The following is a 115,343-nucleotide window of genomic DNA, read 5'->3' as shown; positions in this document are numbered from 1 at the left end:
TTCTTTATGATGTTAACTCGACAAAATTAGACTGCGCTTTCATTTTATAACTGAATTAACTACTTGTCTACCATTTCGCATGAATTTGTTCTTTTTTCTACAAATAATGACTAATTTACTATACCACAAAACTATTTTTTTGATTCTTCAAGATATTTATCTATTTCGTAAACAAAAGCAAAAATTTCTGCAACGACTTGATATAAATCATCAGGAATCCCCTCATTTATTCTAAGTTCCCCTAACAACTCTACTAAAGCTGTATCCTCTTGTATTGGAACTTCATGTTCTTTTGCCTGTTCAATTATATTTTCGGCTACAAGCCCGCTACCTTTTGCAATTACCTTAGGCTCAGAGTCTATTTTTTCGTTATATGACAAAGCAACAGCCATTTTCGCTTTGTTCTTTTGTACTTTTTTCATATTTTTAGATCTACTCTTTCATGAACTTGAGTTGAGTCGATTTGACCAATCACGTTGTCCCTCTCTAATGTGTTACTTATCTTTATTGATGAAAGCTGGTACCCTAAAGGAACTAAATTCGTTTGGAGGGTAGATTTCAATTCACTGACCAAAGACTCGACTTTATCTGATTGATTAATAATCACTATTGATATAATACGATTTTGAACCTTTACATCAATGACTACTTCATTTAAATATTTGAGTTCTATTGAAAAGAGTAAACGACAAAAATCAGAATCAATTTCCCCATTTTTCTTCCTTCCATTCATCCAAAGAGAAACGTTCTTATTATCTTGAGTTTGAAAGGTAAATTGGTATTGAAGAAATTGACTAGGGTCATTCGACGTTAGGTCAACTGTGTCCATTTGATATAAGGAATTTTGCTGGAATGCATTTTTAGAGATTTCACTCGTCTTTACAGATAATAACCTCGATAGGTTGGTGGAAGAAATTTGTGTTTTTTCTTCTCCCTGACTTGCATTTGAAAGAGAGTGAAGCTTTTGTACAGCTCCACTCTTAAATATTGCTTGTATTAAATGAACTGGGATCATCATTTTACCTCTATTATCTGTCGAATTGGAGCATATGAACGTCGGTGTTCGCTTGTAACGCCGTATTTTTTAAGCGCATCAAGATGATATGCTGTACCATATCCCATATGCTTTTCGAACCCGTATTGAGGATACTCATGACCTAGGCGGACCATTAAACGGTCTCTAGTCACTTTTGCAATAATTGAGCTCGCTGCTATCGAAACACTTTTTGAATCTCCTTTAATGATCGACGTTTGAGGGATAGCGATTGGTATTTCCATTGCGTCAACTAATAGATGATCAGGTTTTTCAGAAAGACCCATAAGTGCTTTTTTCATTGCTTGCTTTGTTGCTTGATAAATATTTACTTCATCAATAACTTCTGCAGGTATAATCCCGATACCGATAGAAATCGCGCATTCTGTTATTTGTTGGAATAATTCTTCTCGTTTTTGTTCAGATAGTTTTTTTGAATCATTTAGGCCCGGTAAAAAAGCATCTTGAGGTAAAATGACAGCAGCCGCAACTACTGGGCCTGCCAATGGACCACGACCGACTTCATCGACTCCCGCTATAAAACGATACCCCATATTATAAAGGCCTTGTTCATATTGGGTCATTTCTTTAAATTGTTGCTCTAAGGCCTTTTCTTCAGCTTTTTTCTTTCTCCATCGTTGCAGAAGAACTTGAACCCCTTTGCGAGAATCATTTTCACAGTCCTTTAAAAACTGATCCTGTTCATTATGTATCATGGATAGTTGATTTTCGATATCTTTGATTGTCAATTGTGACATGTTTTCACCTTCAATTTCTAATGCTTCATGTAAGTTATATCGTCATTTTCGAAAAAAAATGAAGGCTCGCTATAAAGCGAACCTTAAGGTTTCTCAAATGTTAACCTGCCTAATTTTTCAGTTCGAATTTCTCGAATAATTAATTCTGCTGTTTTATCATAGTCTACAAATCCACCAGACATCATGCTACCACGACGTTTGGCAATTTCATCAAATAGCAATACGATATCATCAGGAATTTCTTCAAGACCAAAACGGTCTTGTAAATTCTCAGGATAATTTTCTTCTAAAAATCTAAGGGCATACACAGCAATATCCTGCAGATTTAGAATTGTGTCTTTAATAGCTCCAGTTGTTGCTAATTTTAGACCCACTTCTTGATCCTCGAATTTAGGCCAAAGAATTCCAGGTGTGTCAAGGAGCTCTAGCTCTTTACCAACCTTGATCCATTGTTGAGCTTTCGTAATCCCAGGACGGTCACCCGTTTGTGCAATATTTTTCTTTGCTAAGCGATTAATTAATGTCGATTTACCGACATTAGGAATCCCAACAATTAATGCTCGTATTGCTCGTGGTCGAATCCCTTTTGCAGCCATTTTGTCAAATTTTTCTTTTAAAATTACCTTTGCTTCACTAACGATTTGCTTCATGCCATTACCTTCTTGTGAATTAATAGCGAGGGCATGTACACCGTTTTCTTTATAATATGAAATCCATTCTTTTGTTAGTTTTGGATCGGCCATGTCTGCTTTATTCAAAAGGAGAAGCCTTGGTTTATTTTTTATGATTTCATCTATCATTGGGTTTCGGGACGATGCAGGAATCCTAGCATCAACAAGTTCGAATACAATATCAATGAGAGAGAGTTTTTCGGTGACCTGTCTTCTCGCTTTTGCCATATGGCCTGGAAACCATTGAATTGTCAATATCTTCACCAACTTATATGGTTTATTTTGTTAAGTTGTCTTTTTCGTTTATTTTACAATACCAAAATCAGATATTGGCCAGTAGATTAGGCTTGTTTCACCTAGGACTTCGCTGATTGGGACTGGGCCGATATGGCGCGAGTCCTTACTGTAGCGGCGATTGTCCCCCATGACAAACAGGTGACCTTCTGGCACTTCTTCTAAAATAAATGGATCTGTAAGTGGTCCATCAATTAGGTTTTTCTTATATTCATCAAGATAGGGTTCTTCGTACGGTTCATCATTAATGTAGAGGATATCGTTTTTATATTCAATTCGATCACCAGGTAATCCTATTATCCGCTTGATGTAATCTTTTTCGACTGTTGCATGGAAGACTACGATGTCAAATCGGTCTGGTTCACCCACCTTATAACCAATCTTATTAACAATCATACGGTCTTGGTGATGTAAGGTTGGCATCATTGAAAGCCCATCTACTACAATCGGTGCAAAGAAAAAATAACGGATTACTGCTGCTAATATGACAGCAATGGCTAGCGCTTTAATCCATTCCCAAAGTTCATTTTTTTGTTTGGCCATCATTGCTCCTCCACCTGTTCTTTTCTCATCTACCAAATAGCTTTTTATATAAGAATAGAGTATGTATTATCCTACTATTATAAATAGAATTTGTACAAATGTAAAAGGAGCTTGTTAATTTTATACAAGCTCCTTTCTCGTTTATTATCGAATTTCTTTAATACGTGCTTTTTTACCACGAAGTTCGCGTAAGTAGTATAATTTCGCACGGCGTACTTTACCACGGCGTACTACTTCAAGCTTCGCAATTTTTGGTGTATGCACTGGGAATGTACGTTCAACACCAACTCCGTAAGATACCTTACGAACAGTGAAAGTTTCGCTAATTCCACCACCACGACGCTTAATCACAACACCTTCATATACCTGAATACGCTCACGGTTACCCTCGATAACTTTAACGTGTACACGTACTGTATCTCCAGGACGGAAAACAGGAAGGTCAGTTCTTAATTGTTCTTTTGTGATTTCTTCAATAATGTTTTGCATCGTCTTTTCAACTCCTTCCAACAGATGCTCTTACCAATATACATTCATTGCAGCGGAACATCTTAATAAGACAAGGACAAATTGCCCAAGTCACAAAGAGTATATTACCATATTCCTGATACCGTTGCAATAGTTACTCTTCATCTATTTTAATTTCTTTTAACCATTTTTCTTGTTTAGGTGAAAGTTGATAGCTTTCAAGTAAATCTGGCCTTCTTTTATATGTTCGTCTAAGTGATTCTTTTTCCCGCCATTCTTCAATATGCATATGATTTCCAGATAAAAGGACATCAGGTACGGTCATCCCTCTAAAATCTGCAGGTCTTGTATAATGAGGGTGTTCTAGTAATCCCGTACTATGAGAATCAAGCACTGGTGAATCCTCATTACCTAATACTCCTGGTAAAAGTCGAACAACACTATCTGAGATAACCATTGCTGCAAGTTCACCGCCAGTTAAAACAAAATCACCAATTGAAATTTCTTCCGTACTTAAATTTTCTCTAATCCGCTCATCATAGCCCTCATAGTGGCCACAAATAAAGATCAAATGATCTTCCTTTGCCAATTGTTCAGCTTTCTTTTGGGTAAATCTCTCTCCCTGTGGGCATAAAAGTATAACTTTAGGTTTTGATTCTGTTTGTTTAGTAAGATCTTCAACGGCATCAAAGATGGGCTGCGGCATTAATACCATTCCAGCTCCACCACCATAAGGATAGTCGTCAACTTTTTGATGTTTGTTATCGGCATATTCACGGAAGTTTACAACCCTGAACGAAACCTTCTCTTTTTCTTGTGCCTTTTTTATAATGGATTCACCCAGTACGCCATTAAACATATTTGGGAAAAGGGTTAAGATATCGATTTTCATGTTAGATTAATCCTTCCATGAGGTGAATGGTGATTCTTTTTTCATCAATATCAATTTCTTTCACGATATCATCAATAAACGGAATCAAAATTTCCTTACCCTTTGCACCTTTTACAACCCACACATCATTCGCACCTGGTGTTAATATTTCTTTAATAGGTCCTAATTCTTCGCCTTCCTCCGTAACAACAGTACAGCCAATTATTTCGTGGAAGTAATATTCTCCTTCCTCTAATGCACCAAGTTGACTTTCATGTACTTTAACTAGGGAGTCTTTAAATTGTTCCACATCATTAACGTTGTCGTAACCTTCAAAAGTAACTAAATCAAAGTTTTTATGAGTACGGTGTGATTGGACTTTAACTTCTAAAGGTTCTTTATCTGCTATAAAGATATGTAATGTATTTCCAACCTTATAACGTTCTTCAGGGAAATCTGTTCTAGAGATAATGCGAACCTCGCCTTTAATTCCATGTGTATTTACAATTTTTCCTACGTTATACCACTTGTCCATTTATTTCACCTCTAACGAATTTCTTCAACTATACCTTCTTTAATAATAATTGTTCGTGCAGTTGTTACTTCATCCCAGTTATCCCCTACATTTATATCAATAATCGATTGTACTTCTTTTTCCTTTATTTCACTGCCTATGGGTAGCATATGTATTTGTTCGATTTGAAACTCAAATTGTTTGATTTTTTCTTGCCTAAGGTTAATTTCATTGGTGAAATAAAGGTTAATTTTTGCAGAATCAAATTTCTTAAGCTTTTCCATTTTTCTTAGTTCAAACTTGAGCTGCTCGCATTCTTTAAGTAGTTGAACTTTATCGACTTGTAATGAATCGATGAGCTTTGCTTTGCTTTTATCCGTTAAAATTTGTTTTACTTCAACTGTTTGGATGATTTTCACGTGCACACAACCCTCATGAATTTATATAAATGTTCAAAAAGGAGGATGAAAAGGACCGGGTCGACAAAAACGCCACGGCCTCATGTCTTGTCGACACTAGTACGTCCTGTACGTTGAAGTTCAAGGCGGCGCGAGCTCCCGAGTACCGGATCGAGGCAACTGCTTGAGTTAACATCCTTGCAGCCTTGCGCTGAGGAATTGACTTCTAGAATATACTAGTAGACGCAAGCGCATGTCCTAGTTATTTATGATCTTCTAGGAGTAATATTCGCAGAAATTAGATGCGTCATTTTCACCGGACTTTTTAAACATCCACTTATAGAAAAAAGGGGGAGGTTGCCCTCTCCCTTTTCCTTGTTTGGTCTAGTTCCAGCGGTTAGAAACTCGAGAATCTTCAACTCCTTCAGTAGAAGCAAAAACCGCTTCTACGTCGGAGTCTCCAAATTTCTCGTTTTTGATCAAGCCGCCTACACTTTTCTTTTTATTCGTTAATTTCTAGATGAATTCGTTTATTATGTCCTGTTCCTGCTGCATAGACAACAGTTCTAATCGCCTTAATAACACGGCCTTGTTTCCCGATAACTTTACCCATATCTTCTTTATTCACGCTTAGCAAATAAGTGACATTGCGGTCGTCTGAGTCTTCAGTGACATTGACTTCTTCAGGATGATCAACCAGTGGCTGTACGATTGTTTTAATTAACTCTTTCATCTGTATGTTACCCATTACTTACCGTTTTTTGCGTTATGGAATTTCTCCATAATTCCTTGTTTTGAGAACAAGTTACGAACTGTGTCAGATGGTTTAGCACCATTTTGTAACCATTTTAATGCTAATTCTTCATCAATTTTAACTTCTGCAGGTTGAACAACTGGATTGTAAGTTCCTACAGTTTCAATTTGACGTCCATCACGTGGTGAACGAGAATCAGCTACAACGATACGATAGAAAGGAGATTTTTTTGCTCCCATGCGTTTTAAACGAATTTTTACTGCCATTTTATATAGCACCTCCGAAAATATTTCAACAAGATATAATATTAACTGTTCCACATCTGTTTGTAAAGTGTTTTTTCTTTACATCAATGAAATGGTTATTATTACTACATTTAAATAGAAAAGCGCAAGGCGCTCGTTCATCGGCGACAAGCATAAGAAAAGCGCTGACAGAAGGCGTTTTTTGCCTTCAGAAGCGATTGGCTTATGACCTCGAGCCGATAGCGCCTGAAGCTGGACAACTAGAACTAGGTATTACATAAAAGGAAATTTAAATCCTTTTTTCTTACCTTTTGTCATGTTTGTCATTTGCTTCATCATTTTCTTCATGTCTTCAAATTGCTTTAAGAGACGGTTTACCTCTTGAACAGTTCGACCGCTACCTTTTGCAATTCGCTTTTTACGACTTGAATTGATAATCTCAGGTTGTTCTCTCTCAGCCTTTGTCATAGAACGGATGATTGCCTCGACATGACCGATTTGTTTATCATCAACCTGAACATTCTTCAGCCCCTTCATTTTGTTAGCGCCTGGGAGCATACCAAGAACCTCATCAAGAGGACCCATTTTACGCACCTGTGCTAACTGTTCGAGGAAATCATCAAATGTAAAGGACATTGACTTAAATTTCTTTTCTAGCTCTTTTGCTTTATCTTCATCAACGGAAGCTTGCGCTTTTTCGATGAGTGAAAGCACATCCCCCATCCCTAAAATACGTGAGGCCATACGTTCAGGATGGAATGGTTCTAGAGCATCTAATTTTTCACCAAGACCTACAAATTTAATTGGTGTATTTGTAACAGCTTTAACTGATAATGCTGCACCACCACGGGTATCCCCATCAAGCTTCGTTAAAACAACACCCGTTAAACCTAATAAATCATTAAAGCTTTGCGCGACATTGACTGCATCTTGACCTGTCATAGCGTCAACAACAAGAAAAATCTCATCAGGCTGAGTAACTTCTTTGACTTGTTTAAGCTCGTCCATCAGTTCTTCATCAATGTGCAAACGTCCCGCCGTATCGATTAACACATAATCATGATGTTCTTCTTTTGCTTTTTCGATTGCTTGTTTTGCTATTTCAACAGGACTTACCTGATCGCCAAGAGAAAAAACCGGCATATTAAGTTGTTTACCTAATGTTTGTAGTTGATCTATTGCAGCTGGACGATAAATATCAGCAGCAACGAGAAGTGGTTTACGATTGTGCTTTTTACGTAATAGGTTGGCAAGCTTTCCAGTAGTTGTGGTTTTACCAGCCCCTTGTAAACCAACCATCATAATAACGGTTGGCGGTCTTTTGGCAACCGCAATCTTGCTTTGCTCTCCACCCATAAGGTCTGTAAGCTCCTGCTGAACAACTTTTATAACTTGTTGTCCTGGAGTTAAGCTTTTCATTACCTCTTGTCCGACAGCTCGTTCGCTGACACGCTTGACAAAATCTTTTACAACTTTGAAGTTAACGTCAGCCTCAAGTAATGCTAGACGTACTTCTCGCATCATTTCCTTTACATCGGATTCTGATACTTTTCCCTTACCGCGAATTTTCTGCAGTGTACCTTGCAGTCGGTCGGCTAATCCTTCAAATGCCATTTTTTCACCGCCCCTTATTCTAATTTCTCAAGCAACTGTATCACATTTTGAAGTTCTTCGCTATCATCATATTGATGTGAAAGTCGTTTTAGCTCGGTAATCAGTTTTCTTCGCTCTTGAAATTTCTGAAATAGTAACAGTTTTTCCTCGTACTCTTCAAGCATTGTCTCTGTACGCTTAATATTATCATAGACAGCTTGACGACTAATTTCATATTCCTCTGCTATTTCACCAAGGGAAAAGTCATCTAGGTAATATAAAGACATATAGTTTCTTTGCTTAGGCGTTAACAACGATTGATAGAAATCATAGAGATAATTCATTCTCGTTGTTTTTTCAAGCATAGAATCTCCCCCTTGTTAAGTGAAATACCTTTACAATTCAATAGTTTACCTATTTCACAATAGGTTGTCAAGTTAATTTACTTTACTATCATATACAAAGTGTCATAACACCTATCAAAAAAAAGCCTGTGTGATCAGGCTCTTTTTTTGTTCCTTTATTCTTCTGCTTTCTCGACTAAGTCTGCAAATAGACCGTACACGTAGTTTTTAGCATCAAATTCCTGCAGGTCGTCTACCTTTTCCCCAAGTCCAATCAGTTTTACAGGAATGTTTAGTTCATTTCTGATTGCCAGGACGATTCCACCTTTAGCCGTTCCATCTAATTTTGTTAAAACAATTCCCGTTACATCTGTAGCTGCTGAGAAAGTTTTAGCTTGAGTTAATGCATTTTGTCCTGTTGTCGCATCAAGAACGAGTAAGACTTCATGCGGAGCACCAGGTAATTCACGTTCAATGACGCGTTTAACTTTTTCAAGCTCTTTCATAAGGTTGACCTTATTTTGAAGTCGTCCCGCTGTATCACATATTAACACATCAACATTTCGAGATTTTGCTGCTTGAACAGCATCATACATAACTGCTGCTGGATCTGAACCTTCTGATTGTTTGATCACATCTACGCCAACACGGTCTCCCCAAACTTCAAGCTGCTGAATTGCACCCGCACGGAATGTATCTCCCGCTGCTAAAAGGACATTTTTACCCTCATTTTTTAGGCGGTTGGCAATTTTACCAATAGATGTGGTTTTACCCACACCATTAACGCCCACAACTAAAATGACAGTAAGGCCTTCCTCCTGAATATTTAGCTTAGGTGATTGTTCCTCGTTTCCTTGGTATATCTCAACAAGTTTCTCCGAGATCACACTTTGGACGTCTTTTGTGTCTTGTATGTTTCTTCGTTTGACTTCCATCTTCAATTCATCAATAAGTTCCATTACGGTAGATACGCCAACATCTGCAGCGATTAATATTTCTTCAAGTTCTTCAAAAAAGTCCTCATCAACCTTTCGATAGCGAGCAACTAAATCATTAACTCGCTCTGAAAATGTATTACGAGTTTTAGATAAACCATCCTTAAATTTTTCGGTTACTGAGTCAGCCTGAGTTGAAATCTTTTCTTTAAATTTTTTAAAGAAACTCATGTAAATCCCCTTTCGTTCTACGTTTGCGATACAAATTCCTTCGATTCTTCAAGTCGAACTGAAACAAGTTTGGAAACCCCGGATTCCTGCATGGTTACACCATATAGCACATCCGCTTCTTCCATTGTACCTTTACGATGAGTAATAACAATAAATTGTGTTTCATTGCTAAATTTCTTTAAATATTGCGCAAACCGGAATACATTTGCTTCATCAAGTGCAGCCTCTACCTCATCTAGTACACAGAATGGAACAGGTCGTACTTTAAGAATTGAAAATAGCAATGCAATTGCAGTTAATGCTCTTTCCCCACCAGATAAAAGCCCTAAGTTCTGCAGTTTTTTCCCTGGAGGCTGAGCAACAATTTCTACACCTGTATTCAATAGATCATTTGGATCAGTTAGACGAAGGTCTGCTCGTCCACCACCAAATAGTGCCTGGAAAACCTTTTCGAAATGGGAACGAATACTTGTAAAAGTAGTTTCAAATCTCTTTTTCATTTCGTCATCCATTTCATCAATCACTTGGAACAACGTATCCTTTGCTTCCTGAAGGTCATTTTGTTGTTCTGTTAAGAATGTAAAACGTTCAGATACCCTCTCATATTCATCGATTGCCCCAAGGTTGACAGTACCAAGCTCTTCAATAGCAAGCTTTATAAGTTTTACCTTCTTTCTTGCTTCAGAAACTTCGATTTGAAGAGGAAATTGTTCTTTAGCAGCCTCATAAGTTAATAAATATTCCTCACGAAGATGTGTTAAACCATTCTCAAGTTCTACATCTAAGCGATTCACCTTAACCTCTTCATCTTGTAGAATGTCTACGAGCTGCTTATACTGACGTCTTGATTCCTTTAACTCACGCTCTAGATCTTCAAGTGTCATTTGTAGTGATAGGCGATGATCTCTCTTATTGCTAATCATTTGGATCGCTTCGTTCTTATCATTTAATTTTTGCTTTGCTGCTTCTTCAAGCTCTAATTCACCTGAATTACTTGAGGTCATTTCATTATCAAGAAGGGCTAAATCGTCTTTCAAGTCAGTAAGCCTAGTGTGCCCGTCATTAAACTCTACCTCTAATCGTTTCACCTTTTCTTGTTGATGTTCGAGTGCTTGTTTTTTTCTAGCTAAAATAACCTTTTGTTCAGTTATTTCCGTTTGTACTGTTTCACGTGAAGTTTGTTGGTCAGACTTTTGTGAATTCAATTGGTCAATCGTTTCGTCTAAAGAGCACAGCTCTTCATCAAGAGCAACTAATTTATCCTTAAGCTCTTCTAGACGAGTAGTCATCTTTTCTTTATCAAGTTGATATTGTTGCTTCTCATCATCATACAATGCCAAATGTTCATTCACATTCTGCTCTTTCAAAGTAACTTCTCGATATTCACCTTTAATGGTTTGCTCTTTTAAGCGTAATGTTTCTCCTGTTTGACGAAGTCCTTCAAGCATTTCTTCTTGCTCGGAAATTAGCTTTTTCTTATCTTTAACCGTTTTTTCGAGTTCTGTTGTTTTAATTTCCATTTCCGATAATTTTTTAGCAATTGCCTCAAGCTCACGGCCTCTACTTAATAACGAATTCGACTTTTGTTTGACAGCTCCCCCAGTCATCGAACCACCAGGATTTACTACATCACCATCAAGCGTGACAATTCGATACCTATGTCCAACAAGCGATGCTAACTCATTCGCGCCTTTTAAATTATTTGTAATAATAATTGTTCCTAATAGGTTTGAAATGACAGATTGAAATCTTCCTTCGTAGGAAATTAGTTCAGAAGCTACTCCAATAAATGCTTGATGTCCTTTAATTGCGACAAGTTGGGTTGCAGGTATCGAACGTTCTTTTATGACATTCATCGGTAAAAACGTTGCTCGACCATACGAATTTTTCTTCAAATACTGGATTGCAGATCTTGCATTTTTTTCATTATTCACAACAATATGCTGTGTTGCCGCACCCAATGCGATTTCAACAGCGGTCTCATACTCTTTAGGAACTTGAATTAATTCTGCAATTGCACCTTCAATTCCTTCGAGTTGATCATTTCTAGCCTTTAAAACTTCCTTAACTCCTTGAAAGAAGCCAGAATAATCATCCTGCATTTCTTCAAGCATTTCTTTTCTCGACTTCGTTTGTTGCAGATATTGATATGCCTGATAAAGCATGCTTTCTTGCTTCTGATAGTTTTTCTTTCCATTCTCAAGCTTTGCTTGTAAGTCTCTAAAAGAAACAATTTGGTGATTAATCTCCTGTTCAATTACAGAGAGCTTTGTTTGTAGCCGTACTTTCTCATCGAGAATTTCTTTGCGCTCTACTAGATATTTTTGATTTGACTCATCTAAACGAGCTACTTTCGCTTCCTGCTGTGAAAGCTGATCATTAATATAGCCAATTTCATTTCGAAAAGAAGCCTGTTTATTTAGCAACTCAAAATAATCACTTTTCAAATTCTCAATTTTCTCTTCAATATTTTGGTCATACGAAGCAAGTAACGTTTGTTTTTCTTTTAACTGCTGTTCTAGTACTTTAACTTCTTCAATTAGTTTCGAAAGCTCATGTTGCTCTGTTTGTTTATTTTCATTTAGGGTCTCCAACTTTTGTGAAAGTTCAAAGATTGAATTTTCAAGTTGGCCTTTGTTTTGCGATGCATTTTTTTTGCGTTCTTTTAATACTTCTTTGCGTCCTTCTAATTTTTCAAGCTCTTCACTCGTCCTTAATAGGAGTTGTTGAAGTTCGTGAATCGATGAATCGGCCGCTTCAATTCCATTTCGTAGTTCTTCAATTTTAGCTTCCTTGCCTTGAAGTTTTGTGTTTAAAGTGAGTTCTTGCTCTTTATGCTCTTCGACAAGCTTTGATAGCTTCACCCATTTTTCATGAAGTTCTTCAATTTCATAAACCGTTAGGCCTACTTCAATTGTTTCTAGTTCTTTCTTTTTTTCAAGATAATCCTTCGCAATCGATGACTGGATTTGAAGTGGCTCTATTTGAGATTCAAGCTCATGAATGATGTCATTTACACGATTTAAATTTTCCTGTGTTTCAGCAAGCTTATATTCAGCCTTCTTTTTACGAGTTTTGTATTTTAACACCCCAGCCGCTTCTTCAAAAATGCTTCTTCGTTCCTCAGCTTTACTGCTTAAAATTTCTTCTACTTTCCCTTGACTAATGATTGAAAAAGCTTCACGGCCAAGTCCAGAATCCATCAATAAATCAACAATATCTTTTAAACGACATGCCTGTTTATTTATTAAAAACTCACTTTCACCAGACCGGTATACACGGCGAGTTATACTCACTTCATGATAATCGATTGGTAAAAATTGATCTTCGTTATCCAACGTTAATGTTACTTCAGCCACATTTAGTGCTTTGCGACTATCACTTCCTGCGAAAATGATATCTTCCATTTTCGACCCACGCAATGATTTTGCTGACTGTTCTCCTAGAACCCATCGTATACCATCAGTGATGTTACTTTTACCACTACCATTTGGCCCAACGACAGCCGTAACCCCAGGTACAAAATCTACTGCAATTCTTTCAGCAAACGATTTAAATCCTACTATATCTAAACGTTTGAGGAACATAAACTTCCCCCTCAATTACAATTTTACAATTTAAAGTCCTACATATTTTATCATAAACAAGTATTTTATTGGATTACTTTTTATCACCATATATGTATGGGCAAAAATATAACCCCACGATATCGTGGGGTGCGCTACTTATTTTTGTTTGTTTTTCAGCTTTATTAAGGCAATTTCTGCCGCATGCTGTTCAGCTTCCTTTTTCGATCTTCCTGTGCCTATTCCAAGCTCCTCGCCATTTAAAGAAACACGTGAAACAAATTCACGACTATGGGCTGGCCCTTTTTCTTGGAGAACCTTATATTCGATAACTCCAGTTCCATCCCGCTGGACAAGCTCTTGTAGCTGACTCTTAAAATCCATCACATGAGAAAAAGCACCCGCATTAATTTTAGGTATGACTGTTTTATCTAAAAACTCATTGACAACCTCTAATCCATGATCAAGATAAAGCGCTCCAATAAATGCCTCAAATACATCAGCAAGTAAAGCAGGTCGCTCTCTACCACCAGTCATTTCTTCCCCTTTTCCTAGTAAAACGAGTTCCCCAAATTTTAATTCATTTGCAAAGGTTACTAATGATGGCTCACAAACAATTGCCGCACGCATCTTAGTTAACTCACCTTCACTCATGATTGGAAACTTTTTAAAAAGGAACTTGGAAATGGTTAGTTCTAAAACAGCATCTCCTAAAAATTCAAGCCGTTCATTGTCTTCATGAGGCTTTTTTCGATGCTCATTCACATAAGATGAATGTGTAAATGCTTGAATAAGTAATCCTTCATCATGAAACTGAATTCCAAGTCGCTCCTGAAAAGCTTTAAATTTTAGAGCGAATTTATTGCCTTTGTCTTTATTTATCCGCTTCACCTTATGAACCTCCAAGGAGAAAGCCCCGTTTTATTAACGGGACTCACATTCTAAGAAATATTATAGCTGGCTTTTTATGTAATTTACAGCGTCACCAACTGTAGCAATTTTTTCAGCCTCATCATCTGAAATTTCCATATCAAACTCATCTTCAAGTTCCATAACAAGTTCAACCACGTCTAGTGAATCCGCTCCAAGATCATCTTTAAAAGAAGCCTCTAAAGTTACTGCTGATTCCTCAACACCTAAGCGATCAACAACGATTTTTGTAATTCTCTCAAACACATCTGCCATTTCCATTCACCTCCCCTCAAGGTATTATATTTTGTTTTACTAGAAAAGCGCAAGAGCCTTTACAATAGTTTTTCGTATTGCCCAGTTCCAGGCACCATCAGCTCACTGGTCTAACCAATCGTTACTGAAGGTAAAAGACACTTCGGTTCAGCGCTTGTCTAAACCTTATCCCCTCAAGCAGTGGGCCTTGTACTTTTCTATTTACATTACCATTCCACCGTCAATATGCAAGGTTTGACCTGTCATATAGTTGCTATGATCTGATGCAAGGAAGAGAACAACTCCAGAGATATCGGTTGTTTCACCAAATCTATTAAGCGGAATTAGTTTTAACATTTCATTCTTAACGTCTTCAGGAAGCTTATCTGTCATATCAGTCGTAATAAATCCCGGCGCTACAGCGTTCACTGTAATATTTCTGCTCGCTAATTCCTTCGCTGCAGTTTTCGTTAATCCGATTACCCCAGCCTTTGCAGCAACATAGTTAGCTTGTCCTGGATTACCACTAACACCCACGATTGAAGCTATATTTATAATTTTTCCAGAACGTTGCTTCATCATCTGTCTTGTAACTGCTTTCGTGCTAAGAAATACACCTTTTAGGTTAATATTAATAACATCGTCCCATTCTTCCTCTTTCATTCTCATCAACAAATTATCCCTAGTAATTCCTGCGTTATTAACAAGAATATCAAGACTGCCGAAAGTAGAAATAACTTCTTTAACCATATTTGTCACCGAATCTGCATCTGACACATTCGCTTGGATTGCAAATGCTTCTTGACCTAATGCTTTAATCTCATCAACAACTTCGTTTGCTTTTTGTTCACTACCAGAATAGTTTACCGCAACTTTTGCACCTGCTTTTGCTAACTCAATTGCAATTGTTCGGCCAATTCCACGTGAAGCACCGGTAACCAATGCTACTTTGCCATTTAACATCTTAATTTCCCTCCTTCAATGCACGAATCGTTGCTTCGAGAGTTTCTGTATCACTTATTGCATATGTTGCTACTCTGCGATTTACTTTTTTAACCAAACCTGAAAGAACTTTACCAGGGCCAATTTCGATAAAAGTATCTACGCCTTGGTCAAGCATATATTGAACAGAACTTTCCCATAAAACAGGTGAATATAATTGCTTTACCAGATTTTCTTTTATTTGATCAGCTGAAGTCATTTCTTCCGCATTAACATTAGCCACGACTGGAACAGATGCATCAATAATCTCAATTTGGTCCAATACGGAACGTAATTTTTCAGCGGCTGGCTGCATTAATGAAGAATGAAACGGCCCACTTACCTCAAGCGGAATCGCTCGTTTTGCTCCCTTTTCCTTTGCTAATTCACATGCTTTCTGTACCCCTTCGGCAGATCCTGAAATAACAATTTGGCCAGGACAATTAATATTCGCTAGCTGTACTGGAAGACCTAAAGCAGATATTTCTTCGGTTACAGCGTGTAAGTCTTCACTGCTCATCCCTAAAATCGCTGCCATTGTGCCTTGACCTGCAGGTACAGCTTCTTCCATAAATTCGCCACGTTTGCGTACTGTACGAACAGCATCTTCAAAGCTCAGTGCGCCAGCAGCTACTAACGCCGTATACTCACCAAGACTATGTCCCGCTACATAATCAGGTGTAAGATCTTCTTGCTTGAATTTTTCAAGAATTGCAATACTCGTCGTTAATAGTGATGGTTGGGCATTAGTTGTCAGTGTTAAATTTTCCTGTGGACCATTAAAAATAAGCGAGGACAATTCCTCACCTAGCGCTTTGTCAGCTCTAGTAAAAATATCTTGAACCGTTTCTGAAGCATCTGCTAATTCCTTCCCCATTCCCACGGTCTGAGAACCTTGTCCTGGAAAAACGAATGCAATCTTACCCATTCTCTATTCCCCCTATTCGTCTACTGTAGGATTAATATCCTCTAATGTTTTACGTATTGTTCCAGCTACATCCTTCTCTACCATTTCATAGGTTTGACGGATGGCACTAAATAAACCATTTGCATCTGAAGAACCATGGGCTTTTATAACAGGAGCTTTTAATCCAAATAATCCTGCCCCTCCGTATTCTGAGTAATCTAATGTCTTTTTTAATCCCTTTAATTCTGGCATTAATAGACCAGCAGCTATTTTACTTTTTAGATTACTTGTAAAAGCTGTTTTCAACATTTTAAACATGGAAAGAGCAGTACCTTCAATTGTCTTTAACGCTACGTTACCTGTAAATCCGTCTGTAACAACAACATCTGCAACCCCGTCAAGTAGGTCTCTTGCCTCTACGTTTCCAACGAAATTAAGATTTGTTGCTTTCATCATTTCAAATGCATGTTTCGTTAATTCATTCCCTTTTTTATCTTCTGTACCGACATTTAATAGTCCTACTCGAGGATTTGTAACTCCACGAACCTTTTCAGAGTAGATTGAACCCATTATCGCATACTGAAGCAAATGCTCAGGCTTTGCATCAACATTTGCACCAACATCAAGCATGAGAAATCCCTTTTTATCTAGAGTTGGTAAAGTCGGTGCTAACGCTGGTCGATCAATCCCCTCAATTCGGCCAACGATAAAGAGTCCAGCAGTCATTAATGCCCCTGTATTTCCTGCAGAAATACAGGCATCTGCACGTCCCTCACTAACCTCTTTTGCCATTAAGACCATCGATGCGTTCTTTTTTCTTCTAACAGCCCTCACAGGTTCATCTGTACCTTCTATTACTTCTGTTGTATGTAAAATTGTGATTCTTTCATCTTCAGTTAAGTATTTGCGAATTTTTGCTTCATCGCCAATAAGTGTAACTTCAAGGTCTTTATAATGCTTTAATGCAGATATTGTCCCCTTTACAATTTCCTCTGGGGCATGATCCCCGCCCATTGCATCAATTGCAAGCTTCATCTTTGTATCAATCCTTTTGTTTGCTTTTAGGTAGTCAGATGCTCATAACTTGAGTTCGTTCTCTATTATGAATCAATTTTTACTTGTTTATTAGAACGATACATTAAAAATTCACCGGAAAACACCAATTCATTTCCAACATAGCTTTTTACATCTACGATTGTTCTCCCTTTTTCCTCAGAACCTTTCACTTTTGCTTTTGCGACGACACGCTCATCTAGTTTTACTTGTCTCGTAAAACGAATATTCGCTTTTGCCGTAAGCGCAAGCTCATCATTAATGACAGCAACCGCTAGTGAATTTGCTTGAGCAAAAAGATGATGTCCACGAGCTATATGGTTACGTTTAAAAACATGCTCCTGTGTTACATCAAAGATTGAAATCGCACTGTCATCTAATTCAATATCAATGATTTCACCAATTACTTCATCAATTGGTAAAGATTTAACTTCATCTTCTAATTTTTTTTCAGCAACATTCTTGATTCGCTCACGCAGTTCAGGAATTGATAGTTCTAATCGGTCCAATCTAATTGTTTGAACACTTACCATGAACTTTTCAGCTAAGTCTTCATCAGTTATAAACGGATTTACTTTAATCGTTTCCTGTAATAGTTGCTGCCGTTCTTTTTTACTCTTTCTCATTTAAAAACACACCGTCCGCACTCTTAAGACTAGGTACTAATAGTTAGTATATAATTAAAAAAAGCAGATTGCAAGAAGAAATCCTCCTCACAAGCTGCCCTATACGATATGGGGTTTAGTCAAGTTTTTCGCCATCTAAAATACCAGATTGTAATAAATCTTTCCTAAGGTGTTTGTAAGATTCATCTTTCCAAAACACCTGCGAATTTATGAGTTTAGTAGCATCATTTCTAGCGACCTCTAAGGTTCGATAATCGTGAACCATATCTGCGACTTTAAATTCTGGAACACCACTTTGTTTTCTCCCAAAGAAGTCACCAGGGCCACGAAGTTCTAAATCTTTTTCTGATAAAACAAATCCATCATTTGTTTCCGTCATGATCCGCATTCGTTCTTTTCCCACTTCAGATTTTGGATCAGCTAGAAGGATACAATAAGACTGTTCACTTCCCCGTCCAACACGTCCCCGTAATTGGTGAAGTTGTGATAGTCCGAATCGTTCAGCATCATAAATTACCATCAATGTCGCATTGGGAACATTCACACCCACTTCGACTACTGTTGTCGAAACTAGGATTTGAACTTCATTTTCACTAAATTGTCTCATTACATCGTCTTTTTCGTCTGCGGACAAACGACCATGCATTAAGCCGACCTTTGCTTTATTTTGAAAATGAAATGAGAGCATTGAATGAACATCAATTGCATTTTGTACATCTAGTTTATCTGATTCCTCAATCAGAGGGCATATAACATAGGCTTGTCTACCTTTAGCAAGCTCTTTTTCAATAAACACTAATATCCGTTCTAGTAACTCATGCTTCACCCAATATGTTTCAATTTTTTTCCTTCCGGCTGGCATTTCATCGATTACAGAGACATCCATCTCTCCAAAAACTGTAATCGCAAGAGTCCGTGGAATTGGTGTTGCAGTCATAAAGAGCACATCAGGATTTTCTCCTTTTTCCCGCAATACCCTGCGTTGTTCAACACCAAAGCGATGCTGTTCATCTGTAATTACCAGGCCAAGCCTATGGAAATTAACTTCATCTTGAATTAGTGCATGAGTACCAACTAAAATATGAACTTCACCCGCTTTAAGCTGCTCGAGGATTTCTCTTCTTCGTTTACCCTTAACAGAGCTTGATAGCAGTTGAATATTTAACCCGTACTCGGAAAATAACTCCATTAATGAATGTGAATGCTGTTCTGCTAAAATTTCTGTTGGAACCATTAATGCTCCCTGATATCCAGAAAGGATTGTGGCATATAATGAAATAGCAGCAACAACCGTCTTGCCTGAACCAACATCACCTTGTAGCAAGCGATTCATTCGATATGGGGAGCGGAGATCATTAATTATTTCAGTGACAACCCGATTTTGGGCATTTGTTAAAGGAAATGGCAGTCCATTCATGAATCCTTCTAATTTTTCTATCTGAATGTCCATTGCTGAACCCATCGTTTGTTCCCGTTCAAATTTCCTAAGTGCCTGCATTTTTAGTTGGAAAAGTAGAAACTCCTCATATACAAAGCGTCTTCTAGCCTGTTTTAAATCTTGATGACTTAATGGATGATGCATGATTTTAATAGCATCCTTCTTAGGTAAAAGCTTGTATGTGGTTAATAATTGTTCCGGGAGATTGTCCTCAATTTGATCACCAAACTGCCCAAGGGCAAGTGCCATAAACCGCTTTATTCCTTTAGCAGTGATCTTTCCTTTTGTTGAATAAACCGGTTCAATCCGATTGTCATTCGTCATTGGACCAAAAACTATCTCACTAACGGTAATTGTTTGACGATGTTGATCCCATTTTCCGGAAATCGTAATAGTATCATTTAATGATATTTTATTCTTATAATATGGCCGATTAAAGCAGGTCGCTGTAATAAGATAACGACCAACTAAGACCCTAAAAGTTAAGCGCGAACGCTTACGATTGTAATAGGTTAATAGTGGTTCACTATGAACTTTTCCCTCAATCGTTATTTTCTCCTCATGCTTAACTTCTGCTAGGTCTCTAAGACTATAGTCTTCAAATCGATATGGGAAGTACAATAGTAGGTCAAGAATGGAATAGATGTGCATCTCGTTAAGCTGTAATCCTGTCTCCTCGCCGATTCCTTTTATTTCAGTGACAGGTTGTTGAAGTTGACTATTCACTTTTGTTTAGCGAAATCCCAAAGATCTTTGCTTCAAGAGCACGACCAGTTGGAGTTGCCGCTAGTCCTCCCTGTGCTGTTTCTTTTAGTGCCGTTGGCATTGTCTGACCTATTCTGTACATCGCATCGATTACCTCATCACATGGGATCCGACTTGTAACTCCTGCTAATGCCATATCTGCAGCAACCATAGCATTCGCTGCTCCCATCGCATTCCTCTTAACACATGGTACCTCGACAAGTCCTGCCACAGGGTCACATACTAGTCCAAGCATATTCTTTAAAGTAATCGCCATTGCTTCTGCAGATTGCTGTGGAGTACCGCCTGCCATCTCAACTATTGCAGCAGCAGCCATTCCAGCAGCAGATCCAACCTCAGCTTGACAGCCTCCAGCAGCACCAGAAATAGATGCATTGTTCGCAACAACAAATCCAAATGCGCCAGCGGTAAATAAAAATTCAACCATTTGCTCTTTTGTTGGATTCAATTTTTCTTTCACAGCAAATAAAGTGCCTGGTACAACACCTGCAGAGCCTGCAGTTGGTGTCGCGCAAATTGTTCCCATTGCTGCATTAACTTCATTAGTCGCTACAGCCTTGCTAACAGCGTCCAGGACTGTTTTACCCGTTAAAAAGTTTCCTTTATTTATATAATCCTGTAGAAGAACAGCATCTCCGCCTGTTAAACCTGAAAGTGACGATACTCCAGACAATCCTCTTTCAACAGCTTTTTCCATCACTTCAAGATTTCGTTCCATTTGTGAGATGATTTCTTCACGAGTTTTACCAGTTACTTCAACCTCTTGTTCAATCATCACTTCTGCTATTTTCATATTTTTAGAAGTAGCAAGTTCTACTAACTCAGCAACATTACGAAACATAAAAAATCCTCCTGTCGATTAAACTTGTATCCAATTAACAGTGAACTTAGTCGACAATTTTAGCTACCTTAATAATATTAGGTAAAGTAGATAATTCATCTAATATTGGTCCTTCGATATTTTGATCCACCTCAATGGTCATTAGCGCTTGCATCCCTTTTTCTTTTCGAGCCACTTCCATATGCCCAATGTTGATCGCATATTTTGCAAGCACGTTTGCAACACCTGCAATCGCACCATAACGGTCATTGTGAACAACAAGAATTGCCGGATGATTACCTGATAAGCGCAATTTAAACCCATTTAATTCAGTAATCTCAATTTTACCGCCACCAATGGAAATACCTACAAGCTCTAGTTCACCTTCATCATCACCAATCAATACTCTGGCTGTATTAGGATGTTCAGGAACAGCATCTTCTTCAATGAACTTTATCTGAATGCCTGCTTCTTTGGCGATATCCAATGAAATTTTAATTCTTTCATCAAATGTGTCAAAATCAAGAAGACCGCCAATAATTGCTACATCCGTTCCATGGCCTTTATATGTTTCTGCAAATGATCCATAGAAGGAGATGTTTGCCCATTTTGGTTCACGACCAAACAAGCTTCTTGCAACCCTGCCAATACGAGCTGCCCCAGCTGTATGTGAGCTTGATGGGCCAATCATAACCGGACCAATAATATCAAAAACACTTCTATATTTCATATTATCTCCTCCTTACATACTATAGAATTATGGAGTTAGGTCAAACTATGTTCCTACATATTACTCTATTTCTCTAAAACTATTTTAGCTACAGGAAATTGTCCCCATACATTGAAATAGAAGGGATAAATCCCTTCTATTTTATAACTTATTCAACTGAGAAAATAAATGCGTAAAGCGGTTGGTCACCATTATGCACTTCAACTTCGATATCTTCAAATTCGCCTTCAAGATATTCTACAATTGCATTCACATCATCTTCTGAGGCATCTTGTCCATGTATGATGGTAACAATTTCATCCTCATCAGCAGATATAATTTTTGCTAATAGATCTTTTGCTGCTTTCAGCTTATTTTTGTCTGTAACAACAATTTTACCCTCTGCAATCCCCATGAAATCATCTTTTGAAATATCAATTCCATCTATATTTGTATCACGGACAGCATAAGTGATTTGACCCGTTTTGACATTACTTAATGCATCAGTCATGGACGTTTGATTTGCTTCCAACTCTCCAGATGGATTAAATGCAAGTAATGCAGACATTCCTTGTGGCACTGTTCTTGATGGAACAACGACAACATTTCCTTCAACAACAGATGCTGCTTGTTCAGCTGCCATAATAATATTTTTGTTATTAGGTAGAAGGATGAAGTTCTCTGCATGTACTGATTCCATTGCCTTTACAAAATCTTCAGTACTTGGATTCATCGTTTGTCCACCCTCGATAACTACATGAGCACCGATACTCTTGAATAATTCCGTGATTCCTGACCCCATTGCCACGGTGATTATTGCATATTTTTCTTTTTCTTTACTACTTTTAACTCGTGCAGGTGATTGTGTTTCATCTTCATTTAGAATAGCAGTATGCTGTTCTCTCATGTTTTCGATCTTCATTTTAATTAAGCTTCCATACCGTTGTCCATATGATAATACTTCCCCCGGTTGTTCGGAATGTATATGTACTTTTACGATATCATCGTCTGAAATAACTAATAATGAATCACCATATCTGCTTAAATCATTGCGAAACTGTTCTTCAGCAAATGGATGATTACTAATTTTCTCTGCTTCAAATTTCACCATGAATTCTGTACAGTAACCAAACACGATATCCTCTGTATTCATATGACTTTGAACACTTTTATGATGTTCTGCATTAACAAGCTCGTTCATTGATGGTGATGAAATGGACATATTATCAATTGTTTCACCTTTTAATTCTGAAAGGAAACCTTCATAAACAAGTAATAATCCTTGACCACCACTGTCTACAACTCCAACCTCTTTAAGTACTGGAAGTAGATCAGGTGTACGATTCAATGAAGCTTTTGCCTCTTTCACTAATTCTTCCATCACGATAATGATGTTTGTTTCATTTTTTGCCACCTCAACCGCACGCTTAGCAGCATCCTTAGCAACTGTTAGAATCGTACCTTCAACAGGTTTCATAACTGCTTTATAAGCTGTTTCTACACCATTTTCAAATGCATGAGCAACTTCAGCAGCAGTTAAAGTTTCCTTTTGCTCAATTGCTTTAGAAAAACCTCTAAAAAGTTGAGAAAGGATAACTCCAGAGTTACCTCGTGCACCCATTAATAATCCGCGCGCTAGGGATGCACCTACCTTTCCGATATGTGGGGTAACATTATTTTTTACTTCCTTTGCACCAGATGTCATGGAAAGATTCATGTTCGTTCCTGTATCACCATCTGGTACAGGGAAAACGTTAAGTGCATCTACCATCTTTGCGTTATTAGATAAGTGAGTAGCACCTAATAACACCATTTTTGCAAAACGTTTTCCATCTAATGTAGTAATTGACACTCAAAGTTCCTCCTTCTTATGGGTTCGTTACACGAACTCCTTGCACGTAAATATTAACCGAACTGACAGCAAGTCCTACTGTTTGGTCTAATGTATATTTCACCTTTGATTGAACATTGTGGGCAACCTCAGAAATTTTCGTGCCATAACTTACAATTATGTACATGTCGATATGTACTTCGCCATTTTCTTGACGAACAACAATACCACGGGCAAAATTTTCTTTTCGTAAAAGCTCAGTAATGCCATCTTTAATTTGCTTTCGAGACGCCATTCCAACTATTCCATAACAATCGATAGCAGCTCCCCCAGCAACTGTTGCAATTACATCATTTGATATATCAATTTGTCCGTATTTCGTTTTTAATTCGATGGACATATCAGTTCCCCCTTTATAATTGTTCACCTTGGCTACAGTCATTTTACTATAACATCACAGATTTTTAAAGTAATTCATGAGGTAGGCTAATGTATTCATTACCTTTTATTATATAGCTTTACTGAAATTCTATGTCTTGACAAGTATTTTTACATAATCAAATACGCCTTGGCGTATTTGCGCCCAGATTTTTCGAGCTTGATCGAAAAACGTCCATTGAAAATCTGTGGCATCCGCCGGAGGCTTTAACATTATTCTGAGGGGCACCCCAGAATAATGTTAAACCCACGTTAAGAAGTATTGCAATATCCCATTTTGTATGATAAATTATATAAGTATTTCTATGAAGAAAGCGATATGTATGACTGTTGCTGTGCAAGTTAGGAGGGAAATAGAATGGCACGTAAATGTGTAATCACAGGTAGAAAAACTACTACTGGTAATGCTCGTTCCCATGCAATGAACGCTTCAAAACGTAAATGGGGAGCTAACTTACAAAAAGTTCGTATTTTAGTTGACGGTAAACCAAAACGCGTATATGTTTCTGCAAGAGCATTAAAATCTGGTAAAGTAGAACGCGTGTAATAAGAAAAGCGTAAGGTGCCCGCCTATCGGGACAAGCATAAGACAAGCGCTGACAGAAGGAGCTTCTTACCTTCCAAAGCGATTGGCTTATAGCTTATGCCGATGGCGCATGGAGCCATACAATAAAGAAGACCTTTAGCTCTTACAAACATGTAAGAGCTATAATTTTTGCCACAAAAAAAGGCACCTAAGGGCGGTGCCTCTTTTATCCTTTTTTAAATGATCCTAACATGGCACGGACAATACCACCTAAGAACTTTGGCAACTTAATCGTATAAAATTTCATACTTTCCCTCCTCAATGCAAATATCCACGTACTTTCATTGAATTCATACAGTCTACTTTATAATATTATTCAAATGAAAAAAAATAGTACCATAGTACATACATATAAATAAAAGCAATTTCTTTTATCCTACTTAAAACATTCATATGCCCTTTTGATAAAAAAAAGTACAATTCAATCTATTTTTTCATTTCGAAAACATAGTATCCCAAGTTAATAAAACATGAAAAAAAGAGCAGAAAATCTGCTCTTTTTACATATTACGGATTTTTTCAATTGCTGTTTTCCGATCCACTTGATTGTATATAGCTGACCCTGCAACTAAAACATTAGCACCAGCCTCGACACAAAGCCTTGCTGTTTCTTCATTGACTCCTCCGTCAACTTCAATTTCAACATTCAAGTTCTTTTCTTTTACCATCCTAGCAACTTCCTCAATCTTAGGAAGCACGGAGTGAATAAATTTTTGCCCTCCGAATCCAGGGTTCACTGTCATAAGCAACACTAAATCAATATCCTCAATAATATGCTTAATCGTATCTACAGGTGTTGCAGGATTTAATACGACTCCAGCTTTTACACCATGAGATTTAATTAACTGAATGGTACGATGAAGGTGAAGACACGCCTCGACATGTACCGTTATAAAGTTTGCTCCTGCTTTAGCAAAAGCAGAAATGTATTGATCAGGGTTTTCAATCATTAAATGAACATCCAATGGCAGTTTAGTAATCGGTCGAATCGCCTCTACAATTAAAGGACCAATTGTAATATTAGGAACAAAGTGACCATCCATGACATCCACATGAATGTAGTCTGCTCCTCCATTTTCAACATCCTTAATCTCTTCTCCAAGCTTTGCAAAATCAGCTGAAAGAATGGATGGTGCAATTTTGATCATCCTTAGTACCTCGGCTTTCTATCCTTGATTTCTTCAAAAAAACTTACATAATGGTCATATCGAAATTGCGCAATACTCCCTTCCTCTATACCCTGTCTAACAGCGCATTTCGGCTCAGAAATATGGGTGCACCCTCGGAACTTACAATTTGCTCCTGCATCATAAATTTCCGGAAAGCAGTATGAAAGTTCATCTAATTCGATTGTCAAAAATTCCAACGAACTAAAACCAGGCGTGTCTGCAACAAGGCCACCACCAACCTCAATTAATTCTACATGTCTGGTTGTGTGCTTTCCCCGACCTAAAGATGATGAAATTTCATCCGTTTTCAATTCAAGATCAGGTCGTAGCGTATTCAATAATGAAGATTTTCCAACCCCTGATTGCCCTGCGAAAACTGAAATTTGATTATCCAGTAAAGGCAGAAGCTGGTCAAGACCTTCACGTACCTTCGTTGAAGTTAACAGAACGTGATAGCCAACTTCCCGATAGATTTTTGCATACTCCTGGATTTCCTGGAACAACTCATCGGAAATTAAATCCGTTTTACTAATACAAATAATAGGTTTTATGTCGTTTGATTCAACTAAAACAAGAAAGCGATCTAACAACAATGGACTGAAATCGGGTTTAATTGCTGAAAAAACCAAGATAGCTTGATCAACATTTGCAATTGGTGGCCTTACTAATTCATTTTTCCGTTCTAATACTTCTAAAATATACCCATCTGTTTCGTTTTCTGCTTGAAAGATAACATGGTCACCCACTAATGGAGTAATTTTATTTTTACGAAATACCCCTCTACCACGACATTGAATCAGTTCACTGTTTTCACCTTGGACATAATAAAATCCGCTTAATGCTTTAATAATTTTGCCTTCTGGCATAGTTTCACTCCTTGTTTCAATTCATTCACCACGACATTTGTCAGGTAGCTTAAAATTCACACTATCTATTGACGCCTATTCTTCTGGATACGGAATTTTATCTCGCTGATTTAATTTTCCATTTATTAAAACCATGTATTCGGCCGTTTCACCTGGGTTAATCACAAAGGTAAGTTCAATTGAACGTTTTTCAGTGAGTTCAAATTCATCATAAACTTTGGTGATGTTATTATTCGCATCCTGAATATAAATTTCCACTAACTGCGGGATTTCTTCTTCATCCGGCGTATAATCGATTGTTATGGTTTGTTTTACTTCTTTTGGCTCTTTAGGCTCGGGACCTTTTGACATAATTACTTTAACCTTAGCACCCTTTGTTAATTCAGAACCTGCTGCAGGTGTTTGTGAAATCGCCTGGCCAGCAGGAATTTCATCTGAGTGTTGCTCCTCAGCATAGTCAATTATCAAACCAGTACTATTCGAATATTCGTCGAGAGCATTTGCAGGATATTTTGTTAAATCAGCAAGTTTAATAGTTTCAAGTCCCTTACTTATTGTAAAAGTTACTTCTGTTTCTTCTGGTACAACCTCTTCTCCTTCGTCAATTGATTGGCTAAGGATTGTTCCTCGAGCACTGTCAGAAAATTCTTCTTCTGAAAACACAGCTAAATATTTTTCTTTATTTAATAACTTATCTTTTACTTCTTCGAAATTTCTACCGACATAATCTTTAAAAGCCACTTTCTCTTTACCAGTACTTTCATATAAATCAATAGTGGCGCCTTCCTTAACCGAATCTCCTGCTTCAGGATCAGTACGAACAATATAGCCTTCTTTTACTTCTTGGTCACTGACTTCAATCGTGTCACCAATCGTAAATCCAGCTTCCTCTAATTTGTTAACAGCTCGATCGTATGTCATGTTTGAGACATCTGGAACTTCGACATCCTTCGGTAAAAATAAGGCTGGGAAAATTGTTACTGCAGCAACTCCAGCAGCAAGAATTAAGAAAAAGATAATTGCAAGTGTAACTAAAAGCTTATTCTTCTTTTTCTTTTTCTTTTTCTGCTTTTTCTTTGGTTCGTCCTGATCAACTGGTTTTGAATTCTTTTGAGAATCTCTTACCATTGTTTCAGAACTTGATAATGGACTATTATCCTTAATTATTGGAATTGCCTTTGTGACTTCATCATCCATATCAGGAATCACAAATTTTTCTTCATTTACTCGATTTGGAAATAACACAGTCTGCAAATCCTCTTCCATCTCATCAACGGAATCATAACGATGAAATGGATCTTTTGCTGTTGCTTTTAAAATAACATTTTCAACACTCTGTGGAATGGTCGCATTCCATCTTTTGGGTGATGGGGTATCTGATTGTAGATGCTTTAAGGCAATAGATACGGCTGATTCACCTTCAAAAGGTACTCGACCTGTCAATAATTCAAACATCACGATACCGAGTGAATATATATCTGACTTCCTAGTTGACATTCCACCCCGTGCTTGTTCTGGTGATAAATAATGAACTGAACCAAGTACAGAGTTTGTTTGAGTAATCGTTGTTGAACTTAGCGCAACTGCTATTCCAAAATCTGTTACCTTAACAGTACCATCGTGATCAATTAAAATATTTTGTGGTTTGATATCACGGTGAACAATTTGATTTTGATGGGCATGGGTGATTGCAGATGTCAACTGCAACATAATATTAATCGCTTCTTTTGGATGAAGCGGTGCATTCCGTTGTATGTATTGTTTCAAGGTTTGGCCAGGAACATATTCCATTACTATATAATAAATATCCTCTTCTTCCCCAACATCATAGATACTTACAACATTTGGGTGCGCCAAACTTGTAGCCGCATGTGCTTCTCTTCTAAATCGTTTTATAAATTCTTCATCATTGGAGAAATCTAACCGCAGCACTTTAATGGCTACGTCTCTTTCTAGAATAATATCTCGAGCAAGATAGACATTGGCCATCCCGCCTCCACCAATAACCTCGAGAATTTTATATCGACCACTTAATCGTCTTCCAATAAGCATAGGGTTATTCTCCCTCACTTTCAGGTGTGTAATCGACGATTACGAGTGTGATATTATCTTCTCCACCATTATCATTGGCTAATTGGATAAGTTGTTCACTCTTGTTTTCAATACTTTCGTCACTTTCAAGAATGCTTTTTAACTCGGACTCTGGGACTTTATTAGATAAGCCGTCAGAGCAAATTAAAAGCATGTCCCCTTCATCTAAAATAAGGGTTTTCAGGTCCATTTGAACATGAGTTTCTGTTCCTAACGCACGTAAAACGACATTTTTACGTGGATGATGCTCTGCATCTTCCTTGGAAATGTGACCAGAACGAACAAGTTCATTGACAAGTGAATGATCCTCGGTAATTTGTTTGAACCCGTGACTGTTTAGAACATAACAGCGGCTGTCTCCAATATGGGCTACAGTTGAAAACAACTCTGTACAAATAGCAGCCACAACAGTCGTTCCCATACCTTTGCATTCATCATTTTCCTGTGAATGTGTGTATAGGTTTGAATTTATTTTAGAAATATACTCTTTTAACCACTCTTCTGCCGATTCGGATGTTGTCACCTTGTCAACTTGCTCCCAATAAGACCGTAGCTGGGATGTTGTCATACTACTCGCAACATCACCAGCTCGGTGACCACCCATTCCATCAGCCACTACAGCTAATACTTGTCCTGCTTTGTTATGGTATACACCACAACTATCTTCATTGATTTGTCTTACTTTTCCCCGGTTTGTCAAAAAGAACGACCTCATATGTTCACCTCGTCTCCTCTTTACGCTCCTTTGCACGTAATTGACCACAGGCCGCATCAATATCATGACCTTGTTCACGTCGAATTGTCACATTTACACCATGCTTCTTTAATGTCTTTTCAAATTCAAAAATTTGCTCTCGTGGTGTTCGAACATAATCGCGCTCAGGAACATAATTGACAGGAATTAAATTCACATGACATTTAATTCCCTTTAGTAGCTCTGCTAGTTCTTCGGCATGTTCAACTTGATCATTGACTCCACCAAACAACCCATATTCAAAGCTAATTCTTCTCCCTGTTTTATCAATATAATAACGTACAGCTTCCATTAAATCAGGTAGTTTATATGCACGATTAATCGGCATTAACTTACTTCTAATTTCAGTATTAGGTGCATGTAAAGAGATTGCAAAATTTATTTGTAATTTTTCATCTGCAAATTTATAGATTTTTGGAATGATCCCACTTGTTGAAACGGTAATATGACGAGCACCAATATTTAAGCCTTTATCATGGTTAATGATTTTTAGGAATGAAAGCATTTGATCATAGTTATCAAATGGCTCACCTATACCCATTATAACTAAATGGCTCACACGTTCACCTAGCTCATCTAGTGCTTTTTGCACCTTGACAACTTGAGCTACGATTTCGCCAGCTTCTAAATTACGTTTGAGTCCACCTAACGTTGAAGCACAGAACGTACAACCAATACGGCATCCAACTTGTGTTGTTACACAAATCGAGTTCCCATAGCTATGTCTCATGAGCACTGTTTCAATCGAATAGCCATCATGAAGTTCAAATAAAAATTTCATTGTACCGTCAGCTGATGTTTGCTGAATAATTGTTTTAAGAGTCGTAATTGTAAAATGCTCAGCTAGATTTTGTCTTAATGAATTTGAAAGGTTCGTCATCTCGTCAAATGTTGTTACACGCTTCGTATAAAGCCATTCAAAAATCTGGTTTCCACGAAATTTCTTCTCTCCATTTTCGATTAGCCATTTTTCAAGTTCCTCTAATTGAAGTGAATAAATTGATGGTTTAGAACTCGGTAAATTTTGTTTTTTTCTTCTCGTTGTTTGTACTTCTTCCAATTACATTACACCTGCTTTCTTAATCTTGCAATATAAAATCCATCCGTACCAAAATAATGTGGATAAAGCTGTAGTTGTCCATTTTTAATATATGGTTTCACTATTTCAGGAAGATCATTTTGTATTGTTTCATCCAGAATAAAATCGGGATTAAGTTCGATAAAGGTTTTAACTACCCCTTCATTTTCTTCGTAATCTATTGTACATGTGCTATACACGAGTATACCATCTTTTTTTAATAAAGATGAAACCTCAGTTAGTATGTCTAACTGTATTTTTGCAAGGTTATGATTGTCTGATACTGATTTTGTATATTTAATATCCGGTTTCCTTCTTATGACGCCAAATCCTGAGCACGGTGCATCCACAAGAATTTTATCAAACTTTTGATCCTCAAAGATTTCCCTAGCCTTTCGACTATCATGGGCTTTTGTCTCTACATTTTCAATACCTAATCGTTTCACTGCTTCATTAATCAATTTTATTTTATGTTCATGTAGATCCAGTGAGTAAACCTTGCCCGTGTTTCCTAGTAGTTCGGCGATATGTGTTGTTTTACCGCCAGGTGCTGCGCAGCTATCGAGGATTTGATCACCTTTTTCAACACCAAGTGCTCTCGCAACCAGCATTGAGCTTTCATCTTGGATTGTAAAATATCCTTCTTTAAATGTCTTTGAATGAATTAAATTGCCACGAACAGCCTTAATCGCATCAAGAGAAACATCACCTTCAACAGCTTCGATATCCTCTTCTTTTAGCATTTGAATAAGTTTTTCTCTCGTTGTAACCAGGCTATTAATACGCCCCGTTTGCTCTGGTGGGGTACAATTTACCTCACACATTTTCCGAGTTTCTTCTATTCCAATTTGTTGAGCCCAACGCTTGACAAGCCAGATAGGGTGACTGGTTTCAACAGCAATTCTTTCAGCTTCATCAGTTATTTGGTCTAATGAAGGCAAACCCTCTCGTTGAACGGAACGTAAAACACCATTCACCAGCGAAGCGGTACCTTTATGCCCTCTTCTTTTGGCGATTTCAACTGCCTCAAAAAAGATTGCTCGCTCAGGTACTCGGTCTAAATAAATCATTTGATATAAGGAAAGTCTTAATAAGATTTTTACCCATTGATCAAGTTTTTTACTCTTTTTCAAAAACGGAACTAAATAATAATCCAATGTATCACGTCGTTGAATTGTTCCGTATACTATCTCTGTAAGTAATCCTACATCCTTTCCTTTAACCTCATGTTTTTTTATCATTTGATTTAAAAGAAGATTGCTATATGCTTGATTTTTTTCAATTTGCAATAAGATTTCAAGTGCTACATTTCTAACATTAGTTTTCGTCATTTTTGTCTCCTAGCTGAGTTCCCACCTGTATACTCGACCCCATCAGGAATTGCTCTGCACTCATCTTTTTCTTACCGGCAGGCTGAAGTTGGGTGATTTTTATATAAGTAGTATTCCCAGTCGAAACAATAAACCCATCTTTTTCAATTGAAACAACCGTTCCGCTCTTTGCAGAAGTTATAGAAGGAACCTTGTGGCCCCACCATATTTTCATTACATCGCCATTTAAAGTGGTATAAGCAACTGGCCACGGGTGAAGTCCACGTATATGGTTGTAAATATCTTCTCCATCTTTTGTCCAGTCTATCTTTTCCTGTTCCCGCTTAATATTTGATGCAAATGTTGCCTTAGAATCATCCTGTTTTATTGGTGTTATTTTATCTGCTAAAAGCAAAGGAATAGTTTCAGATAATAACTTTGAACCTGCAACACTTAATTTATCATGTAAAGAACCAACATGGTCTGTTTCTGATATTGGAATTTCAACTTGAGTTAAAATGTCCCCCGCATCTAGCTTTTCAACCATATACATGATAGTAACACCTGTTTTTTTCTTCCCCTGGAGAATTGAATAATGGATTGGTGCACCACCTCTAAGCTCAGGAAGTAAGGATGCATGTACATTTATGCATCCAAACTTAGGTGCTTCCAATAATTCATTAGGGAGAATTTGCCCGAAAGCAGCAGTTACGATTAAATCAGGCTTATAACTTAATACTTTTTCAATTTCTTCTTTTTCACGAATTTTATTTGGTTGTAGGACTGGTATGCGATGATTTAATGCCTCAACCTTTACAGGAGGAGGGGTTAAAACTCTTTTTCTACCAACCGGTCTGTCCGGTTGCGTTACTACTGCAACAACTTCATATCCATCTTCGATTATTTGACGTAAAACAGGTACTGAAAAGTCCGGTGTACCCATAAATACAATACGTTCCATGTAATTACCTACCCTTCAATTTCTCCTTCTTCATAAAAACGGTTCACCTTCGAGGTAAATAATATACCGTGGAGATGATCGATTTCATGTTGAATCGCACGGGCCAAGAATTCTCTTGCCTCAATTATATATGTTTTCCCTCTTCTGTTCTGAGCTCTTACTTTTACGTAATCATTGCGTGTAACTTCACCAAAAAGGTCCGGAAAACTGAGACAGCCTTCAGGACCCACCTGTTCACCTCTACGCTCAAGGATTACGGGATTAATAAGTTCAATAAGTCCGCTTTCGTCTCCAATATCAACGATTGCGATTTGTTTTGCAATTCCAACTTGAGGGGCAGCTAAGCCAACACCATCCGCTTCAAGCATTGTATCATACATATCTTTAATTAGTTTTGATAATTTCCGATCAAAGGTTGTCACCTTTTCACATTCTACCTCTAGTATTTCATTAGGGTATTTTACAATTGGTAATACTGACAAGTGTGTTCCTCCAACATTCTACTTTTTTACATATCTAGTTCCAGGCGCCATCGTCTGGAGCCATAAGTCAATCGCTTCTGTAGGTAAAAAACTGTCATCGCTCGGCATACGCTTGTCGCACTTGCCGGACGGTTAGGATTCCAGCGGCAGGCACAGGTCGTGGCCTGCCCTAGCTGGAATAGGGGCGCCTTGCTCATTTCTACTAGTCTCTCTCTTTTTTCAGAAGTTTAAACTACATCATAATATATGGGTTTAAGTCAATGGAAAGTGTAAGTGAGTTTTGTGAAATTTCACGTTGATAACGATCTACTATCCCTTTTAAAAGTTTATTAAGATTTGGCTCATTTTTGTATTTTATCATGCATTGGTATCGATATCTATTATTAATCCGAGCAATTGGTGAGGTTACCGGTCCTAAAATAATGGACTGATTAGATAAAGATTTTCGTAAATAGATTGCAATCTTCTCAGCAACATCCACCGTTTTCGTTAATTCTGGATGTGTGATGGTTACTAAAGCCAGATAGTAATAAGGTGGATAAGCATGAGCTTTTCTAATTCTCATTTCATTCTGATAAAAGCTGTCATAATCATGATGGCTCGCGAGCTCTATACTATAATGTTCAGGAGTATAACTCTGAATCACAACCTCACCTGGCAACTCATGGCGTCCCGCTCTACCACTGACTTGTGTAAGAAGCTGAAACGTTTTTTCGGATGAGCGAAAATCTGGCAGGTTAAGCATGGTATCAGCCGTTAATACACCAACTAATGTAACATTTGGAAAATCTAATCCTTTTGCAATCATTTGTGTACCTAATAAAATATCAGCTTTTCGATCACCAAATTCTTTTAATAACTTCTCATGGGCACCTTTTCGGCTTGTTGTATCTACATCCATTCGAATGACCCTTGCTTCTGGTAATACCTTAGCAAGTTCTTCTTCCACCTTCTGAGTGCCTGTTCCAAAGAAGCGAATATGCTCACTTCCACACTCTTGGCAAGTATTAGGCATGAATGTTTCGTAACCACAATAATGACATTTTAAACGGTGATGTGTTCTATGATAGGTTAGCGAAATTTCACAGTGTGGGCAATTTGCGACATATCCGCAATCCCTACACATGACAAACGAGGAATGCCCTCGCTTATTTAAAAATAAAACCGATTGTTCATTTCGTTCAAGTCGCTCAGTTAATTTTTCAAATAAAGAACCTGAAAACATGGAACGATTGCCGTTGCGTAATTCCTCACGCATATCTACGATTTCAACACTTGGTAGTGGTCTTTGATTAACTCTTTCCTTTAATGTTACGAGCTCATAAACATTCTTAGAGGCTCGTGCGAAGGATTCAAGCGTCGGTGTCGCACTTCCTAAAATAACAGGGGCATTATGGAGTTGCCCACGAAAAATAGCAACATCTCTCGCATGATATCGTGGATTGTCTTCCTGTTTATAACTGGATTCATGTTCTTCATCAATAATGATGATTCCGAGGTTCTCAAACGGTGCAAAAATAGCAGATCTGGCCCCAACTACAACACTAACTTCCTTACGGTATATCTTTCGCCATTCATCATATTTCTCTCCGATTCCTAGGCCACTATGCATAACGGCAACCCGAGAGCCAAATCGGCCCTTAAAGCGACTTACCATTTGTGGGGTCAGAGAGATTTCTGGCACAAGCACGATCGCTTCTTTACCTCTTTTTAAGACTGCATCAATTGCCTGCATATAGACCTCGGTCTTCCCACTTCCTGTAACACCATACATTAAAAACACCTTATGAAGAACATCCTCAATTGAGGCAAGGATAGGAGAAATCGCTTTTTGTTGTTCCGTTGTTAGTGGCATTGGTGTAGTCTGTTCAAAATGCTTGTCCGCATATGGATCCCGGTATACCTCAACATTTCTTTCTGAAAGAAAACCCTTTTTGACCATTGTTCGAATCGTGCTATCTGTCACGCCAACCTTCTGTAAAAGTTCCTTTAAAAAGATTGGCTTATTGTCCTTTAAAAAATAGACAAGTACCTCTTTTTGTCTATTAGCAGTTGCTGGAAGTTCGTGGATTATTTTTTCAGTCTCCGCTACTGAAATCGAAAGCTGCACCTGCTTCATTGTCTTCTTGTTGCTACGATTTTTTACTTTGTAGACAACTTCAAGGAGGCCTTTTTTTATATCCTTTTGGTAAATATGTAGTAAATCATTTTTTTCTGCATCTTCCCAACTAATCACATCATGTTGGATAAAAGAAGCTTGAATGGCTGGCTCCAATTCACTTCTTTTTGAAGGTTCAAGTAATCTTATTTCTTTTTCATATTTGGCCCGCATGGCTGATGGAAGCATCGCTTGTAATGCAGAGATTGTAAAACAAAGCGTTTTTTCTGTTAACCATTTCCCAATATGAAGAAGCTCCTCGTTCAAGGCAGGTGTCAGGTCAAGCAAGGAATGAATTTCCTTTAATTTTTCCACTTCTCCCTCAGCTGATAGGCACATAACGAATCCCTGCACTTTGCGGGGACCAAATGGAACAACGACCCTCATACCAGGTACGACGATGTCCTTCCATTTATCAGGAACTAGATAATCATAGGTTTTATCTGTTTGCATTGCCGGAACATCTACGATTATGCTTGCGATTTTCATTTATTCTCGCCATCCAAGAGCTTTTTCACTTCTTGAAGTATTGCTTTTGCAACTTCAAGTTTAGTCATCATCGGCAAATCTTTTTGTGTTCCATCCTTTTTAAAAAGCGTTACTACATTTGTATCAGTACCGAAACCCGCCCCTAGTGTCGTCACATTATTTGCAACGATCATGTCAAGGTTTTTCGAGGTAAGTTTGCGTTTTGCATATTCATCTATATTATCTGTTTCAGCAGCAAAACCAATTAATAATTGATGATCCTTTTTTTCTCCTAACGTTTTTAATATATCGGTTGTTCTTTCTAGTTCTAGGACAAGGTCACCCGTTTTCTTTTTCATTTTTCCATCATAGACTTGCTTAGGACGATAATCTGCAACAGCTGCAGATTTTATGACAATATCACTTTGTTGATAATGGGACATCACTTGTGTAAACATCTCTTCTGCAGATTCAACTGATATCACTCTAACTTTAGGTGGAACTGGTAGATTAGTCGGTCCAGAAATCAAGGTTACTTCTGCACCCGCTTTACCTGCAGCCTCTGCAAGAGCATACCCCATTTTACCGGTTGAACGATTAGTGAAGAATCGGACAGGATCAAGTTTCTCACGTGTTGGCCCAGCAGTTATTAAGACCTTTTTACCTTGTAAAATTGGTTTTTCAGAAAAATGAGCAGTAATAAGTTCAACAATTTTTTCAGGCTCTTCAAGGCGTCCTTTTCCAACATACCCACATGCCAAATACCCTTCAGAAGGTTCAATAAATTGATATCCATCCCGAGCTAAGATTTCGATATTTCGTTTTACAGCAGGATGATCATACATATGGACATTCATTGCAGGAGCAATCCATACAGGGGCAGTAGTTGCAAGCAATGTTGTCGTGATCATATTGTCTGCAATTCCATTTGTGAGTTTACCGATTATATTTGCTGTCGCAGGTGCAACTACAACTAAATCGGCCCAATCTGCAAGATCAATATGGGCAATAACAGCCGAATTTTTTTCATCAAATGTATCAAAATATACATCATTCCTGGACAAAGCTTGGAATGTTAATGGTGTAACAAATTTCATTGCAGATTCGCTCATAATTACTTTTACTTGAGCTCCTGCTTGGGTTAACTTGCTTGTCAAAGCTGCTGCCTTGTACACCGCAATTCCACCACTCACGCATAGTAATATTTTTTTATTTAGCACTTGAATCCCCCTTTTATAGAAAAGCTAAATCCCATTGCTTAGCCCTGACAAGCAAAAATCTAATCACGCACCAAATTCTTAATTTCGGTGGTGAATTTGGCTTATAACTTCTAGGACTTGGCGCTTAGGCTAGACATATCTTAAAAAAATAACAACCTACAAGAGAGGTTGTTATTTTTGGTTATTCAGTAATTGTTGGTGTAGTATCAACAGCGGTTTTCTTGTCAGTCGAATAAAAAAGTAAACCGGCATCAATTTCTTCTAATGCTTTACCAACTGATTTAAAAGATACAGGCTTCTGCACCATTCCGTTATTCTTCTCTTGCATTTCTCTTGCCCTTTTTGCAGCAACAGTTACAAGTGTGTACTTGGAATTCAATTTATTTAATAATGAATCTATAGATGGATTTAACATTTAAAAATCACCCTCCAGCATTTTTTTATATCGTCTTGCTACTCGATCTCTTCGGCAATGTTCAGCCGTTACAATTGCATTAATTCGATCGCATGCAAGTTCTACTTGATCATTTTCAACTACATAATCATAAGCGTCCATCATTTCAATTTCTTCTTTTGCTACCTTCATTCTGTTGAGAATTAAATCATCAGTTTCAGTACCCCTCGTCACAATCCTGTTTTTTAATTCCTTCAAACTTGGCGGCGCTAAGAAAATGAATAACCCCTCTGGGAATGCTTTTCTTACTTGAAGTGCACCTTGTACCTCTATTTCTAGAAATACATCTCTACCTTCCTGTAAGGTTGACTCTACATAGTCAATTGGGGTTCCATAATAGTTCCCTACATACTCTGCCCATTCTAGAAGCTTGTCGTTTTTTATTAATTCCTCAAACTCTTCTCTCGATTTAAAGAAGTAATCTACACCATCTACTTCACCCTCGCGGGGTTTTCTTGTCGTCATCGAAATAGAGTATTGGAATTTTGTATCAGGCTGAGAAAAAATAGCTTTTCGAACAGTACCTTTCCCGACACCAGATGGACCTGATAAAACAATTAGTAAACCTCTTTCTTTCATTCGTTCTAATACCTACCCTTCGTCTGTTAGCTCATCTTCTTTTGATAGTCTCTGTGCAACCGTCTCAGGCTGGACTGCGGATAGTATAATGTGGTCACTATCCATAATCATAACCGCACGCGTTCTTCTTCCGTATGTAGCATCAATGAGCATTCCTCGATCACGAGCATCTTGAATGATTCGTTTAATCGGAGCAGATTCGGGACTCACAATCGAAATAATTCTGTTGGCCGAGACAATATTCCCGAATCCGATATTTATTAATTTGATTTGCACGTAAACTCCCCCAATAAGTACCCCTCTATTTTTGCCGTGATAATGGCTTTATAATCAAGCTTATTCAATATTTTGAACTTGCTCTTTTATTTTCTCTAGTAAACTTTTTATTTCCACTACATGTTTTGCAATCGTAGGATCATTCGCCTTTGAACCGATTGTATTGGTTTCCCTATTCATTTCTTGTACGATAAAATCGAGTTTTCGGCCAATAGGTTCATTCGTACTTGCAGTTTGTTTAAACTGACTTATATGACTTTCGAGACGGGTCAGTTCTTCACTGATATCAGCTTTTTCTGCAAATAGAGCGACCTCCGTAAGGATACGATTTTCATCAAATTCATTCCCCACATATTCTTTGATCCTTTTTTCAATTCGATCGCGATACTGAGTAACCACAATTGGTGCATATTCTTTAATAGTATGTACATTATCTGCTACTAGGTCGAGATAAGAGAAAATCACTTCCATTAATGACTTTCCTTCAGCTTCCCTCATTTGTTTTAATCGGAGTGTAGCACTTTGAATCACCTCAAGGACCGTTGATTCTAGTTCATTATTCTCCATTTCCTTCTCTTCAAATGAAAGAATATTTTCGTTTGAAAGTAGCTGCTGTGAAGTAATTTGATCACTAAGTTGGTATTTTTCTTGGATGACTTTGGTTGTTAAAACGAGCTCTTCTAATAAATCCCAGTCAATGGAAATTGCTTTCGTAACTAGTCCTTCACCTTCAATATTTAAAAATACTTCGACACGACCTCTTTTTACATGCTCTAATATCGCTTTTTTTATTTTATCCTCAAGAAACAGTAGTTGTCTAGGTAATCTTATATTGATTTCACAGAATCGATGGTTTACAGATTTCAGTTCAACATGAACGGTGTAGCCATCCATTTCCTTATTGGCACGACCATAACCTGTCATACTTGCTATCATCTTTTCACTTCCAATCTAACATAAAAGAGACATTACTTTATAGATAAAATTTCTTATTTCTATACTTATTTTACCATTGTTTATTAAAATCGAATAGTTTTTAAAGATTTCAACAAGAAAGAAAAAAGGTAATAGAGTGCATACTCCATTACCTCACGAATTATAACATAGTTTCATCACTAAAATCCAAGCCTAGCACTTTATGCACGAGCCACGGAACGTTTGTTCGTTAATAATGATCCTGCTAATAGGAATGTTGGAATTGCTGACATTCCAATAACTAGGAGCCAATCTCTTGGTTCAATTGCGTACGTCTTGAAGACCGGTTGTAATGGTGGATAGTAAATTACAACTAACATTAGTACGATAGATGAGATGACCGCCCATACTAAGTACATATTTTGGAATGGATTCCGGTGGAAAATAGACCGTTCACTACGACAATCAAATACGTGGATAAGCTGGGCCATTACAAGAGTTGCAAACGCAATGGTTTGGGCATATCCTAAATTGCTCGGATCCCTATGATAGACAACCATAAATGCAGCCAAGGTTGCTATCCCTATTAAAAAGCCGCGGCTGACAATTTTCCAGCCCAATCCTCTTGCAAAAACCCCTTCTTTTGGATGGCGTGGGCCATGTTTCATCAAATTGCCCTCTGGTTGATCAAGTCCAAGCGCCATTGCTGGTAATCCATCCGTTACCAGGTTAACCCAAAGGATTTGGATTGGTACGAGTGGTAATGGTAAGCCCATTAACATCGCGAATAACATCACAAGTATTTCACCAACATTAGAAGCTAATAAATAACGGATAAACTTTCTAATATTTTCATAGATATTTCGGCCTTCTTTAATAGCTGCTTTAATCGTCGCAAAGTTATCATCAAGTAATACTAACGAAGATGCTTCTTTTGCTACATCTGTACCTGTAATGCCCATCGCAATTCCGATATCGGATGCTTTAATTGCCGGTGCATCGTTTACACCATCACCTGTCATCGCAACAATATGGCCCCTGCTTTGAAGTGCTTTTACAATTTTTAATTTATGTTCAGGTGACACCCTTGCATATACATAGACATCATCGACAATTTCCTCTAGCTCTTCTACATCCATTTTAGAAAGAGCATACCCATCTAGCACTTTACCCCCTGGAGGTAGAATACCAAGCTGTGTAGCAATCGCTTTTGCTGTAATTAAATGGTCTCCTGTAATCATAACTGTCTTAATGCCAGCATCTTTACATTCTTTAACTGCATCTTTTACTTCTGGTCTTGGCGGATCAATCATTCCTTGAACCCCAATAAAGGTTAATTCGCTTTCAGCTTCGCTTTCCGACACTAACTTTTGGTTTGGCCGTAATTGTTTAAAGCCAACTGCAATAGTACGAAGAGCATCTGAGGCTAAGCTCTCAATCGCATCCTTAATCTCATTCTCGTACCCTACCGTTAATGGCTGCTGTTTATTGTCCCAAAGGACCGATTTACTAACTCCTAGTAATACATCTGGTGCACCCTTTGTAACAACAAATTGATTTCCAGCTCTATCTTTTACAATGACACTCATCATTTTTCTTGCAGAATCAAATGGGAACTCTTCAACAATATCAAATTGCTCAGCTAATAATTGATTTGTAAGTCCTGCTTTAATACCCGCAACAAGTAAAGCTCCTTCAGTTGGGTCTCCATCAAGAATAATATCATCATCCTTCTGCTTTAATGATGCATTATTACACAACACTCCAAAAGTTAATAATTGTTGAAGAGTCTTATGTTCTGATGGTTTGATTTCTCTATCCCCCGAGAAAAATTTTCCATCTACATCATACCCTGTACCTGTTACAGACCAAGTTTTGCCACCAGACCAAAGATGTGTAACCGTCATCTTGTTTTGAGTCATCGTTCCTGTTTTATCTGAGCATATGACCGAAGCACAGCCCAAAGTTTCAACTGCAGGCAAGCGTCGGACAATTGCATTTTTCTTAATCATTCTTTGAACACCTAAAGAAAGGGCAACAGTAACAATGGCCGGCAATCCTTCAGGTATTGCAGCAACAGCCAATGAAACTCCCGCTAGGAACATTTCATAAAGCTCATGTCCATTTATAACACCTACAACCACAACTAAGAGGGTTAAAATTAATGCTACGGTGATTAAAACCTTACCTAATTGCTCCAATCTTCTTTGCAATGGAGTAATCATCGCTTCGGCTGATTGAAGGAGTTCTGCAATTTGGCCCATCGCTGTATTCATACCAGTTCCTACCACGATACCTACACCACTACCACGTGTAACCATTGTGCCCATAAATGCCATATTTTCTTGATCACCGAGGGAGACTTCACCCTCACGAATCGGTTCAACATGCTTTGTAACAGGCACAGATTCCCCTGTAAGTGCGGATTCCTCAATTTCTAAGCTTTTGACATCAATTAAACGCACATCCGCACCTATACGATCACCACTGGTGAATTTTATGATATCACCTATAACGAGTTCCTTTGAAAGAATACGAACCCATTCATTACTTCGAAAAACATTCACCTGTGGTGCGGAGAGTTCCTTTAAGGCTTGAAGCGATTTTTCTGCTTTTCGTTCTTGGAAAAAACCCAAAAACCCATTAATTAAAACTATAGCCATAATTGCGATAGCATCAATGTATTCCCCTAACAACCCGGAAATCAAGGTTGCAGCAAGTAATACAAGAACCATAAAGTCCTTAAATTGAGCTAAAAAAAGCAAAATTGCTGAAGCGCGTTCGGCTTCCTTCAATTCATTATATCCAAATTGCTTTTGTCGCTGCTTTACTTCTTGGTCGGAAAGACCATGAGAAAGGCTTGTATTAACTTTTTTTTCGACCTCTTCTGATCTAAGCTCATACCATTTCATCCGTCTTTTACACACCCCTCACATTAAATCATAATCAAATGAACCTTCGCGTATTTGCCTCCCAATTTTTAGGCCCACAGGTTGTGGGATTCAAAGATGTTGCCAAAGGAAGTGGCGTAAATAGTCTTTGAACTTATGCTCGAAAAATCGAGGCATCCGCCGGAGGCTGAATTACTTCATCAGAAGTGGCGTACTTCTGATGAAGTAAATTCTATCTATGAAAGCTTATTCAGTCTCGTCCAAAAAAATGCTATACTTTTTCTAAGTTACCTATTTATTGGTACAATAACATTGAAGAGGAACTGGAAGACACTGTCTTCTATTGATATGGAAAAGAGGAAACACGTATGACATTCGATGGAATCTTCACACATGCAATTGTGAATGAATTACAAAAAACATTAGATAGTGGTAGGATTTCAAAAATCTATCAACCATATAAAAATGAACTTATCTTTCAGGTTCGTTCAAATGGAAAGAATCATAAGCTACTCCTTTCAGCACACCCAAGTTATGCCCGTATCCATTTAACAAATGAGTTATATGATAACCCACATGAGCCGCCGATGTTTTGTATGTTACTCCGCAAACATCTAGAGGGCAGTATCATCGAAAATATCCGTCAAGTTGATATGGATAGAATAATTATTTTTGATATTAAAGGCCGAAATGAACTTGGTGATGTCTCTCTAAAACAACTGATTATTGAAATTATGGGTAGACATAGTAACATCATCCTCGTTGATTCTGAAAAACAGATAATCCTTGATAGCATTAAGCATATTTCACCAGCAGTCAATCGTCATCGTACTGTATTGCCAGGGTATACATATGTTTTTCCGCCTGCTCAGGAAAAGATTAATCCTTTTACAGTCGATGAAGAGACATTCTTGAAAAAAATTGATTTTAATGCTGGTCGATTAGATCAGCAGATTGTGCAAAAATTTTCTGGGATCTCCCCTGTATTTGCAAAAGAAGTTGTATTTCGCGCCGGTATAGCTAATCAAAAAACATTACCTGATCCTTTTTTATCAATGATATCAATAATCAAACAAAATCAATTTACACCACAAATCATAACAAAGGGACAAAAGGATTTTTTCTATATCCTTCCTTTACATCATATTGGTGGTGAGGCTAAGGCATTCACTACAATTAGTGAAATGCTCGATCGTTTTTATTTTGGAAAAGCAGAACGTGATCGGGTTAAGCAGCAAGGCAATGATTTAGAACGTTTTATCCATAATGAAAAAACAAAAAATGAGAAAAAAATTAAAAAACTTGAAGCAACCTTAGTCGAGTCCGAAAAAGCTGAAAAATATAAGCTCTTTGGTGAACTTCTGACAGCGAATATGTATGCGATAACCCGAGGCGACAAGGAAATTGAAGTACTAAATTATTACTCAGGGGAAAATGAAATGGTGAAAATCCCTCTACACCCACAAAAGTCACCCTCTGAAAATGCGCAAAGTTATTTTTCAAAGTATCAAAAGGCAAAGAATGCTGTTTCCTATGTAGAGCATGAAATTGCGAAAGCTAACGAAGAGATTGCTTATTTCGAGTCTCTATTGCAGCAAATTGAATCAGCTGCTCCAAAGGATTTGCAGGAAATCCGCGAGGAACTTATGGAAGAAGGTTATTTGAAGAAAAAGCAACAAAAAGGAAATAAGAAGATGAAACCAATAAAACCTTCTATTGAGCGCTATGTAGCAAGTGATGGGACAGAAATCCTTGTCGGTAAAAACAATAAACAAAATGATTATTTAACAAATAAACTTGCAGCAAGAGATGAGATATGGTTGCATACAAAGGGCATACCCGGTTCACATGTGATTATTAGAAGCAAACAACCATCACCAGATACAATCCTTGAGGCAGCGACAATTGCAGCGTATTTCAGTAAAGCAAAAAATTCATCCTCTGTACCTGTTGATTACACACTTGTGCGCCACGTTAAGAAACCGAATGGTTCTAAACCTGGCTATGTTATCTATGATAATCAACAAACCGTATATGTGACACCACAAGAAGACTTGATTTTGCAGCTTAGAAAATAAATAAAAAAATTAATGCCCTAGGATCGCTTAATACCTAGGGCATTTATATTATGCTTTAGTTGTATACCAGTCCACTGGATTTTCTCTCCAGCTCTTTAGGCTTTCAATATCGTTTTCAGATACGACATTTTTATCAAGCGCAACATTTATTAAGGTTGGATAATCAGTTAAGGTATGAGCTGAAATATTAGCTGCTTCTAAGCTAGCTGTTGCTGCTGGAAGCTGATACGAAAAGATTGCAACAATTCCTAATACTTCGCACCCTGCTTCACGAAGTGCTTCAGCTGCTGTAATAGCACTGCCCCCCGTTGAAATAAGATCTTCTATTACGACAACTTTTTGTCCTTTAACCACTTTGCCTTCAATTTGATTACCTTTTCCATGTGCTTTTGCTTTACTTCGCACATAGCACATTGGGATATTTAATACATCACTTACCCATGCTGCATGAGGAATCCCTGCGGTTGCAGTTCCAGCAATAACTTCGACCTCAGGATAATGAATCTTAATTAATTCAGATAATCCTTTTGCAATTTCCCTGCGAACCTGTGGGAAAGAAAGAGTCATTCGATTATCACAATAAATAGGAGATTTTAAACCTGAAGACCATGTGAATGGCTCATTTGGCTGTAAAAATACCGCCCCGATTTCTAATAAATGTGCTGCTATTTCTTTATTCATACTCGTACCCCTTCCCATGCTGCTTTCATTTGTTTATATGTTTGTAATGGGTTATTTGCTCGCGTGATTGATCTACCTACGACAATCGCAGTTGATCCTAATTCTCGTGCTTTTTCAGGTGTTACAACTCTTGCTTGATCTCCTATATCATCGCTAGCTTGGCGAATTCCAGGCGTAACTGTCATAAATTCGTTTCCTAGCTTTTTATTGATTACCGGAACTTCAAGAGAGGAACATACGACTCCATCTAGTCCACTATCCTTTGTCATTGTTGCATACTCGACAACTACATCTAACAAATTACGTTCGATTAGTAATTCGTTTCTCATCACTTCTTCCGTTGTACTCGTAAGCTGTGTGACAGCAATACACTTGGGTCTCGATTGCCCCATTGTAGTTCCAGCTTCAAGTCCTTCGCGGGCCGCAACCATCATTCCCCGTCCTCCAGCAGCATGGACATTGACTAAGTCCACACCAAGACCTGCCAAACGTTTCATGCTAGAATATACGGTATTTGGAATATCATGAAGTTTTAAATCTAGGAAAATAGAATGACCTTGTTCTTTTAAGAAGTGAATGACTGATGGTCCTTCTTGATAATATAGCTCCATTCCGACTTTCACAAAAAGTGGCTCTTTCCCAAATTCCTTGAGAAAGTCCTTCGCATATGGTAAGTTTGGAAAATCGAGAGCAATAATTAACGGTCGTTGCATTACTTCCAGCTCCTTCCCTGACATTCCGAGATATACTCAAAACCATATTTATCTAGTAATCTTGGAAGATCCTCAATAATTGACGGGCAAACATATGGGTCCACAAAATTGGCAGTCCCAACTGCAACAGCACTTGCACCAGCATAAAAATATTCAAGGACATCTTCAGCTGATTGAACGCCACCCATTCCGATAATCGGAATAGACACTGCCTGACTCACTTCATGAATCATACGGATTGCAACAGGTTTGATAGCTGGACCTGATAAGCCCCCCGTTTTATTTGCTAAAATTGGGTTTCCTGTTTTAAGATCAATCCGCATTCCGATTAAAGTATTAATCATTGTTAAACCATCTGCACCCGCTTCTTCGATTGCTTTTGCCATTTCAACAATGTTTGAAACATTCGGTGATAATTTAACGTATACTGGAACACTAGATGCTTCTTTTACATATTTCGTAAGTTCTGCAGCCACCTCTGGAATCGTACCGAATGCAATTCCACCGGTTTTTACATTTGGACATGAAATATTTAATTCTAATGCATGAACGTTAGATGCCTTCGAGATTTCCTTTGCGACTTTGACATAATCTTCAATTTGTGAACCTGCAACATTCGCAATAATGGGTACATCGAATTGATCAAGCCACGGAAGCTCTTCAGCCATGACTTTCTCAAGTCCTGGATTTTGTAATCCAATTGCATTTAACATCCCTGCACTGGTCTCTGCAACTCGTGGAGTTGAGTTTCCGAATCTTGGTTCTACAGTTGTTGCTTTAATCATAATTGCACCCAATGTGCTCAAATCGTAAAACTTCGAGTATTCTTTTCCGAACCCAAAGCAACCAGATGCTGGCATGATCGGGTTTTTTAGTGATAAACCTGGTAGTTCAACTTGAAGTCTGTTCATAGTACCACCTCTCCTACCTTAAATACTGGCCCATCACTGCATACTTTTTTATAAGTATAACCTTCCGGATCATCTTGAAGATGACATACACATGCAAAACATGCTCCAATTCCACAGCCCATTCTTTCTTCTAAAGAGATATATGCATTTCGATCAGGGAAGGCCGCTTCAAGCGCTTTTAGCATTGGTGTTGGTCCACAGGAATAAAGTGTGTCAAATATTATACCGTTATTAGAGATGACATCTGTTACAAAACCTTTCGTTCCAACTGTTCCATCCACTGTTGCGATATAAGTTTCACCTAACCCATTAAATTTTTCTTCATAAAACACAGCATATTTTGATTGGAATCCAAGGACGTGAATCACTTTAACACCTTTTGCAACGAGGCGCTTCGATAATTCATAAAGTGGGGGAACTCCAATTCCTCCACCGACAAGCAAGGCTGTCTCACCAACACCTACTTCCTCAACAGGAAAGCCGTTTCCAAGTGGACCTAACACATCGACTAATTGTTCGATGTTTTTTTCAGAAAGGACTCTTGTGCCGAGTCCTTCCCTTCGATAAATCAGTGTGCACTCTTGCTTTTCTTGATTAATATTTGCAATACTAATAGGTCTTCGTAATAAAGGGTCCATTCCATCACTGACTTTTACGTGGACAAATTGTCCCGGATCGTTCATTGCCAAAACCAATTCCCCTGCTAATGTTAGTTCAAAAATATCCTCAGCAATTTGAATGTGGCTCACAATTTTCATTTGTTCCTTTTTAATCATGAGTGTACCACCTCACGTTTTTGCACGTGAGAACCCATCACTTCACTTGAGAATGTCATGGATTCTAATACCTTCACGATTGCTTTAGCAGTATCTAGTGAAGTTAAACATGCAACTCCATTCTCAACTGTTTCACGGCGGATTCTAAAGCCATCTCTTGCAGGCTGTTTTCCTTTTGTTAATGTGTTTATAACAAATTGAGCTTTTCCTTGGCGAATGACATCAATTAAGTTTGGAGCATCTGAACCAATTTTATTAACGACGGTAACAGGAATGTTTTCTTTTTGTAAGTAGCTTGCAGTTCCACTTGTTGCTAAAAGTTGATAGCCAATTGTGTGGAATCGTTTTGCAATTTCAAGCGCTTCTTCCTTGTCTTTATCCGCTACTGTTAATAATACAGATCCATATTTAGGAATCGTGATTCCGGATGCAACTAGGCCTTTATATAATGCTTTTTCTAGCGTATAGTCTTTGCCCATTACTTCACCAGTTGATTTCATTTCTGGTCCAAGCGAAATGTCCACATTGCGAAGTTTTGCGAACGAGAAAACTGGTACCTTCACATAAACTCCTTCGCTTTCTGGGTGTAGTCCTGTAGTAAACCCTTGTGATGGTAATGATTGTCCAAGAATAACCTTTGTCGCAATATTTGCCATTGGTACGCCAGTTATTTTACTTAAAAATGGGACTGTACGGCTTGATCTTGGGTTTACTTCGATTACAAAGACTTCTTCGTTATAGACCACAAATTGAATGTTTAATAGACCAATAATATTTAATCCTTTTGCAAGGGCAATCGTATTGTCAATGATTTGTTGTCTTACATGTTCTGATAAAGTTTGAGGTGGATATACGGCAATCGAGTCACCAGAGTGTACTCCAGCACGTTCGATGTGCTCCATAATTCCTGGAATATATACTGTTTCCCCATCAGAAATGGCATCTACTTCAATTTCCTTACCGGTTAAATAGCGGTCAATTAGTACTGGATGCTCAGGGTTAATTTTCACGGCATTCTCCATATAATGTAGAAGCTCTTCTGTTTGATAGACAATCTCCATCGCTCTTCCACCTAGCACATATGAAGGTCTCACAAGCACTGGATAACCGATCGCTTCCGCAATGACAACTGCTTCGTCAACCGAAGTTGCTGTTTTTCCTTTAGGTTGTGGTATGCCAAGTGAAATAACTGTTTGCTCAAATTTATCTCTATTTTCTGCACGGTCTAAATCCTCTAAAGACGTACCCAAAATTTTCACTCCGCGCTTAACTAAAGAACTTGCTAGATTGATAGCTGTTTGACCACCAAACTGTACAACTACACCTTCAGGCTGTTCAAGGTCTATGATATGCATAACATCCTCAATAGTTAATGGCTCAAAGTATAGCTTATCTGAAATACTGAAGTCAGTTGATACTGTTTCAGGGTTATTGTTGATAATGATTGCTTCATAGCCAGCTTGTTTAATCGCCCAAACAGAATGAACGGTTGCATAATCGAACTCAACACCCTGCCCGATTCGGATTGGACCTGAACCTAGAACGATAACACTCTTCTTATCCGTTACAATTGATTCATTTTCATCCGCATATGTTCCATAATAATAAGGTGTTTCTGATTCAAATTCAGCTGCACATGTATCGACTATTTTATATACCGGGACTATTCCTGCTTGTTTACGAGTTTCATAAATTTCAATTTCTGTTGAATTCCATAACTCCGCGATGATAGAGTCAGCAAATCCTTTCTTTTTTGCCACCGTCAATGTTTCTAAATCACCTTTATTTTCCCGTATTGTGTTTTCGAGCGTGATTATATTTTCAAATTTTTGGAGGAAGAATAAATCAATTTCACTCCATTCATGAATCTGTTGAATGGTGATGCCGCGTCTAATTGCTTCCGCAAGGTAGAATAGACGCTCATCTCCAGCTTTCCTAATTCTCTTTTCAATTGTGGCAAGATCAGCATTCGTTGCATCCTCTAATTGAATATGAGAAACATTTGACTCGAGTGATCGAACTGCTTTTAGTATGGATTCCTCGAAATTACGTCCTATTGCCATAACTTCACCTGTGGCTTTCATTTGCGTTCCAAGTCGGCGGTTTGCAGACTCGAACTTATCAAATGGAAAGCGGGGGATTTTTGTAACGATATAGTCAAGTGCAGGTTCAAAGGCTGCATATGTTTTTCCTGTAACAGGGTTAATCATCTCATCAAGCGTTAAACCTACTGCAATTTTTGCTGCAAGTTTCGCAATTGGATAACCCGTCGCCTTAGATGCTAACGCTGAAGAACGACTCACACGTGGGTTTACCTCGATAATATAGTAATTGAAACTATACGGATCAAGTGCTAACTGCACATTACATCCACCTTCAATCCCAAGTGCGCGGATGATTTTTAAAGATGTGTTTCGTAAGAGCTGATATTCTCGGTCACTTAATGTTTGGCTCGGTGCCACAACAATTGAATCACCAGTGTGAATACCAACTGGGTCTACGTTTTCCATGTTACATACTACAATTGCAGTATCTGCAGAATCGCGCATTACTTCGTATTCAATCTCTTTAAACCCTGCAATACTCTTTTCTAATAGACATTGTGTTACAGGACTATTTTTCAATCCACTTGTCACAATTTCAATCAATTCTTCCTCATTGTTACAAATTCCACCACCAGTACCTCCTAAGGTAAAGGCTGGTCTAACAATTACGGGGTATCCTACCTTTTCAATAAATCCGTATGCTTCGTCTAGGTTATGGATAATCTCACTTTCTGGCACAGGCTCATTCAGTTCGTTCATTAAGCTTCGGAATAAATCACGATCTTCGGCTTTTTCAATCGCTGAAAGAGTTGTCCCTAGGATTTCAACACCACATTCTTCAAGAACGCCTGATTTTGAAAGTTCTACAGCCATATTTAAGCCCGTTTGACCACCTAGTGTTGGCAGGATTGCATCCGGTCTTTCTTTACGAATAATTTTGCTTACAAATTCTAATGTTATTGGTTCAATATAAACTTTATCTGCAATTTCAACATCCGTCATAATGGTTGCAGGGTTTGAATTAACCAAGATTACCTTGTAGCCTTCTTCTCGTAGAGCTAAGCAGGCCTGAGTTCCTGCATAATCAAACTCTGCTGCTTGCCCAATCACGATTGGACCTGATCCGATTACTAGAATAGTTTTAATATCTAAGCGTTTTGGCATAGCTCTTCGCCTACTTTCTTGAAGTTTTCAATCATCTGTAAAAAGTCGTTAAATAAGCTATTTGCATCCTCAGGTCCAGGTGAAGCCTCCGGGTGATACTGAACAGTGAATGCTGGATAATCTAAATGGCGCAGTCCTTCTACTGATCCATCATTTAGTGCTATATGTGTTACTTCCAGTCTTGTAGAAGCTAAAGACTTTTCATTAACTGTATAACCATGGTTTTGAGAAGTAATAGCAACCTTTCCTGATTGTAGGTGCTTAACCGGATGGTTCGATCCTCTATGTCCAAATTTCATTTTTTCAGTATCGGCACCACCAGCTAAAGCAAATAATTGGTGACCTAAGCAAATTCCGAATAAAGGAACCTTTCCTAAAACGCCGTTAATCATTTCAATAGCTTCAGGTACATCTTTTGGATTTCCAGGTCCATTACTTAACATGATTCCGTCAGGTTTGAGTCGAAGAATTTCTTCCGCTGTTACATTGTAAGGAACGACAATTACATCACAGTCACGGTGATTAAGTTCGCGTAAAATCCCGTGTTTCATACCAAAATCAACTAAAACAACACGATGTCCTCTACCTGGGCTTGGATAAGAACCTTTTGTAGAAACTTGTTTTACTTGGTCAGTAGGTAAGGTACGATTACCAAGTTGGGTGATAACTTCACTAACATTGACACCCATTCCACAAATAGCACCTTTTAATGTCCCATATTGACGTATAATTCTTGTAAGTTTTCTTGTATCAATTCCAGAAAGTCCTGGAATATTTTTTGACTTAAAATACTCGTCTAAATTAAATTGACTTCTAAAATTTGATGGATGGTCACACACTTCATTTACTATAAAACCACTTATTGCTGGGGTGATTGATTCAAAATCATCTCGATTTATACCGTAGTTTCCGATTAAGGGATATGTTAATGTTACTATTTGGCCACAATAGGATGGGTCTGATAAAATTTCTTGATAACCTGTCATTCCGGTATTAAAAACAACCTCACCAAACTTCTCAGTCTCACTTCCGAATCCATCACCAACAAAAATGGTCCCATCTTCTAAAATAAGCTGTCGCTTCATACTAGAACACTTCCTTTCTGCCATACAATGTTGCCATTTACAAGTGTCATGACCGGCCATCCTTTGCATTCCCAGCCAGTAAATGGTGTGTTTTTTCCTTTTGAAACAAAGCTTTCTGGATCGATTTTTTCTGTAGCGTTTAGATCTATTACAGTTAAATCAGCATTCTTACCAATTTCTAAGGTTCCAAATGGTAGTTTAAATGTGTTTGCTGGTTTATTTGTTAAGAAGTCTACTAATTGCTTTAATGTCATTTTATTGGTTTCTACAAAATGTGTATAAAGAAGTGGGAATGCTGTCTCTAAACCAACGATGCCAAATGGCGCTAGAGCCATTCCCTGTGCTTTTTCCTCACTTGCATGTGGTGCATGATCTGTAGCGATAAAATCAATTGTTCCATCAAAGAGTCCTTCAATAAGGGCCTCCAGATCCTCTCTTCCACGTAATGGAGGATTCATTTTATAATTTGTGTCTAGGCTAGGGATGTCTTCATCACATAGTAATAAATGATGTGGTGTAACCTCAGCTGTTACATGGATACCTGCACGCTTTGCATCTCTGATGACTCGAACTGATTCCTTTGTACTTACATGACATACATGGTAGTGACAGCCAGCTGCTTCAGCTAATAAAACATCCCTTGCAATATGTACGGATTCGCACACAGAAGGAATTCCATTGATTCCATGTTTCTTCGAAAATTCACCCTCATGAACAGAACCTTTATTGATTAACGTATTTTCCTCACAATGGGCTACAATTGGCATATCAATCGCCGCCGCTTGCTTCATGGCTTCAAGCATCATTCCAGCAGATTGAATTCCAACACCGTCATCAGTGAAAGCGAATGCTCCTGCTTGCTTTAATCCATTCATATCCGTAAGTTCTTGACCAAGCTCACGAATGGTGATAGAAGCATATGGAAGAACATTCACATGAGCCGTATCCTTGATTCGTTGTTGTAACCAATTCATTTGTTCAACTGAATCTGGAACTGGTCTAGTGTTTGGCATTGCTGCAATTGTCGTGAACCCACCTTTTGCCGCCGAAAGACTTCCGGTTTCAATTGTTTCTTTATGTTCGCCTCCAGGTTCACGAAGGTGGACATGGACATCAACGAAACCTGCTGATACAAACATTCCTTCTACATCAATTACCATACAATTCGTTGGATCAAGGTTTGCACCAACCGCTTCAATCATGTCATCCGTGATTTTGATATCTGCACTTACTAAATCACCTTGTTCGTTTAAAATTTTTGCATTTTTTAATAATGTGCTCATATTAAAATTCCTCCTTCAACCTGTTGTAACACTCTTTTAAGTACGGCCATTCTTACGAATACACCGTTTTCCATCTGTTTAAAGATTCTTGAGTTTTGTGCTTCTACTAATTCACTCGCTATTTCAACTCCACGATTGATGGGAGCTGGATGCATAACAATGCTACCCTTTTTCATGTTTTTGCTTCGCATAATCGTTAAACCATATTGCTCATGGTATTCTTCTTTCGTTAAGCCCATCGATGACTCATGGCGCTCATGTTGAATACGCAGCAACATGACGACATCTGCTTCTCTAATGCCTTTATCAAGGTCTACATATTCACCATTAGGATTAGTATCATCTTGCCATTCTAATGGAGCTGAAAAGCGAACATTTGCGCCTAATCTCGTTAGGACTTCAGCATTGGATCTTGCAACCCGACTATGACGAATATCGCCAACGATTAACACATTTAAATCTTGGAATCTAGCAAACTCTTGTTTAATAGTTAATAAATCAAGGAGAGATTGTGTAGGATGATGACCACATCCATCACCTGCATTAATGATTGGAATATGGATGCCATTTATTAATTCCTTAAAATACTCATCCCTTGGATGACGAATCACGACTGCATTTGCTCCGATTGATTGAAGGGTCTTTACTGTGTCATATAGACTTTCTCCCTTTTGAACACTTGAAGTCATTTCATCTAACTGTAGGATGTCTGCACCTAATCTTTTCTCGGCTACTTCAAAACTAAAGCGTGTACGTGTACTTGGTTCGAAGAATAGATTTGCAACAAATGTTTGTTTTTCAAGCTTCCATTTGTTTCCTTCGGCAAACAGGCTCGCATCAAATAGAATTCGGTCAATATCCTCAATGCTTAACTCAGTCATCGTAAGTAAATGATTCATTTTCTCTCCTCCAATTCTTATAATCAAATTCGCCTTGGCGTATTTGCTGCCCAGATTTTTTTCGGGCTTGGCTCGAAAAGTTTCCTTTAAAAATCTGTGGCATCCGCCGGAGGCTTTAACTTTAATCAGCGTATTTCTGCTGAATAAAGTTAAAAACACCCTTACCTTTTTTAGGTAAGGGTGTAAAACAAGGTTTTGTTTGAATAAGGGTATAAGAAAGCAAACACCCTTTTCGCAAAAACCTTACACCCTTAATAACCTCTCTGGGTTATTTTAAAAGGTGAAGCATTATGCAACAGAGCTATCATCATCATGATGAGCCTCATATATATCTTCGTCTTCCTGAACGGCTCCGCCAGGAAGGATTAGGTTAAGTAAAACACCTATGATTGCGGCTAATGCCATGCCGTGTACCTCAAAACCAAGTACACGGATAAATGCTCCGCCGATTCCAATTACAAGGATAACTGATGAAATCACCAAGTTACGATTATCACCAAGATCAACTTTGCTATCTACTAACATCCGCAAACCAGATGAAGCGATAATCCCGAATAAGAGAATGGATACCCCACCCATAACTGGTGTTGGAATCGTACTAATTAAGGCGTTGATTTTACCACTGAATCCAAAGACAATCGCCACAACAGCTGCACCGCCAATTACATATACACTAAATATCCGAGTGATGGCTAATACGCCAATGTTTTCTCCGTATGTTGTATTTGGTGGTCCACCAAGTAGTGAAGCAATCATCGTTGCTACTCCGTCACCCATAATTGAACGATGTAATCCAGGTTGTTTAATCAAATCTTTTTGAACAACCTTACTTAAGACCATTTGATGTCCGATATGCTCTGACAAGGTAACTACCGCTACTGGAACGATTAAAGCAATCATATCTAATGAAAACTGCGGTGTGTATGAAACAAACGGGATAATAAAGTCTGGCAATTCAAACCACTTTGCTTCTTTTACTGCAGTAAAATCAACTAATCCGATTGATAATGCGTATACGTATCCACCAATAATCCCGATTAGGACAGGGATTAGTTTTAAAAAGCCTTTAAAAAAGATGGTTGCAATAATCACGATTGCTAATGTAACTAATGCTACTGAAAAATGCTGTAGACTGTAGGCGCCGCTAGCATCATTCATTGCCATTCCAACTGCTGTGCCAGCTAGGCTAAGACCTATTACGATAATAACTGGTCCAACAACAACAGGTGGTAAAATCTTCACAAGCCATTTATGTCCAGTTGCTTTTATTAACAGAGCTACGATCCCATATACGAGCCCAGCAAGTAAGCTTGCCATCATTGCAGCACCAGGACCGTCTGCAGCTATTGCTGTTTGAAGTGGGATGATGAAAGCAAAGGATGATCCTAAGTATGCCGGAACCTGACCCTTTGTAATAAGTAAAAATGCTAGTGTACCTAAACCACTTGAGATGAGAGCTACACCAGGACTAATTCCTACTAAATATGGTACAAGAATTGTTGCACCGAACATGGCGAATAAATGCTGCAGGCTCAGTATTGCGAATAGTCCTGGAGATGGTTTATCTTTTATCCCTAATACTATCTTTTGGTTTTCATTACTCATTTCGAATTTCCCCCTCATTTTAAGATACCCAAAAACAAAAAAATCTTTGTGTTTTTTACACAAAGAGGTATACAAATCCCTATCTTTTGAGAAGGAATGTTTACCCCTTTGTTAGCCTCTCTGGACTACATTAAAGGGTATTATATTTACTTTTTATGAATCGTTACTTGATCTAAATTGTCTATTTCTTCTAGTTCAACCACAATTTTTTCTGAGTTAGAAGTTGGTATATTTTTACCGACATAATCTGCTCGAATTGGGAACTCTCGGTGACCTCTGTCAATTAATACAGCTAACTGAATTTGTGCCGGCCGACCAATGTCGATGAGGGCATCTAGTGCTGCTCTCACTGTTCTACCTGTGTATAACACGTCATCAACTAGGATGACTTTTTTATTCATAATGTCAACTGGTATATCGGACCCATTTACAATTGGTTCACGATCCTCTGTTTTTGTTGTTAAGTCATCTCGGTATAAGGTAATATCTAGTTCACCAATTGCAATCTTCTTGCCTTCAATTTGTTCAATTCGGCTTGCAATGCGCTTTGCTAAATAAATACCTCTCGTCTTGATCCCAACAATTACACAGTTCTCTATCCCTTTGTTCTTTTCAATGATTTCGTGAGCAACTCTTGTCAAAGCTCTTCGAATTGCTTGATTGTCTAAAACTACAGCTTTGTCAGTTTCAGTCATTTTTTACACCCCACTTTAACATTGATTGCCTCTTTAAATTAAAAATGTCCTCTCACCGTAAGTGAAAGGACATAGACATTCATACAAAAGGATACAAATATCCTAATGTAGTTCCGTTTCCTTCTCAGCCTCACGGGACTGATCTTAAAGGGGCTCATTTAATTAAGTTCATTCTACGTTCATTATCGAAATTTGTCAATCCTTTTTATGAGGAAACCAAATCTAATGTCGCAGTTTTTCAAGAAGTTCCTCAAAATAAGCAGGAAGTGGAGACTCAAATTCAAGATATTCCTTCGTTCTAGGATGAACAAACCCCAATAGCCCTGCATGAAGGGCTTGTCCACCAAGATCTAACGTTTTCTTTGGACCATACTTTGGATCCCCCGCTAATGGATAACCAATATATTTCATATGAACACGTATTTGATGGGTACGCCCCGTTTCTAGCTGACATTCAACAAATGTAAAATCTTTAAATCGTTCTAAGACATTAAAATGAGTCACTGCATTTTTACTGTTTTCATCCGTAATAGTCATACTTTGGCGGTCCTTTTTATCCCTTCCAATGGGTGCGTCAATCGTACCTTGATCATGCGGTATGATGCCATGGACTAGTGCTTTATATTTGCGAGTTACTGACTTTTCGACCAATTGATTCACTAAAGATTCATGCGCAACATCATTTTTTGCAACCATCAATAAGCCTGAAGTATCTTTATCAATTCGATGAACAATCCCCGGGCGTAGAACACCATTGATTCCTGATAAATCATTGCAATGAGCCATAAGTCCGTTTACCAATGTGCCACTAACATGGCCTGGAGCTGGATGTACGACCATACCTTTTGGCTTATTGACAACGAGAACATCTGCATCTTCATAATATATATCTAAGTTCATCTCTTCTGGTACCACATCCAAGACTTGCGGTTCGGGAATTTCAATATGGATATGGTCCCCAATATTAACTTTATAATTGGTTTTAACATTATTCCCGTTGACTTTTATATTTCCATCCTTAATCCATGACTGAACTTGTGTCCTCGACCAGTCTGAATTAAAAGCTGAAACGACTTTATCAATTCGGTCATTTTTCTGTTGTTCCTCAATCGTTAGTTCGAATTGATTCATTTGTTCTCTCCTTTTCTAATTTCCCTTCAAAAATAGTTAAAATTAAAATCAAACCAACACCTATTACAAGTGCTGAATCGGCAATATTAAAAATAGGGAAGTCATATGTAAAAATGTATGTATCTATAAAATCGACAACTTCTTTACGAAAGATACGGTCAATAAAATTACCAATTGCACCTCCAAGCATAAATGAAAGCGCAATGCCGAACAGGCGCTGTTTTGGTTTGAGGCTCCGTATGTATAAAACGAGCATTACAACAACGATAATGGTCACAATATAGAAAAACCACATTTGTCCCTGTAATATTCCCCATGCTGCACCACGGTTTCGATGCGAGGTTATATACAAAAAGTTAGGAATGATTTGAATCGAATCTCCAAGCTCCATGTAACGGACAATAATCCATTTTGTAACCTGATCTAACAAAATGATAAATAAAGCAATTAAATAATAATACACGAATACGCCCCCATCCATACAAACTATACTTTTGAATTTTAGCATATGAATGGACGGCTGTACAATCTATTTAAGGGATTAAAGCAGAGCAAAAGCAAAGGTCTCACTTTTGCTCGACTAAAGAAAGATGGTTTTTACGCTGAAGGGGTATGACATTACTTCTGTCATATAAATCAGTGAAGGAAAATTCGAAAATGGTTCGAGCTGTTGGAAGTATCCGTAGTTTTTCAATCGGAATTTCAGCACCAGTCTCTTCGCAAATTCCAAATGTGCCGGAATTAATTTTATTTAAAGCTCTTTCGACATCGCTTAAGTCTTCTTTTATATGATTCATTACAATCTTTTCTTTCTCAGATTGTTCATTCTGAAAAAGTAGTTCTTGACTTAGCTCATATTGTGCTGACTTCATTAACCTGGATATGAGTTCTTTCTTTGTTAATTCCAATTCCGCTTTAATCTCTGCATACTGATCGTTCATTGGAACGCCTCCTTATCATGCTTTTGATTAATGCTTAAGAACATCTTTATAAGGTAGTAGAAATAGTATTATCCATAATGGTTTCCGTTAAAGCCAACAAGTTTTTCCTGTAGGATAAAAATGACGTTTTTTACTGTTTCTAATTACATACTACGTTTTTCTCATTTATTTTTGACGGCAGACAGGCAAATTGTTGGTTTACAGTTCTATTAATGAAATATTTCAAGACACCAAATTTACGCAAAAAAAACGCCATGAACATATGATTTCATGGCGTTTTTCCTAATTTAGTTTTGGTAATTGTCTTTTACAACAGATGCACAGCGTGAGCAGATCGTTGGGTGATCTGGGTCTTCACCAACTGTTGGAGTTACTACCCAACAACGATCACAGGTTTCACCTTCTGCTACAGCAACAACTATTTTTACTTGATCAAAAACTTGAGCATTTTCTGGAGCATCTTCATATGATCCACCAATTTCAAATCCTGACACAATAAACAACTGCTTTAAGTTCTCTTCAACTGAATCTAGGAGAGCTTTTGTTTCGTTGTTTGGATATAAAGTAACGCTAGCTGCTAATGATTTCCCAATAACTTTCTCATTTCTCGCCTTTTCTAAAGCTTTTAATACATCATCACGAAGTTCCATGAATGAATCCCATTTTGCTTCCAAAGCTTCTGCATTTGGAATTTTAACTGAATTTGGCATATCAACTAATTGAACACTTTCCTCTTTAACAGAATCGATATGTTTCCATACTTCATCTGCGGTATGTGGAAGAATCGGTGTTACAAGCTTAGTTAAGCTTAATAAAGCGTCATATAAGACTGTTTGGATTGAACGGCGATCATGTTGATCTGCTGCTTCAATATATAAAATATCCTTCGCAAAGTCTAAGTAGAATGAACTTAACTCAATTGTACAGAAATTATGAACGGAATGGTAGACACCTGCAAATTCATAATTTTCATAAGATGTTTTTACCTTATCAATTAGCTTGTTTAGTTTAACAAGGATATAGCGATCTACTTCACGCAATTCATTCACAGGAATTGCATCTGTTTCAGGATTGAAGTCACTTAAATTACCAAGTAAGAAACGGAATGTATTTCTAATCTTTCTGTAAACCTCAGCCACTTGTTTTAAAATAGCATCGGATACACGAACATCTGCCTGATAGTCAACTGAGGCGACCCAAAGACGTAAAATATCAGCACCTAGTTGTTTCATAACCTTTTCTGGAACAACAACATTTCCTAATGACTTACTCATTTTACGGCCATCACCATCGAGAGCAAAACCATGGCTTAGTACACCTTTATACGGCGCTTTACCCGTTACAGCTACAGCCGTTGATAATGATGAGTTAAACCAACCACGATATTGGTCAGAACCTTCTAAATAAAGATCTGCCGGACGTTGTAGATCTTCTCTTTCCAATAAGACTGCCTGATGGGATGAACCAGAGTCAAACCATACATCCATAATGTCATTTTCCTTCGTGAAAATACCATGTGGACTTGAATCATGTGTAAATCCGTCTGGCAATAAGTCTTTAGGTTCACGTTCAAACCAAACATTTGAACCATATTCTCTAAATAGGTCAGAGACATGATTAATGGTTTCGTCTGTGATAATTGGTTCCCCATTTTCACCATAGAATACTGGAATTGGCACTCCCCAAGCTCGCTGACGTGAAATACACCAATCTCCTCTATCTCGAACCATGTTATAAAGTCTTGTTTCACCCCATGCTGGAACCCATTTGGTTTCTTTAACAGCTTCCATTAGTTCGTTTCTAAAATCTTTAATAGATGCAAACCACTGAGCTGTCGCTCTAAAGATGGTTGGTTTTTTCGTACGCCAGTCATGTGGATAAGAGTGAGTGATGAAGGAAAGCTTTAGAAGCGCACCAACTTCATTTAATTTTTCAGTGATTGGTTTGTTAGCCTCATCATAGAATAAACCTTCAAACTCTTCTGCCTCAGCTGTCATGTAGCCTTTTTCATCAACAGGGCAAAGAACACCGATGCCATATTTTTGTCCAACGATGAAGTCATCTTCCCCGTGTCCAGGTGCTGTATGTACACAACCAGTACCTGCATCAGTTGTAACATGTTCACCAAGCATTACAAGGGAATCGCGACCATAAATTGGATGGCTGGCTACAACATTTTCTAATTCACGACCTTTAAATGTTTTCAAAACAGATACATTTTCCCAACCGATTTCTTTAGTTACTGCTTCTAATAGTGCAGAAGCAACCACGTATTTGTTGTTGTCAACACTAACAACAGAGTACTCTAGATCAGGATGTACACTAATTCCTAGGTTTGCTGGAATTGTCCATGGTGTTGTTGTCCAGATGATGATTTTTTCGTCACCTTCTAAGACACCTTTACCATCCTTCACTGGGAACGCTACATAGATAGATGGTGACCGCTTATCCTGGTATTCAATTTCAGCTTCTGCCAGTGCTGATTCAGACGAAGGAGACCAATAAACGGGCTTAAGTCCTTTATAGATATAGCCTTTTTTTGCCATTTCACCAAATACTTTGATTTGCTGAGCTTCGTATTCTGGTTTTAATGTGATATATGGGTTTTCCCAGTCACCACGAACCCCTAGACGTTTAAATTGTTCGCGTTGGTTATTGATTTGCTCGTAAGCATATTCTTCACAAAGTTTACGGAATTCAGCAACGCTCATTGCCTTCCGATTAACCTTTTTATTTTTTGTAAGAGCTGTTTCAATTGGAAGTCCGTGAGTATCCCATCCTGGTACATACGGGGCACAATAGCCGTTCATTGATTTGAAACGAACAATCATATCCTTAATGATTTTGTTTAATGCATGCCCCATATGAATGTCACCATTCGCATATGGAGGCCCATCATGAAGAACGAATAATGGACGACCTTTCGTACGTTCCTGAACCTTTTGATAAATATTCATTTCTTCCCATTGTTCTTGAATCTGTGGTTCGCGATTTGGAAGGTTTCCACGCATTGGGAAATCTGTTTTCGGCATTAATAACGTGTCTTTATACTCCATTACCATTTCCTCCTAATAATAGTTCCTAATTATTTGCAGCTTGTTACAGTATGGATGATTTGTGATACCCTTAATCAGAATAGAAAAAGGCCTTCTCATCCCAAAAAGGGACGAGAAGGCCTCTCGCGGTACCACCCTTATAGACGAAATTCCATTCGTCCACTCGACATTCGTAACGTGAATGATACGCGAAATGCTTACTTAGAAATGTTCAAAAGACACTCTCTTTTGAATCAATTTATGTGTTCAGCACCGAACTCCAGGGTGATTTTCATTCTTATCACTTATATCAGGCTTCCACCATCCCTGACTCGCTTTTAGAGGATGTTCAATAAGTCCGGTGGAAATGACACATCGAATTTCTTCGTTGGCTTGTTTTTCCGTTGCTCACGTATTCACTACATACGCTCCGCTACTCAAAACTGCGCCGCCTCGAACTTCTCGGTCCTTTCCATCCTCCTTTTTGAAACAACATTTTTTATAAGTTTGACAAGAACTACTGTCCCTTTCAAAGCTGCTAGTATATTAAAGTAATTAGTTGTTTTAAAATTATATGCGTATTAAACAAAAGAGTCAAGTGTCGAGACTAGTTTTCTTCTGATTCTGCAAAAACAGGCTCTACATTGTATTCCATTAGATGATCCCAATCATCATTATTAAGCATGTCTAACTGAGCTTCCACTAACATTTTAAATCTGTTTCTGAATACTTTTGACTGTTTCTTCAAATCTTCAATTTCGATTGATATCTTTCTAGATTTAGCTAACGATTCATTAATAATACGATCTGCATTTTTCTCTGCTTCCTTGATGATAAGCTTTGCTTCTTTTGAAGCATTACGTTTTACTTCTTCAGCTGTTTCTTGCGCTATCAAGATTGATTTATTTAATGTTTCTTCGATATTTGTAAAATGACCTAGTTTTTCGTTCAGCTCTGAAAGTTTTGACTCAAGTTCTTTTTTCTCACGAATAACCATTTCATAATCTTTAATAACTTGATCAAGAAACTCATTTACCTCGTCCTCATCATAGCCGCGAAAGCCTTTGTTAAATTCCTTATTATGAATATCTAATGGCGTTAAAGGCACGAATGCCACCTCCAAAAATTAATAAATGCGATTGTTTTTCAAACATTCTCTAAATAAATGATACTTTACAATTCGACAAAAAAGAAGAAATTCCTGCATTATTTACAATTATTTTTGTCTTCCCACAATTATTCTCCATTTTTCTCTCTTCGTTTTCCCTTCAATTGAATGAAGTCTACTTCTTCCGTAACCACGAACAGAAAGCACATCTCTTTCCTTACATTCAAAGGAAGTTTGTTCGATTTTTTTCCAATTCACTTTTACAAGTCCATTTTCAATTAAGACTTGCACTTTTTGTCTTGACAAATTTAATATAGATGACAATATAACGTCTAATCGTAAGGAGGATACAGTGACAGTTTGCTCAGTCCATTCATCATGTACGAATACCAGATCTGCAGCTGCAATCTCTGATAATGAGATCGTTGCCTTACCAACGGATGTTAAATTCATTCGTACAAAATCAGCAACCTCCCCAGCAACAACAATTTGAATACGCTCGTCCTGTGTTAAGATATCACCAAATTTGGAACGTTTTAAACCGAGAGACATTAAGGAACCAAGAACCTTTCGGTGGTCAACAGAAACAAATTTTACAGGATATTTCACCTCAAAATAGGATAGATTGAAATCCGTTACAGTAGGTTCAAAGTAAGATGGATACAATAATGCTCGTTTACGTTCAAGTCCTTCTTTTCCACCAAAAAAATGAACAAGGACATCTCCACCGTTTCCTACAACTTGTTTCACGATTTCTTGTTCACGTGGATCAAGAAAGTCGGTTAACCTAAGACTATACTGATTCAGGACAGTCTGTTGCCATTCCAACACCTGATCGATAAACGCATGCTCTTCTTTTCGAAAATGTTGATATAAATTCATATGTATAATACCTCGTTTAAAGTAGAAAAGTTCAAGACGCGCTGATTTACGCGACAATCATAAGAAAACTCCGACCTTCCGAAGCGATTGACTTATGACAGAGAACTGATGGCACCTGGAGCTAAACAAAAAATAAAGAAAAGGGACCTTGTATGAAGGCCCTTTTTAGAACATGCTTTGCAAAGCATGAATTCCTCTACCAGCGAAATTTAACACTAGGATTGCTACAATTGGGGAAATATCAATCATCCCTAGTGGTGGAATAAATCTACGGAATGGCTCTAGGTATGGTTCACAAATTCTTGTTAAAAATTGACCAATCCCAGATTCACGTGCATTTGGAAACCAAGACATCAAAATATAAATGATCAGCGCATAAGAATAAAGTACCAGCGCTTGACTTAAGATACCGAAAATAATACCCATTTTCGATTACCACCCCTTTTCAGCAAAATCTTCGTTAGAAACAATCTCAGAAATATTTCCTGACACATCTATATTGTCAGGTGTACATAAGAAAATATTTGCACCAATGCGTTGAATATCGCCACCTATGGCATAAACAGTTCCACTTAGAAAATCAACGATTCTCTTTGCTTGATCGTGTTGAACACGTTGTAAATTAACAACAACTGCTCGTCTGTTTTTCAAATGATCGGCAATTTCCTGTGCCTCTGCATATACTCGAGGTTCAAACAAAATAACCTTAGAAGACTTTTGAACACTTTGTAAGCTGACTACATTTTGTTTTGCAGCTGGTTTTACAGCCTTTGTTGGTTCTATTTCTTCTTCAAAATAATCTTCTTCATCATAATCATATTCATCTTCTAATGCAAAAAAGCTTTTAAATTTGGATTTTATACTCAATTGTAACACCTCTCTCTTATCAAATGAGCCTTGGCGTATTTGCGCCCAGATTTTAGGCCCACAGGTAGTGGGTCATTAAGACGTTGCCACAGGATTAGTCTTTGATCTTACTGCTCGAATAACTTCCTTTAAAAATCGCATGTCTACGCCGAAAGCTTTAACTTTATTCAGTCGGACTTTTTAGATCTAACTGAATAATATCTCACATTTTCCATTTTTATACGTTATAACTTTTGACGAATAAAGTTAAAATTCTTTACCAACCAATGAAGTACCTATTCGAATGAAGGTAGCCCCTTCTTCAATTGCAATTTCAAAATCGTTCGACATACCCATCGATAATTCAGTACATGGGGCATGATGCAAACCAAGAGCTTGTACATCATCTCTTAGTTTTCGAAGTCTATGAAAGCATGAGCGAATAACATCTTGATCATCAGTAAATGGAGCCATTGTCATTAATCCGACTACCTCGACAGAGGGATACTTTTCAAGTTCCTTTAGAAATGACTCAAGATTTTCCGGTGACATTCCGTGTTTCGACTCTTCTCCAGATACGTTGATTTGTACGAAACATTTTATTTTACTGCTAGCCCGCTTTTGAATTTCTTCTGCTAACGATAATCGATCGAGTGAATGAATATAGTCCACCTTTTCAATCATGTTTTTAACTTTTCTTGTTTGAAGAGAACCAATAAAATGCCATGTTGGTTCATTCCCAATTTCTACTCTCTTCTTAATCAAACCCTCGTCACGATTTTCTCCAATATGCGTAATTCCTGCTGCAATTGCTTCCTTAGCTGTTTCAACACTTACATATTTCGTTACAGCAATAATTGAAACAGAATCGGCTGGCCGATTTGACCGCTTGCATGCTTGTTCAATCTTTTCTTGTAAGTTGCATAGATTTTCTTTTACACTCATTTAAAAATTAATCCTCCTTAAAGCCAATAAAACTCATCATTCTTCCTGTTTTCCCGGCATCCCTTCGATGCGAAAAGAAATTCTGATTCTCACAGGACGTGCAATACGAGGAAACTTGAATATTTTCAGGAGGAATTCCTGCACTCACCATCAGCTGATAGTTCAGTTCTTTTAAATCTAACCGATATTGGTTGTCATTCACTATTTCGTATGGTTTTGAATCTATTTTGTCCATTTTTTTCACGAAATTTATAACGTAATCATCCACAATATAGCAGCATTTGCCTATTGCAGGTCCAATTATTGCCTGGATATTATCTGGTTTAACACCTTCATTACCCCAAACACGAATCATTTCTCCAGCAATATCCTGAACAGTTCCCTTCCATCCTGCATGAGCAATTCCAATGATTGGATTAGATGGTGCAAAAAAATAAAGTGGAACACAGTCTGCATAGCAGAGGGTTAACAGAATATTTTTCTCTGTCGTGTATAACCCATCTGTATCCTTAATGCTACCTTCGTATGTAAAAACACCTGAACCAAGATCTTTTTTACTGACCTTAGTGATGTTATTTTTATGTGTTTGCTCGGAGCATACCCAGTTTTCAAGTGGAAAGCGGAGAATATCTGCAAGCTGTTTTCGGTTTGAAATAACCAAGTTGTCCTCATCTTTTACGTGTAAACCAAGATTAAAGGATTTAAAATCACCTTCACTATTTCCACCATTTTTAGTCGTAAAACCAGCAACCAGTTCATCTGAAATATGGCTCCAACTGGAAAGTTTTAAAACTTGTTCTGCCTTTTGAGTAAATGGTTCAAGCTTCATAAAAACATCCTTTTATTCACATTTATCAACACATCTGACCTAGATATGATGACAATATTTTGTATTCAGATAATGACTCCTTCTTCTGCCTATTTTATCACATCTTAGCAAAAGAAAGGAGAATATGTTAGGAAAAATGTCAAAATTTAGCGCGATTACTCAATTGTATTCTGAGTTCGCACTAAAATCACATCCTTACCGACTTTGATAATGTTTCTCCATGGAATCACAATCTCTTCCTCACGACCAAATATGCCTAATACTTTTCCATAGCCACCTATAATAATGGACTCTATTTTTCCTGTTGTTAAGTTAATGTCGATATCGCCAATATTACCAAGTCTTTTTCCATCAACAACACTTACAACATCCTTCGCCTGAAAATCAGAAATTTTCACCATTTCCCTCCGCCTCCTTATAGTAAACTATATGACTGGATTACTGCCTTTTATGAGACAAAATTAGACGAAGTGAAAGGCTTTAATTTCACACGATAAAAAGGCGATAAAAAAGACATTCGATTTCACCGAATGTCTGATATTTCACACTATACATGCTATAACTTGTCCATTTACTGGACGAATCCATCATTAATTTTGGATGTTCTTATTCATTTGTTTAATAGCTGCTTTTTCAAGACGTGAAACTTGAGCTTGAGAGATTCCGATTTCTTCAGCAACTTCCATTTGTGTTTTCCCTTGAAAAAATCGTTTTCGAAGGATTAGTTTTTCACGATCATTTAGTCGTCTCATTCCTTCTTTTAAGGCAATCTCTTCAATCCAATTTGAATCACGGTTTCGTTCATCACTTAATTGATCCATCACAAAAATTGGATCCCCACCATCATTATAAATCGGTTCGAATAATGATACAGGGTCTTGAATCGCATCAAGTGCAAAAACAATTTCTTCATGTGGCACTTCAAGAACCTTTGAAATTTCTTCTGCTGTAGGTTCCCTTGATGTTTCACTCATCAAACGCTCTCTTACTTGCAAAGCCTTATAGGCAATGTCCCGCAATGAGCGCGACACCCTGATAGGATTGTTGTCTCGTAAATAGCGCCGAATTTCGCCGATAATCATCGGGACTGCATAGGTGGAGAACTTTACGTTTTGACCAAGATCAAAGTTGTCGATTGATTTCATCAGACCGATACATCCGACCTGAAATAAATCATCCACAAATTCTCCTCTGTTGTTGAACCGTTGAATTACACTGAGAACAAGTCGTAAATTCCCATTTACGAGCTTATCGCGGGCTGACAAATCGCCACTTTGCATTTGTCGGAATAATTGCCGCATCTCTTCATTCTTTAGTACTGGAAGTTTTGAAGTATCAACACCACAAATTTCTACTTTATTTCGAGTCAATTCTTTCCCTCCTAACAGGAGTTGCTGTACAAAGTTAAGTATCTCCGTTAGAGGGAAAAATATGCATTTCGAATTCACAACTATTTCCATACCTTGTTTATAAAAACAGTAAAATCAATAGCTATAAAGGAAAAATAATTTTTATTTACACCATTTTGTTAAATTCTTTTCGAAGTCGTTTAATGATTCGCTTTTCTAGTCTTGAAATATACGATTGCGATATCCCAAGCATATCGGCAACATCTTTTTGCGTCTTTTCTTCTCCACCAATTAATCCAAATCTTAATTCCATGATTTGTTTTTCACGATCATTTAACTGATGAAGAGCCTTCACTAATAATTTTCTGTCGACATTCGCTTCCAAATCCTTTGTAATGATGTCTTCGTCTGTTCCTAGAACATCTGATAATAATAGTTCATTACCATCCCAATCAATATTTAATGGTTCATCAAAGGAAACCTCGGACCTTATTTTATTATTTCGTCGTAAATACATTAATATCTCATTTTCAATACATCTAGATGCATAGGTTGCAAGTTTGATTTTCTTTTCAGGATTAAAGGTATTGACAGCCTTGATTAACCCAATTGTTCCAATACTAATTAAATCTTCGATATTTATTCCTGTGTTCTCAAACTTACGTGCGATATATACTACTAGTCTTAGGTTTCTTTCAATAAGAATCGACCTTGCGGCTTGGTCGCCACTAGGCAACTTATTTAAAAGAACCTCTTCTTCATCCTTTGATAACGGTGGAGGTAAAGCCTCGCTACCACCAATATAATAAATTTCATCTGTCTTCAAACCTAATTTTATTAAAAGTTTATACCACCAATATGTAAGTTTTAATTTTAATTTAGCCACAGATAAGTTCTCCCTTCTAATTTGTAAAAAGCGTGAGTATGATATTTATTAGAATAAATTTGTTTATTTTTCCTTAGGTTCTGTTAAACAATAGTGTTGATTTCCGCTGCAGGTACTCGCTTTCCGCGGGCGGTCCGGAAGCCTCCTCGTCGCTAAGCTCCTACGGGGTCTCCCTTGGACACGCTTTTCCAGCAGGAGTCTCGTACCTTCCACTCCAATCAACAAAGTAAAAAGAACAACATCGACCTTTAACACAGCCTTACTTATTATGAAGCTGTCTGAATGGAGCTTGAAACAAGCATTTTCGGATGTACGATACAATCATACTCCCCATCAGTTGATAAGGTAGTATGGTTGAATGCCACCAATCCTTTTTTTACGATATTTTCTTCATTTTGATGATAGATTGTTATTCGGTCAGGTTTAACTGCCAATAAGAATTGATGTTCTTGGCCAACCCCACGATATGGAATAAGTCTTACACGACTTTCCCATTTATGAGATTCTGTTGCAGAATCATTGGTTAAGAGCTCAATATTTTTGGATTGTTCCATCAGTGCTTTTGGAAATTGACCCTCATATTTTGTTGTGTCTAAGATCATAACTGGGCTCTTTGTAATTGGGTCGAACAATTGATTTCCACTGTCGACTAAACCTTGTAAATGCAAGATGACATCATCTATTTCAAGTTTCACAGCAACAATCTGATCATAGAAAACTTTCTTCGTTTCAATGTCTTCCATTCTATTTTTTGAAAAGTACCATAAGAGTGGAAAACCGATTAGCACAAACCCCCAACTAATTGGGTTTCCGTAGCTGGTAGACTGAGTCATGATTGTTCCATCAAAAACCTGAACATCAAATTCTAAAAAATAATGAACCCCTATCATCCCACCTCCAATCATGAAAGTAGCAAAATAAAAGGTTAATAATCCTTGTAAAAAATAGCGAAATCGTTTATATCCGAAAGCAACTCCTACAATTACGATTGAAAAGAGAAGTTTTGTAACAGGATGAGACCCAATTTCTGCAAAAGGAGAAACCACTAAGAGCACTAGCAAAGATCCAATAAATGAACCTACTAAGATTCTCCATTTTACAATCTTTCTCTTTAGGATCATTGCAGTTAAAAGTAATAATAAGGCGTCAAAGAAAAAGTTTAACAGCCAGATTACATCTAAATAAATAGACACCCCATTTCTCCTTTCACCAAAAGTTACTTTACCTTCGAAACATGTATTTGCAATTGGTAAACTAGTTAGCTTAAAAAATAGTATATAGTACATCTTATATGGAAGTCTGTCACTTCATGCCGATAATAAAAGAGAAATTTTGGAAGATTAGTTCTTATTTTGTCAGTTAAGTTAGAATGAAGAGGAATATAAAGAAATAGGTGAAAAAATAGAAAAAAGGCATTCGACAACTAAATTGTCGAATGCCTTTTTAAATATTTATGAAGTCCTTTTTATTGTCTGGTTCTATGTCAAAGCCCATCGCTTCTGAAGGCTGCAAAAAGTGCCTTCTGTCAGCACTGTTCTTATACTTGTTGCCGATAGGTATGCGCCTTGGGGCTTTTCTTTTTATCCTCTTCTATTACGGTTACGTAGGAATGTTGGTACATCAATTTCTTCTTCTACATGAACTGCACTACGTGTATTTATTTCCTGAACCGGCTCCTCACGTCTAATCTCTCTTCTTGGCGAAACCTGAACCTGTGGTTGAGGTTGTGCTTGTGCTTGTGGTTTAGTACTAAGTGAAGGACGAACTGGACGTGTTGGATTTACTTCAGCTTCTGTAAAACCAGTAGCAATAACAGTCACGACGATTTCTTCTTTTAGATTTTCATTAATTACAGATCCAAAAATCATGTTAACTTCCTGATCTGAAGCTGATGCAACAATATCTGCGGCCTCTTGTACCTCATAAAGACTTAGGTTTGTACCACCTGTAATATTCATAAGGACACCTTGTGCACCATCAATTGATGTTTCAAGCAATGGACTTGATATAGCCTTCTTTGCAGCTTCAGCAGCGCGGTTTTCACCTGTTGCTACACCAATCCCCATAAGAGCAGAACCTCTATTAGACATAATTGTTTTTACGTCAGCAAAGTCAAGGTTGATTAACCCTGGTACAGCGATTAAGTCAGAAATACCCTGTACCCCCTGACGCAACACATTGTCTGCTTCACGGAATGCTTCAAGCATTGGCGTATTTTTATCAACAATTTCTAGGAGACGGTCGTTCGGAATGACAATCAGCGTGTCAACTGATTCTTTCATTGCACCAATACCGCCGGCAGCTTGCGTTTGACGCTTTCTACCTTCAAAAGTGAATGGTCTAGTTACTACACCTACTGTTAGAGCACCTAAATCTTTTGAAATTTGGGCAATTACAGGTGCAGCTCCTGTACCTGTTCCACCACCCATACCTGCAGTAACAAATACCATATCGGCTCCTTTGAGAGCTTCTTCGATTTGTTCTCTGCTCTCTTCCGCAGCTTTCTTTCCTACTTCCGGATTGGCTCCGGCACCTAAACCGCGAGTTAATTTCCCACCGATTTGCATTTTTATTTCAGCTTTTGAAAGATTTAAGGCTTGGGCATCTGTATTAACTGCGATAAACTCGACGCCTTGAACACCATGTTCAATCATTCGGTTAACCGCGTTATTTCCACCGCCACCTACACCGATTACTTTTATAGTAGCTAATTGATCAACGTTTGTATCAAACTCTAACATTATAAGATCCTCCTAATTTGCAAATATACTTCTCTTTTAAACTGACTATTCAAAGAAGAGACCGAAAAACCTTTTAACTTTTTTCCCGATATTCTGCTCTTCTTTTGAGTTTTTAGGGTGACTTTTCGCTTGAGGCTGTCTAGCAGGTCTTTTCTCAGGATTTTCCACCTGGACAGTGGTGCTTATTTTTCTTCCTTGGATTCTTGCTTGCTCATATGCGAACTGTAACAGCCCTACACCTGTTGCGTATTGAGGTTCTCTAACACCAATATAGTCTGGCTTTGCAATTCTAACATTGTTTCGTAACACAATTTGAGATAACTCTAATACTCCAGGCATATTTGCTACACCACCTGTAAGAACGAAGCCACCAGGAAGATCTCCTACACCCATTTTCTTAATTTCTTTTTGTGCTAATTGTAAAATTTCTTCTAATCTAGCTTCGATAATTTCAGAAATTTGTAATTGGGTAAATCTTTCATGTTGATCACTGCCAATAATTGGAACATCAAATACTTCTTCATCAGAAGCATCGTCGTAAAAGGCATGTCCATGTTTAATTTTGATTTTCTCAGCATCTTCAGTAGATGTTCGTAAGCCAATTGCTAAATCCTTCGTAATATGGTCCCCACCAACAGGTAGAACACTTGTTGTTTTTAAATGACCATTTTTGAAGAGTGCAATAGTTGTAGAACCTCCTCCAATATCCACGAGAGCAACCCCTAAGTTTTTCTCATCATCAGATAAGGAAATTGAACCTGATGCTAGAGGTTGTAAGGAAATTGCGGTAATATCAAGTCCTGCTTTTTCTACACAACGCAGCAGGTTATGTAAAATCGTACGTGAAGTTGTAATAATAGTTCCCTCTACTTCAAGCCTAACACCTAACATACCACGTGGATCACTAATTTCATCATATCCATCTACAATAAATTGTTTTGGAATCATATCGATAATTTCTCTTTCTGGTGGTAGAGAAATAAATTGTGCGGCATCGATTACACGTAGGACATCTTCATTGCTTATTTCGCGATTTTGACGAGATTCTGTAGAAACTGCCACTACTCCATGTGCATCCTGTAACTGAACATTGATAGCAGGGACGGATACAACTACTTGATTAATAGAAATGCCTACCATTCTTTCTGCTTGCTCAACTGCCTTCTTAATAGAATGAACGGTTTCATCTATGTCTACAATTGAACCTTTTTTCAAACCTTCTGATTTAACATTACCCACACCTATTATGTTAAGAGAATCATCAACCATCTCACCGATGATAACCTTAACATTGGATGTACCGATGTCAAGACTAACACATATTTCATTGCTGTTCATTCTGTGGCACCTCCTTTTTTACATAACACATTTCTTATAACATTTTTCGAACAACAATTGACATTTTTCATAATAATTTTTGTATATGAAAAATATTCAACAACCATAGGGGTTTTCCCTTTATAAAAATCAATTTTTTTCTATTTTATCACGAGAAAGGCTCCATTTGGATAAAATTATTCGTCGGATCACCGCAATATTTTGGAATAGCCTTACTCCAAATGCGAAAACGGCTACCAAGTACAAGTCTACACCAAGATGCACACCTAGAAAAGCTAAACTTGCTGCCAATAAGATATTAAAAAAGAAACCAGAAACAAATACGGACTGATCATAAATATTTTGTAGATGGGCACGAATCCCACCAAACAAAGTATCAAGAGCTGCTAAAACGGCAATCGATAAATAATTCGAATACTCTGCTGGAATTTTGAACTCCGATAACAGTCCGAGGATGATTCCGACTATTAGACCGAAAATTGGAAGCCACATGACTATGTTCCACCTTTATCACTTTTAATCTGGTTCCATATTAGGTTGCATTTCTGTAATCCTAATTGGGTCATCAAATGCAGGAATTGTTACAACTTTACTGGGCTTTGATATTTTTAATCGCAGGTTATCAATAAAGAATTGACGCTCTGCTTCTGATGCTTTTAGCTTGTTATAAAGTCTTTCAGCATCGTCTGCTATAACTTTTATTTCAATTGGTAATGGATTTAGAGAATACGAATCAATTTTCGGTCTTCCTTGAATTTCTCGTATGACCGTTGTCGTAATAACACGGTGGCCGTCAATTGAAATCGCCTTTGCCTGATAAGAATTCAATTCATTCACTAGCCATCTCAACAAACTCGGAGAAATAGTTGTTGCTTGTCTTCCTGCTTCATTGAACGATTGCTCAACTGTAATCGTAAGCCCAGGACCTGATACTTGAGTAAGTCCCGCCTGTTTCTTTAATTCATCAAGCGTATCTTTAAGAATAAGCATTTTACTGTCATCTCGTTGATTCTTGTATTGTTCCAACTTTGCTTCATATGTATAAATTTTTGTTAATAATTCTGTATATAATTCTTGTGATTGCTTTAAATCCTCACGCAATTGCCATAAATCACGTGTATCTCGCACTTCAGGTTCTTTAATGGTTTGGAATTGGACAGCAACCATAAAACCAATTATACACGTAATCACAGTGAAGCTAATTCCTGTTTTTTTGTCCAAGAAAACCACCTAGCCTTCTTTATCAAACATCCGGTTTATTCATTCGCTTTAAGTAATGGGTCCATTTGAATTTGTGTTTTGTTCTCAATTTTCACGACTATATTATCTTGAATCAATTGGTCTGTAATTCCACCATTCATATTTAGAGCCGGTATGAGGACATCGGGATCACCAATTGCTGTGATCACAAATGGTGCCGGATATGGTTTGCCATCAACCACTACAACTGGTCCATTACAATATAAATACGAATCATGACTAAGTCGTTTTCCATTTACAGAAACCGCTTGGGCACCAGATACATAAAGTTCGTTAATTACCTTAAATAAATGACTCTCATGCACTAGGTAATTATTAACATCTTGTCCTGATGGAACGTAAGAGGAATCTTCAAGTGTAACTGAAACTCCTGGGCCTTTTACACCAATTTCACCAACGACCATCCGATATTTTTCTACTTCTTCAACAAGATTATAGTAAATTTGTTCCTGTTCCTCTTTGGCAAGATCTTCTTCGATTGCTTGGATTTGATTTTGTTTCTCAATGAGCTTCAGTTGAAGCTCATTATTTTTTTCATTTTGTTCATTCAATTCCGTTCGTATTTTTGTCTCTTCATTCCATTGTTGTTCAGTGACATGACTTGATTCCATTTGTTCTTTTGTAAATTGGTACGAGAATGAAATCATAAAGCCAAGGACTAAGCAAACAAATGAAAGAACCACATGCTTACCCTTCACTTTCATCTGTTACCATCTCTCCTTCTTCACTGGTGCTCTCTTGTTCGTATGGAATAAACGTTGGTACTACATCTAGTTCAATATATCCATTTAGTGATGGATCCAATTCACTGACAATTGTAGGATATGCTGTAATATTCTTCGCGAAATTTCGTACAGTAGCTTTTACTTCATACCCATCAATCATGTAAAGGGTCATCTGAAGAGGATCATATTCTGTAGGAGTATGGTGAATTTCAGAAATAAGCTTTGAAATTGAGGGTTGGATTTTATTCAGTTCCTTTGTAAGCAACTTTAATGCTTCATCATCCCAGTCAATTAAAATTGGCGCGTCCACTGGGATCGCTTTTGAACCAAATTTTTGGGCATTCTCAATAATCTTCCCATTTTCAAGGATTGGGTAAAAAGTATTATGACCACTTATATATCCTACCCTTTTTAGCTCATTGACATTTATCTTTATATTATTGGGAAATTGCTTTTGAATCGTAACGTCCTTAATTTCAGGGTGTTTTTTAATATTTTGTTTAACTTCATCCTGATTAACCTTCCAAAAGCTTGTCCCAACATTCAATTTGCTTAGCTTTGAAATTTGTTCGGATGTAATATTTTGGTTGCCTGTAATAGTGATCTCACCGATTTTACTTAAAGGAGATTGGAAATAAAGAATTCCGGAAAGCAATAAAAAGAAAAAGGTTATGTACATAATCAAACGACGATTAGCTTTTTGTTTTCTTCTTTGCTTAAGCTTTGGAATTCGGTCTTCTATTGTAACAACCTTTTGCTTTGCCAAATACATTCACCCCGCGAATCGAAAATCTCCTGTAATCATCTTAATATAACAACATGTCCATTTTATATAGGCGAAAACATGCAGTGTAAAAATCCTTTGAACGAAAGAATAAACGGCATGTATACATGCCGTTTAGAAACTTATACAGTAACACATACATGTTATTGTATTATATCATATTTTCCTAAGAAATGGGTGTAGAATCTGTCTAGATTCGACCAATTATTTCAACTTCTGTTTCCATCCGCACACCGTGTAAAGTATAGATTTTCTCCTTTACGAATTGAATGAGATCAAGAACATCCTGCGCTTTTGCATTTCCGGCATTCACAATAAAATTACCATGCATTTCGGATATTTTTGCTCCGCCAATGGTGTAGCCTTTCAAACCTGATTTTTCTACTAATTGTCCTGCATAATGCGGAAGTGGATTTCGGAAAATACTTCCAGCACAAGGGAGATCCCATGGTTGTGTATTCCTTCGATAGTCTTTATTTTTTTTCATGACTGCCGAAATATCCGCTTTATCCCCTTCAGTTAATTGAAACGTTGCCTCTACTACAATTCCAGGTCGTTTCTTTTGAAGGATCGAGGTACGGTAGGAATATTCCATATCCTCATTTGAAAGCCATTCCAGACTACCGTCATCGAATAAAATATGTGCCTTAGTTAATATTTTGGAGATATCAGACCCATGTGCCCCAGCGTTCATATAGACTGCACCACCGATGGAACCAGGAATACCACTTGAAAATTCAAGTCCTGACAATCCTTTTTTTGCAATTTGTACAGCAAGACTTACGATTGAGTAACCAGCACCCACTGTTAATGTTGTACCTTGTAAGTCCATATGATTAATACCATTGCCTAGTTTAATAACTGCCCCTTCAATACCTTTATCAGAAACTAGAAGATTTGAACCTCTTCCGATTGCCCGCCATTTAATTCCGTGTTTTTTTATTATTTCAAGGGTCTTTTTTAAGGATTCTATACTATTTGGTTCGATAAATAAATCTGCCGGACCACCAATCTTGATGGTTGTATGCTTAGATAAAGGTTCACTCTCTATAACCTTTCCAACATTCGACTCTTGAAGTTCTTTCACTATATTTTCCATGATTACCTCCTTCATCTGCATCTCGACACAGAACAGACATTACTGTAGTATATGCTCATTGTTGCTTTCATGGTACATTCGCCTAAATTAGATCATTCATTACATTGTAAAGACGACTTGCAGCATCTGGTATCCCAATTTCTGAAGAAGCTTTTTTCATTTCCTCAAGTTTTATGGGGTTTAAAAGAATTGAGTCAATGTCCTTAATTAACTGAGAACCTGTAAGGTCTCTTTCAAGTCTCAAAATGGCTGCCCCCTTATCGCTTAGGGATCTTGCATTTTTCTCTTGATGGTTATTTGTTACATATGGGCTTGGTACTAAAATGCTTGGTAGTCCTAATGCAGTTAGTTCAGCTAAGGTTGTCGCACCTGCTCTAGCTACAACGAGGTTAACACCTGCTAGAACATCTGGCATATTGTGAATAAACGGTTTGATGATTACATTATCTGGATTTCCAACCGCTTTTACCCGATTAAGTACATTTTCATAATGAACCTCACCTGTAACATAGATAAATTGATAATTCTTTTCCTTTACTTCAGATAAAGCACTCAAAAATGCATCGTTAAGCGGCTTGGCACCTCTACTTCCACCAACTAGTAAAACAGATTTTTGGGAACTATTCAGACCAACAGATTCTCTCCCTTTACTTCCATCTTTATCAATTACCTCAGACGCCCTAGGGTTTCCTGTAAGGATTACTTTTTCTTTAGGGAAAAATTGACCTGCTTCTTCAAAGCAGATTGCCACTTTGTCAACATATCGGCTTAAAAATTTATTTGTAAGGCCTGGTATGCTATTTTGTTCATGAATGATTGTTGGTATATGTAATTTTGATGCTGCGTAAACAACAGGTCCACAAACATAACCGCCTGTACCTATTACAACATCTGGTTTAAATTCTTTTATAAACTTCTTACTATCTTGGACACCTTTTAGGAACCGAGTAATAGTTTTAATATTTTCAAAAGAAAGCTTTCGTTTGAACCCAGTGATATGGATTGTTTTAAATGGGATCCCCTCACGTGTTACAATATTGCTTTCCAACCCTTTTTCTGTGCCAATATAGAGAAATTCGGCTGAAGGATTAAGTTTTTTTATCTCTTTAATTAAGGCAAGCGCAGGATAAATATGCCCTCCTGTTCCACCACCACTAACAACTATTTTCAAGGAAACTCCTCCCGTTTTTGGAAGTTTATCGTAAAATTAGATTAACCCTGTTCAAGTAAACAGGGTTAATCTCTTTTCTAAGTATAACATATATTCATATGTTTTGGGTTAATACCTTGAATACCTACTAATATTTAAAAGGACGCCGACTGCCATCAGCATTAAGGTTAACGAAGACCCTCCATAGCTTAAGAAGGGAAGTGTTATTCCCGTTACTGGCATGAGACCAGTTACAACTCCGATATTTATTATTACTTGAATCGCAATCATTCCAATTATTCCGATTCCTAGGAAACTTCCATATAAATCAGGTGCACCTAAAGCAATCCGTACGCCTCTCCAAAGTAGAATACTAAATAATATGATGACAAACGAACCACCGATAAAGCCTAACTCTTCTGCCAGAATGGCAAAAATGAAGTCAGTCTGAGGTTCTGGCAAGTAGAAAAATTTCTGTCGACTTTGCCCCAAGCCTAAACCGAATAAGCCTCCAGGTCCAATTGCATAAAGAGATTGAATGATTTGAAACCCAGTACCTAATGGGTCTTCCCATGGGTCTAAAAAGGATGTAATCCTTTTTATTCGATATGGAGCCGATAAAATTAAGGCAACAAACCCCGCTACTCCAATTAAGCCCAGTCCTACAAAATGGGAGATTCTTGCCCCCGCAACATAGATCATCACAACACATGTTCCAACCATTACTGTTCCCGTTCCTAAATCAGGCTGTAGCATAATCATACCAAAAGCCAGAAAAACAAGCCCCAGTGATGGCATTAAACCTTTTTTAAAGGAAGTAATTTTCTTTTGATTCTCAGATAGAAATTTTGCCAAAAACGCAATCATTGCTAATTTCATAAATTCTGATGGTTGAATTGAAAATGCTCCAACGCCAATCCAACTTTGAGAACCATTGCGCTCCATTCCAATTCCAGGGATTAGTACAGCAACCAATAAAACAAAACAAATTATGATTAGCACTTTTGCCCAGGTTCTCCAAGTCCAATAGTCTACATTCATGATGAAAAACATCGCAATGACACCAACACTTGCAAATAATAATTGTCTTTTAGCAAAGAAAAACGAATCATCGAATTTATATGTAGCCCATATTGCACTGGCACTGTACACCATAATTAATCCAACTGCTAAAAGTGTAAGTGTTGTAATAATTAAAATGATATCCGGGGTCGTTCTCTGGGTCACAATCAAAACACCTCTACATTCTAGATTCAGAGCAAGGAAAAAGCGCAAGCGCCTTGATTAGCCCCGACAAGCATAAGACGAATCACGCAGGAAATCCTGATTTCTGGAGTGATTTGGCTTATAACCTCGAGGGGCTAGGCGCTGGAGCTAGATTAATCTAGATTGTCCAAGCCCTTACTAAAGCTTATGCACGGCGTTTATAAAAATGTCTCCTCTTTCTTCAAATGTTTTATGTTGATCCCAGCTAGCACATGCAGGTGATAATAAGATGACATCACCCTCATTTGAAAGATCATAAGCTACTTTTACCGCTGCTTCAACATTATCGACAGTTTTTACGATTTCTATTCCAGCAAGTTGGCCAGCTCTTTCAAGCTTTTTAGCTGTTTGACCAAATAGAACCAACGCTTTCACACGTGTTAGTTCATCTACAAGTTCATCAAATTCATTTCCACGGTCTAGTCCACCTGCCAACAAAATTACTGGCTGCTCAAAGGCAGAAATCGCCTTCTTTGTAGCAAGAATATTTGTCGCTTTTGAATCATTATAAAATTTGCGATTTTCAACAGTAGTTACATACTGGAGGCGGTGTTTAACACCTGTAAAGCTTGTTAAAACCTCGTTAATGGCACGATTAGGTGTTGATACGAGCTTAGCAACCGCAACTGCAGCCAAGATATTTTCGAGATTATGAACACCTGGTAAAACAATATCTTTAATTTCAATGATTTTCTCATCATTAAAATAAATCGCCTGATCTTTTATATACGCGCCTTCTTGTAATATTTTCGTGGTTGAAAATTGAACTCTCTTACTTCTAACATTTTCGGCTGCAAACATGACATCTTTGTCATCTATATTGATGACACAATAATCAGCTTCTGTTTGATTTTCAAAAATTCTCGCCTTTGCTTTGATGTACTCTTCCTTTGTTCCATGGTAATCAAGATGGGCATCAAAAATATTTAACAGCACTGCAATTCTAGGAGCAAAATCTGCAATTCCCATTAATTGAAAAGATGAAAGCTCAGTCACTATAATATTTTCTTTTGTTGCCCCTTGTGCAACCTCGCAAGAAACAGTTCCAATATTTCCTGCAATTAATGGAGATTTTTCTCCTTTTTCGAGCATTTCATAAATCAATGTGGTGGTCGTTGTTTTCCCATTAGATCCCGTAATCCCGATAAAATCTGCTGGGGTAATATGGTATGCTAACTCCACTTCCGTTAAAATAGGGATTCCTCTCTTGATTGCCTTATCAATAATAGGATTACTATATGGAATACCAGGATTTTTGATAATAAAGTCAAAATGATCATCCAAAATGGCAATTGGATGACCTCCACACACTACTTTTATTCCCATTTTTTCTAGTTCCTGAGCAGCCTCATTTTCTTCATACGGCTTTTGGTCATTAACCGTTAGAACAGCCCCAACCTCATGAAGAACTTTTGCTGCAGCAAAGCCGCTTTTGGCAAGTCCAAGTATTAAAATATGTTTATTAGTAAACTTCTCTGATTTTTTCAATTAAATCCACACCTCAATATAGATTCCAAGAATGGCACACAATAATCCGACAGTCCAAAATGTTACTACAACTCGCCATTCTGACCATCCTACTAATTCATAATGGTGATGCAAAGGACTCATTCTAAAAACACGTCTTCCCGTTGTTTTAAATGAAATGACTTGAATAATAACAGACAATGTCTCTATTACAAATACGCCACCAATTAATATCAATAATATTTCAAGCTTTAGCATGATAGCAACTGTTGCAATTGCTCCACCAAGTGCAAGTGAACCTGTATCTCCCATGAATACCTTAGCAGGGTTGGCATTAAATACGAGGAATCCAAGAACTGCACCGACTACAGCTACACAGAAAATTGCAACATCATATTGTGCCTGATTCCAAGCTAAAACCGCAAATGCTCCAAAAGCAATTGCCGCTGTACCAGATACCAATCCATCCAAACCATCTGTTAAGTTGACTGCATTGGAGAACCCTACTAACCATACAATTAACAGCAGTACATAAAGAAGTTTCAAATCAAATTCAAAATCTGTACCCGGTATTGAGATCGCAGTTGAAAAATTATTTTGTTTGAAAATAAAATAAAAAATGATAGCAATAAGGATTTGACCAAACAGTTTCTGTCTTGAAGTCAAACCGAGATTCCTTTTTAATACCACTTTGATAAAGTCGTCTAAAAAGCCCAGTACCCCATATCCTAGTGTTACAAACAAAAGCAAATATGTAGTAACAGAAAGTTCACCTAATCGATTTGACACTAATAGTGTAGTAAGTAAGATGGAAACCATAATAATGATACCACCCATTGTAGGTGTTCCTGATTTTTTTTGATGGGATTTAGGTCCTTCCTCACGTATACTTTGTCCAAATTTTAATCTACGTAAGAAAGGGATAAAAATAGGGGAAAGAATGACACTTATTATAAACCCTATTGCAATTGAGTAAATGACTACTTCTTCTATCATTCTTATCCCCTCCCTTCTTCATTCAATGCAACTTTTTTTGTAAGCTTTGTTATTTCATCCACTATGGGATTGTTTTGTTTCATTTCTTCCGTTACATGTGTAAATAGTCTAAATTTTGTCATTTGATCATACCCATTTTCTTCGATTTTTTTTAGATAGAATTCTAGGATTTGTTTCAGTGCTGGAAATGGTTCTGGTACTACAAATACAGGGAAATGATTGGGAAGAAATCCCGGTAATTTCTCATCCTTGGGCCAAACTGCTGCAACCACACCATTATAAAGCGCACGCTTTAATAATTCATCCCTTTTTTCTTGTTCAATTGAAATATATAGCCCTTTTTTCGTTATAATGTTTGGATCAGTAATTACTTCTTCAAAATAAAAGTCCTGACTCTTTAATCCATATGCTTCCTGAAAAAGAATCCATAAATCCTGATTGGATAACAATTATTTCAACTCCTTAATTGCACGTGCTGCAACAAGGCGGTCATCAAACGAATGAATTTCATTCCCAATAATTTGGTAAGTTTCGTGTCCTTTGCCAGCAATGATTATTATATCATTCTCACCCGCATTTGATATAGCATAAAATATTGCTTTTTCACGATCAGGAATTGTGATATATGTTTCTCCTATTACTCCAACTTCCATCTCCTTTAGGATTTGAACAGGATCTTCTGAGCGAGGATTATCTGATGTGAAAATAGGGATATCCGCAAATTTTGCAGCAATCCTAGCCATAATTGGGCGCTTTGACCGATCACGATCCCCACCACATCCAATAATGACAAAGATTTTCCCTTTTGAAAACTCCTTTACTGTTTTCAAAACATTTTCAAGACTATCAGGTGTATGGGCATAATCCACAATCACAGTAAAATTTTGCCCTTGGTTGACAATTTCAAAACGTCCGGGAACACCTTTTACCTTTTCAACTGCAGAAATAATCGTTGAAATAGGTATTTTCGAAATGATACAAGTAGCTATTGCTGCCAACACATTATAAACACTAAACATGCCAATTAATTTCGTTTTTAATTCGTAAGAACCAAACGGTGTTGTTAGCGTAAACTCTGTTCCTGAGGCGGTCATGTGAATATGTGAAGCCATAATATCAGCTGAATGATGAATTCCATATGAGATGATGGTCGCTGAAGTAGACCTTGTATATACCCGTGAAGCAGGGTCATCATTATTTAATACAGCAAATTTTGGATTATCATTGTCAAATCGATTACCTAATCCAGTAAACAATAGACCTTTTACCCTTCGATACTCATCGATTGTCTGGTGGTAATCCAAATGATCCTGAGTCAAATTAGAAAAAACAGCAATATTAAAATCACATCCATGTACCCTTCCAATATCTAGGGCGTGTGAGGAAACCTCCATGACTGCTGTGTTTATTTTCTCAGAAACCATTTGATTAAAATACTTTTGCAGCATGACTGATTCTGGTGTTGTATTTTTCATTTCAATGGTTTTTTCACCAATTTTGGTATGCATGGTTCCGATTAAACCAATTTTCTGGCCTGCTTCTTTAAAAATCTCCTCAATTATGTGAGTTATTGACGTTTTACCATTTGTCCCAGTAACACCAATTAAATGAAGTTGATGTGTCGGGTGATGGTAAAAAGCGTCAGCCAACACAGCCATTATTCTTCGGGTATTCTTTACCTTGATAACCGGAATGGATACCTGGACATCTTTTTCGGCAATAATCGCAACAGCACCTTGGTCTTCCGCTTGCTTTGCAAATAAATGGCCATCATACGTACTACCTTCTACACAAAAGAATAAACTTCCCTTTCCTACCGCCCTTGAATCCATTTCAAGAGATGTGATAAGTGGGTTGGCGCTACCTTTTTCCGTAAAATCATGCAAGTTAGCTAACAATTCTTGTAATCTCATCATGAATTTTACCATTTCCCCTCGAAAGATTTACTCTGTCGAATCGGCACCAGATTAACATGTTACTCCAGACTTACGATGTTGTCTAGTACCCTATTTACCTATTAGACATTAAACAAAAGGACACCTTACAAAAAATTTTATTCCTCTATATTAAAGGTATTCCTTTTTACAGAAAAAAGAAGCCTAAAGGGGAATCCTTTGGCTACTTAATTCTTATCTTTTGATTCTTTTTTATCCGCGGCTTCCCCGAGATGGATTCGTAATGTTGTTCCTTCTTGAACTCGTTCCCCTGCATTTGGAGCTTGGTCAACGACAACATTTCCTTCTCCACTAATATCCAGTTTTATATTCATTAATTGTTGTTGAAGCTCTTGTTTTGTCAACCCAATCACATCAGGAACTTCAAGATATTTTTTATCAGTCCACAATTTGATCTCTTTTTCAATTTGATTATCACGCTTTTCAATACCTAGCAACGGTAAGCTTTCACGCATAATATTTCCAACGATTGGCGCTGCTACTACTCCACCGAATTGCACAGTTCCTTTTGGGTTATCTACGGCAATGTATACCACTATTTGTGGGTCATCCGCCGGTGCAAATCCAATAAAGGATACGATGTGGTTATTTTGTAAATAACCTCCACCTTTTTTCGATTTTTGGGCAGTACCTGTTTTACCACCTACACGATAACCATCCACATAAGCTCCACCACCAGAACCTTTGGCAACAACATTTTCTAGTGCAAAACGAACCTGTTTGGATGTTTCTTCTGAAATGACACTCCTTACGGCTTCAGGCTCATTTCGTTTAACAACCTTGCCTGTTATAGGGTCCACCCATTCTTTAGCCACATATGGCTTATACAAGGTTCCTCCATTTACAGCTGCGGCTACAGCCGTGACCTGCTGAATCGGTGTTACAGCTACCCCTTGACCGAATGCTGTTGTAGCCAACTCGACAGGACCGACATTTTCAGGTTTAAATAAAATTCCTGTCCCTTCTCCTTGGAGATCAATTCCAGTCTTTTGTCCAAATCCAAAATTCTTTATATACTTAAATAAGGTATCTTTTCCTAATCTAGTGCCTAGTTCTACAAATCCTGGGTTACATGAGTTTTGTACAACCTCTAAGAAGGTTTGATGCCCATGTCCGCCCCTTTTCCAGCACTTTAGGGTTGCTCCCCCTACTTTGGCAAAACCAGGATCCGTAAAATGATCATTCTCTAAGTTGACTTTTCCTTCTTCTAAGGAAGCCGCAAGTGTAATAATCTTAAAAGTTGAACCAGGTTCATACGTACTCCAAACTGGGAGGTTACGGTTATATACTTCTTGTGGGACGTTCCTAAAGTTAGCTGGATCGAAATCAGGTCTAGAAGACATTCCTAATATTTCTCCATTATTTGGATTCATTGCAATCGCAATGATTCCATCTGGGTTGTATTGTGCTTCGGTATTATCAAGTTCCCTTTCAATTACGGTTTGAATTTTCGTATCAATCGTTAGCCTCAAGTCCAAACCGTCCTTCGGAGGTGTATAATCATCTGCGATATCTGGCATTCTTCTACCTTTCGCATCAGAATAAAACTGAACACTTCCTTTTTCACCCTTTAACTCTTCATCATAACTTTTTTCTAGTCCTGTTAACCCCTGGTTATCGATACCAGCAAAGCCTAATACATGGGAAAGGTAGCTACCAAAAGGATAATGACGTTTCGAATCTTCTGCTATGTAAACACCCTTTATCCCAAGAGCACGGACTTCATTTGCTTTTTCATGAGAGATTTTTCTGCCCTCAGGATTGATATATACCTTAGACTCATTTTGAGTAATTTTTTTAAATGCTTTCTCTTTTGACATATTTAATACTGCAGCAAGTTTTTCTGCTGCTTCAGCAGGGTTTTCAATTTGTCTAGGAACAACTAAAACAGTCGGAGCACTTTGATTGGTGGCGAGAACTACATCATTGCGATCGAGAATTTTCCCTCGCTCGGGCTCAAACGGAATGTCACGGCTCCATGAATCTTTTGCGAGAGCAGTTAGCTTTTCTCCTACAAAAAATTGAACATACCCTAATCGAACATCAATAATCAGAAATAATAAAAACCCTATAAATAGTACTATTGACAACCTTCTTCGTACTGTTACGTTCGAAACACGCATATTGTTGTACCTCCTATTAAAACGTAAGCGCCCTAAAAAGTGCAAATCACTTTAAAATCCAAGGCTCGTCTAAATATATGCTTGTACAGGAATGAATAGAACAAATCAAATACGCTGGAGCAGAAGGTTGATAAACCTATAAATATGGAACAAAAAAAGGGAACTGAAAAATCAGTTCCTTTATTGTTCCTTGTCATTATTCTCTTCTTCAACAGGATCTTCTCCCGATGCATATGGTGTTTCAAGGGTTACTGTTAGCTTATCTCCATTTTTTAAGATGGATCCAGGCTCTAAGCTTTGTTTGATAACATAACCATTACCACTATAAGATGCTTCGATATTTGTTAAATCAGCTAACATCATGACATCCCGTAAAGACCAACCTGTCATGTCCGGAAGGGTTGCATCCTGGTCGGTAAGAAGGAAAATATGTTCATTGGGTAAAACTTTCTCCCCTTGTTTTGGGATTTGAGCAATGATCTTCTTTCCATTTCCAATCACAGTCGCTTTAAGGCTTTGCTTTTCAATTGTTGCTAGTGCCTCTACTTTTGATTTTCCAGCATAAGAATCAGTTACTATTTCTTGATCTACATGCACATTATTTTCTGTGCTTTCATCTGTTGGTTGAATATTTAAATACTGTAGGCTATTTTTCATAACATGATTGAATACAAGTGCAACTGGTTCGTTTCCAATGTCGGTATCCTTAAGCTCTGGTTGTTGAACTGCTACATAAACCACAAGTTTCGGGTTATCTAGTGGGGCCATTCCAAGAAACGAATAAATATAATTCCCTCTTCCATATAAATACCCACCCTGAGGACTCGGAATTTCAGCAGTACCTGTTTTCCCTGCCACTTGGTAACCTTCTAAGTTATATTGTCTTCCCGTTCCATCCGTTACCACTTTACCTAACAAATCTAACACATGCTTAGCGGTTTTAGCTGACACTGGTTGACCTGCTACTTTTGGCTCATGGTCTACAATTGTTTTATTCGTATCAGGGTCTACAATTTTATCAACAATATATGGTTTCATCATCTTTCCGCCATTCGCTATGGCTGTTGCGGCCTGAACCTGCTGTATTGGAGTAACAGAGGATGCTTGTCCGAATGCTGTTGATACCTTGTCGATCTCCCATTTAAAGTTTATCTTATTCTCAACTTCACCCTCTAAATCAATCCCTGTTGGTCGATCAAGACCAAAACGACCTAAATACTCCAATAATTTATCCGTACCTAATTGCTCATTTGCAATTTTTGCAAATGAAACGTTCGAAGATTTTAGCACACCTTCGTCATAGGTAATTGAACCCCAACCTACCCTGTTATGGTCACGAATGGTTTCTCCACCCACAGAGTAGCTGCCGGAAGAGAATTTTGCATTCCCGTTGTAGACTCCTTCTTCTATCGCTGCTGCTAACGTGAATATCTTCATTGTTGAACCTGGTTCATACGGGTAGGCAATTACATCATTCAAGTAATTTTCGATATTTCTAACATTAGGGTCAAAGCTGGGTCTTGTTGACATAGCCAAGATTTCACCAGTCTTTGGATTGGCAACAACACCGATCACTTTTTTAGGCTTATATTCCTTAACAACCGTGTTCATGGCGTCCTCTAAGAATGTTTGGATCGTTTGGTCAATCGTTAAATAAACATTACTTCCATTATCGGGAGCAACTATTTGTTCTTTTGCGTCCGGAAGCTTATACCCTTTTGTATCACTTTGAAATTTCATATAACCATCTTCTTCACGAAGATATTTATCGAGGTCTTTTTCAATCCCCATCTTCCCGACTGTATCCGTTTTTTTTGTTTCATTATCGGTTACTTTAGCGGCATAACCAACAAGATGTGATGCAAACGTCCCATTGGGATAGTAACGTTTTGATTCTCTTCTAAAAGCGATGCCAGGCAATTCTAATGATTCAATTTCTTGCTTAAGCGAGGTACTGATATCTCGACCATTAGTACCAAACTCAACCTGTTTTCTATCAGGCTTTGTTAAAATTTTATATATTTCATTCTCATCCATTTTTAATAACAGCGCGAGTTTACTTGCTGTTTCTTCAGGATCTACTACATGTTTAGGATCATCTTCATTTATTGTTAGTTCTTCATCGAGGATTGCAACCACTGTAAATGAAGAAGTGTCCTCAGCAATTGGATTTCCGTTGCGGTCATAAATAGCTCCTCGTTTTGCTTCAATTGCTCTTTGCTTTGTATATTTTTCTTCTGCTAAAGCTGCTAATACAACACCATCAACCTTACCCGTACCTTGGATATACACAAATCTTGCCATCAATGTAAAAAAGAGCAAAGCAAATATTATACTAATAAATGCTGCTCCTCTGTTTATATTGTTATTTTTAACCTTTATTTTCATGATTATTTTCCTTGAACCACTTTAACGTTATTCTCATTTAAAACAAGTCCGAGTTCTCTTGCTTTTTCCCATAAACGCTCATATTCACTTAGTTCTTGAACTTGTACATAAAGGTCACTGTTTGTTTTTGTTTGTTTATTAATTGATGCTTCGATTTGTTGGATTTCGATATTTGTATTGTAGATAGATACTTGGTTAGATATGATATGAATTGCGCAGAATACCACAGCTACAGAGAATATAATCCCTAATAACTTTTCTCCTAATGAAAATCGAAATTTCTGTCTTCTTTCCGGTCGTGTTCTTGGTGTCTGATTTGGTTGATAGTTTTCTGTTTGTCTAACTTTGTATGCTAAATTACCCATCATATCCCTCCTTAAGTATCTCTTCTATTTATTATTAATGAAGCCGCGAAACTCAAAGTTTCTCTGCAATCCTCAACTTTGCAGAACGGGCTCTTTTGTTTGCCTCTAATTCTTCCTCTGTAGGTAATATCGGTTTTCTTGTGATAAGTTTTAATGTAGGTTTATATTCATCAGGTATAATCGGAATTCCTGGTGGTAGAGGTGGACCTTCACTTGCCTTTTTAAAGGCAACCTTACAAATCCGATCCTCCAGTGAGTGGAAGGTTATGACACTGACTCGCCCACCTGTTGCCAAAAGCTCAATTGACTGGTGAATAGCATCTTCAAATACCTTTAATTCATCGTTTACTGCAATTCGAATCGCTTGGAAAATTCTTTTTGCTGGATGTCCGCCGGTCCTTCTAGCCGCAGCAGGAATTCCCTCTTTAATTAACTCCACCAATTCTCCAGTTGTTTCAATGTGTTTCTTTTCTCTTGCAGCCTCTATTTTTCTAGCAATTTGCTTTGAAAACTTTTCTTCACCGTATTGAAAAAAGATTCTTACCATTTGCTCATACGACCAATTGTTGACAATATCATAAGCCGACAAAGTTGCATTTTGGTCCATTCTCATATCAAGTGGTGCATCGTGGTGATAGCTAAATCCTCTTTCCGGTGTGTCTAATTGTGGTGATGAGACTCCCAAATCAAACAGAATTCCATCAACAACCGTTACACCTTGTTCATGTAATTTCTCAGATAAGTGGGCAAAATTACTTTTGATGATGGTAACAATGTCACCATATTCCGCAAGCTTGTCCTTTGCATTTTGAATTGCAATATCGTCTTGATCAAAAGCATATAGCTTCCCCTTGTTTGAAAGTTTTGAAGCTATGTATGAACTATGTCCTGCACCACCAAGTGTGCAGTCTACGTATATTCCATCTGGACGAATCTTCAATCCATCAGCAGCCTCTTCTAATAGAACGGTTTTGTGTTTGAACATGTTAGCACCTCTTATTTCAGTAATACACTTATTTTGTACACAAGAGTTCATTCAAATGCGCCTTGGCTTATTTGCCACCCGATTTTTTAGTACGATGAGGGTCACTAAGACGTTGCCACAGGAAGTGGCGTTCAGAGTCTTAATCTTATTCTCAAAAAACTACCTTTGAAAAATCGTGGAATCCGCCGGCGGCTATAACTTTATTCAGTCTGGGTTTGAATCCTCCCAAAATATTATACTCATAAAGTATTCATCACACCATAAAAAAAGTGAATCCGACAGAATAAAGTTATATATCAAAACCGATCATATTTTCAGCTATATCAGAAAAAGATTCTTCGGAAGCAGCAAAATATTCTTCCCACTTCTCCTTACTCCAAATTTCAATACGGTTTGATACTCCAAGTACTACACATTCCTTCTCAAGCCCAGCGTATGAAACTAACGGTGATGCAATATTTACTCTTCCTTGTTTATCAAGTTCACATTCAATGGCTCCAGAAAAGAAAAAACGCGTGAACGCACGGGCGTCTTTTTTAGTAAGTGGGAGTGTTTTTAATTTTTCCTCAAGTATTTTCCATTCTGATTGTGGGTAACCGAATAAGCACTGATCTAAACCTCTAGTTAAAACAAATGTTTCACCTAGGTTTTCTCGAAACTTAGCAGGTATAATCATTCGGCCTTTCGTATCAACAGTATGATGGTATTCTCCCATGAACATATCCATTGTCCCCACTTTCTGACTTTATCTTACCACAATCCCCCACTTTCCACCACCGGTTTTTATATAAAATTACCAAATAAAAAAAATCCCCGGAATTCCGAGGATTTTCGTCATATTCTACATTATTACTACCTTATGCTTTCCGTTAAATTCAAACGGAAGTACTAATAAATCTTGGATAAAATCGTCTCCGTATTTATTTAAATAATAAAAAACATTCCAAACTCTCTCCTGTGGGGAGCCAAGTGGTAGAAGAGATTTTTCAATTCGGTTAAAACGATTCAATTCAATTTCATTACGGTTTAAAATACTTCGGTTTATAGTGTTCTTCAAGAAGTCAAGCTGGGATTGAATATTTTGAGCATTTTTCAAGAGGAGATCCCCTAATCCTGAATCAACTTCAAGCCCCACTTTTCGTATTTTCTTATGAATTTGCTCTACTTCTTTTTTCGCATCTAGGATAATCCCGTCCACATCAGCTGTTTGTTGTTCCAACCAAGACTGTTTCACTTTTGAAAGTTCTCCGGAAAGGGTAGCTGGAATTGTTAATCCCACTTCTTCGATATTAGACTCGATCGCCCTTTCTACAATTGTCATCATGAGTCTTGGTACAACAGGTGGCATCTGAATCTCCATGACGGCAAACACTTTTTTTAACTCGGCCCAGTATGAAACCTCGCCAGGTCCGGAAATAAAAGCTAATGTTGGGAACAAGAACTCCTGCATAACTGGTCTTGTTACTACATTGTTACTTAGAAGTTCTGGTTGTTTCTCCGCAACTTCAAGTAATTCGTCTCCACAAAGTATACATTCATTGTTTTTCCCACTAAACACATCATGTTCCACATTATACTCAAGTAAAATACGTTCATCATTTTGGGTATAAAAAAGGTTAGCACTTGACTCGTTCATTTCAATCATTTTTGAGTATTGATTAGATGACAATACCTCTTGCTGAAGCAACAATCCATCATGGAGTTCTCTATTTTTTTCAACCATTTTTCTTAAGAATTGTGATTGAATAGTTCTAAGTTCTTTTGATCCTGAATCAACAAGGATAAGACCGGTTTCTCCAAAAAGATCATTAATAATGTGTACAAAGAAATCAACATATGTTTTTGAGTTTTCTACAAACCCAGTTAAACGGTCCAGAAGACGATTCGTATAGTTTGTTTCACCATATGTCTCAAAGATTTCTTCAATCCATTCTAAAAATCCCGCTTGTTCAATTTCAATCGATGAAACCATTGTTTTACGATTGTGATATTGTGGAACAGTCCTTTTTCGAATACCATTTTGTAGATTTACATAGAGATGATTGATCTCCGCAAAATCATGGTCTTCTCCCGCAATCCAAAACACTGGTAAAACCGGTACATTTAATTTCTCCTCTTGCTCTTTTGCAAGTTTTATAATAGATACGATTTTATGGATCGTATATAATGGCCCAGTTAAAATACCCGCTTGTTGCCCACCAATCACCACGACACTACTTGGATCAAGTAGCTTGTTAATATTCTCGATCGTGTGTTGATGATAATTGAATCTTTTATTAAAGGTTAGCAAATGCTCAACAAGTTTTTCACGTTCAAAATGCCTTTTTTGTATGTCCTTTTTTCTTATCTCATAGACAAGGGGAGAATGTATATCATAATCGAAAAATTTCTCTATATCCATTTTATTTAAAAGATAGTCATTGACTAATCGATTTGATGATGGCAAAGAGAGATCCAAAACCTCCATAAATTCTTGTTCTTCCTTTCTTATCCAGTATGTATCTTAGATGAGTATAGCACGCTTTTTCTATAAACCAAAAATATTCGCTCATGATGGATTAATTTATGGTTGTGACGAAAATTCGTTGAACCAATCCGATTAAAAGCAAAAGAATATAAGCAAATGTAGATGCAAGAAAAACAAATCGCCATGATTTCTTAATTACTTTCACAGTATCTATTTCATGACTCTTTCTCCAGGTTACAAAACCAGTCAGCAAAATGGCAATAACAAGGACCAGGATGATTAGCCAAAGCATGCTTTTTCCAACAATTACGAGCAATAAATAATGTACTGCAATGAGAAAAAATACGGTTGTAATATCTACCGAAAGAAAAAACGATTTTCTATTATTTTTCATTATAAATCTACTAATAAAATAGATTAGTATAAAGCCAAGCACAGGAGCTGTAACAAATGTCGCAGCAATACCCGCAAAAAAATTTATCATTTCCTATCCCCCTCATCTTTCCATCCCTTTTATAGAATCATATAAAAATTGTGTTATCGCTACTTCCCGATCTATTTTCTTTGCTTCAGCTAATACATACCCTAAAATGGCATCAATTTCGGTTTTTCTTCCCTCTTCTATATCTCGTAGCATAGAAGATTTATTTTGAGCAGTATTCTTACAAATTGTCGCCACAAGCTCCCACATTTGTTCTTCATTACAAGGTATGACAGACGTGATTTCACGAAATAAAGTCTTGACTTGATTCTTGAAATACTCATTTTGAAGCAATCTCCCATTCTTAACTCCATATAAAGCTGTTAATGGATTGATGACCGCATTAACAATTAGCTTTGAAGTCATCATTTCATACCAATTGTTATGAAATTCGTTTTGAAACTCCTTGATAGGAATATCAAATGTAATAAAATCCCCTTTAATAATCCCAAACTTTGTAAGACCTATGCCAGTATGTATGATGGTAGTATCATTCAATTTTAATGCACCATGTTCTACAACACCTACAAGGATATTCTTATTTTCGAGTTGTTTCATGATATCAAGATGCCCCATTCCGTTTTGTAGAAAACAAACCGTTTGTACCTTTTCTATGTCTTTGATCTGTGAAAGGACGTCCTTCAATATGTATTGTTTCACCGCGATGAAAAGAATATCTTCCCTGATTACACTAGCTGTACTTGTTACAGCTTGTACACGGTATGTATTTGACGTGTTTTCAATTTCTATTGTTACACCTTTTTGATTAATTTCAAATGCCTGGCGTTCAGTTCTCGTATATAGGGTTACATCATGGTATTCTGCAAGATAGCCTGCAAATAACAACCCGATAGAACCCCCACCAATTATTCCAATTTTCATAGTTCCAACTCCATAGTTTGTCCTACCTTTATTTTACCAAAAAGCCCGACAAAATGACTAGATACTTACTACAAAAGGTAGGCAAAACAAAACAGAACTAACCCCAAGGCAATTCCTTGGGGTCTAATCATCCTTCTTATTTATACTGGGTAAACTGGATGCTTTTTCTGGACGAATTCAAGTTCCTTTGTTTCGTAAGCGGACAAACGATCAATGAGGACACGTCTAAGCTCTGCAGCTGGAACAATATCGTCAACAATTAACTCTGATGCAAGCTTGTAGATATCGATCGTCTCTTTATATTCTTGTTGTTTTTGTTGAACAAAAGCGACCCGCTCTTTTGGGTCTTCAATTTCATTAATTTTATTCGAATATACCGCATTTACTGCTGCTTCTGGCCCCATAACAGCAATTTGAGCTGTCGGAAGTGCCACACAGTAATCCGGCTCAAATGCAGGACCAGCCATCGCATAAAGTCCTGCACCATATGCTTTTCGCACGATAACTGAAATTTTCGGTACAGTTGCTGAGCTCATTGCAGCAATCAATTTTGCTCCATGTCTAATGATGCCTGCTCTTTCGACCTTTGTTCCAATCATAAACCCAGGAACATCTGCTAAGAACACTAATGGGATATGGAATGCATCACATAATGTGATAAATTTAGCCGCTTTGTCTGCAGAATCTACAAATAAGACGCCGCCCTTTACTTTCGGTTGGTTAGCGATAATTCCAACAGGTCTTCCATCTATACGTGCTAGCCCAGTAATTATTTCCGGAGCAAATAGTTTCTTAATCTCATAGAAGCTACCTTCGTCAATGAGGGTATCAATACCTTCGTACATATTAAAAGGAGCATTCTGATTTACAGGTATTATCTCTTGAAGACTTTTACCTTCCTTTGGTAATTTCCCTTCAATAAAAGTGGGTTTATTTAAATAATTGGCAGGAAAAAATTGCAAATACTGTCGTGCACTTTGTATAGCTTCCTCTTCATTGGCAGCAAGTACATCGCCACAGCCACTAACTGTACAGTGCATTCGTGCTCCGCCCATTTCTTCTAAGGTCACTTTCTCACCAATTACCTTTTCAGCCATCCTTGGTGATCCTAAATACATCGAAGCATTTTTATCGACCATGATTACAATATCGCAAAACGCTGGAATATAGGCCCCTCCTGCAGCTGATGGTCCAAATAAAATACATATTTGAGGGATCATCCCAGAAAGTTTTACTTGATTATGAAAAATGCGCCCTGCGCCGCGACGATTCGGAAACATCTCAAGTTGGTCAGTAATTCGAGCTCCTGCGGAATCTACTAAATATAATAGCGGTACACGAAGCTTTTCAGCAGTCTCTTGAATTCGAATGATTTTCTCAACTGTCCGGGCTCCCCACGAACCCGCTTTAACAGTAGAATCATTTGCCATTACACATACTTTTTGACCGTTTATTTCCCCAATTGCAGTAACGACACCGTCTGCTGGAAGGTCACCCGCTAAATTGTTTGCGTATTTTCCATCCTCTTGGTATATTCCTTTATCAAATAAAAGCGCTAGACGATCACGAACAAATAATTTATTTTGTTCTTTCAGCTTTTGATGGTATTTTTCATGCCCTCCTGCTTCAATTTCTTTGCTTTTTTCTACTAACATTTGATCTAAATCCTTCGTATGAAGCATTATTACCCTCCTATTCTAGTACAAGTAATTCATCGTCTTCGTTTACAAAATCACCGATTTCTACTTTAATAGAAGCAACTTTACCAATTTGTCCGCTTTCTATTGGTATTTCCATTTTCATTGATTCCAGCATGACCACAACTTGGCCTTCGTTAATTTCTTCCCCTTCTGAAACCAATATTTGTAATACGGTCCCTGCCATACTCGCTTTTATTTCTTTCATATCAATTCCCCCTATTAATTGAGATATTTTGTAGTATATTCTCCTTTTAAAAAGGATTCCTCGTTGATAATTCGTTGGAATAAAGGGATATTCGTTTTTATTCCTTTGATTACAATTTGATTCAGATACTCCTTAGCTGATTGAATCGTTTCTTGTCGGCTGTCACCATTCACAATAATTTTTGCAATCATCGGGTCGTAAAACGGCGTAACAATTGTTCCTTTTTCATAACCATTGTCTACTCGCACATTTGGATCATTATCCGGAAATGTATACACCTCTATTTTTCCTGGAGATGGGAAAAATTTTACCGGATCTTCTGCATACACACGAAACTCAATCGAGTGGCCTGATGATAGTATGTCATCCTGTGACAAAGGTAGTTTCTCTCCCCTGGCCACAAGAATTTGCCACTTTACAAGATCTATATTCGTAATCATTTCCGTAATGGCATGTTCAACCTGAAGTCTCGTATTCATTTCTAAGAAATAAAAATTTTCTTCTTCATCGACAATGAATTCAATCGTACCGGCATTTGTATAGTTCACATATTCAGCTGCCTTTTTGGCTGCGTGACATATTTTTTCACGCGTTTCATTAGATAAGAATGGAGAAGGTGTTTCCTCAATTACTTTCTGGTTTCGACGTTGAATCGAACAATCTCTTTCAAAAAGATGAACTACGTTTCCGTGATGGTCACCAAAGATTTGTACTTCTATATGTCTTGCATTGGGAATAAATTTTTCGATGAACACTTCTTCATTTCCGAAATACGTCTTAGCTCTAGTCTTTGTTGCGTGAAACGCTTTTTGTAGTTCTTCCTCAGAATTGCAACAAATCATCCCAATACCACCACCACCGCCACTTGCTTTTAGCATTACTGGGTAGCCATATTCTAAAGCAAGCGTACAAGCTTCCTCTATTGTTCGAATACTTTCATTACTTCCTGGCACAACAGGGACACCCGCTTCGATCATAGTTTGTCTTGCTTTTACCTTATCGCCCATCAATGAAATAAGTGAGGGTGAGGGTCCAACGAAAACCATTGATCGTTCTGCAACCGCCTTTGCGAAAGCTGCATTTTCCGATAAAAACCCATAGCCTGGATGGATTGCATCAACATGTTCCATCTCGGCAATTTCGAGGATTTTATCCATTTGAAGATAGGATTTTAAAACGGGTGCCTCACCGATTCGATGCGCTACAGTTGCGTAATTTACAAATGGTAATTGCTGGTCCGCATCTGAATAAATAGCGACTGTTTCGACCCCCATCTCGTGGCATGTTTTCATGATTCGTAAAGCGATTTCTCCCCTGTTTGCAATTAATACTTTTTTCAAGATCTGTTCCCCTTTCGTTGAAAGATCAAATCCACCCACACTATAATTTCTACACGTATCTACATAATCCTGCACACAACTGAAAACGCTTTCTATATTTTTCTACAGAATTTTTTGTATTTTTGTTGTATAATGTTTTTATATTCATAATTACAGTTTCTCTTAGTAGAATCGCAAGGGGGATACAAAATGTATACGGCAAAGGTTGAGAAATTATTAGTAAACTACAAAACACTTGAAGAATTTAAAGCATTTAAAGAATATGGTCTTCAAGAATTATCCATGCTGGAAGACCTTGAATCAAACATTATCGAAAATGATAGCGTTTCACCGTTTTACGGAATTTTCTTTGGTGATAAATTAGTAGCACGTATGAGTCTTTATCGTGTTGATAAAAAATTCAATAAATATTTTGAACCTGCACAAGATTATTTAGAGCTTTGGAAGCTTGAAGTACTTCCAAATTATCAGCAAAAAGGATTTGGGAAAGCATTAGTGGACTATGCAAAAGCATATAATCTACCGATCAAAACAAATCCACGTGTGAAATCAGCTGAGTTTTGGGAGAAAATGGGCTTTACCCCTGCATCTTACAATATGGAACGTGACCTTGGAGAAAACCCTCTTCTTTGGTTCCCGAATGGTGTACATGAAATCGACTGATTTTTCTATATAAGTGCAAGGCACATGGAGCTAGACACCAAAAGAAGAAAACAGCTGAACATATTGTCAGCTGTTTTCTTCTTTATTTCTCAACTCTTTCCAGATTCCCATTTCGGTCCATTTGAAATTTAACTTTCTTACTTCTTTCATCCTCCTGAAGAACCACCATTTTACGAGCACGCTCCATGATTTCGATTAATGCCTTATAATCTTCTTCAATTAATTGAATATTATTTTCTAACGTATTATTTTGTGCCTTTAATGTTTTAACTTGTTCTTGAAGCTTACTTATTTGAGTGTTCAAGTTCCGATTTTCATTTACGACCTTCTGAAACTCACTTTCCGTCTTTTCATATTCTTCAAGGAACCGAATCACATCTTTTAATTGCAATACTTGTTGTTTACTATCTACATTTTCAATGATCACTTGTTCCAATGAATTATCCTGAAGTTGTTCTCCATTGTTTTGCTTCTTCAATTCCTTACGCTGCTTTTTTGCAAGTTCAATCCCTGATTTATATTGTTTGCGGACATATGAGTTCCATCTAAAACCACAAGCAGCAGCGGTTCGGGATAATGTTCGGCCCACCTCTTCAAATGCACCTAATTGTGTGCCTCCCTCACGGATATGGCGCAATACTACCTCTGCAAGCAATAAATCTTCATCTTGAGTCCATGCATCTTGACGTGTTGAAGTCATATCTTTCCCTCCTAAACTTCTTTTTTATTAATACATATGCATGTAATAGAAAAGATAGACTACTCACACTCTAGCATGGAAATAATTATTCTTTTTGCATGATTTTGCGTACTGCTTCTAGATGTTCTTCAGTTACCCACAAAGTAGTACACTCCTTGATCTCCTCACTTATTCTCTCCTTCAACCCGGTTTGAGACCATTTCCTATTTACTACCTTTTTGTATGCATTTACTACTTTAGTATTATGTAAAAATTCTTTAGAAATAAATTCTTTACAATCCATAATAGAATTGTCCACTGACAAGATATGTTGGATAAATCCAAGTTCTTTACCAGCTTCGCTTGAAAAAATCTCACCTGTGAGAAGAAGGCGATACGCTTTGTCAATCGATACTCTTTCTAATAGGAGAGTTGCTCCACCCCAGCCGGTCGTAATCCCCTGTTTACCCTGAACAAAGCCGAATCTACTTCCACGAGATGCTAGTCTATAATCACAGGCAGTCGCAAGCTCACATCCACCTCCAATTGCTAGTCCATTCAGTAGAGCAATAGTTGGTTTCGTTAATGTAGCAAGTGAGTATAGAATCATCCCCATCTTGCTAAGCATCTGATAAGCTTCATGCTCTGTTTTAAGGTTTTGAAAAACGGATAAATCTCCACCTGAACAAAATGCTTTTTGTCCTGTACCCGTAATCACTAAAACTTTATCATCATCATTTTCTTCTACGTCAGTAATGGTTTTTTTTAGTCCATCCATCACTTCATAATCGATTGCATTCCATTTTTCAGGGCGATTGATAGTAAACCAAACGATTCCCTCTTCATCTCGTTTCACTATATATTTTGACATGAATTTACCCCTTAAGCTTTTTATCTTATTGTACTGGTAAAAAATTGAGATTGGCAACATTGGATTGAGTAACATTAGAAAGAATCTGAGGTGTTTTCATTGAACGGGGGATGCTAGGAAGTACTCTAATAAAGTAAAAAGCGTATTGATAACAAATGTTATCAATACGCTTTAACATGTTAACAAATTATTTGTTAACAACTTCTTTTCCTTTGTAAGTACCGCATTCTTTACATACGCGGTGTGCTAATTTCATTTCACCACAGTTTGGGCATGCCACCATACCTGGCACTTGTAATTTGAAATGTGTACGACGTAATCTTTTTCTAGTTTTAGAAGTTCTTCTAAAAGGTACAGCCATTATTCCCACCTCCTTAAAAAAAATAGATCAAGATGGTCTATTCTTCCTCAAAGAATTTCGCTAATCCTGCTAATCTTGGGTCAATCTTGTTCTTTTTATCATCTTCACTGATAACTTCCCAATCTTGTCCTGATTGCGGTGCTGCATCTTCAGAGTTCGAATCCTCATCACAAAAAATCTGAATTGGTATTTCAAGTAAAATATTTTCCTTGATAAGCGGAAGTAAATCAATTACTTCTCCTTTAACTTGATGAACATCCTCTTCCGACTCTAAGTCAAATTCAGATGTCTGTCTAAGTAAAAACGTTTCAGTTGTTTTGATCTCGAATGGAAATTTAACATCAACCAAAGTTCGAGAACAAGGCAAAATCATTGATCCAGAGATTTCTAAATGAAAGCTCGCTTTCGTGGAGCTTAGATCAGCACGACCGGTTATTTGTACCGGCGAAATATCTCGAATCGATTTTTCGATTTCCATTAAGTCTCTAACATCAACAGTTTCGTCAATCATTAGACCTTTTCGAGCTAACTGATTTAATTGATTAATTGTCCATTTCAAGTGAAATCACCTCAAGGCAACAAAGGTAATTATAGCTTTGCGGATTACATTTGTCAATATTTTTTCTTTACACTATACTTAATGTGTAGATACTTATCTACTATATCAGCTTTTCCAAAAAAATGATATTTAAAAATAAAGTTTTAAATAGAAATGTATAAGGGTCTTGATTAGCTATAACAAGCACTATACGGGCAGGCTAGAGGGTAGTTTATTAACCTTGTTGTCGGAGCGGCTTGTGACCTTGATGGGCTATGCGCTTATACTAGACATTGAAAAAAAGGGTGAAATGATGAAAGCTGTAGGAGTTATTGTGGAATATAATCCATTTCATAATGGACATAAGTACCATCTCGAAGAAACAAAAAAGAAAACAAATTCAGATTGTACGATTGCAGTAATGAGCGGAAATTTTCTACAACGCGGTGAACCTGCCCTCGTTTCAAAATGGACAAGGACCAAAATGGCATTAGAAGCAGGGGTCGATATCGTCATTGAATTACCTTATGCGTTTGCCACTCAGAAAGCACAAAACTTTGCGAATGGAGCAATTTCCCTATTAAGTGCACTTCATTGTGACGAAGTTTGCTTTGGTAGTGAAAATGGAACAATTGACGACTTTCAAAATACTGTGGATTTTATGAAAAAAAATCAACGAACCTATGATTCCATCACTCGGCTGAATATGAAAAAAGGATATAGCTATCCTAAAGCAGCTTCTCTTGCTTATTCTTCACTTTCAAAACATGATACATACGTTGATTTATCAAAACCAAATAATATTTTAGGCTATCATTACGTAAAAGCTATCTATGATCAAAATAGTAGTGTAAAAGCTGAAACAATTATGCGAACCTCTGCGGGTTATCATGATGAAACCATTTCTCATGAATCCATCGCAAGTGCAACTAGTATTCGTAAAACATTATTTTCAACTGAGAAAAATATGGATCAAATTAAAAATTATCTTCCACCCTCAACTTCCAAATGGCTATCTTCTTACTATCGAGAAAATCAATTATTCCATCGGTGGGAGGAATACTTTACCTTATTAAAATATAGGTTACTAACGTCTACATCGGCTGAATTAGCAAATATTTATGAGGCCGAAGAAGGTATTGAAAATAGACTGCTAGCCCAAATTACAACAGCAACCTCGTTCATGGACTTTATGGAAAAAATAAAAACGAAACGATACACTTGGACAAGGCTTCAACGATTATGCGTACATATATTAACTAATACAACGAAGGAACAGCTAAAACCAATTAATGAAAATCCACTAGCCACCTATATTCGTTTACTAGGTATGTCTCAAAAAGGACAGAACTATTTGAATCACATCAAAAAAGAAATAGAACTTCCCATTGTAACAAAAGTGTCAGGATTTTCAGATGAACTATTTACACTTGATGTGAAGGCTACCCAAACATATTTAACTATATTCCCTGAACCACTTCGCTCCTCACTACTGCGACAGGAATATGCTACTCCACCAATTAGATATGATGAGGAACTGCAAAAATATTTATAAAGAAATCAGCCGCATCCATTTTGGAAGCGGCTGTGTTTTATTTACTATTTTCATCAAGATTCTTAAGATAATGAAGGGCGTCCTCAAATGTATCTACAGGAACAATTTTCATGTCACTCTTAATATCTTTTGCAGTTTCTAAAGCTTGTCGATAATCTGAAACTGCTGCACCATTTTCATTCGGTGCAAAGAAAATGTCAACATCTGTGTTATCAGCAGCAACTATCTTCTGACCAATCCCACCTATTGGGCCAACCTGTCCCTCAGTATTGATTGTTCCAGTACCAGCTATGCGTAATCCGTGAGTTAGATCCTTTTCTGTAAGCTGATTATAAATCTCAAGTGTAAACATAAGTCCAGCTGAAGGACCACCTATTTTTTTCGAATCAATGTTAATTTTTGGATCAGCTACCACTTCGATATCAGTAATTAATTCAATTCCAATTCCAATTTTGTCTGGTTCCTTTGGAAAAGGTGCAAGTGAAACAGAGACTGTTTTCTCTTCTCCATTTCGTTCAACCTCAATGTTTATCGTTTCATTTTCTTTTTTATCAGCTACATATTTCATAAATTCTGTATGTTCTTCAATTTGTTTCCCATCAACTGCAAAAATTCGATCGCCTGGCTTTAACACTTTCTCTGCAGGCATTCCCTCGACAATACCCATTATATAGATTCCATGGTTTTTTACCGTAACGGGCTTGTTTGCATACTTATAGGCAACCGTAATTGCTGATTCCTGTGAATCTTCCATATAAAATAATTGGCGATTCGTATATTCCTCATCACTCTCATTGTCCCGTCGCACATGATTAATCGGTAAAATTTCATGATACTTTTGAAACTTAGCCAATAAATAGCTAAATATATTGGCTTGGCCAAGACGTATCGTCGTTAACATAAATTCTCCTTCTTCTTCATAACCGTTTTCAACATTAATGATGGGGTCGAGTTCTGTTGCCATTCCTGGTTTTGTCACGTAATATGGGAGTTGGATAAAGGTGCCTAAAATTGCAAGCACCACACCAATTACGAGGGCTTTTAAATACGCTTTATTTCTCTTTCTCTTCATTTAATGCAGACTCCTTCCACTTTGCAATTGCCTCTTGGATCATAGGAAGTTGTTTTCTCGTTTCCTCTTCCCCGATTCGGATAATATCCTCAATATTTGTAAATGCACGGGAACTAAAATGTCCGACATGTGGACGGATCATGATATCAGAGGAAAATTCCCCATACTTCACGAGTTCCTTCTGCATAATATCAATACTCTGTAATATTACATCAAATATTGAAGCAACCTCTTCATTTATTTTAACATGTGAAACGTCTACCGCAATAACTATATCTGCCCCCATTTCTTTTGCAACAGAAATGGGAACACGATCAATTACACCACCATCGACAAGGATTCGACCATCAATTTTTTCAGGAACAAATATTCCAGGAATGGCAATACTTGCTCGGACAGCATCTGCAACTGGACCTTTTCGAAACACAACCTTTTCTCCGGTTAATAAATCAGTTGCCACAATACCAATTGGAATATCAAGTTGTTCTATATTTTTGCCGTGTGTGAATACACGTATAAGTTCTTTTACCCTTTTTCCAGCAATAAATCCCATTTTAGGAACTGTAAAATCTAAATAATATTTGCGTTTAAATGCAAGAGCAAGCTTATATAATCGGTCAATATCCAATCCTGCCCCGTAAAAACTTGCGACCAAAGAACCCATACTTGTTCCTGCGATGAGATCAATTGGAATGTTTTCAGCCAAAAGTACCTTAATTACTCCTAAATGTGCAAATCCTCTCGCCCCACCTGATCCAAGTGCCAATCCGATTACAGGTTCGTTCATACGAATCATCCCCTAACATTGAAACTATAACAGTATATGAAAAAAGAAATGAAAACTTGTACAAACTTTTGGTCTAAACTTGCCACCTATACACGTATATTTAAATAGATGTACAAACCATCGGTTGATAATTGATGATTCTATTCATTACACTCACGACGTCAGAATTAAAGAAAAAGAATATTTCGAAAACTGCGGACTCTCTTATTCTATCACTTAAATGAACTAATTGTATAGAAAAGAAGACTTCTATAGGAGGAGTACCATTGATACGTTCTAGGTTCAAAACAGTAGCCATTGCAGCAGGAATAACCTTACTTACCATTGCACTAATTTATTTTCCAAAGGATTCACTCGAAGCTTCTAGGGTCGGTTTGGAAATGTGGTGGAAGATCGTTTTCCCATCCTTACTGCCTTTCTTAATCATTTCTGAATTATTAATTGGTTTTGGTGTTGTCAAATTTATCGGTGTCTTATTTGAACCACTAATGAGACCACTGTTTCGTGTTCCAGGTGTAGGTGGTTTTGCATGGGCGATGGGCATGGCTTCAGGGTTTCCTGCCGGTGCAAAGCTAGCTGCACGGCTAAGACAGGAGAAACAGATTACAAGGGTCGAAGCAGAAAGACTTGTTTCCTTTGCGAATGCATCAAATCCTCTTTTTATATTTGCCGCTATTTCTGTAGGATTTTTTGAAAACCCAAGGTTAGGCATCTTGCTTGCGGTCAGTCATTATGTCGGTAATTTTTGTGTCGGGTTAATTATGAGGTTCTATGGTAAAAAAGACGACGAACATACACCAAAAGATAAAGAGAAAAAGAGTATTATTGTTAAAGCCTTACAGGAACTCCACCGTACAAGATTGAAGGAAAAGAGGCCATTTGGTCAATTATTAGGGGATGCGGTAACCACCTCAATACATACCTTGTTAATGATTGGTGGATTTATCATTCTATTCTCTGTATTTAATAAGCTTCTCTCTTTAATAAATGTTATTGCCATAATTGGGGCAGGTTTATCGATATTATTAAAACTGTTCCAATTACCTACCGAACTTAGCATCCCGCTTATTTCCGGAATATTTGAAATTACAACGGGATCGATGATGACAAGCGAACTAGAACACATCGATTTACTTCCTAAAGTGATAGCTGTCAGCTTTATTCTTGGATTTTGTGGACTATCAGTTCAAGCACAGGTAGCGAGTATACTAGCGGAAACTGATGTGAGTTTTAAGCCATTTTTTATGGCTCGAATTATGCACGGCTTTTTGGCTGGAGTTATCACATTATTTTTATGGAATCCACTTTACGTGAAAAACAGAGGCTCGGAAGAAACATTGGGAGTCTTCTCTCCATTAATACCAGAGCATACCCCCTTATGGGTAGAAACGGTTTGGAGTGGTTTATTAACTTACGGACCGCTTTTTACCATATTATCTTTATTTTGTTATATCGGTATATATTCCATTAGAATGAAAAACCCTCGTATTTAAAATGCGAGGGTTTTTACTATTGGTATTAAAAGATATATAGCTTAATGATTGGTGTTAAACTTCTCCTTAAGTGCAAGTTCTACCGGCTTAGGTACAAGCTCTGAAATTTCGCCATGATACTTTGCAGCTTCTTTTACTATACTTGAACTCAAAAATGAATATTGGTTATTAGTCATCATAAAAAAGGTTTCGATTTCTTCATTTAAAATACGGTTCATTGAGGTGATTTGCATTTCGTACTCGAAATCTGAAACAGCACGAAGACCACGTAAAATCGCATTTGCTTTTTTCTGACTTGCATAGTCCATCAACAAACCTTGAAATGATTCAACCTCAATATTATGTATGTCCTTTGTGCTTTCTTGTAATAGTTCGATCCGTTCCTCTACTGTAAACAAAGGTTTTTTTGACGAGTTATTTAATACACATACGTAGATTTTATCAAATACTTTTGCGCCTCTTTTAATTATATCAAGATGCCCATTTGTTACAGGATCAAAGCTTCCTGGGCAAACTGCAATTCTTGTCATTTCTGTTCCCCTTCCCATCCCTCTTCATATCTGTATAGTGATACACCAATGATTCCATACTCTTCATGCCGAACTAATTCTAGGTTACCAATTGACTTTTCGAGTAATACTTCTGAATCATGTTCTGCAATAACAACTCCATCACTTGTTAACAACTGGTGTTTACTAATTTCTTCAATAAGTTCAGTTAATTTTTGCTGTTTATATGGCGGATCTAAAAAAATTACATCAAATTTAATGTCCCGCTTCACGATTGCTTTTAATGCTCGCACAGCATCATTTCGATATACTTCTGCTTGATCCAGAAGGCGACAAGTTTCTAAATTTCCTTTTATCGTTTGAATGGCTTTTTGGTCTCGATCAACAAAAATCATTTTGTCGATCCCGCGGCTGAGCGCTTCAATTCCAAGTCCTCCACTTCCACCGAACAAATCAAGACCAACTCCACCATCAAAATAAGGACCGATTATATTGAAGATAGCTTCTTTCACCTTGTCTGTTGTTGGGCGTGTAGACGTCCCTGGTACCGCTTTCAAGTGCAGACCTTTCTTTACCCCAGATACAACCCTCACTACTATCACCACTGTCTATGTAAAATGAATAACATTATCCTACCATAAACATTATCGTTTGTTAATCAATTAAGAAAAATTCGAAACGAAAGGCCAGTAAAAAATTTTACTTCAATAATAAAAATACGCCGGAGCATGTATACACAATTTTCAATTGGTCATAATTAGTAATAACAACATCATTCGAGGATGTTGTTGCCAACCGCGGAGAAGACTTACGTTTCCCCATAAGTTCTTCCTCCGGTTTCTCCTCTCCCTTTGCCTTCTTCCATGTGAACGGTAACGAAAAACATGGAATGGAAGGACCCTGCAAGTGACTTGCAGGGTTTTTTTGTTTGTAATTGTTAATTCCTATCAAATCGTGATAAAGTAAACATGGAATATATGAAAGTAAGGGGAAATTAGTATGATACAACGCTTTATAGAGCTTGGTGAAGGATACTCTGATATTTATGAACTCCTGGAACTTATGAAAAATAATAGGAACAGAATCTCAAAGCTATTTGCCTTTAACACTACCGTTCAAGATAGGCAGCTATCCTCTTTAGCAATAGCTTTTCAACCAACAAATCCTGGTGATTTTCAAGCTATCTATATTTGTAGGGAAGGAATACCGAACCCGCAAATCAAACCCAATAAGAGGTACTCTCTCTTTGCAGAATTAGCTAGCGTTCTGGATTTATCCATTATTACACTTGACGTTAAACCATCCACCATGTTTAGTGAAAAAGAACTGTATTATCAACACTTAATTGGGATTCTAAGAATGAACCGATACATACCGCCAATGCAATAACAATATCTACACTTGGAGGCGTTATGCAAATAGTATGTGTTGCTGGCGCCTCGAGTAATGAATGTACGTTTCATCTTTCATACCCTCGCTTGTGTTACGACCATTGCATGAGGGTACGATTCACCCTTTTTCTTACCCTCACTTGCATTACGGACATTGTTTGAGGGCACGAAGACCCTATTTCTTACCCTCACTTGCGGTACGACAACTGCTCGAGGGTACGACTAACCTCTTCACACCTCTCTTGGGTACCTCATTTTTTCGTTTTGATGGTCTTCATACCGAATCTTAACGCTTCAACATTCTTAACCTTGTATTCAGCTATAACTGACCTATAGCTAGACAATAAAAAAAGCTTATCAAAAGCAGGATGCTTTTGATAAGCTTTTTATAGTCCAATCTTATAATCGTATTCCTTTGCGCGATCTGGTTTTCTGTTCTCGAATTCAATCTTTAAAAATGGTTTATATGATGGCTCTACTCTTTTTACGAAGGCAAGCGAATTTAACTTTTCTACGATTGAATCGGTATTTTCCATATCGTTATAAAGGACCACGTATTTTAGACGTTTTGATACATAGTGAATATTGCCAAATTTACGCAGCATTTTTGAATGCTTTAGCGAATGTAGCCAAACGATAATTCCTTGGCGTTGTCCAATCATAGTGTTTTCTCCTTATTTCAATAACTTTTTTATAGTGTAGCACAATGAGTTAAAATTTTACAATATGAAATAAAGTAGAAAACTTACTTTTTTCAGAAAATATGGGTAATATATTCATATTATTTGCTAATCTATTAATGACAACCACATGCGCCGCCGCTGCCACAGCCGCCGCCACAACTTGAAATGGAATCAAAATATGGGTTACCTGTTGGCACTTTAATATGTTTTGATACAGCTCCCCCTAGTAACACGCTGATTTCATCAAGGACTTTTTGGAGATTATCTTCTGCTTTTTTAAAATCAGCAATGGTTTCATGAAGATCTAGCTTCCTTTTTAACTCTCTTGTCTCTTTTGAAACAGTTCGAAAATCAGGATGGTATTTCCCGAATCGTTGAACCTCGTCATATTTCTCCTTCATATTCTGAAATTCCGCGATAAGTTTTTGTGCTTCCTTATCCTTTTGTAATGTATATAAACAGCTGCGATATTCCTCAGCTAGTTCAGATTGTAGAATCATTGATGCTAGGCTTTCCGCCTCTTCAAGTATCTCAACTCTTTCAAGTGTAGCTATCAAAAAAAACACCTCCATAATCACTATACCATGATTCTTCACGAATCGCATCTTATGGAACTTTATTACTTTATTTGAAAATGAATCGTGTGTGCGAGATCGTAATTCGTTAAATCATTATGGACTACTTGAATTTTCAAGGTATGCTCACCCTTTGTTAGCCCTTTTATAATAAATGCAGCCGTGGATATCTTTTCTGTCCGTCGACCATCTACTATAACATTAAGATGGCCCTCACCTTCCTTCTTACGGCCACCACTTTGTTTAAATAAAAAATTTGAGATAATACATTCGAGATATACATCATTTCCCCTAACATGGTGATTCACATGCAGAGTTCGTTCTGATTGGATCGACAAGTTTTCAGTAATCATAGCCTCAACCGGAACTTCATGTATATAAAAATAAAGGAAACTTAGAAAAAAAAGGGATAAAACAATCTTGTACAACTTTCAACCACTCCTTTTTCCTAGTTTTTCCTATCACATAACAAATATCCTGCATTCCCTAAAAAAAGCGACTCTTAAAGAGTCGCCTTGCGTTTAATCGCTTTGTCGCATACCTTGATACATTTGTAGCATGAAAGAGGCCATTTCTAAAGACTGGTTGAGTTTTTGCACTTTATGTGGAAGAGTCTGTTTGAAATACAATTTTGACTCCATCTCAAGGCTCTGAAAATCATTTGGATTCCTGGTTAATTTTCTGTACCAAATTGGGTTTTGACGTACAAAAGTTCGAATTTGTTTTTTTGTTTTGAGGTACTCATAGGTATCTTTTCGCATCATGCTCCTCCCTTCTCACCTAATCTTTTCGAAAGGCAAACGGTTGAGTATGTCGGTGCGAAGACTGCCCTTGATTCTGCTTTTCTTCTCCACGAAACTGATGGATGACTGCTTGAATCGTTGAAATGGCTTCACTTACATTTGAGATTTGCTGCTGAAGATTATTCATATCTGCATTTTTAAAGGATGAAAAGATTTTTCCGATAAAATCTTCTTTGTCTCGTTCTTCTGTCTTACTGTTACTATTTTTATATTTCTTCCACTTCTCATCATTTTCACCAAGTATATACCAATCTTCGTATACTTCTTGCCAATTAAGTGCTCCTTTTCGCACTTCCTGAACTAGAATTGGATGTTTTTTTACAAAAGATTTAAATTCTTGAACGGACGGATGAAGTTTTTTTCCCATACCAATCACCTCTTTTTCATACGAATGCCTACTATAGTTTATCTTTAATAAATTGATTTGTTCGCCCATTTTAAATTGCACTAAGCCCAATATAATTGATAAAATAAGAATAATAAAAATATTATGGATTTGAGGTAAATATCATGGAAGATCGTATCTTACAAAAATTACAGACATTCTTCGTTGAAGCAAACGAAGAAGAAAAACAGGCGTTAGAAAGGGTAATTGATGCCGTAATTCGTAAACAAACAAAACAAAATGGATCATATATTGGTGGCATACTACAAACAAGTCGAAAAGTCCCTGATGATCTAACCTATGAAATTACCATTCCAAATACGGAGCTAATTCAAAACCCATTAAAAATCGTCCATGGGGGAATTACAGCAACACTCCTTGATTCTGCTATGGGTTCAGTAGTTCACAATGTCCTCCCACATGACAAAGCAGCTGTAACAACTGAAATGAAAATTAATTATGTGGCCCCAGGAATAGGAAAAGAATTCCGCTGTGTCGCACAAATGATTCATAGAGGTTCAAAAATATGCGTGACTGAGGGTAGAGTATTCCGGGATGATGGAACATTAATCGCTCATGCTACAGGCAGTTTCTTTATCATTGATCGTCCAAACAAAAAATAACGAGGTGTAGGAATGGTTACAGCCATTGTCATTCCACTCATTATTGTCTATTTTTATGTACTTTCAAAAAAGGAAAGAAAGAAATACGAGGAAAGCTGGAAGGACCTTGAAAAAGTAAATGAAGAAGCGGTAATCAAAGGTAGAATTATCAGTAAAAATGAAGAAAAGCAACGCTATTATTATCATAAATTCGTTCATGTGACTGAGTTAAAAATAAAAACGTCCACAGGTATTATTAAAGCAAAACGGATTATTCCACTAAGGGGTGAATATACACCTGCTCAAATTAATTTAGGTGATGAAATTTCATGTATTGGTGAATGGACAAAAGATCATTTCCAGTTCAACAAATATCAAATCTTAGTAAATAATAAGTAAGCAATACACCTAGATGCATTGCTTACTCCCATTTTTGAATAAAGTTTTGCGTGTAATATTTTTCGTATACCCCTACCCCAAGAAAGTTGTAGTCCTCGCTTAATAGAGTCTCGCGATGTCCTTCACTATTCAGCCATCCTTCAACAGCTGCAATACCGTCAACATATTTTGCTGCAATATTTTCTCCCGCAAGTTGATAGGTCACATCCCCATTAGCGAGTCGGTCAGCTAGCCCCCCGTTTGTCGGCGAGGTATGGTCAAAATATTCATTTGTACTCATATCTTTACTATGTAAATAAGCAACGCTAGCTAACTTTTCGTCTTGTTTTAATGTATGAAGTCCATGCCTAGTTCGTATCACATTGGTTATATCTAAAATTTGGGCTGAGTTTCCTTGTTCTATTTCCTTCCATTCTACCTTTGAAACTTCTTTTGCGGAAAGTAATTCTCCTCGATACGCTAATTCATAGGGACGCAGCTTAATCAGTGTCTCCCCATCTAAAAAACGAATGCTCGAAATCTCATTCGTAAATGTATCCACATATACTTGTACATAAACATTCCCCATCGCAATCAAGGGTCTAGCCTTCATTTCTTCTTCAGTTAACTCAAATCGATATGGATTTTTATTCACATTCAAAGAGATTTTAGGTTTTATTAAGCCTTTTGAATGTAACTCTGCAACAGCTTGTCCAATTTCAAATGGTTCAACTTGTACATCATTTCCTGTTCCAAACACGGTAACAACACGATCATTTTCAATCCCCACCTGGATATAATTTTGAGGGGTAGAGTTGTACACCCACCAATTATAATCATAGGATGAACGGTCTATTCGGTCGGGCTCACCAAGTATTTCTACTATTTTTGAACTCTCCACTCCAATGTATGAATAGAGCCCTTCAAATTGATGAATCTCCTGTTGATAAGGTAAAGTGGTTTTTTCAGGATTTTCATGGCTTGATAACAACTTATAATTGTTCATTCCATTCACTATTTCTGTTCTTCCATATTTAATAGAAATATAATAAATGCTAGAAGCTAAAAGTATGATAGTAACTACAATCTTAGCTAATTTCAGAAGAACCACTTCCTAACATCAATCTTTTTCTATCATGTATATTAAACTTTTCCTAGATTTATGCGATTAATGTAAGAAGAATAAAACAGGCACCAATTTGGTGCCTGTTAATTTAGTGTAATTGGTCTTGTTCAGATATATCACTTAATGCTTCTCCTGCATGTGTATCAGACATTTTATTTGTTGCCAAGTCACCTAATGATACAATCCCTACTAATTGACCATTCTCAACAACTGGTAAACGTCTAATTTGATGTTTTGCCATCAATTCGGACGCTTGTTCAAGTGACGTATCAGGAGAACATGTAACAAGATTATCACTCATCACATTTGTTACTTGATTGGAGCCTGATCTTTTTTCAGCATACCCTCGTACAACTAAATCTCGATCAGTAATCATTCCGATTAATTTTTGATCTTCTAAGATAGGAATTGCACCAACATCTAACTCCTTCATTTTAACTGCTACTTCATACACATTATCAAGGGGAGTACAATATTCAACTTCAGTACTCATTACATCACGAACAGATTCCATTGTATCCTCCTTATTAACACTCACTTTATTATCTTATTTACCAATAAACATTTGTGTCCAATAATGTCTTTTTGAACCACCTTCTGCATACCCTACACCAATATGAGTAACATCTTGCTTTAGAATATTTGCCCGATGCCCAGGGCTGTTCATCCACGCATTTACAACTTCTTGAGGTGTTCTTTGTCCAGCGGCTATATTTTCAGCTGCTGTTCGATAAGAAATCCCAAAGTTGCGCATCATCGTAAATGGTGAGCCATATGTAGGTGAAGTATGGTCAAAATAATTTCGATCTCTCATGTCTACAGATTTATAACGTGCCACACGTGAAAGTTCCCAATCAACCTTTAATGCAGGTAATCCATATTTTGCACGTTGTTGATTAGTTAACGAGATAACTTGATTTTCAATGCTTTTAACATTTTCCAGAATTGGAATTGTTACCTTTTGACCAGGATAAATGAGGTTAGGGTTTTTAAACTGAGGGTTTGCTGAAATTATTTCAGACAAACCAACTTGATAGCGAACAGCGATTTTCCATAAAGAATCACCAGGCTGTACGGTATATGTAGTCGTACCTTGTCCATTTGCAATCATTGGACTACCTAAAATAAAAAATAAACCTGTAATGATTAAAAGAAATTTCTTCATCTTATCCCTCCTTTCCCTGTTAGTTTGACCAAATCTTTAAAAATTCCACATAAAATAATTTTTTATTTTTCGTGACATATTAATGTCAAACGTTGCAACTTGTATCTTTTCGTACTATTATTATACTGAGAACATATAAATCGTTGTTTGACGGTTTTTGGAGGGATATTAAATGAGATTTGAAAATACGGGGATAGAAAACGTAACAATTGAATTACCAAGATTAACTGACATAATGAGATCAGAAGGTTTTATTCTTGCAGGTCAGTGGGATTATGAGAGAATTACATACGACCGTAAATTTGAGATTAAAGGCGATATTTACTACCTTCGTGTACAAGGTCATGCAGTTGAGGGAGTAATCGAAGAAAATGCAACTGATGCAGTCATTAAACTACTAACACCTTTCGTTGGTAAGTACTATTATCCACATGGTGTTGAATATGGCGAAGATGAAGTTTTCCCTAAAACATTAGTAGATCAATGTGAACGCATCTTAGCGAAAGTGAAAGAAAATATAGATGCGGTTGTAAACGCATAATAATGAAAAGTGAAAGACGCCCGATTTTCGGCGACAAGCTTCAGACATTCGTAGACAGAAGGTGATTTTACCTTCCGAAGCGATTGACTAGCTTTAGAACCGATGGCGAATAGAACTAAACAAATTGCATATAAAAAGGAACAGTCAAAAACTGTTCCTTTTTTTACGTTGTTGTTAATGGTTGTGTATTAGTAAGCCCTTCAACTTGAATGGTAAGACTAGATAAACTAATCCCAGTCATACTTTTTATTTCATGCAAAATTGCTGCTTGCAGGACTTCACATGTCTTTTTGATTTCTAAGCCGTATTCAATGGCAATTTTTACCTCAAGGGCAATTCCTTCTTCTTCATTTTCGATTACGGTAATACCGTTTTTATGAAAATTCCGATTAAGAATTCCAGATACCCCATCCTTTAATCCTGATACAATCGTAACCCCTTCAATATCTTCGGCGCAAATTGAAGCAATCATTGCTAATACATCATTCTTAATATAAAGCGAACCATTTTCTAATGCTTTTCTTACCACCCCAACCACACTCCTTCTCAATTTCAAGACCACCATGGTTACTCCTACCATATGCATTAAGGAATGAATTGGGCACTAGTCTAGAAAAATCTTTTCATATTATTTATTACGCATATACGACTTACCGCCCTTTTATAAGTCTTACAGGAAGTGAGTCATAAGGATGTTGCTACAAGTGTGACGTTCTTAGTCTTTGGACTTACTGCCTCAAAAAGTTCCTCTGAAAAATTGTGGCATCCACCAGAGGCTTAAACATTTAGCAGAAGTTTTACTTTGCTAAATATAATTAAATAACTTTACGGAGCTCCCAAGTCAAAAACTTACCATCCTTTTTTGTACATCTCATTCCTAGCTTTTCAAAAAGTTGGATGGATTGATAATTACTATCACTACATTCCATAAGTACTTTTTTGGCATCCGCTTGTGTCACTAGCCAATCAATTAAAGCGTCCACCGCTTCATAGGTTAAGTTCGTTTTTTGATAATCTCGATTCATTGTATACGTCAATTGGACATTACCTTTCTTATCTGGTTTTCCATGAAGATAAATATCACCAATAATCCGTTTATCGGCATAATTAATGATTAACCATAAACCCCAGCCATACTGATTCTCATCCTTCTCAAGCTTTTCTATATAAAACGGAAGAATACCTGTTATTAATGGAGATGGCCAATTTTGTGGAATCGTTATAGGTGATCGTTTTTCAAGTTCTTTGCGATGAAAAACTAATGACTTGGCAATATCCAAAGAACATGGAACCAATAATAAGTTTTCTGTAAAGATCTCAATCATCCTTAACACTCCCCTCTAAGAAAGATAAAGTTATGTGCATAGAATAACAAAATAAAAAGGTGCTCTAGAATATTGTATTCTAGAACACCTTATACATATTACAAACAATCCATTCTACCATTTTTTAAAAACCTAAAATTGCTTTTAACATCGATGTTGTTTCTCCGCCCTTATAAAAGACATACAACAAGAGATAAACAGCTACACCTGTCAACGCTGTAAAAAACCATATGATGCTTGTGATGGGTCCCAGCTTACGATGCTTTGCAATTTTGTTTTTAAAGCCGAGGTATAATGTAATCACTCCAAATATTGCACCTGTTGTTGCCAAGAAAATATGAAAGATTAAAAATATCGTATAGTATATTTTAACATCGTCAGGCCCGCCAAATGAAGTATTTCCGACAAATACCGTTCTTGACATATAGATAATGAAAAAAATCAATGCAAAAATAGCAGCGGTCGTCATCGCTCTTTTATGTGCATCAATTCTTTTTTGTTTAATCAGATACCAACCGATGGCAACTGTTACTGCACTTAAAACAATAAAAGTGGTGCTCACTGTAGGCAGAATCGGTAAATTCATAGTAAACCTCTCTCACATCGTTCTCTCTATATTTTTGATTAGTTCGTTTGGGGCTTGAGTAATTGCTCCTCAAGTAATTTTTCTTCCTCACGTTCCTTACGAACCCATTCAAAGAATACTTTCCCTAGTAAAATCGCATAAACAAATTCTTGAATAATTTTCATAACAACCCCGCCAGTACGTTGGTCTTCAAGTGGAGGCATGAAATTAAACATCTCTGGCCCGGTAAGATTAAGACTTGCTAGCATTGAGGCTGGTACACAAAGCTCTAGAGCAGTTACCCATGACCCAAGCTCGGTATATGTTGAATACATAGCTACATCTGAAAAAATAATAAGTGCACATGCAGGTGTTAATAACATACCGTCGGCAAAAATGTAACCAACTTTTTTAAGTCCACTCAACGTGTTCCACTCTTCTAATTTATTAACTAAAGGCCACCACATAAAAAAAGCAGCAATAAAAATAAATGTCGTTGTTGCAGCATGAATGAACACATTTGTCTTTACAAAGTCAAAAATGAGTGGGATATGATATAAGGAAAATGAACCGTTAAATACAACTAAAGCAATTAATGGCTTAGTGAAAAATCTAAATATTGGCTTTATTACTTTGAAGTTTATAAAGGTTCTCCATAACCAATTAGGCACTCCCAAAATAAAAAAGGTCGGTACAATTAAATATAGTGTAGCCATTTGCGTCATATGAGCAGTCATAGTCATATGACCTAGTAAATCAATCGGACTTCCCTTACAAAAATAAAGCAGTGCGATTCCGATCACAAATAAAATCTTTGTTTTTATTGAAGTAGGTTCAGAATGAGCAAAACGATGTCTCCATGGACCAACAATCATAAAATATAGAATCGTAATGACGATAAGCGATACTAAAAAATAGGGACTCCATAATGCCCGAAAACCAAAGATATCGATAGACATCTCTATCTCACCTCTCTTAATAATATAAACAATGTACACATACTATTAATTATACCTTTAGGGAAATAGTCATGCAAACAAACCATTTATGAACTTTTAGTGTCTAAAAAAAGAAAGCCGGCATTATACCGACTTTCTCCTACTTTTACCACCAAATAATTGTTGTGAAGCAAAGAACAGTTACAGCAGCGATTAATATTCCTGAGAACAGGAACATTTTTGGTGCTTCATGTCCTTTATGATTCATATGCATGAAATAATACAATTGTAAAATAACCTGAATCACTGCTAGAAGTAAAATAAATGGTACAACGAACCATGGTGAAAATTGTTCAGACCCAACTGCTATAAATGCAATGATAGTAAGGAAAATCATGAGAGCAAAAGAAATAACATGCTGCTTCATTTCTTCCGCACTCTTTCTTCTGCGATAGGCTAAATCAACATTTGTGTTATTAGTATTATTTGCCATGTGTTTATCCCACCATTCCCATTAAATATACAA

At 37.3% G+C, this 115,343-nt stretch carries 122 protein-coding genes (1 of these 122 only partly in view); 9 read left to right on the top strand and 113 right to left on the bottom strand.

What is annotated here, in order from left to right; genetic code table 11:
• Window positions 1-131: 131 nt before the first annotated feature.
• The 26 genes from AC6CHV_RS09540 to AC6CHV_RS09415 form a co-directional block, all read right to left on the bottom strand.
• Window positions 132-422, bottom strand: coding sequence for an EscU/YscU/HrcU family type III secretion system export apparatus switch protein (locus tag AC6CHV_RS09540; protein WP_498078776.1), 291 nt, complete (start codon window positions 420-422; stop codon window positions 132-134).
• On the bottom strand, window positions 419-1,015 hold the full coding sequence (locus tag AC6CHV_RS09535) for a hypothetical protein (protein ID WP_341331912.1): 597 nt from the start codon (window positions 1,013-1,015) through the stop codon (window positions 419-421). The genes AC6CHV_RS09540 and AC6CHV_RS09535 overlap by 4 nt, the downstream gene beginning before the upstream one ends.
• Window positions 1,015-1,791 carry a ribonuclease HII gene (rnhB, locus tag AC6CHV_RS09530; RefSeq protein WP_498078775.1) on the bottom strand — a complete coding sequence of 259 codons (777 nt, stop codon included), beginning with the start codon at window positions 1,789-1,791 and terminating at the stop codon, window positions 1,015-1,017. The genes AC6CHV_RS09535 and rnhB overlap by 1 nt, the downstream gene beginning before the upstream one ends.
• An 83-nt stretch (window positions 1,792-1,874) precedes the next feature.
• Window positions 1,875-2,717, bottom strand: a complete 843-nt coding sequence (ylqF, locus tag AC6CHV_RS09525) for a ribosome biogenesis GTPase YlqF (protein ID WP_341331914.1) — start codon at window positions 2,715-2,717, stop codon at window positions 1,875-1,877.
• A 48-nt stretch (window positions 2,718-2,765) separates the two neighbouring features.
• Window positions 2,766-3,299 carry a signal peptidase I gene (lepB, locus tag AC6CHV_RS09520; RefSeq protein WP_341331915.1) on the bottom strand — a complete coding sequence of 178 codons (534 nt, stop codon included), beginning with the start codon at window positions 3,297-3,299 and terminating at the stop codon, window positions 2,766-2,768.
• Between the two features lie 144 nt (window positions 3,300-3,443).
• Window positions 3,444-3,788 carry a 50S ribosomal protein L19 gene (gene rplS / locus AC6CHV_RS09515; RefSeq protein WP_121446560.1) on the bottom strand — a complete coding sequence of 115 codons (345 nt, stop codon included), beginning with the start codon at window positions 3,786-3,788 and terminating at the stop codon, window positions 3,444-3,446.
• A gap of 133 nt (window positions 3,789-3,921) precedes the next feature.
• Window positions 3,922-4,659, bottom strand: a complete 738-nt coding sequence (gene trmD, locus AC6CHV_RS09510) for a tRNA (guanosine(37)-N1)-methyltransferase TrmD (RefSeq protein ID WP_498078774.1) — start codon at window positions 4,657-4,659, stop codon at window positions 3,922-3,924.
• A gap of 1 nt (window position 4,660) precedes the next feature.
• A complete protein-coding gene (gene rimM / locus AC6CHV_RS09505; RefSeq protein ID WP_121446558.1) occupies window positions 4,661-5,173 on the bottom strand; it encodes a ribosome maturation factor RimM in 513 nt (170 codons plus the stop codon).
• Between the two features lie 11 nt (window positions 5,174-5,184).
• On the bottom strand, window positions 5,185-5,571 hold the full coding sequence (locus AC6CHV_RS09500) for a YlqD family protein (RefSeq protein WP_341331916.1): 387 nt from the start codon (window positions 5,569-5,571) through the stop codon (window positions 5,185-5,187).
• Window positions 5,572-6,052: 481 nt separating this feature from the next.
• Window positions 6,053-6,283, bottom strand: coding sequence for a KH domain-containing protein (locus AC6CHV_RS09495; protein ID WP_440273924.1), 231 nt, complete (start codon window positions 6,281-6,283; stop codon window positions 6,053-6,055).
• A 14-nt stretch (window positions 6,284-6,297) separates the two neighbouring features.
• Complete coding sequence (gene rpsP, locus AC6CHV_RS09490; protein ID WP_077617792.1) at window positions 6,298-6,570, bottom strand: 30S ribosomal protein S16; 273 nt, start codon at window positions 6,568-6,570, stop codon at window positions 6,298-6,300.
• 252 nt (window positions 6,571-6,822) lie between these two features.
• Window positions 6,823-8,163, bottom strand: coding sequence for a signal recognition particle protein (ffh, locus tag AC6CHV_RS09485; RefSeq protein WP_121446556.1), 1,341 nt, complete (start codon window positions 8,161-8,163; stop codon window positions 6,823-6,825).
• 14 nt (window positions 8,164-8,177) lie between these two features.
• Window positions 8,178-8,507 (bottom strand): putative DNA-binding protein, encoded by a 330-nt coding sequence (locus AC6CHV_RS09480; protein ID WP_440273920.1) that lies wholly within the window; start codon window positions 8,505-8,507, stop codon window positions 8,178-8,180.
• Window positions 8,508-8,662: 155 nt separating this feature from the next.
• Complete coding sequence (gene ftsY, locus AC6CHV_RS09475) at window positions 8,663-9,652, bottom strand: signal recognition particle-docking protein FtsY (protein ID WP_498078773.1); 990 nt, start codon at window positions 9,650-9,652, stop codon at window positions 8,663-8,665.
• A 17-nt stretch (window positions 9,653-9,669) separates the two neighbouring features.
• A complete protein-coding gene (gene smc, locus AC6CHV_RS09470) occupies window positions 9,670-13,239 on the bottom strand; it encodes a chromosome segregation protein SMC (protein ID WP_498078772.1) in 3,570 nt (1,189 codons plus the stop codon).
• Window positions 13,240-13,377: 138 nt separating this feature from the next.
• Window positions 13,378-14,109 (bottom strand): ribonuclease III, encoded by a 732-nt coding sequence (gene rnc / locus AC6CHV_RS09465; protein ID WP_121446553.1) that lies wholly within the window; start codon window positions 14,107-14,109, stop codon window positions 13,378-13,380.
• A 60-nt stretch (window positions 14,110-14,169) separates the two neighbouring features.
• A complete protein-coding gene (locus tag AC6CHV_RS09460) occupies window positions 14,170-14,403 on the bottom strand; it encodes an acyl carrier protein (RefSeq protein ID WP_099352471.1) in 234 nt (77 codons plus the stop codon).
• Window positions 14,404-14,604: 201 nt separating this feature from the next.
• Window positions 14,605-15,345, bottom strand: a complete 741-nt coding sequence (fabG, locus tag AC6CHV_RS09455; protein WP_341331919.1) for a 3-oxoacyl-[acyl-carrier-protein] reductase — start codon at window positions 15,343-15,345, stop codon at window positions 14,605-14,607.
• A 1-nt stretch (window position 15,346) separates the two neighbouring features.
• A complete protein-coding gene (gene fabD / locus AC6CHV_RS09450; protein ID WP_498078771.1) occupies window positions 15,347-16,291 on the bottom strand; it encodes an ACP S-malonyltransferase in 945 nt (314 codons plus the stop codon).
• A 12-nt stretch (window positions 16,292-16,303) separates the two neighbouring features.
• A complete protein-coding gene (plsX, locus tag AC6CHV_RS09445; protein ID WP_498078770.1) occupies window positions 16,304-17,305 on the bottom strand; it encodes a phosphate acyltransferase PlsX in 1,002 nt (333 codons plus the stop codon).
• A 65-nt stretch (window positions 17,306-17,370) separates the two neighbouring features.
• Entirely contained in the window at window positions 17,371-17,949 is a 579-nt protein-coding gene (gene fapR, locus AC6CHV_RS09440) for a transcription factor FapR (protein WP_498078769.1), read from the bottom strand.
• A 115-nt stretch (window positions 17,950-18,064) separates the two neighbouring features.
• Entirely contained in the window at window positions 18,065-20,113 is a 2,049-nt protein-coding gene (gene recG / locus AC6CHV_RS09435) for an ATP-dependent DNA helicase RecG (protein WP_341331923.1), read from the bottom strand.
• Window positions 20,106-20,993: an L-serine ammonia-lyase, iron-sulfur-dependent, subunit alpha gene (sdaAA, locus tag AC6CHV_RS09430; protein WP_341331924.1), complete on the bottom strand. Its 888-nt coding sequence runs from the start codon at window positions 20,991-20,993 to the stop codon at window positions 20,106-20,108. Before sdaAA ends, recG begins: the two co-directional genes overlap by 8 nt.
• A 46-nt stretch (window positions 20,994-21,039) precedes the next feature.
• Entirely contained in the window at window positions 21,040-21,702 is a 663-nt protein-coding gene (sdaAB, locus tag AC6CHV_RS09425; RefSeq protein ID WP_341331925.1) for an L-serine ammonia-lyase, iron-sulfur-dependent subunit beta, read from the bottom strand.
• Window positions 21,703-21,850: 148 nt separating this feature from the next.
• Complete coding sequence (locus AC6CHV_RS09420) at window positions 21,851-23,533, bottom strand: DAK2 domain-containing protein (RefSeq protein WP_341331926.1); 1,683 nt, start codon at window positions 23,531-23,533, stop codon at window positions 21,851-21,853.
• Between the two features lie 16 nt (window positions 23,534-23,549).
• Window positions 23,550-23,912 (bottom strand): Asp23/Gls24 family envelope stress response protein, encoded by a 363-nt coding sequence (locus AC6CHV_RS09415; RefSeq protein ID WP_121446544.1) that lies wholly within the window; start codon window positions 23,910-23,912, stop codon window positions 23,550-23,552.
• A gap of 396 nt (window positions 23,913-24,308) precedes the next feature.
• On the opposite strand from AC6CHV_RS09415, the gene rpmB reads away from it, so the two are divergent.
• A complete protein-coding gene (rpmB, locus tag AC6CHV_RS09410) occupies window positions 24,309-24,497 on the top strand; it encodes a 50S ribosomal protein L28 (protein WP_010282529.1) in 189 nt (62 codons plus the stop codon).
• 205 nt (window positions 24,498-24,702) lie between these two features.
• Here the strand turns inward: rpmB and spoVM are convergent, their stop codons facing one another.
• The 16 genes from spoVM to AC6CHV_RS09330 all read right to left on the bottom strand — a co-directional run bounded on the left by spoVM (window position 24,703) and on the right by AC6CHV_RS09330 (window position 42,229).
• Window positions 24,703-24,783: a stage V sporulation protein SpoVM gene (spoVM, locus tag AC6CHV_RS09405; RefSeq protein WP_010282530.1), complete on the bottom strand. Its 81-nt coding sequence runs from the start codon at window positions 24,781-24,783 to the stop codon at window positions 24,703-24,705.
• Window positions 24,784-25,036: 253 nt separating this feature from the next.
• Window positions 25,037-25,684, bottom strand: a complete 648-nt coding sequence (gene rpe / locus AC6CHV_RS09400) for a ribulose-phosphate 3-epimerase (RefSeq protein WP_341331927.1) — start codon at window positions 25,682-25,684, stop codon at window positions 25,037-25,039.
• A 2-nt stretch (window positions 25,685-25,686) separates the two neighbouring features.
• On the bottom strand, window positions 25,687-26,571 hold the full coding sequence (rsgA, locus tag AC6CHV_RS09395; RefSeq protein WP_341331928.1) for a ribosome small subunit-dependent GTPase A: 885 nt from the start codon (window positions 26,569-26,571) through the stop codon (window positions 25,687-25,689).
• Between the two features lie 75 nt (window positions 26,572-26,646).
• Window positions 26,647-28,623, bottom strand: coding sequence for a Stk1 family PASTA domain-containing Ser/Thr kinase (gene pknB, locus AC6CHV_RS09390; RefSeq protein WP_341331929.1), 1,977 nt, complete (start codon window positions 28,621-28,623; stop codon window positions 26,647-26,649).
• Between the two features lie 4 nt (window positions 28,624-28,627).
• A complete protein-coding gene (locus AC6CHV_RS09385) occupies window positions 28,628-29,377 on the bottom strand; it encodes a Stp1/IreP family PP2C-type Ser/Thr phosphatase (RefSeq protein ID WP_498078768.1) in 750 nt (249 codons plus the stop codon).
• Between the two features lie 4 nt (window positions 29,378-29,381).
• A complete protein-coding gene (gene rlmN, locus AC6CHV_RS09380) occupies window positions 29,382-30,476 on the bottom strand; it encodes a dual-specificity RNA methyltransferase RlmN (protein ID WP_341331931.1) in 1,095 nt (364 codons plus the stop codon).
• 5 nt (window positions 30,477-30,481) lie between these two features.
• Window positions 30,482-31,825: a 16S rRNA (cytosine(967)-C(5))-methyltransferase RsmB gene (rsmB, locus tag AC6CHV_RS09375; RefSeq protein WP_498078767.1), complete on the bottom strand. Its 1,344-nt coding sequence runs from the start codon at window positions 31,823-31,825 to the stop codon at window positions 30,482-30,484.
• The gene (gene fmt, locus AC6CHV_RS09370; RefSeq protein ID WP_498078766.1) at window positions 31,812-32,765 is read right to left on the bottom strand and encodes a methionyl-tRNA formyltransferase; all 954 of its coding nucleotides are present in this window, start codon (window positions 32,763-32,765) and stop codon (window positions 31,812-31,814) included. Before fmt ends, rsmB begins: the two co-directional genes overlap by 14 nt.
• 8 nt (window positions 32,766-32,773) lie before the next feature.
• Window positions 32,774-33,247, bottom strand: coding sequence for a peptide deformylase (gene def, locus AC6CHV_RS09365; protein ID WP_341331934.1), 474 nt, complete (start codon window positions 33,245-33,247; stop codon window positions 32,774-32,776).
• 232 nt (window positions 33,248-33,479) lie between these two features.
• The gene (priA, locus tag AC6CHV_RS09360; RefSeq protein WP_498078765.1) at window positions 33,480-35,894 is read right to left on the bottom strand and encodes a primosomal protein N'; all 2,415 of its coding nucleotides are present in this window, start codon (window positions 35,892-35,894) and stop codon (window positions 33,480-33,482) included.
• Entirely contained in the window at window positions 35,891-37,093 is a 1,203-nt protein-coding gene (gene coaBC / locus AC6CHV_RS09355; RefSeq protein WP_498078764.1) for a bifunctional phosphopantothenoylcysteine decarboxylase/phosphopantothenate--cysteine ligase CoaBC, read from the bottom strand. Before coaBC ends, priA begins: the two co-directional genes overlap by 4 nt.
• A gap of 181 nt (window positions 37,094-37,274) precedes the next feature.
• Complete coding sequence (gene rpoZ / locus AC6CHV_RS09350) at window positions 37,275-37,508, bottom strand: DNA-directed RNA polymerase subunit omega (protein WP_121446533.1); 234 nt, start codon at window positions 37,506-37,508, stop codon at window positions 37,275-37,277.
• Window positions 37,509-38,126: a guanylate kinase gene (gene gmk, locus AC6CHV_RS09345; RefSeq protein WP_341331937.1), complete on the bottom strand. Its 618-nt coding sequence runs from the start codon at window positions 38,124-38,126 to the stop codon at window positions 37,509-37,511. It lies immediately after the preceding gene.
• A 12-nt stretch (window positions 38,127-38,138) separates the two neighbouring features.
• Window positions 38,139-38,402 carry an extracellular matrix/biofilm regulator RemA gene (gene remA / locus AC6CHV_RS09340; RefSeq protein ID WP_010282579.1) on the bottom strand — a complete coding sequence of 88 codons (264 nt, stop codon included), beginning with the start codon at window positions 38,400-38,402 and terminating at the stop codon, window positions 38,139-38,141.
• Between the two features lie 60 nt (window positions 38,403-38,462).
• Window positions 38,463-39,338, bottom strand: a complete 876-nt coding sequence (locus AC6CHV_RS09335) for a YicC/YloC family endoribonuclease (RefSeq protein WP_341331938.1) — start codon at window positions 39,336-39,338, stop codon at window positions 38,463-38,465.
• 200 nt (window positions 39,339-39,538) lie between these two features.
• Window positions 39,539-42,229, bottom strand: coding sequence for a calcium-translocating P-type ATPase, SERCA-type (locus AC6CHV_RS09330; protein WP_498078763.1), 2,691 nt, complete (start codon window positions 42,227-42,229; stop codon window positions 39,539-39,541).
• Between the two features lie 347 nt (window positions 42,230-42,576).
• Here AC6CHV_RS09330 and AC6CHV_RS09325 point away from each other — a divergent pair, with 347 nt between their 5' ends.
• Complete coding sequence (locus AC6CHV_RS09325; protein ID WP_498078762.1) at window positions 42,577-44,286, top strand: NFACT RNA binding domain-containing protein; 1,710 nt, start codon at window positions 42,577-42,579, stop codon at window positions 44,284-44,286.
• A 48-nt stretch (window positions 44,287-44,334) separates the two neighbouring features.
• On the opposite strand, the gene pyrE is transcribed toward AC6CHV_RS09325, so the two are convergent.
• The 48 genes from pyrE to AC6CHV_RS09085 form a co-directional block, all read right to left on the bottom strand.
• Window positions 44,335-44,967 carry an orotate phosphoribosyltransferase gene (gene pyrE / locus AC6CHV_RS09320; protein WP_341331941.1) on the bottom strand — a complete coding sequence of 211 codons (633 nt, stop codon included), beginning with the start codon at window positions 44,965-44,967 and terminating at the stop codon, window positions 44,335-44,337.
• Entirely contained in the window at window positions 44,964-45,680 is a 717-nt protein-coding gene (pyrF, locus tag AC6CHV_RS09315; RefSeq protein WP_341331942.1) for an orotidine-5'-phosphate decarboxylase, read from the bottom strand. The genes pyrE and pyrF overlap by 4 nt, the downstream gene beginning before the upstream one ends.
• The gene (locus AC6CHV_RS09310; protein ID WP_341331943.1) at window positions 45,680-46,591 is read right to left on the bottom strand and encodes a dihydroorotate dehydrogenase; all 912 of its coding nucleotides are present in this window, start codon (window positions 46,589-46,591) and stop codon (window positions 45,680-45,682) included. The genes pyrF and AC6CHV_RS09310 overlap by 1 nt, the downstream gene beginning before the upstream one ends.
• On the bottom strand, window positions 46,588-47,367 hold the full coding sequence (locus AC6CHV_RS09305) for a dihydroorotate dehydrogenase electron transfer subunit (protein WP_341331944.1): 780 nt from the start codon (window positions 47,365-47,367) through the stop codon (window positions 46,588-46,590). The genes AC6CHV_RS09310 and AC6CHV_RS09305 overlap by 4 nt, the downstream gene beginning before the upstream one ends.
• Window positions 47,364-50,576: a carbamoyl-phosphate synthase large subunit gene (gene carB / locus AC6CHV_RS09300; protein WP_341331945.1), complete on the bottom strand. Its 3,213-nt coding sequence runs from the start codon at window positions 50,574-50,576 to the stop codon at window positions 47,364-47,366. Before carB ends, AC6CHV_RS09305 begins: the two co-directional genes overlap by 4 nt.
• On the bottom strand, window positions 50,561-51,661 hold the full coding sequence (locus AC6CHV_RS09295) for a carbamoyl phosphate synthase small subunit (RefSeq protein WP_341331946.1): 1,101 nt from the start codon (window positions 51,659-51,661) through the stop codon (window positions 50,561-50,563). Before AC6CHV_RS09295 ends, carB begins: the two co-directional genes overlap by 16 nt.
• Window positions 51,658-52,944 carry a dihydroorotase gene (pyrC, locus tag AC6CHV_RS09290; RefSeq protein ID WP_440273859.1) on the bottom strand — a complete coding sequence of 429 codons (1,287 nt, stop codon included), beginning with the start codon at window positions 52,942-52,944 and terminating at the stop codon, window positions 51,658-51,660. The genes AC6CHV_RS09295 and pyrC overlap by 4 nt, the downstream gene beginning before the upstream one ends.
• Window positions 52,941-53,843: an aspartate carbamoyltransferase catalytic subunit gene (locus AC6CHV_RS09285; protein WP_341331948.1), complete on the bottom strand. Its 903-nt coding sequence runs from the start codon at window positions 53,841-53,843 to the stop codon at window positions 52,941-52,943. The genes pyrC and AC6CHV_RS09285 overlap by 4 nt, the downstream gene beginning before the upstream one ends.
• Before the next feature lie 288 nt (window positions 53,844-54,131).
• Entirely contained in the window at window positions 54,132-55,448 is a 1,317-nt protein-coding gene (locus AC6CHV_RS09280; protein WP_341331949.1) for a solute carrier family 23 protein, read from the bottom strand.
• Between the two features lie 146 nt (window positions 55,449-55,594).
• On the bottom strand, window positions 55,595-56,143 hold the full coding sequence (gene pyrR / locus AC6CHV_RS09275; protein ID WP_341331950.1) for a bifunctional pyr operon transcriptional regulator/uracil phosphoribosyltransferase PyrR: 549 nt from the start codon (window positions 56,141-56,143) through the stop codon (window positions 55,595-55,597).
• Window positions 56,144-56,365: 222 nt separating this feature from the next.
• A complete protein-coding gene (locus tag AC6CHV_RS09270; RefSeq protein WP_341331951.1) occupies window positions 56,366-57,274 on the bottom strand; it encodes an RluA family pseudouridine synthase in 909 nt (302 codons plus the stop codon).
• On the bottom strand, window positions 57,249-57,737 hold the full coding sequence (lspA, locus tag AC6CHV_RS09265; protein WP_341331952.1) for a signal peptidase II: 489 nt from the start codon (window positions 57,735-57,737) through the stop codon (window positions 57,249-57,251). The genes AC6CHV_RS09270 and lspA overlap by 26 nt, the downstream gene beginning before the upstream one ends.
• Before the next feature lie 103 nt (window positions 57,738-57,840).
• Window positions 57,841-58,215 (bottom strand): TraR/DksA C4-type zinc finger protein, encoded by a 375-nt coding sequence (locus AC6CHV_RS09260; protein WP_341331953.1) that lies wholly within the window; start codon window positions 58,213-58,215, stop codon window positions 57,841-57,843.
• 287 nt (window positions 58,216-58,502) lie between these two features.
• Complete coding sequence (ileS, locus tag AC6CHV_RS09255) at window positions 58,503-61,271, bottom strand: isoleucine--tRNA ligase (RefSeq protein WP_341331954.1); 2,769 nt, start codon at window positions 61,269-61,271, stop codon at window positions 58,503-58,505.
• A 586-nt stretch (window positions 61,272-61,857) separates the two neighbouring features.
• Window positions 61,858-62,358, bottom strand: coding sequence for a DivIVA domain-containing protein (locus AC6CHV_RS09250; protein WP_121446512.1), 501 nt, complete (start codon window positions 62,356-62,358; stop codon window positions 61,858-61,860).
• Window positions 62,359-62,466: 108 nt separating this feature from the next.
• The gene (locus AC6CHV_RS09245; protein ID WP_341331955.1) at window positions 62,467-63,240 is read right to left on the bottom strand and encodes a YlmH family RNA-binding protein; all 774 of its coding nucleotides are present in this window, start codon (window positions 63,238-63,240) and stop codon (window positions 62,467-62,469) included.
• Window positions 63,241-63,405: 165 nt separating this feature from the next.
• Complete coding sequence (locus AC6CHV_RS09240; protein WP_099352351.1) at window positions 63,406-63,666, bottom strand: YggT family protein; 261 nt, start codon at window positions 63,664-63,666, stop codon at window positions 63,406-63,408.
• A gap of 6 nt (window positions 63,667-63,672) precedes the next feature.
• Complete coding sequence (locus AC6CHV_RS09235; RefSeq protein WP_121446510.1) at window positions 63,673-64,107, bottom strand: cell division protein SepF; 435 nt, start codon at window positions 64,105-64,107, stop codon at window positions 63,673-63,675.
• Between the two features lie 246 nt (window positions 64,108-64,353).
• Window positions 64,354-65,031 (bottom strand): YggS family pyridoxal phosphate-dependent enzyme, encoded by a 678-nt coding sequence (locus AC6CHV_RS09230; protein WP_341331956.1) that lies wholly within the window; start codon window positions 65,029-65,031, stop codon window positions 64,354-64,356.
• A 7-nt stretch (window positions 65,032-65,038) separates the two neighbouring features.
• Window positions 65,039-65,860: a peptidoglycan editing factor PgeF gene (pgeF, locus tag AC6CHV_RS09225; protein WP_341331957.1), complete on the bottom strand. Its 822-nt coding sequence runs from the start codon at window positions 65,858-65,860 to the stop codon at window positions 65,039-65,041.
• Between the two features lie 155 nt (window positions 65,861-66,015).
• Window positions 66,016-66,261, bottom strand: coding sequence for a YlmC/YmxH family sporulation protein (locus AC6CHV_RS09220; protein ID WP_099352348.1), 246 nt, complete (start codon window positions 66,259-66,261; stop codon window positions 66,016-66,018).
• 189 nt (window positions 66,262-66,450) lie between these two features.
• A complete protein-coding gene (gene sigG, locus AC6CHV_RS09215) occupies window positions 66,451-67,320 on the bottom strand; it encodes an RNA polymerase sporulation sigma factor SigG (RefSeq protein ID WP_099352347.1) in 870 nt (289 codons plus the stop codon).
• A gap of 55 nt (window positions 67,321-67,375) precedes the next feature.
• Window positions 67,376-68,095, bottom strand: a complete 720-nt coding sequence (sigE, locus tag AC6CHV_RS09210) for an RNA polymerase sporulation sigma factor SigE (protein WP_099352346.1) — start codon at window positions 68,093-68,095, stop codon at window positions 67,376-67,378.
• Window positions 68,096-68,361: 266 nt separating this feature from the next.
• Window positions 68,362-69,288, bottom strand: a complete 927-nt coding sequence (gene spoIIGA, locus AC6CHV_RS09205; RefSeq protein WP_341331958.1) for a sigma-E processing peptidase SpoIIGA — start codon at window positions 69,286-69,288, stop codon at window positions 68,362-68,364.
• A 387-nt stretch (window positions 69,289-69,675) separates the two neighbouring features.
• On the bottom strand, window positions 69,676-70,836 hold the full coding sequence (gene ftsZ / locus AC6CHV_RS09200; RefSeq protein WP_341331959.1) for a cell division protein FtsZ: 1,161 nt from the start codon (window positions 70,834-70,836) through the stop codon (window positions 69,676-69,678).
• A gap of 45 nt (window positions 70,837-70,881) precedes the next feature.
• Window positions 70,882-72,174 carry a cell division protein FtsA gene (gene ftsA, locus AC6CHV_RS09195; RefSeq protein WP_341331960.1) on the bottom strand — a complete coding sequence of 431 codons (1,293 nt, stop codon included), beginning with the start codon at window positions 72,172-72,174 and terminating at the stop codon, window positions 70,882-70,884.
• 129 nt (window positions 72,175-72,303) lie between these two features.
• Window positions 72,304-72,666 (bottom strand): small basic family protein, encoded by a 363-nt coding sequence (locus AC6CHV_RS09190; RefSeq protein ID WP_010282644.1) that lies wholly within the window; start codon window positions 72,664-72,666, stop codon window positions 72,304-72,306.
• 24 nt (window positions 72,667-72,690) lie between these two features.
• Window positions 72,691-73,395 (bottom strand): DUF881 domain-containing protein, encoded by a 705-nt coding sequence (locus tag AC6CHV_RS09185; protein WP_498078761.1) that lies wholly within the window; start codon window positions 73,393-73,395, stop codon window positions 72,691-72,693.
• 35 nt (window positions 73,396-73,430) lie between these two features.
• On the bottom strand, window positions 73,431-74,132 hold the full coding sequence (locus AC6CHV_RS09180; RefSeq protein WP_121449127.1) for a DUF881 domain-containing protein: 702 nt from the start codon (window positions 74,130-74,132) through the stop codon (window positions 73,431-73,433).
• Window positions 74,122-74,931, bottom strand: coding sequence for a cell division protein FtsQ/DivIB (locus tag AC6CHV_RS09175; RefSeq protein WP_341331962.1), 810 nt, complete (start codon window positions 74,929-74,931; stop codon window positions 74,122-74,124). The genes AC6CHV_RS09180 and AC6CHV_RS09175 overlap by 11 nt, the downstream gene beginning before the upstream one ends.
• Window positions 74,932-75,133: 202 nt before the next feature.
• Window positions 75,134-76,042, bottom strand: coding sequence for a UDP-N-acetylmuramate dehydrogenase (gene murB, locus AC6CHV_RS09170; RefSeq protein WP_341331963.1), 909 nt, complete (start codon window positions 76,040-76,042; stop codon window positions 75,134-75,136).
• A gap of 82 nt (window positions 76,043-76,124) precedes the next feature.
• On the bottom strand, window positions 76,125-77,213 hold the full coding sequence (murG, locus tag AC6CHV_RS09165; RefSeq protein ID WP_341331964.1) for an undecaprenyldiphospho-muramoylpentapeptide beta-N-acetylglucosaminyltransferase: 1,089 nt from the start codon (window positions 77,211-77,213) through the stop codon (window positions 76,125-76,127).
• 108 nt (window positions 77,214-77,321) lie between these two features.
• Window positions 77,322-78,422: a stage V sporulation protein E gene (gene spoVE, locus AC6CHV_RS09160; RefSeq protein WP_304215876.1), complete on the bottom strand. Its 1,101-nt coding sequence runs from the start codon at window positions 78,420-78,422 to the stop codon at window positions 77,322-77,324.
• A gap of 174 nt (window positions 78,423-78,596) precedes the next feature.
• Window positions 78,597-79,946 (bottom strand): UDP-N-acetylmuramoyl-L-alanine--D-glutamate ligase, encoded by a 1,350-nt coding sequence (gene murD, locus AC6CHV_RS09155; protein WP_341331965.1) that lies wholly within the window; start codon window positions 79,944-79,946, stop codon window positions 78,597-78,599.
• Window positions 79,947-80,921 (bottom strand): phospho-N-acetylmuramoyl-pentapeptide-transferase, encoded by a 975-nt coding sequence (mraY, locus tag AC6CHV_RS09150; RefSeq protein ID WP_341331966.1) that lies wholly within the window; start codon window positions 80,919-80,921, stop codon window positions 79,947-79,949.
• A 2-nt stretch (window positions 80,922-80,923) separates the two neighbouring features.
• Complete coding sequence (locus AC6CHV_RS09145) at window positions 80,924-81,370, bottom strand: hypothetical protein (RefSeq protein WP_341331967.1); 447 nt, start codon at window positions 81,368-81,370, stop codon at window positions 80,924-80,926.
• Window positions 81,371-82,834 carry a UDP-N-acetylmuramoyl-L-alanyl-D-glutamate--2,6-diaminopimelate ligase gene (locus AC6CHV_RS09140; RefSeq protein WP_341333548.1) on the bottom strand — a complete coding sequence of 488 codons (1,464 nt, stop codon included), beginning with the start codon at window positions 82,832-82,834 and terminating at the stop codon, window positions 81,371-81,373. It abuts the gene before it with no gap.
• 209 nt (window positions 82,835-83,043) lie between these two features.
• A complete protein-coding gene (locus AC6CHV_RS09135; protein WP_341331968.1) occupies window positions 83,044-84,999 on the bottom strand; it encodes a stage V sporulation protein D in 1,956 nt (651 codons plus the stop codon).
• A gap of 180 nt (window positions 85,000-85,179) precedes the next feature.
• Window positions 85,180-87,387: a penicillin-binding protein gene (locus tag AC6CHV_RS09130; protein WP_341331969.1), complete on the bottom strand. Its 2,208-nt coding sequence runs from the start codon at window positions 87,385-87,387 to the stop codon at window positions 85,180-85,182.
• Between the two features lie 2 nt (window positions 87,388-87,389).
• On the bottom strand, window positions 87,390-87,752 hold the full coding sequence (gene ftsL, locus AC6CHV_RS09125; protein ID WP_341331970.1) for a cell division protein FtsL: 363 nt from the start codon (window positions 87,750-87,752) through the stop codon (window positions 87,390-87,392).
• 52 nt (window positions 87,753-87,804) lie between these two features.
• The gene (rsmH, locus tag AC6CHV_RS09120) at window positions 87,805-88,737 is read right to left on the bottom strand and encodes a 16S rRNA (cytosine(1402)-N(4))-methyltransferase RsmH (protein WP_341331971.1); all 933 of its coding nucleotides are present in this window, start codon (window positions 88,735-88,737) and stop codon (window positions 87,805-87,807) included.
• 289 nt (window positions 88,738-89,026) lie between these two features.
• A complete protein-coding gene (gene mraZ, locus AC6CHV_RS09115) occupies window positions 89,027-89,458 on the bottom strand; it encodes a division/cell wall cluster transcriptional repressor MraZ (RefSeq protein ID WP_121449086.1) in 432 nt (143 codons plus the stop codon).
• Between the two features lie 120 nt (window positions 89,459-89,578).
• On the bottom strand, window positions 89,579-91,204 hold the full coding sequence (gene bshC / locus AC6CHV_RS09110) for a bacillithiol biosynthesis cysteine-adding enzyme BshC (protein ID WP_341331972.1): 1,626 nt from the start codon (window positions 91,202-91,204) through the stop codon (window positions 89,579-89,581).
• A gap of 91 nt (window positions 91,205-91,295) precedes the next feature.
• Window positions 91,296-91,688 carry a DUF3397 domain-containing protein gene (locus AC6CHV_RS09105; RefSeq protein WP_341331973.1) on the bottom strand — a complete coding sequence of 131 codons (393 nt, stop codon included), beginning with the start codon at window positions 91,686-91,688 and terminating at the stop codon, window positions 91,296-91,298.
• 12 nt (window positions 91,689-91,700) lie between these two features.
• Window positions 91,701-92,567: a 2-dehydropantoate 2-reductase gene (locus tag AC6CHV_RS09100; protein WP_341331974.1), complete on the bottom strand. Its 867-nt coding sequence runs from the start codon at window positions 92,565-92,567 to the stop codon at window positions 91,701-91,703.
• A gap of 140 nt (window positions 92,568-92,707) precedes the next feature.
• A complete protein-coding gene (locus AC6CHV_RS09095; RefSeq protein ID WP_341331975.1) occupies window positions 92,708-94,249 on the bottom strand; it encodes an acyl-CoA carboxylase subunit beta in 1,542 nt (513 codons plus the stop codon).
• A gap of 10 nt (window positions 94,250-94,259) precedes the next feature.
• The gene (locus AC6CHV_RS09090; protein ID WP_341331976.1) at window positions 94,260-94,472 is read right to left on the bottom strand and encodes an acyl-CoA carboxylase biotin carboxyl carrier protein subunit; all 213 of its coding nucleotides are present in this window, start codon (window positions 94,470-94,472) and stop codon (window positions 94,260-94,262) included.
• 14 nt (window positions 94,473-94,486) lie between these two features.
• Entirely contained in the window at window positions 94,487-95,812 is a 1,326-nt protein-coding gene (locus AC6CHV_RS09085; RefSeq protein WP_341331977.1) for an acetyl-CoA carboxylase biotin carboxylase subunit, read from the bottom strand.
• Between the two features lie 189 nt (window positions 95,813-96,001).
• Between AC6CHV_RS09085 and AC6CHV_RS09080 the strand changes: the two genes are divergently transcribed.
• On the top strand, window positions 96,002-96,475 hold the full coding sequence (locus AC6CHV_RS09080) for an N-acetyltransferase (protein ID WP_341331978.1): 474 nt from the start codon (window positions 96,002-96,004) through the stop codon (window positions 96,473-96,475).
• An 82-nt stretch (window positions 96,476-96,557) separates the two neighbouring features.
• On the opposite strand, the gene gerR is transcribed toward AC6CHV_RS09080, so the two are convergent.
• From gerR to AC6CHV_RS09060, 4 genes are all read right to left on the bottom strand, one after another.
• Complete coding sequence (gerR, locus tag AC6CHV_RS09075) at window positions 96,558-97,175, bottom strand: sporulation-specific transcriptional regulator GerR (RefSeq protein ID WP_121449094.1); 618 nt, start codon at window positions 97,173-97,175, stop codon at window positions 96,558-96,560.
• An 85-nt stretch (window positions 97,176-97,260) separates the two neighbouring features.
• Window positions 97,261-98,025: an enoyl-CoA hydratase/isomerase family protein gene (locus AC6CHV_RS09070; RefSeq protein WP_341331979.1), complete on the bottom strand. Its 765-nt coding sequence runs from the start codon at window positions 98,023-98,025 to the stop codon at window positions 97,261-97,263.
• A 187-nt stretch (window positions 98,026-98,212) separates the two neighbouring features.
• Window positions 98,213-98,386, bottom strand: a complete 174-nt coding sequence (gene rpmF / locus AC6CHV_RS09065) for a 50S ribosomal protein L32 (protein ID WP_077617716.1) — start codon at window positions 98,384-98,386, stop codon at window positions 98,213-98,215.
• Between the two features lie 37 nt (window positions 98,387-98,423).
• The gene (locus AC6CHV_RS09060; protein WP_341331980.1) at window positions 98,424-98,945 is read right to left on the bottom strand and encodes a YceD family protein; all 522 of its coding nucleotides are present in this window, start codon (window positions 98,943-98,945) and stop codon (window positions 98,424-98,426) included.
• 292 nt (window positions 98,946-99,237) lie between these two features.
• Between AC6CHV_RS09060 and AC6CHV_RS09055 the strand changes: the two genes are divergently transcribed.
• A complete protein-coding gene (locus AC6CHV_RS09055) occupies window positions 99,238-100,479 on the top strand; it encodes a nucleotidyltransferase (RefSeq protein ID WP_341331981.1) in 1,242 nt (413 codons plus the stop codon).
• Window positions 100,480-100,516: 37 nt separating this feature from the next.
• On the opposite strand, the gene AC6CHV_RS09050 is transcribed toward AC6CHV_RS09055, so the two are convergent.
• Both AC6CHV_RS09050 and AC6CHV_RS09045 read right to left on the bottom strand, forming a co-directional pair.
• Window positions 100,517-101,551: a SepM family pheromone-processing serine protease gene (locus AC6CHV_RS09050; protein WP_341331982.1), complete on the bottom strand. Its 1,035-nt coding sequence runs from the start codon at window positions 101,549-101,551 to the stop codon at window positions 100,517-100,519.
• A complete protein-coding gene (locus AC6CHV_RS09045; protein WP_341331983.1) occupies window positions 101,532-102,338 on the bottom strand; it encodes a patatin-like phospholipase family protein in 807 nt (268 codons plus the stop codon). Before AC6CHV_RS09045 ends, AC6CHV_RS09050 begins: the two co-directional genes overlap by 20 nt.
• A 266-nt stretch (window positions 102,339-102,604) precedes the next feature.
• Here AC6CHV_RS09045 and spoVV point away from each other — a divergent pair, with 266 nt between their 5' ends.
• Window positions 102,605-103,831, top strand: a complete 1,227-nt coding sequence (spoVV, locus tag AC6CHV_RS09040) for a dipicolinic acid transporter SpoVV (protein ID WP_121449100.1) — start codon at window positions 102,605-102,607, stop codon at window positions 103,829-103,831.
• Window positions 103,832-103,872: 41 nt separating this feature from the next.
• Here the strand turns inward: spoVV and coaD are convergent, their stop codons facing one another.
• From coaD to AC6CHV_RS09025, 3 genes are all read right to left on the bottom strand, one after another.
• Window positions 103,873-104,361 (bottom strand): pantetheine-phosphate adenylyltransferase, encoded by a 489-nt coding sequence (gene coaD, locus AC6CHV_RS09035; protein WP_121449101.1) that lies wholly within the window; start codon window positions 104,359-104,361, stop codon window positions 103,873-103,875.
• Window positions 104,358-104,933: a 16S rRNA (guanine(966)-N(2))-methyltransferase RsmD gene (gene rsmD / locus AC6CHV_RS09030; RefSeq protein WP_341331984.1), complete on the bottom strand. Its 576-nt coding sequence runs from the start codon at window positions 104,931-104,933 to the stop codon at window positions 104,358-104,360. The genes coaD and rsmD overlap by 4 nt, the downstream gene beginning before the upstream one ends.
• A gap of 106 nt (window positions 104,934-105,039) precedes the next feature.
• A complete protein-coding gene (locus AC6CHV_RS09025) occupies window positions 105,040-105,162 on the bottom strand; it encodes a hypothetical protein (RefSeq protein WP_440273682.1) in 123 nt (40 codons plus the stop codon).
• A gap of 177 nt (window positions 105,163-105,339) precedes the next feature.
• Between AC6CHV_RS09025 and AC6CHV_RS09020 the strand changes: the two genes are divergently transcribed.
• Window positions 105,340-105,729, top strand: a complete 390-nt coding sequence (locus AC6CHV_RS09020) for a DUF7147 family protein (RefSeq protein WP_341331985.1) — start codon at window positions 105,340-105,342, stop codon at window positions 105,727-105,729.
• Window positions 105,730-106,117: 388 nt separating this feature from the next.
• On the opposite strand, the gene AC6CHV_RS09015 is transcribed toward AC6CHV_RS09020, so the two are convergent.
• The 5 genes from AC6CHV_RS09015 to ylbD all read right to left on the bottom strand — a co-directional run bounded on the left by AC6CHV_RS09015 (window position 106,118) and on the right by ylbD (window position 108,159).
• Window positions 106,118-106,393: a YlbG family protein gene (locus tag AC6CHV_RS09015; RefSeq protein WP_099363114.1), complete on the bottom strand. Its 276-nt coding sequence runs from the start codon at window positions 106,391-106,393 to the stop codon at window positions 106,118-106,120.
• Window positions 106,394-106,527: 134 nt separating this feature from the next.
• Complete coding sequence (locus AC6CHV_RS09010; RefSeq protein ID WP_341331986.1) at window positions 106,528-106,971, bottom strand: YlbF/YmcA family competence regulator; 444 nt, start codon at window positions 106,969-106,971, stop codon at window positions 106,528-106,530.
• Between the two features lie 62 nt (window positions 106,972-107,033).
• Entirely contained in the window at window positions 107,034-107,417 is a 384-nt protein-coding gene (locus tag AC6CHV_RS09005) for a hypothetical protein (RefSeq protein ID WP_341331987.1), read from the bottom strand.
• Between the two features lie 93 nt (window positions 107,418-107,510).
• Window positions 107,511-107,750: a YlbE-like family protein gene (locus tag AC6CHV_RS09000; protein WP_121449106.1), complete on the bottom strand. Its 240-nt coding sequence runs from the start codon at window positions 107,748-107,750 to the stop codon at window positions 107,511-107,513.
• 19 nt (window positions 107,751-107,769) lie between these two features.
• Entirely contained in the window at window positions 107,770-108,159 is a 390-nt protein-coding gene (gene ylbD / locus AC6CHV_RS08995; protein ID WP_341331988.1) for a spore coat protein YlbD, read from the bottom strand.
• Between the two features lie 143 nt (window positions 108,160-108,302).
• On the opposite strand from ylbD, the gene AC6CHV_RS08990 reads away from it, so the two are divergent.
• Window positions 108,303-108,800, top strand: a complete 498-nt coding sequence (locus AC6CHV_RS08990) for a hotdog fold thioesterase (protein WP_498078760.1) — start codon at window positions 108,303-108,305, stop codon at window positions 108,798-108,800.
• 12 nt (window positions 108,801-108,812) lie between these two features.
• Window positions 108,813-109,178 (top strand): hypothetical protein, encoded by a 366-nt coding sequence (locus AC6CHV_RS08985; protein WP_498078759.1) that lies wholly within the window; start codon window positions 108,813-108,815, stop codon window positions 109,176-109,178.
• A 22-nt stretch (window positions 109,179-109,200) separates the two neighbouring features.
• Here AC6CHV_RS08985 and AC6CHV_RS08980 read toward each other — a convergent pair whose 3' ends face one another.
• The 3 genes from AC6CHV_RS08980 to safA form a co-directional block, all read right to left on the bottom strand.
• Window positions 109,201-110,268: a CAP-associated domain-containing protein gene (locus AC6CHV_RS08980; protein WP_498078758.1), complete on the bottom strand. Its 1,068-nt coding sequence runs from the start codon at window positions 110,266-110,268 to the stop codon at window positions 109,201-109,203.
• Window positions 110,269-110,371: 103 nt separating this feature from the next.
• The gene (locus tag AC6CHV_RS08975; RefSeq protein ID WP_498078757.1) at window positions 110,372-110,797 is read right to left on the bottom strand and encodes a CBS domain-containing protein; all 426 of its coding nucleotides are present in this window, start codon (window positions 110,795-110,797) and stop codon (window positions 110,372-110,374) included.
• 33 nt (window positions 110,798-110,830) lie between these two features.
• On the bottom strand, window positions 110,831-111,394 hold the full coding sequence (safA, locus tag AC6CHV_RS08970) for a SafA/ExsA family spore coat assembly protein (RefSeq protein ID WP_440273687.1): 564 nt from the start codon (window positions 111,392-111,394) through the stop codon (window positions 110,831-110,833).
• 226 nt (window positions 111,395-111,620) lie between these two features.
• On the opposite strand from safA, the gene AC6CHV_RS08965 reads away from it, so the two are divergent.
• Entirely contained in the window at window positions 111,621-111,989 is a 369-nt protein-coding gene (locus AC6CHV_RS08965) for a YugN family protein (protein ID WP_341331993.1), read from the top strand.
• Between the two features lie 163 nt (window positions 111,990-112,152).
• Here the strand turns inward: AC6CHV_RS08965 and AC6CHV_RS08960 are convergent, their stop codons facing one another.
• The 6 genes from AC6CHV_RS08960 to AC6CHV_RS08935 form a co-directional block, all read right to left on the bottom strand.
• The gene (locus AC6CHV_RS08960) at window positions 112,153-112,518 is read right to left on the bottom strand and encodes an Asp23/Gls24 family envelope stress response protein (protein ID WP_498078756.1); all 366 of its coding nucleotides are present in this window, start codon (window positions 112,516-112,518) and stop codon (window positions 112,153-112,155) included.
• Window positions 112,519-112,804: 286 nt separating this feature from the next.
• On the bottom strand, window positions 112,805-113,314 hold the full coding sequence (locus AC6CHV_RS08955; protein ID WP_341331995.1) for a GNAT family N-acetyltransferase: 510 nt from the start codon (window positions 113,312-113,314) through the stop codon (window positions 112,805-112,807).
• Window positions 113,315-113,438: 124 nt separating this feature from the next.
• Window positions 113,439-113,900 (bottom strand): DUF420 domain-containing protein, encoded by a 462-nt coding sequence (locus tag AC6CHV_RS08950; RefSeq protein ID WP_341331996.1) that lies wholly within the window; start codon window positions 113,898-113,900, stop codon window positions 113,439-113,441.
• A 38-nt stretch (window positions 113,901-113,938) separates the two neighbouring features.
• The gene (ctaG, locus tag AC6CHV_RS08945) at window positions 113,939-114,838 is read right to left on the bottom strand and encodes a cytochrome c oxidase assembly factor CtaG (RefSeq protein ID WP_498078755.1); all 900 of its coding nucleotides are present in this window, start codon (window positions 114,836-114,838) and stop codon (window positions 113,939-113,941) included.
• Between the two features lie 145 nt (window positions 114,839-114,983).
• A complete protein-coding gene (gene ctaF, locus AC6CHV_RS08940) occupies window positions 114,984-115,310 on the bottom strand; it encodes a cytochrome c oxidase subunit IVB (RefSeq protein WP_121449116.1) in 327 nt (108 codons plus the stop codon).
• A gap of 4 nt (window positions 115,311-115,314) precedes the next feature.
• Window positions 115,315-115,343 carry the final stretch of a cytochrome c oxidase subunit 3 gene (locus tag AC6CHV_RS08935; RefSeq protein ID WP_121449117.1) on the bottom strand. It continues 592 nt past the right edge of the window, so 29 of the gene's 621 nt are visible here — the last part of the coding sequence; its start codon lies beyond the right edge, outside the window; it ends in the stop codon at window positions 115,315-115,317.

It is taken from the genome of Ferdinandcohnia sp. GQ5, assembly GCF_059759275.1.
This window is presented reverse-complemented; position numbering and strand designations above follow the sequence as displayed.

Excerpts from the sequence above, each read along its gene's own strand:
- rpoZ (WP_121446533.1), bottom strand. The coding sequence starts at position 37,508 with ATGTTAAATCCATCTATAGATTCATTATTAAATAAATTGAATTCCAAG.
- AC6CHV_RS09070 (WP_341331979.1), bottom strand. The coding sequence starts at position 98,025 with ATGTCAAAATATATAGTGAAACGAGATGAAGAGGGAATCGTTTGGTTT.
- sigG (WP_099352347.1), bottom strand. The coding sequence starts at position 67,320 with ATGGAAATAGTTGTGAATTCGAAATGCATATTTTTCCCTCTAACGGAG.
- pyrF (WP_341331942.1), bottom strand. The coding sequence starts at position 45,680 with ATGCAACGACCGTTAATTATTGCTCTCGATTTTCCAAACTTACCATAT.
- AC6CHV_RS09260 (WP_341331953.1), bottom strand. The coding sequence starts at position 58,215 with ATGAACGATCAGTATGCAGAGATTAAAGCGGAATTGGAATTAACAAAG.
- safA (WP_440273687.1), bottom strand. The coding sequence starts at position 111,394 with ATGATTGCAAATGGACAAGGTACGACTACATATACCGTACAGCCTGGT.
- AC6CHV_RS09295 (WP_341331946.1), bottom strand. The coding sequence starts at position 51,661 with ATGAAGCGACAGCTTATTTTAGAAGATGGGACCATTTTTGTTGGTGAT.
- rnhB (WP_498078775.1), bottom strand. The coding sequence starts at position 1,791 with ATGTCACAATTGACAATCAAAGATATCGAAAATCAACTATCCATGATA.
- sdaAB (WP_341331925.1), bottom strand. The coding sequence starts at position 21,702 with ATGAAATATAGAAGTGTTTTTGATATTATTGGTCCGGTTATGATTGGC.
- AC6CHV_RS09095 (WP_341331975.1), bottom strand. The coding sequence starts at position 94,249 with ATGCTTCATACGAAGGATTTAGATCAAATGTTAGTAGAAAAAAGCAAA.
- rpe (WP_341331927.1), bottom strand. The coding sequence starts at position 25,684 with ATGATCAAAATTGCACCATCCATTCTTTCAGCTGATTTTGCAAAGCTT.
- AC6CHV_RS09050 (WP_341331982.1), bottom strand. The coding sequence starts at position 101,551 with ATGAAGAGAAAGAGAAATAAAGCGTATTTAAAAGCCCTCGTAATTGGT.
- AC6CHV_RS09280 (WP_341331949.1), bottom strand. The coding sequence starts at position 55,448 with ATGAGTAATGAAAACCAAAAGATAGTATTAGGGATAAAAGATAAACCA.
- AC6CHV_RS09140 (WP_341333548.1), bottom strand. The coding sequence starts at position 82,834 with ATGAGATTACAAGAATTGTTAGCTAACTTGCATGATTTTACGGAAAAA.
- mraY (WP_341331966.1), bottom strand. The coding sequence starts at position 80,921 with ATGATAGAAGAAGTAGTCATTTACTCAATTGCAATAGGGTTTATAATA.
- AC6CHV_RS09135 (WP_341331968.1), bottom strand. The coding sequence starts at position 84,999 with ATGCGTGTTTCGAACGTAACAGTACGAAGAAGGTTGTCAATAGTACTA.
- AC6CHV_RS09415 (WP_121446544.1), bottom strand. The coding sequence starts at position 23,912 with ATGTCCATCGAATTAAAAACGAAATACGGACAAATTGATATATCAAAT.
- AC6CHV_RS09015 (WP_099363114.1), bottom strand. The coding sequence starts at position 106,393 with ATGATTGGACAACGCCAAGGAATTATCGTTTGGCTACATTCGCTAAAG.
- ftsA (WP_341331960.1), bottom strand. The coding sequence starts at position 72,174 with ATGAACAGCAATGAAATATGTGTTAGTCTTGACATCGGTACATCCAAT.
- AC6CHV_RS09540 (WP_498078776.1), bottom strand. The coding sequence starts at position 422 with ATGAAAAAAGTACAAAAGAACAAAGCGAAAATGGCTGTTGCTTTGTCA.
- trmD (WP_498078774.1), bottom strand. The coding sequence starts at position 4,659 with ATGAAAATCGATATCTTAACCCTTTTCCCAAATATGTTTAATGGCGTA.
- AC6CHV_RS09055 (WP_341331981.1), top strand. The coding sequence starts at position 99,238 with ATGAAAGCTGTAGGAGTTATTGTGGAATATAATCCATTTCATAATGGA.
- fabD (WP_498078771.1), bottom strand. The coding sequence starts at position 16,291 with ATGGGTAAGATTGCATTCGTTTTTCCAGGACAAGGTTCTCAGACCGTG.
- AC6CHV_RS08965 (WP_341331993.1), top strand. The coding sequence starts at position 111,621 with ATGAGATTTGAAAATACGGGGATAGAAAACGTAACAATTGAATTACCA.
- ctaF (WP_121449116.1), bottom strand. The coding sequence starts at position 115,310 with ATGGCAAATAATACTAATAACACAAATGTTGATTTAGCCTATCGCAGA.
- fmt (WP_498078766.1), bottom strand. The coding sequence starts at position 32,765 with ATGGAACGTATTGTATTTATGGGTACACCGGACTTTTCAGTACCTGTT.
- sdaAA (WP_341331924.1), bottom strand. The coding sequence starts at position 20,993 with ATGTTTCGTAATGTTGCTGAGTTAGTAGAACTTGCTACTTCTAAAAAT.
- rpmF (WP_077617716.1), bottom strand. The coding sequence starts at position 98,386 with ATGGCTGTACCTTTTAGAAGAACTTCTAAAACTAGAAAAAGATTACGT.
- bshC (WP_341331972.1), bottom strand. The coding sequence starts at position 91,204 with ATGGAGGTTTTGGATCTCTCTTTGCCATCATCAAATCGATTAGTCAAT.
- AC6CHV_RS09325 (WP_498078762.1), top strand. The coding sequence starts at position 42,577 with ATGACATTCGATGGAATCTTCACACATGCAATTGTGAATGAATTACAA.
- carB (WP_341331945.1), bottom strand. The coding sequence starts at position 50,576 with ATGCCAAAACGCTTAGATATTAAAACTATTCTAGTAATCGGATCAGGT.
- AC6CHV_RS09305 (WP_341331944.1), bottom strand. The coding sequence starts at position 47,367 with ATGATTAAAAAGGAACAAATGAAAATTGTGAGCCACATTCAAATTGCT.
- AC6CHV_RS09025 (WP_440273682.1), bottom strand. The coding sequence starts at position 105,162 with ATGGGGAAACGTAAGTCTTCTCCGCGGTTGGCAACAACATCCTCGAAT.
- ftsL (WP_341331970.1), bottom strand. The coding sequence starts at position 87,752 with ATGGGTAATTTAGCATACAAAGTTAGACAAACAGAAAACTATCAACCA.
- priA (WP_498078765.1), bottom strand. The coding sequence starts at position 35,894 with ATGAAAATCGCAAGCATAATCGTAGATGTTCCGGCAATGCAAACAGAT.
- ylbD (WP_341331988.1), bottom strand. The coding sequence starts at position 108,159 with ATGGGAAAAAAACTTCATCCGTCCGTTCAAGAATTTAAATCTTTTGTA.
- AC6CHV_RS09105 (WP_341331973.1), bottom strand. The coding sequence starts at position 91,688 with ATGATAAATTTTTTTGCGGGTATTGCTGCGACATTTGTTACAGCTCCT.
- rpsP (WP_077617792.1), bottom strand. The coding sequence starts at position 6,570 with ATGGCAGTAAAAATTCGTTTAAAACGCATGGGAGCAAAAAAATCTCCT.
- AC6CHV_RS09220 (WP_099352348.1), bottom strand. The coding sequence starts at position 66,261 with ATGGTGAAAATTTCTGATTTTCAGGCGAAGGATGTTGTAAGTGTTGTT.
- AC6CHV_RS09000 (WP_121449106.1), bottom strand. The coding sequence starts at position 107,750 with ATGCGAAAAGATACCTATGAGTACCTCAAAACAAAAAAACAAATTCGA.
- AC6CHV_RS08975 (WP_498078757.1), bottom strand. The coding sequence starts at position 110,797 with ATGGAATCTGTTCGTGATGTAATGAGTACTGAAGTTGAATATTGTACT.
- lepB (WP_341331915.1), bottom strand. The coding sequence starts at position 3,299 with ATGGCCAAACAAAAAAATGAACTTTGGGAATGGATTAAAGCGCTAGCC.
- plsX (WP_498078770.1), bottom strand. The coding sequence starts at position 17,305 with ATGAAGCTTGCAATTGATGCAATGGGCGGGGATCATGCCCCAGAGGAA.
- AC6CHV_RS09480 (WP_440273920.1), bottom strand. The coding sequence starts at position 8,507 with ATGCTTGAAAAAACAACGAGAATGAATTATCTCTATGATTTCTATCAA.
- ftsY (WP_498078773.1), bottom strand. The coding sequence starts at position 9,652 with ATGAGTTTCTTTAAAAAATTTAAAGAAAAGATTTCAACTCAGGCTGAC.
- coaD (WP_121449101.1), bottom strand. The coding sequence starts at position 104,361 with ATGACAAGAATTGCAGTTTGCCCAGGAAGCTTTGATCCTGTAACAAAT.
- ctaG (WP_498078755.1), bottom strand. The coding sequence starts at position 114,838 with ATGTCTATCGATATCTTTGGTTTTCGGGCATTATGGAGTCCCTATTTT.
- rsmB (WP_498078767.1), bottom strand. The coding sequence starts at position 31,825 with ATGACGAAAACTAATGTTAGAAATGTAGCACTTGAAATCTTATTGCAA.
- AC6CHV_RS09230 (WP_341331956.1), bottom strand. The coding sequence starts at position 65,031 with ATGAGTGTAAAAGAAAATCTATGCAACTTACAAGAAAAGATTGAACAA.
- AC6CHV_RS09310 (WP_341331943.1), bottom strand. The coding sequence starts at position 46,591 with ATGAACAGACTTCAAGTTGAACTACCAGGTTTATCACTAAAAAACCCG.
- AC6CHV_RS09020 (WP_341331985.1), top strand. The coding sequence starts at position 105,340 with ATGATACAACGCTTTATAGAGCTTGGTGAAGGATACTCTGATATTTAT.
- AC6CHV_RS09270 (WP_341331951.1), bottom strand. The coding sequence starts at position 57,274 with ATGAATCAATTCGAACTAACGATTGAGGAACAACAGAAAAATGACCGA.
- pgeF (WP_341331957.1), bottom strand. The coding sequence starts at position 65,860 with ATGAAGCTTGAACCATTTACTCAAAAGGCAGAACAAGTTTTAAAACTT.
- AC6CHV_RS08955 (WP_341331995.1), bottom strand. The coding sequence starts at position 113,314 with ATGATTGAGATCTTTACAGAAAACTTATTATTGGTTCCATGTTCTTTG.
- AC6CHV_RS09245 (WP_341331955.1), bottom strand. The coding sequence starts at position 63,240 with ATGAATTTATATCAACATTTTCGAAAAGAAGAGCATGCGTTTATCGAT.
- ftsZ (WP_341331959.1), bottom strand. The coding sequence starts at position 70,836 with ATGTTAGAGTTTGATACAAACGTTGATCAATTAGCTACTATAAAAGTA.
- rimM (WP_121446558.1), bottom strand. The coding sequence starts at position 5,173 with ATGGACAAGTGGTATAACGTAGGAAAAATTGTAAATACACATGGAATT.
- AC6CHV_RS09090 (WP_341331976.1), bottom strand. The coding sequence starts at position 94,472 with ATGAAAGAAATAAAAGCGAGTATGGCAGGGACCGTATTACAAATATTG.
- AC6CHV_RS08950 (WP_341331996.1), bottom strand. The coding sequence starts at position 113,900 with ATGAATTTACCGATTCTGCCTACAGTGAGCACCACTTTTATTGTTTTA.
- fapR (WP_498078769.1), bottom strand. The coding sequence starts at position 17,949 with ATGAGAAAGAGTAAAAAAGAACGGCAGCAACTATTACAGGAAACGATT.
- AC6CHV_RS09460 (WP_099352471.1), bottom strand. The coding sequence starts at position 14,403 with ATGGCAGATGTGTTTGAGAGAATTACAAAAATCGTTGTTGATCGCTTA.
- mraZ (WP_121449086.1), bottom strand. The coding sequence starts at position 89,458 with ATGTTCATGGGAGAATACCATCATACTGTTGATACGAAAGGCCGAATG.
- AC6CHV_RS09335 (WP_341331938.1), bottom strand. The coding sequence starts at position 39,338 with ATGATAGCAAGTATGACAGGTTATGGTCGTGCCAATAAGGAAATGGAT.
- rplS (WP_121446560.1), bottom strand. The coding sequence starts at position 3,788 with ATGCAAAACATTATTGAAGAAATCACAAAAGAACAATTAAGAACTGAC.
- AC6CHV_RS09495 (WP_440273924.1), bottom strand. The coding sequence starts at position 6,283 with ATGAAAGAGTTAATTAAAACAATCGTACAGCCACTGGTTGATCATCCT.
- gerR (WP_121449094.1), bottom strand. The coding sequence starts at position 97,175 with ATGACTTCAACACGTCAAGATGCATGGACTCAAGATGAAGATTTATTG.
- AC6CHV_RS09190 (WP_010282644.1), bottom strand. The coding sequence starts at position 72,666 with ATGTGGCTTCCAATTTTCGGTCTAATAGTCGGAATCATCCTCGGACTG.
- AC6CHV_RS08990 (WP_498078760.1), top strand. The coding sequence starts at position 108,303 with ATGGAAGATCGTATCTTACAAAAATTACAGACATTCTTCGTTGAAGCA.
- gmk (WP_341331937.1), bottom strand. The coding sequence starts at position 38,126 with ATGAAAGAAAGAGGTTTACTAATTGTTTTATCAGGTCCATCTGGTGTC.
- AC6CHV_RS09080 (WP_341331978.1), top strand. The coding sequence starts at position 96,002 with ATGTATACGGCAAAGGTTGAGAAATTATTAGTAAACTACAAAACACTT.
- AC6CHV_RS09535 (WP_341331912.1), bottom strand. The coding sequence starts at position 1,015 with ATGATCCCAGTTCATTTAATACAAGCAATATTTAAGAGTGGAGCTGTA.
- pyrC (WP_440273859.1), bottom strand. The coding sequence starts at position 52,944 with ATGAGCACATTATTAAAAAATGCAAAAATTTTAAACGAACAAGGTGAT.
- AC6CHV_RS09240 (WP_099352351.1), bottom strand. The coding sequence starts at position 63,666 with ATGGGTATTATTTTCGGTATCTTAAGTCAAGCGCTGGTACTTTATTCT.
- rpmB (WP_010282529.1), top strand. The coding sequence starts at position 24,309 with ATGGCACGTAAATGTGTAATCACAGGTAGAAAAACTACTACTGGTAAT.
- pyrR (WP_341331950.1), bottom strand. The coding sequence starts at position 56,143 with ATGACTGAAACTGACAAAGCTGTAGTTTTAGACAATCAAGCAATTCGA.
- rsgA (WP_341331928.1), bottom strand. The coding sequence starts at position 26,571 with ATGCCAGAAGGCAAAATTATTAAAGCATTAAGCGGATTTTATTATGTC.
- ffh (WP_121446556.1), bottom strand. The coding sequence starts at position 8,163 with ATGGCATTTGAAGGATTAGCCGACCGACTGCAAGGTACACTGCAGAAA.
- fabG (WP_341331919.1), bottom strand. The coding sequence starts at position 15,345 with ATGTTAAATGGCAAAGTAGCATTGGTTACCGGTGCTTCACGTGGAATT.
- AC6CHV_RS08985 (WP_498078759.1), top strand. The coding sequence starts at position 108,813 with ATGGTTACAGCCATTGTCATTCCACTCATTATTGTCTATTTTTATGTA.
- AC6CHV_RS09285 (WP_341331948.1), bottom strand. The coding sequence starts at position 53,843 with ATGAATCATTTACTTACGATGACTGAGTTAAGCATTGAGGATATTGAC.
- murB (WP_341331963.1), bottom strand. The coding sequence starts at position 76,042 with ATGGAAAATATAGTGAAAGAACTTCAAGAGTCGAATGTTGGAAAGGTT.
- AC6CHV_RS09100 (WP_341331974.1), bottom strand. The coding sequence starts at position 92,567 with ATGAAAATTGGAATAATTGGTGGGGGTTCTATCGGGTTGTTATTTGCA.
- smc (WP_498078772.1), bottom strand. The coding sequence starts at position 13,239 with ATGTTCCTCAAACGTTTAGATATAGTAGGATTTAAATCGTTTGCTGAA.
- ileS (WP_341331954.1), bottom strand. The coding sequence starts at position 61,271 with ATGGAGTATAAAGACACGTTATTAATGCCGAAAACAGATTTCCCAATG.
- AC6CHV_RS09330 (WP_498078763.1), bottom strand. The coding sequence starts at position 42,229 with ATGAAATGGTATGAGCTTAGATCAGAAGAGGTCGAAAAAAAAGTTAAT.
- pknB (WP_341331929.1), bottom strand. The coding sequence starts at position 28,623 with ATGCTTATTGGAAGACGATTAAGTGGTCGATATAAAATTCTCGAGGTT.
- AC6CHV_RS09130 (WP_341331969.1), bottom strand. The coding sequence starts at position 87,387 with ATGAAAATAAAGGTTAAAAATAACAATATAAACAGAGGAGCAGCATTT.
- rsmH (WP_341331971.1), bottom strand. The coding sequence starts at position 88,737 with ATGTTCAAACACAAAACCGTTCTATTAGAAGAGGCTGCTGATGGATTG.
- AC6CHV_RS09045 (WP_341331983.1), bottom strand. The coding sequence starts at position 102,338 with ATGAACGAACCTGTAATCGGATTGGCACTTGGATCAGGTGGGGCGAGA.
- pyrE (WP_341331941.1), bottom strand. The coding sequence starts at position 44,967 with ATGAATAAAGAAATAGCAGCACATTTATTAGAAATCGGGGCGGTATTT.
- spoVM (WP_010282530.1), bottom strand. The coding sequence starts at position 24,783 with ATGAAATTTTATACGATTAAGTTGCCAAAGTTCTTAGGTGGTATTGTC.
- AC6CHV_RS09175 (WP_341331962.1), bottom strand. The coding sequence starts at position 74,931 with ATGTATTTGGCAAAGCAAAAGGTTGTTACAATAGAAGACCGAATTCCA.
- AC6CHV_RS09385 (WP_498078768.1), bottom strand. The coding sequence starts at position 29,377 with ATGAGGTCGTTCTTTTTGACAAACCGGGGAAAAGTAAGACAAATCAAT.